The sequence below is a fragment of the Bacillus sp. XB1 genome, from assembly GCF_053557995.1.
Genome location: NZ_JBNRIL010000001.1, coordinates 870,362 through 985,704, shown reverse-complemented (window position 1 = coordinate 985,704; position 115,343 = coordinate 870,362). Strand labels below are relative to the sequence as shown.

114 protein-coding genes and 4 pseudogenes (2 of these 118 running past the window's edge) are annotated in these 115,343 nt (G+C 33.5%); 34 read left to right on the top strand and 84 right to left on the bottom strand.

Annotated elements, in window-relative coordinates:
- Together ACK1U5_RS04910 and ACK1U5_RS04905 are read right to left on the bottom strand one after the other, a co-directional pair.
- A protein-coding gene (locus tag ACK1U5_RS04910; RefSeq protein WP_001058867.1) for a MepB family protein crosses the window boundary here: on the bottom strand, positions 1 to 315 show its 5' portion. It extends 189 nt beyond the left edge of the window; only the first 315 of its 504 coding nucleotides appear in the window; the start codon lies at positions 313 to 315; its stop codon lies off the left edge, out of view.
- A gap of 320 nt (positions 316 to 635) precedes the next feature.
- Entirely contained in the window at positions 636 to 1,328 is a 693-nt protein-coding gene (locus ACK1U5_RS04905) for an HAD family hydrolase (RefSeq protein WP_025966146.1), read from the bottom strand.
- A gap of 446 nt (positions 1,329 to 1,774) precedes the next feature.
- On the opposite strand from ACK1U5_RS04905, the gene ACK1U5_RS04900 reads away from it, so the two are divergent.
- The 4 genes and pseudogenes from ACK1U5_RS04900 to ACK1U5_RS04885 all read left to right on the top strand — a co-directional run bounded on the left by ACK1U5_RS04900 (position 1,775) and on the right by ACK1U5_RS04885 (position 4,606).
- Complete coding sequence (locus tag ACK1U5_RS04900) at positions 1,775 to 2,440, top strand: response regulator transcription factor (RefSeq protein WP_000800727.1); 666 nt, start codon at positions 1,775 to 1,777, stop codon at positions 2,438 to 2,440.
- Positions 2,433 to 3,905, top strand: a complete 1,473-nt coding sequence (locus ACK1U5_RS04895) for a sensor histidine kinase (protein ID WP_061139208.1) — start codon at positions 2,433 to 2,435, stop codon at positions 3,903 to 3,905. Before ACK1U5_RS04900 ends, ACK1U5_RS04895 begins: the two co-directional genes overlap by 8 nt.
- Before the next feature lie 41 nt (positions 3,906 to 3,946).
- Positions 3,947 to 4,222: pseudogene (locus tag ACK1U5_RS04890) on the top strand (DinB family protein); the annotation flags it as partial.
- A gap of 201 nt (positions 4,223 to 4,423) precedes the next feature.
- Positions 4,424 to 4,606, top strand: coding sequence for a hypothetical protein (locus ACK1U5_RS04885; protein WP_000273229.1), 183 nt, complete (start codon positions 4,424 to 4,426; stop codon positions 4,604 to 4,606).
- Positions 4,607 to 4,901: 295 nt separating this feature from the next.
- Here the strand turns inward: ACK1U5_RS04885 and ACK1U5_RS04880 are convergent, their stop codons facing one another.
- Positions 4,902 to 5,579: an ABC transporter ATP-binding protein gene (locus ACK1U5_RS04880; protein WP_000447862.1), complete on the bottom strand. Its 678-nt coding sequence runs from the start codon at positions 5,577 to 5,579 to the stop codon at positions 4,902 to 4,904.
- Between the two features lie 11 nt (positions 5,580 to 5,590).
- Complete coding sequence (locus ACK1U5_RS04875) at positions 5,591 to 7,021, bottom strand: ABC transporter permease (RefSeq protein WP_001010215.1); 1,431 nt, start codon at positions 7,019 to 7,021, stop codon at positions 5,591 to 5,593.
- A 554-nt stretch (positions 7,022 to 7,575) separates the two neighbouring features.
- On the opposite strand from ACK1U5_RS04875, the gene ACK1U5_RS04870 reads away from it, so the two are divergent.
- On the top strand, positions 7,576 to 8,577 hold the full coding sequence (locus ACK1U5_RS04870; protein WP_069604870.1) for an alpha/beta hydrolase: 1,002 nt from the start codon (positions 7,576 to 7,578) through the stop codon (positions 8,575 to 8,577).
- 655 nt (positions 8,578 to 9,232) lie between these two features.
- Positions 9,233 to 10,189 (top strand): alpha/beta hydrolase, encoded by a 957-nt coding sequence (locus ACK1U5_RS04865; protein ID WP_000857941.1) that lies wholly within the window; start codon positions 9,233 to 9,235, stop codon positions 10,187 to 10,189.
- 111 nt (positions 10,190 to 10,300) lie between these two features.
- Here ACK1U5_RS04865 and ACK1U5_RS04860 read toward each other — a convergent pair whose 3' ends face one another.
- The 8 genes from ACK1U5_RS04860 to ACK1U5_RS04825 form a co-directional block, all read right to left on the bottom strand.
- A complete protein-coding gene (locus ACK1U5_RS04860; protein ID WP_000162820.1) occupies positions 10,301 to 11,755 on the bottom strand; it encodes a pyridoxal phosphate-dependent decarboxylase family protein in 1,455 nt (484 codons plus the stop codon).
- Between the two features lie 55 nt (positions 11,756 to 11,810).
- Positions 11,811 to 18,827, bottom strand: a complete 7,017-nt coding sequence (locus ACK1U5_RS04855; RefSeq protein WP_069604869.1) for a non-ribosomal peptide synthetase — start codon at positions 18,825 to 18,827, stop codon at positions 11,811 to 11,813.
- Between the two features lie 32 nt (positions 18,828 to 18,859).
- A complete protein-coding gene (locus tag ACK1U5_RS04850; protein WP_069604868.1) occupies positions 18,860 to 19,837 on the bottom strand; it encodes a SagB/ThcOx family dehydrogenase in 978 nt (325 codons plus the stop codon).
- An 871-nt stretch (positions 19,838 to 20,708) separates the two neighbouring features.
- Positions 20,709 to 23,267, bottom strand: coding sequence for a type I pullulanase (gene pulA / locus ACK1U5_RS04845; protein ID WP_069604846.1), 2,559 nt, complete (start codon positions 23,265 to 23,267; stop codon positions 20,709 to 20,711).
- A gap of 477 nt (positions 23,268 to 23,744) precedes the next feature.
- Complete coding sequence (locus ACK1U5_RS04840; RefSeq protein ID WP_050821881.1) at positions 23,745 to 25,448, bottom strand: M4 family metallopeptidase; 1,704 nt, start codon at positions 25,446 to 25,448, stop codon at positions 23,745 to 23,747.
- Between the two features lie 340 nt (positions 25,449 to 25,788).
- Positions 25,789 to 27,741, bottom strand: coding sequence for a bifunctional metallophosphatase/5'-nucleotidase (locus tag ACK1U5_RS04835; protein WP_069604847.1), 1,953 nt, complete (start codon positions 27,739 to 27,741; stop codon positions 25,789 to 25,791).
- A gap of 536 nt (positions 27,742 to 28,277) precedes the next feature.
- Positions 28,278 to 28,793 (bottom strand): DinB family protein, encoded by a 516-nt coding sequence (locus tag ACK1U5_RS04830; protein ID WP_000379378.1) that lies wholly within the window; start codon positions 28,791 to 28,793, stop codon positions 28,278 to 28,280.
- Between the two features lie 128 nt (positions 28,794 to 28,921).
- A complete protein-coding gene (locus ACK1U5_RS04825) occupies positions 28,922 to 29,398 on the bottom strand; it encodes an AraC family transcriptional regulator (protein WP_000862353.1) in 477 nt (158 codons plus the stop codon).
- A gap of 555 nt (positions 29,399 to 29,953) precedes the next feature.
- Here ACK1U5_RS04825 and secY point away from each other — a divergent pair.
- Positions 29,954 to 31,258, top strand: coding sequence for a preprotein translocase subunit SecY (gene secY, locus ACK1U5_RS04820; protein ID WP_000490133.1), 1,305 nt, complete (start codon positions 29,954 to 29,956; stop codon positions 31,256 to 31,258).
- An 85-nt stretch (positions 31,259 to 31,343) separates the two neighbouring features.
- Here secY and ACK1U5_RS04815 read toward each other — a convergent pair whose 3' ends face one another.
- On the bottom strand, positions 31,344 to 32,261 hold the full coding sequence (locus tag ACK1U5_RS04815) for a DMT family transporter (RefSeq protein ID WP_000234333.1): 918 nt from the start codon (positions 32,259 to 32,261) through the stop codon (positions 31,344 to 31,346).
- Between the two features lie 148 nt (positions 32,262 to 32,409).
- Between ACK1U5_RS04815 and pdxR the strand changes: the two genes are divergently transcribed.
- The gene (pdxR, locus tag ACK1U5_RS04810; protein WP_000706791.1) at positions 32,410 to 33,843 is read left to right on the top strand and encodes a MocR-like pyridoxine biosynthesis transcription factor PdxR; all 1,434 of its coding nucleotides are present in this window, start codon (positions 32,410 to 32,412) and stop codon (positions 33,841 to 33,843) included.
- 485 nt (positions 33,844 to 34,328) lie between these two features.
- The gene (locus ACK1U5_RS04805) at positions 34,329 to 35,183 is read left to right on the top strand and encodes an alpha/beta fold hydrolase (protein ID WP_001291319.1); all 855 of its coding nucleotides are present in this window, start codon (positions 34,329 to 34,331) and stop codon (positions 35,181 to 35,183) included.
- A gap of 114 nt (positions 35,184 to 35,297) precedes the next feature.
- Here ACK1U5_RS04805 and ACK1U5_RS04800 read toward each other — a convergent pair whose 3' ends face one another.
- Entirely contained in the window at positions 35,298 to 35,633 is a 336-nt protein-coding gene (locus tag ACK1U5_RS04800) for a hypothetical protein (protein WP_001257760.1), read from the bottom strand.
- 11 nt (positions 35,634 to 35,644) lie between these two features.
- Positions 35,645 to 36,814 (bottom strand): ParM/StbA family protein, encoded by a 1,170-nt coding sequence (locus ACK1U5_RS04795; protein ID WP_000025622.1) that lies wholly within the window; start codon positions 36,812 to 36,814, stop codon positions 35,645 to 35,647.
- Between the two features lie 208 nt (positions 36,815 to 37,022).
- Here ACK1U5_RS04795 and ACK1U5_RS04790 point away from each other — a divergent pair, with 208 nt between their 5' ends.
- Positions 37,023 to 37,427: a hypothetical protein gene (locus ACK1U5_RS04790; RefSeq protein WP_069604764.1), complete on the top strand. Its 405-nt coding sequence runs from the start codon at positions 37,023 to 37,025 to the stop codon at positions 37,425 to 37,427.
- Positions 37,428 to 37,471: 44 nt separating this feature from the next.
- Here the strand turns inward: ACK1U5_RS04790 and ACK1U5_RS04785 are convergent.
- From ACK1U5_RS04785 to sleB, 6 genes and pseudogenes are all read right to left on the bottom strand, one after another.
- Positions 37,472 to 38,007 (bottom strand): annotated as a pseudogene (locus tag ACK1U5_RS04785) (DUF1697 domain-containing protein).
- A 400-nt stretch (positions 38,008 to 38,407) separates the two neighbouring features.
- On the bottom strand, positions 38,408 to 38,920 hold the full coding sequence (locus tag ACK1U5_RS04780; protein WP_002061531.1) for a GNAT family N-acetyltransferase: 513 nt from the start codon (positions 38,918 to 38,920) through the stop codon (positions 38,408 to 38,410).
- Positions 38,921 to 38,931: 11 nt separating this feature from the next.
- Positions 38,932 to 39,288: a hypothetical protein gene (locus ACK1U5_RS04775; RefSeq protein ID WP_000976447.1), complete on the bottom strand. Its 357-nt coding sequence runs from the start codon at positions 39,286 to 39,288 to the stop codon at positions 38,932 to 38,934.
- A gap of 106 nt (positions 39,289 to 39,394) precedes the next feature.
- Complete coding sequence (locus ACK1U5_RS04770) at positions 39,395 to 39,991, bottom strand: YhcN/YlaJ family sporulation lipoprotein (protein ID WP_000854053.1); 597 nt, start codon at positions 39,989 to 39,991, stop codon at positions 39,395 to 39,397.
- Between the two features lie 26 nt (positions 39,992 to 40,017).
- Positions 40,018 to 41,358 (bottom strand): germination protein YpeB, encoded by a 1,341-nt coding sequence (gene ypeB, locus ACK1U5_RS04765; protein ID WP_000943727.1) that lies wholly within the window; start codon positions 41,356 to 41,358, stop codon positions 40,018 to 40,020.
- 15 nt (positions 41,359 to 41,373) lie between these two features.
- Positions 41,374 to 42,153 carry a spore cortex-lytic enzyme gene (gene sleB, locus ACK1U5_RS04760; RefSeq protein WP_001249053.1) on the bottom strand — a complete coding sequence of 260 codons (780 nt, stop codon included), beginning with the start codon at positions 42,151 to 42,153 and terminating at the stop codon, positions 41,374 to 41,376.
- 144 nt (positions 42,154 to 42,297) lie between these two features.
- Between sleB and ACK1U5_RS04755 the strand changes: the two genes are divergently transcribed.
- The gene (locus tag ACK1U5_RS04755) at positions 42,298 to 42,630 is read left to right on the top strand and encodes a DUF3889 domain-containing protein (RefSeq protein WP_000734900.1); all 333 of its coding nucleotides are present in this window, start codon (positions 42,298 to 42,300) and stop codon (positions 42,628 to 42,630) included.
- Between the two features lie 146 nt (positions 42,631 to 42,776).
- On the opposite strand, the gene ACK1U5_RS04750 is transcribed toward ACK1U5_RS04755, so the two are convergent.
- The 5 genes from ACK1U5_RS04750 to kynU form a co-directional block, all read right to left on the bottom strand.
- Entirely contained in the window at positions 42,777 to 43,400 is a 624-nt protein-coding gene (locus ACK1U5_RS04750; RefSeq protein ID WP_061139198.1) for a Pr6Pr family membrane protein, read from the bottom strand.
- A gap of 16 nt (positions 43,401 to 43,416) precedes the next feature.
- Entirely contained in the window at positions 43,417 to 44,334 is a 918-nt protein-coding gene (locus ACK1U5_RS04745; protein ID WP_000346265.1) for a serine hydrolase domain-containing protein, read from the bottom strand.
- A gap of 119 nt (positions 44,335 to 44,453) precedes the next feature.
- Positions 44,454 to 45,293 (bottom strand): tryptophan 2,3-dioxygenase, encoded by an 840-nt coding sequence (gene kynA / locus ACK1U5_RS04740; protein ID WP_000661957.1) that lies wholly within the window; start codon positions 45,291 to 45,293, stop codon positions 44,454 to 44,456.
- Between the two features lie 32 nt (positions 45,294 to 45,325).
- Positions 45,326 to 45,955, bottom strand: a complete 630-nt coding sequence (gene kynB / locus ACK1U5_RS04735) for an arylformamidase (protein WP_000858062.1) — start codon at positions 45,953 to 45,955, stop codon at positions 45,326 to 45,328.
- Positions 45,956 to 45,957: 2 nt separating this feature from the next.
- The gene (kynU, locus tag ACK1U5_RS04730; protein WP_069604766.1) at positions 45,958 to 47,244 is read right to left on the bottom strand and encodes a kynureninase; all 1,287 of its coding nucleotides are present in this window, start codon (positions 47,242 to 47,244) and stop codon (positions 45,958 to 45,960) included.
- Between the two features lie 159 nt (positions 47,245 to 47,403).
- Between kynU and ACK1U5_RS04725 the strand changes: the two genes are divergently transcribed.
- Positions 47,404 to 48,015, top strand: a complete 612-nt coding sequence (locus ACK1U5_RS04725) for a TetR/AcrR family transcriptional regulator (protein ID WP_000798538.1) — start codon at positions 47,404 to 47,406, stop codon at positions 48,013 to 48,015.
- 35 nt (positions 48,016 to 48,050) lie between these two features.
- Here ACK1U5_RS04725 and ACK1U5_RS04720 read toward each other — a convergent pair whose 3' ends face one another.
- Entirely contained in the window at positions 48,051 to 48,488 is a 438-nt protein-coding gene (locus ACK1U5_RS04720) for an NUDIX hydrolase (RefSeq protein WP_000062913.1), read from the bottom strand.
- Positions 48,489 to 48,584: 96 nt separating this feature from the next.
- Here ACK1U5_RS04720 and ACK1U5_RS04715 point away from each other — a divergent pair.
- Positions 48,585 to 49,000 (top strand): annotated as a pseudogene (locus ACK1U5_RS04715) (hypothetical protein).
- Between the two features lie 27 nt (positions 49,001 to 49,027).
- On the opposite strand, the gene ACK1U5_RS04710 reads toward ACK1U5_RS04715, so the two are convergent.
- The 7 genes from ACK1U5_RS04710 to ACK1U5_RS04680 form a co-directional block, all read right to left on the bottom strand.
- The gene (locus ACK1U5_RS04710) at positions 49,028 to 49,486 is read right to left on the bottom strand and encodes an SRPBCC family protein (RefSeq protein WP_000006412.1); all 459 of its coding nucleotides are present in this window, start codon (positions 49,484 to 49,486) and stop codon (positions 49,028 to 49,030) included.
- A 149-nt stretch (positions 49,487 to 49,635) separates the two neighbouring features.
- Positions 49,636 to 49,875: a DUF3953 domain-containing protein gene (locus tag ACK1U5_RS04705; RefSeq protein WP_001080075.1), complete on the bottom strand. Its 240-nt coding sequence runs from the start codon at positions 49,873 to 49,875 to the stop codon at positions 49,636 to 49,638.
- Positions 49,876 to 50,011: 136 nt separating this feature from the next.
- Positions 50,012 to 50,269 (bottom strand): DUF3977 family protein, encoded by a 258-nt coding sequence (locus tag ACK1U5_RS04700; protein WP_000873842.1) that lies wholly within the window; start codon positions 50,267 to 50,269, stop codon positions 50,012 to 50,014.
- A 114-nt stretch (positions 50,270 to 50,383) separates the two neighbouring features.
- A complete protein-coding gene (locus ACK1U5_RS04695; RefSeq protein ID WP_000881384.1) occupies positions 50,384 to 52,234 on the bottom strand; it encodes a sigma-54-dependent Fis family transcriptional regulator in 1,851 nt (616 codons plus the stop codon).
- Positions 52,235 to 52,547: 313 nt separating this feature from the next.
- On the bottom strand, positions 52,548 to 52,886 hold the full coding sequence (locus tag ACK1U5_RS04690; RefSeq protein ID WP_000499993.1) for an NIPSNAP family protein: 339 nt from the start codon (positions 52,884 to 52,886) through the stop codon (positions 52,548 to 52,550).
- Positions 52,859 to 53,455, bottom strand: coding sequence for a GNAT family N-acetyltransferase (locus tag ACK1U5_RS04685; RefSeq protein ID WP_000635674.1), 597 nt, complete (start codon positions 53,453 to 53,455; stop codon positions 52,859 to 52,861). Before ACK1U5_RS04685 ends, ACK1U5_RS04690 begins: the two co-directional genes overlap by 28 nt.
- Positions 53,452 to 54,237 carry a DeoR/GlpR family DNA-binding transcription regulator gene (locus ACK1U5_RS04680; RefSeq protein ID WP_000493656.1) on the bottom strand — a complete coding sequence of 262 codons (786 nt, stop codon included), beginning with the start codon at positions 54,235 to 54,237 and terminating at the stop codon, positions 53,452 to 53,454. The genes ACK1U5_RS04685 and ACK1U5_RS04680 overlap by 4 nt, the downstream gene beginning before the upstream one ends.
- A gap of 250 nt (positions 54,238 to 54,487) precedes the next feature.
- Here ACK1U5_RS04680 and ACK1U5_RS04675 point away from each other — a divergent pair, with 250 nt between their 5' ends.
- Positions 54,488 to 54,985, top strand: coding sequence for a hypothetical protein (locus ACK1U5_RS04675; protein ID WP_000838470.1), 498 nt, complete (start codon positions 54,488 to 54,490; stop codon positions 54,983 to 54,985).
- Positions 54,986 to 55,050: 65 nt separating this feature from the next.
- Here the strand turns inward: ACK1U5_RS04675 and ACK1U5_RS04670 are convergent, their stop codons facing one another.
- The 3 genes from ACK1U5_RS04670 to ACK1U5_RS04660 all read right to left on the bottom strand — a co-directional run bounded on the left by ACK1U5_RS04670 (position 55,051) and on the right by ACK1U5_RS04660 (position 56,850).
- The gene (locus ACK1U5_RS04670) at positions 55,051 to 55,650 is read right to left on the bottom strand and encodes a class I SAM-dependent methyltransferase (RefSeq protein ID WP_069604755.1); all 600 of its coding nucleotides are present in this window, start codon (positions 55,648 to 55,650) and stop codon (positions 55,051 to 55,053) included.
- An 89-nt stretch (positions 55,651 to 55,739) separates the two neighbouring features.
- Positions 55,740 to 56,141: an Rrf2 family transcriptional regulator gene (locus ACK1U5_RS04665; RefSeq protein ID WP_000877650.1), complete on the bottom strand. Its 402-nt coding sequence runs from the start codon at positions 56,139 to 56,141 to the stop codon at positions 55,740 to 55,742.
- Positions 56,142 to 56,226: 85 nt separating this feature from the next.
- Positions 56,227 to 56,850 carry a DUF4085 domain-containing protein gene (locus ACK1U5_RS04660; protein ID WP_000873445.1) on the bottom strand — a complete coding sequence of 208 codons (624 nt, stop codon included), beginning with the start codon at positions 56,848 to 56,850 and terminating at the stop codon, positions 56,227 to 56,229.
- 220 nt (positions 56,851 to 57,070) lie between these two features.
- On the opposite strand from ACK1U5_RS04660, the gene ACK1U5_RS04655 reads away from it, so the two are divergent.
- The gene (locus ACK1U5_RS04655; protein WP_000914430.1) at positions 57,071 to 57,664 is read left to right on the top strand and encodes a hypothetical protein; all 594 of its coding nucleotides are present in this window, start codon (positions 57,071 to 57,073) and stop codon (positions 57,662 to 57,664) included.
- Positions 57,665 to 57,749: 85 nt separating this feature from the next.
- On the opposite strand, the gene lpdA is transcribed toward ACK1U5_RS04655, so the two are convergent.
- The 7 genes from lpdA to ACK1U5_RS04620 form a co-directional block, all read right to left on the bottom strand.
- On the bottom strand, positions 57,750 to 59,129 hold the full coding sequence (lpdA, locus tag ACK1U5_RS04650) for a dihydrolipoyl dehydrogenase (protein WP_061139195.1): 1,380 nt from the start codon (positions 59,127 to 59,129) through the stop codon (positions 57,750 to 57,752).
- Between the two features lie 15 nt (positions 59,130 to 59,144).
- Positions 59,145 to 60,344, bottom strand: coding sequence for a dihydrolipoamide acetyltransferase family protein (locus ACK1U5_RS04645; RefSeq protein WP_000257762.1), 1,200 nt, complete (start codon positions 60,342 to 60,344; stop codon positions 59,145 to 59,147).
- A 27-nt stretch (positions 60,345 to 60,371) separates the two neighbouring features.
- Positions 60,372 to 61,406, bottom strand: coding sequence for an acetoin:2,6-dichlorophenolindophenol oxidoreductase subunit beta (acoB, locus tag ACK1U5_RS04640; RefSeq protein ID WP_000198898.1), 1,035 nt, complete (start codon positions 61,404 to 61,406; stop codon positions 60,372 to 60,374).
- Positions 61,407 to 61,423: 17 nt separating this feature from the next.
- The gene (gene acoA, locus ACK1U5_RS04635; protein WP_048567609.1) at positions 61,424 to 62,422 is read right to left on the bottom strand and encodes an acetoin:2,6-dichlorophenolindophenol oxidoreductase subunit alpha; all 999 of its coding nucleotides are present in this window, start codon (positions 62,420 to 62,422) and stop codon (positions 61,424 to 61,426) included.
- Positions 62,423 to 62,591: 169 nt separating this feature from the next.
- On the bottom strand, positions 62,592 to 63,071 hold the full coding sequence (locus ACK1U5_RS04630) for a DinB family protein (RefSeq protein WP_000233797.1): 480 nt from the start codon (positions 63,069 to 63,071) through the stop codon (positions 62,592 to 62,594).
- Positions 63,072 to 63,113: 42 nt separating this feature from the next.
- Positions 63,114 to 64,310 (bottom strand): MFS transporter, encoded by a 1,197-nt coding sequence (locus ACK1U5_RS04625; RefSeq protein ID WP_069605379.1) that lies wholly within the window; start codon positions 64,308 to 64,310, stop codon positions 63,114 to 63,116.
- A 110-nt stretch (positions 64,311 to 64,420) separates the two neighbouring features.
- On the bottom strand, positions 64,421 to 65,380 hold the full coding sequence (locus ACK1U5_RS04620; RefSeq protein WP_113710677.1) for an AraC family transcriptional regulator: 960 nt from the start codon (positions 65,378 to 65,380) through the stop codon (positions 64,421 to 64,423).
- 135 nt (positions 65,381 to 65,515) lie between these two features.
- Here ACK1U5_RS04620 and ACK1U5_RS04615 point away from each other — a divergent pair, with 135 nt between their 5' ends.
- Entirely contained in the window at positions 65,516 to 66,361 is an 846-nt protein-coding gene (locus ACK1U5_RS04615) for an oxidoreductase (RefSeq protein WP_061139191.1), read from the top strand.
- Between the two features lie 76 nt (positions 66,362 to 66,437).
- On the opposite strand, the gene ACK1U5_RS04610 is transcribed toward ACK1U5_RS04615, so the two are convergent.
- The 4 genes from ACK1U5_RS04610 to ACK1U5_RS04595 form a co-directional block, all read right to left on the bottom strand.
- Entirely contained in the window at positions 66,438 to 66,821 is a 384-nt protein-coding gene (locus ACK1U5_RS04610) for a DUF4181 domain-containing protein (protein ID WP_000528450.1), read from the bottom strand.
- 273 nt (positions 66,822 to 67,094) lie between these two features.
- Complete coding sequence (locus ACK1U5_RS04605) at positions 67,095 to 67,931, bottom strand: PP2C family serine/threonine-protein phosphatase (RefSeq protein WP_069604802.1); 837 nt, start codon at positions 67,929 to 67,931, stop codon at positions 67,095 to 67,097.
- Complete coding sequence (locus tag ACK1U5_RS04600; RefSeq protein WP_175423924.1) at positions 67,915 to 68,415, bottom strand: HIT family protein; 501 nt, start codon at positions 68,413 to 68,415, stop codon at positions 67,915 to 67,917. The genes ACK1U5_RS04605 and ACK1U5_RS04600 overlap by 17 nt, the downstream gene beginning before the upstream one ends.
- Positions 68,416 to 68,506: 91 nt before the next feature.
- Positions 68,507 to 68,674, bottom strand: coding sequence for a hypothetical protein (locus ACK1U5_RS04595; RefSeq protein WP_002196584.1), 168 nt, complete (start codon positions 68,672 to 68,674; stop codon positions 68,507 to 68,509).
- A gap of 217 nt (positions 68,675 to 68,891) precedes the next feature.
- Between ACK1U5_RS04595 and ACK1U5_RS04590 the strand changes: the two genes are divergently transcribed.
- Positions 68,892 to 69,128, top strand: coding sequence for a hypothetical protein (locus ACK1U5_RS04590; RefSeq protein WP_000283222.1), 237 nt, complete (start codon positions 68,892 to 68,894; stop codon positions 69,126 to 69,128).
- A gap of 53 nt (positions 69,129 to 69,181) precedes the next feature.
- On the opposite strand, the gene ACK1U5_RS04585 is transcribed toward ACK1U5_RS04590, so the two are convergent.
- On the bottom strand, positions 69,182 to 70,018 hold the full coding sequence (locus tag ACK1U5_RS04585; protein ID WP_113710676.1) for an ABC transporter permease: 837 nt from the start codon (positions 70,016 to 70,018) through the stop codon (positions 69,182 to 69,184).
- Positions 70,011 to 71,216, bottom strand: coding sequence for a quaternary amine ABC transporter ATP-binding protein (locus tag ACK1U5_RS04580; protein ID WP_098292942.1), 1,206 nt, complete (start codon positions 71,214 to 71,216; stop codon positions 70,011 to 70,013). Before ACK1U5_RS04580 ends, ACK1U5_RS04585 begins: the two co-directional genes overlap by 8 nt.
- A gap of 171 nt (positions 71,217 to 71,387) precedes the next feature.
- Here ACK1U5_RS04580 and ACK1U5_RS04575 point away from each other — a divergent pair, with 171 nt between their 5' ends.
- On the top strand, positions 71,388 to 72,245 hold the full coding sequence (locus ACK1U5_RS04575) for a glycine betaine ABC transporter substrate-binding protein (protein ID WP_113710675.1): 858 nt from the start codon (positions 71,388 to 71,390) through the stop codon (positions 72,243 to 72,245).
- Between the two features lie 46 nt (positions 72,246 to 72,291).
- Here the strand turns inward: ACK1U5_RS04575 and clpP are convergent, their stop codons facing one another.
- Both clpP and ACK1U5_RS04565 read right to left on the bottom strand, forming a co-directional pair.
- Positions 72,292 to 72,873 carry an ATP-dependent Clp endopeptidase proteolytic subunit ClpP gene (gene clpP / locus ACK1U5_RS04570; RefSeq protein WP_000991610.1) on the bottom strand — a complete coding sequence of 194 codons (582 nt, stop codon included), beginning with the start codon at positions 72,871 to 72,873 and terminating at the stop codon, positions 72,292 to 72,294.
- Positions 72,874 to 72,894: 21 nt separating this feature from the next.
- Positions 72,895 to 73,581 carry an RNA polymerase subunit sigma-70 gene (locus ACK1U5_RS04565; RefSeq protein ID WP_000337516.1) on the bottom strand — a complete coding sequence of 229 codons (687 nt, stop codon included), beginning with the start codon at positions 73,579 to 73,581 and terminating at the stop codon, positions 72,895 to 72,897.
- A 142-nt stretch (positions 73,582 to 73,723) separates the two neighbouring features.
- Here ACK1U5_RS04565 and ACK1U5_RS04560 point away from each other — a divergent pair, with 142 nt between their 5' ends.
- The 3 genes from ACK1U5_RS04560 (at position 73,724) to ACK1U5_RS04550 (ending at position 75,260) form a co-directional block, all read left to right on the top strand.
- Complete coding sequence (locus ACK1U5_RS04560; protein WP_448814770.1) at positions 73,724 to 74,044, top strand: 2Fe-2S iron-sulfur cluster-binding protein; 321 nt, start codon at positions 73,724 to 73,726, stop codon at positions 74,042 to 74,044.
- Positions 74,045 to 74,048: 4 nt separating this feature from the next.
- Positions 74,049 to 74,711: a ribose 5-phosphate isomerase A gene (gene rpiA, locus ACK1U5_RS04555; protein ID WP_001049987.1), complete on the top strand. Its 663-nt coding sequence runs from the start codon at positions 74,049 to 74,051 to the stop codon at positions 74,709 to 74,711.
- 114 nt (positions 74,712 to 74,825) lie between these two features.
- The gene (locus ACK1U5_RS04550) at positions 74,826 to 75,260 is read left to right on the top strand and encodes a GNAT family N-acetyltransferase (RefSeq protein WP_001190864.1); all 435 of its coding nucleotides are present in this window, start codon (positions 74,826 to 74,828) and stop codon (positions 75,258 to 75,260) included.
- A gap of 126 nt (positions 75,261 to 75,386) precedes the next feature.
- Here ACK1U5_RS04550 and ACK1U5_RS04545 read toward each other — a convergent pair whose 3' ends face one another.
- The 15 genes from ACK1U5_RS04545 to ACK1U5_RS04475 all read right to left on the bottom strand — a co-directional run bounded on the left by ACK1U5_RS04545 (position 75,387) and on the right by ACK1U5_RS04475 (position 86,424).
- A complete protein-coding gene (locus tag ACK1U5_RS04545) occupies positions 75,387 to 76,754 on the bottom strand; it encodes a lytic polysaccharide monooxygenase (RefSeq protein ID WP_001065164.1) in 1,368 nt (455 codons plus the stop codon).
- 453 nt (positions 76,755 to 77,207) lie between these two features.
- Positions 77,208 to 78,401 carry a macrolide family glycosyltransferase gene (locus ACK1U5_RS04540; RefSeq protein WP_113710674.1) on the bottom strand — a complete coding sequence of 398 codons (1,194 nt, stop codon included), beginning with the start codon at positions 78,399 to 78,401 and terminating at the stop codon, positions 77,208 to 77,210.
- A 91-nt stretch (positions 78,402 to 78,492) separates the two neighbouring features.
- Positions 78,493 to 79,173: a formylglycine-generating enzyme family protein gene (locus ACK1U5_RS04535; RefSeq protein ID WP_061139187.1), complete on the bottom strand. Its 681-nt coding sequence runs from the start codon at positions 79,171 to 79,173 to the stop codon at positions 78,493 to 78,495.
- 161 nt (positions 79,174 to 79,334) lie between these two features.
- Positions 79,335 to 79,838 (bottom strand): DNA topology modulation protein, encoded by a 504-nt coding sequence (locus tag ACK1U5_RS04530; protein ID WP_058839821.1) that lies wholly within the window; start codon positions 79,836 to 79,838, stop codon positions 79,335 to 79,337.
- Positions 79,835 to 80,764, bottom strand: a complete 930-nt coding sequence (locus tag ACK1U5_RS04525) for a phosphotransferase enzyme family protein (RefSeq protein WP_000434098.1) — start codon at positions 80,762 to 80,764, stop codon at positions 79,835 to 79,837. Before ACK1U5_RS04525 ends, ACK1U5_RS04530 begins: the two co-directional genes overlap by 4 nt.
- 24 nt (positions 80,765 to 80,788) lie before the next feature.
- A complete protein-coding gene (locus ACK1U5_RS04520; RefSeq protein ID WP_113710673.1) occupies positions 80,789 to 81,175 on the bottom strand; it encodes a ribosomal maturation YjgA family protein in 387 nt (128 codons plus the stop codon).
- A gap of 65 nt (positions 81,176 to 81,240) precedes the next feature.
- Positions 81,241 to 81,948, bottom strand: coding sequence for a class I SAM-dependent methyltransferase (locus tag ACK1U5_RS04515; protein WP_000655256.1), 708 nt, complete (start codon positions 81,946 to 81,948; stop codon positions 81,241 to 81,243).
- A 21-nt stretch (positions 81,949 to 81,969) separates the two neighbouring features.
- Entirely contained in the window at positions 81,970 to 82,323 is a 354-nt protein-coding gene (locus ACK1U5_RS04510) for an MmcQ/YjbR family DNA-binding protein (RefSeq protein WP_000994626.1), read from the bottom strand.
- Between the two features lie 15 nt (positions 82,324 to 82,338).
- Entirely contained in the window at positions 82,339 to 82,743 is a 405-nt protein-coding gene (locus tag ACK1U5_RS04505) for a GNAT family N-acetyltransferase (RefSeq protein WP_000288969.1), read from the bottom strand.
- A gap of 35 nt (positions 82,744 to 82,778) precedes the next feature.
- Positions 82,779 to 83,195: a GNAT family N-acetyltransferase gene (locus ACK1U5_RS04500; protein ID WP_000680418.1), complete on the bottom strand. Its 417-nt coding sequence runs from the start codon at positions 83,193 to 83,195 to the stop codon at positions 82,779 to 82,781.
- 28 nt (positions 83,196 to 83,223) lie between these two features.
- A complete protein-coding gene (locus ACK1U5_RS04495; protein ID WP_000827981.1) occupies positions 83,224 to 83,595 on the bottom strand; it encodes a hypothetical protein in 372 nt (123 codons plus the stop codon).
- Positions 83,592 to 84,368 (bottom strand): serine hydrolase, encoded by a 777-nt coding sequence (locus tag ACK1U5_RS04490; protein WP_061139185.1) that lies wholly within the window; start codon positions 84,366 to 84,368, stop codon positions 83,592 to 83,594. Before ACK1U5_RS04490 ends, ACK1U5_RS04495 begins: the two co-directional genes overlap by 4 nt.
- A 127-nt stretch (positions 84,369 to 84,495) precedes the next feature.
- On the bottom strand, positions 84,496 to 85,008 hold the full coding sequence (locus tag ACK1U5_RS04485) for a GNAT family N-acetyltransferase (protein WP_000617511.1): 513 nt from the start codon (positions 85,006 to 85,008) through the stop codon (positions 84,496 to 84,498).
- 80 nt (positions 85,009 to 85,088) lie between these two features.
- Complete coding sequence (locus tag ACK1U5_RS04480; RefSeq protein ID WP_001048879.1) at positions 85,089 to 86,090, bottom strand: HAAS signaling domain-containing protein; 1,002 nt, start codon at positions 86,088 to 86,090, stop codon at positions 85,089 to 85,091.
- Entirely contained in the window at positions 86,077 to 86,424 is a 348-nt protein-coding gene (locus tag ACK1U5_RS04475) for a PadR family transcriptional regulator (RefSeq protein WP_000380301.1), read from the bottom strand. The genes ACK1U5_RS04480 and ACK1U5_RS04475 overlap by 14 nt, the downstream gene beginning before the upstream one ends.
- Before the next feature lie 885 nt (positions 86,425 to 87,309).
- On the opposite strand from ACK1U5_RS04475, the gene ACK1U5_RS04470 reads away from it, so the two are divergent.
- Together ACK1U5_RS04470 and ACK1U5_RS04465 are read left to right on the top strand one after the other, a co-directional pair.
- On the top strand, positions 87,310 to 88,038 hold the full coding sequence (locus ACK1U5_RS04470; RefSeq protein ID WP_061139184.1) for a hypothetical protein: 729 nt from the start codon (positions 87,310 to 87,312) through the stop codon (positions 88,036 to 88,038).
- A gap of 221 nt (positions 88,039 to 88,259) precedes the next feature.
- Positions 88,260 to 88,820, top strand: coding sequence for a GNAT family N-acetyltransferase (locus tag ACK1U5_RS04465; protein WP_172794109.1), 561 nt, complete (start codon positions 88,260 to 88,262; stop codon positions 88,818 to 88,820).
- Between the two features lie 137 nt (positions 88,821 to 88,957).
- Here the strand turns inward: ACK1U5_RS04465 and ACK1U5_RS04460 are convergent, their stop codons facing one another.
- Positions 88,958 to 91,033, bottom strand: a complete 2,076-nt coding sequence (locus tag ACK1U5_RS04460; RefSeq protein WP_000065177.1) for a HelD family protein — start codon at positions 91,031 to 91,033, stop codon at positions 88,958 to 88,960.
- Positions 91,034 to 91,352: 319 nt separating this feature from the next.
- Between ACK1U5_RS04460 and ACK1U5_RS04455 the strand changes: the two are divergent.
- Positions 91,353 to 91,667: pseudogene (locus tag ACK1U5_RS04455) on the top strand (CPBP family intramembrane glutamate endopeptidase); the annotation flags it as partial.
- Between the two features lie 54 nt (positions 91,668 to 91,721).
- On the opposite strand, the gene ACK1U5_RS04450 reads toward ACK1U5_RS04455, so the two are convergent.
- Positions 91,722 to 92,102, bottom strand: a complete 381-nt coding sequence (locus ACK1U5_RS04450) for a gamma-glutamylcyclotransferase family protein (protein ID WP_000274915.1) — start codon at positions 92,100 to 92,102, stop codon at positions 91,722 to 91,724.
- A 25-nt stretch (positions 92,103 to 92,127) separates the two neighbouring features.
- Positions 92,128 to 94,245, bottom strand: coding sequence for a DNA helicase RecQ (gene recQ, locus ACK1U5_RS04445; protein WP_069605325.1), 2,118 nt, complete (start codon positions 94,243 to 94,245; stop codon positions 92,128 to 92,130).
- 1,123 nt (positions 94,246 to 95,368) lie between these two features.
- Here recQ and ACK1U5_RS04440 point away from each other — a divergent pair.
- The 3 genes from ACK1U5_RS04440 (at position 95,369) to ACK1U5_RS04430 (ending at position 97,101) form a co-directional block, all read left to right on the top strand.
- Positions 95,369 to 95,992: an acetylglutamate kinase gene (locus ACK1U5_RS04440; protein ID WP_069605326.1), complete on the top strand. Its 624-nt coding sequence runs from the start codon at positions 95,369 to 95,371 to the stop codon at positions 95,990 to 95,992.
- 164 nt (positions 95,993 to 96,156) lie between these two features.
- Complete coding sequence (locus tag ACK1U5_RS04435; protein WP_000606231.1) at positions 96,157 to 96,513, top strand: hypothetical protein; 357 nt, start codon at positions 96,157 to 96,159, stop codon at positions 96,511 to 96,513.
- A gap of 135 nt (positions 96,514 to 96,648) precedes the next feature.
- Positions 96,649 to 97,101 carry a hypothetical protein gene (locus ACK1U5_RS04430; RefSeq protein ID WP_000877571.1) on the top strand — a complete coding sequence of 151 codons (453 nt, stop codon included), beginning with the start codon at positions 96,649 to 96,651 and terminating at the stop codon, positions 97,099 to 97,101.
- Here the strand turns inward: ACK1U5_RS04430 and ACK1U5_RS04425 are convergent, their stop codons facing one another.
- The 3 genes from ACK1U5_RS04425 to ACK1U5_RS04415 form a co-directional block, all read right to left on the bottom strand.
- Positions 97,102 to 97,275: a hypothetical protein gene (locus ACK1U5_RS04425; protein ID WP_000503011.1), complete on the bottom strand. Its 174-nt coding sequence runs from the start codon at positions 97,273 to 97,275 to the stop codon at positions 97,102 to 97,104.
- A 227-nt stretch (positions 97,276 to 97,502) separates the two neighbouring features.
- Positions 97,503 to 98,237, bottom strand: coding sequence for an N-acetylmuramoyl-L-alanine amidase (locus ACK1U5_RS04420; protein ID WP_044584544.1), 735 nt, complete (start codon positions 98,235 to 98,237; stop codon positions 97,503 to 97,505).
- 289 nt (positions 98,238 to 98,526) lie between these two features.
- Complete coding sequence (locus ACK1U5_RS04415) at positions 98,527 to 98,976, bottom strand: DUF6884 domain-containing protein (protein WP_000824873.1); 450 nt, start codon at positions 98,974 to 98,976, stop codon at positions 98,527 to 98,529.
- Between the two features lie 241 nt (positions 98,977 to 99,217).
- Between ACK1U5_RS04415 and ACK1U5_RS04410 the strand changes: the two genes are divergently transcribed.
- The gene (locus ACK1U5_RS04410) at positions 99,218 to 99,406 is read left to right on the top strand and encodes a DUF4017 family protein (protein ID WP_000789486.1); all 189 of its coding nucleotides are present in this window, start codon (positions 99,218 to 99,220) and stop codon (positions 99,404 to 99,406) included.
- 318 nt (positions 99,407 to 99,724) lie between these two features.
- On the opposite strand, the gene ppaC is transcribed toward ACK1U5_RS04410, so the two are convergent.
- The 3 genes from ppaC to ACK1U5_RS04395 form a co-directional block, all read right to left on the bottom strand.
- Complete coding sequence (ppaC, locus tag ACK1U5_RS04405) at positions 99,725 to 100,699, bottom strand: manganese-dependent inorganic pyrophosphatase (RefSeq protein WP_396125280.1); 975 nt, start codon at positions 100,697 to 100,699, stop codon at positions 99,725 to 99,727.
- Between the two features lie 115 nt (positions 100,700 to 100,814).
- Positions 100,815 to 101,480 (bottom strand): lytic polysaccharide monooxygenase, encoded by a 666-nt coding sequence (locus ACK1U5_RS04400; RefSeq protein ID WP_000742279.1) that lies wholly within the window; start codon positions 101,478 to 101,480, stop codon positions 100,815 to 100,817.
- Positions 101,481 to 101,726: 246 nt separating this feature from the next.
- Positions 101,727 to 102,230, bottom strand: a complete 504-nt coding sequence (locus ACK1U5_RS04395; RefSeq protein ID WP_001245250.1) for a GNAT family N-acetyltransferase — start codon at positions 102,228 to 102,230, stop codon at positions 101,727 to 101,729.
- Positions 102,231 to 102,336: 106 nt separating this feature from the next.
- Here ACK1U5_RS04395 and ACK1U5_RS04390 point away from each other — a divergent pair, with 106 nt between their 5' ends.
- Together ACK1U5_RS04390 and ACK1U5_RS04385 are read left to right on the top strand one after the other, a co-directional pair.
- Positions 102,337 to 102,978, top strand: coding sequence for an HD domain-containing protein (locus ACK1U5_RS04390; RefSeq protein ID WP_000874102.1), 642 nt, complete (start codon positions 102,337 to 102,339; stop codon positions 102,976 to 102,978).
- 61 nt (positions 102,979 to 103,039) lie between these two features.
- Positions 103,040 to 103,336, top strand: coding sequence for a hypothetical protein (locus ACK1U5_RS04385; RefSeq protein WP_000398281.1), 297 nt, complete (start codon positions 103,040 to 103,042; stop codon positions 103,334 to 103,336).
- Positions 103,337 to 103,492: 156 nt separating this feature from the next.
- Here ACK1U5_RS04385 and ACK1U5_RS04380 read toward each other — a convergent pair whose 3' ends face one another.
- The 7 genes from ACK1U5_RS04380 to ACK1U5_RS04350 all read right to left on the bottom strand — a co-directional run bounded on the left by ACK1U5_RS04380 (position 103,493) and on the right by ACK1U5_RS04350 (position 111,148).
- A complete protein-coding gene (locus tag ACK1U5_RS04380; protein WP_002005224.1) occupies positions 103,493 to 103,885 on the bottom strand; it encodes a carboxymuconolactone decarboxylase family protein in 393 nt (130 codons plus the stop codon).
- Positions 103,886 to 103,957: 72 nt separating this feature from the next.
- Positions 103,958 to 105,448 (bottom strand): alanine/glycine:cation symporter family protein, encoded by a 1,491-nt coding sequence (locus ACK1U5_RS04375; protein WP_000429521.1) that lies wholly within the window; start codon positions 105,446 to 105,448, stop codon positions 103,958 to 103,960.
- A 131-nt stretch (positions 105,449 to 105,579) separates the two neighbouring features.
- Positions 105,580 to 107,064 (bottom strand): aldehyde dehydrogenase family protein, encoded by a 1,485-nt coding sequence (locus ACK1U5_RS04370; RefSeq protein WP_000920987.1) that lies wholly within the window; start codon positions 107,062 to 107,064, stop codon positions 105,580 to 105,582.
- Positions 107,065 to 107,081: 17 nt separating this feature from the next.
- On the bottom strand, positions 107,082 to 107,978 hold the full coding sequence (dapA, locus tag ACK1U5_RS04365; protein ID WP_001169463.1) for a 4-hydroxy-tetrahydrodipicolinate synthase: 897 nt from the start codon (positions 107,976 to 107,978) through the stop codon (positions 107,082 to 107,084).
- 22 nt (positions 107,979 to 108,000) lie between these two features.
- On the bottom strand, positions 108,001 to 108,942 hold the full coding sequence (locus ACK1U5_RS04360; protein ID WP_069605327.1) for a proline racemase family protein: 942 nt from the start codon (positions 108,940 to 108,942) through the stop codon (positions 108,001 to 108,003).
- Positions 108,912 to 109,976: a proline racemase family protein gene (locus ACK1U5_RS04355; RefSeq protein WP_069605328.1), complete on the bottom strand. Its 1,065-nt coding sequence runs from the start codon at positions 109,974 to 109,976 to the stop codon at positions 108,912 to 108,914. Before ACK1U5_RS04355 ends, ACK1U5_RS04360 begins: the two co-directional genes overlap by 31 nt.
- The gene (locus ACK1U5_RS04350) at positions 109,973 to 111,148 is read right to left on the bottom strand and encodes an NAD(P)/FAD-dependent oxidoreductase (protein WP_044584549.1); all 1,176 of its coding nucleotides are present in this window, start codon (positions 111,146 to 111,148) and stop codon (positions 109,973 to 109,975) included. The genes ACK1U5_RS04355 and ACK1U5_RS04350 overlap by 4 nt, the downstream gene beginning before the upstream one ends.
- Before the next feature lie 180 nt (positions 111,149 to 111,328).
- On the opposite strand from ACK1U5_RS04350, the gene ACK1U5_RS04345 reads away from it, so the two are divergent.
- The 4 genes from ACK1U5_RS04345 (at position 111,329) to ACK1U5_RS04330 (ending at position 114,945) form a co-directional block, all read left to right on the top strand.
- Complete coding sequence (locus tag ACK1U5_RS04345) at positions 111,329 to 112,990, top strand: sigma-54 interaction domain-containing protein (protein WP_069605329.1); 1,662 nt, start codon at positions 111,329 to 111,331, stop codon at positions 112,988 to 112,990.
- Positions 112,991 to 113,102: 112 nt separating this feature from the next.
- Positions 113,103 to 113,375 (top strand): (2Fe-2S)-binding protein, encoded by a 273-nt coding sequence (locus ACK1U5_RS04340; protein ID WP_000182619.1) that lies wholly within the window; start codon positions 113,103 to 113,105, stop codon positions 113,373 to 113,375.
- Positions 113,372 to 113,704 carry a (2Fe-2S)-binding protein gene (locus tag ACK1U5_RS04335; RefSeq protein ID WP_000087070.1) on the top strand — a complete coding sequence of 111 codons (333 nt, stop codon included), beginning with the start codon at positions 113,372 to 113,374 and terminating at the stop codon, positions 113,702 to 113,704. The genes ACK1U5_RS04340 and ACK1U5_RS04335 overlap by 4 nt, the downstream gene beginning before the upstream one ends.
- Positions 113,701 to 114,945 (top strand): NAD(P)/FAD-dependent oxidoreductase, encoded by a 1,245-nt coding sequence (locus ACK1U5_RS04330; RefSeq protein ID WP_001286104.1) that lies wholly within the window; start codon positions 113,701 to 113,703, stop codon positions 114,943 to 114,945. Before ACK1U5_RS04335 ends, ACK1U5_RS04330 begins: the two co-directional genes overlap by 4 nt.
- Positions 114,946 to 115,002: 57 nt before the next feature.
- On the opposite strand, the gene ACK1U5_RS04325 is transcribed toward ACK1U5_RS04330, so the two are convergent.
- Positions 115,003 to 115,343 carry the final stretch of a hypothetical protein gene (locus ACK1U5_RS04325; RefSeq protein WP_000727976.1) on the bottom strand. The gene runs 382 nt beyond the window's last position, so 341 of the gene's 723 nt are visible here — the last part of the coding sequence; the start codon falls outside the window, past its right edge — the gene reads right to left on this strand; the stop codon is at positions 115,003 to 115,005.

Below are 115,343 nucleotides of genomic sequence, written 5' to 3'. Positions count from 1 at the left end.
AATCTCTTTAGGAAAAATAAATTGTCCTAGTTTATTATCAGCAATACAAGTGATTACTAATAAATCAGGAGCAGCTTTATAAGAGAACGCTCTATTTCGCATATTTTCATCTTTCTCCCAAAAAGAAACAAATTGACCAGTTTTATTAGGTGTAACTTTTGATTTTCTAAAACGAATGGTTTTGTTATTTAAGTGGAATAAACATCCTGCATATTCTGCGTTTTGCTTTTCTTCTTTTAGATTCGTAATCATTAAATTGTTAGGTTTGTAAACTATATTATTTAAATTTTGGATTATATTATTAAAATTGTTCAAGAAAACTCCCCCTTTATTCATCTCTTAGTTTACCACAAACATCAGTTCTTCTATATCGTATATAATTATGAACTAAGTGCAATGGGGGAATTTAGCAGGATATAATTATTACTTTAATGTACTTAGTTTTTCAATTTACACAGTACGAGTAAAATTGTTTTACAAAACTTCGTATTAATCATAGATTAAATTAGCCACAGCTATAAAAAATTGCCTCTATTTTTATTGTAAATATATATTTTTTATTACTAATACGGTCAATGAAATTAATGATAGTTTCTCTTTTTTATATTTTTGAATATGTATATACAGAATTACTTTTACTTGTTATAAAAATATTGTGGAGTAATATAACTTAACAAACTATCCAAAGTGTTAATCTCGGCATATGGTTGTATTTTGGTAGTATTCTTGATTTTCTGAGGGTTAAACCACACACCTTTTATATTTGCATTTTGAGGACCAGCAATATCCTTTTCTAAGTCATCTCCAATAAATAATACATCTTCTGATTGCACATTAAGCTTATTTAATGCTAGTTGGAATATACGTTTATCAGGTTTACTCAATCCTACTTCTTCAGAAATAATAATCGTATCAAAGTAATTGTTTAAATTCGTGTTAATTATTTTAGCTTTTTGTCTATGCGTTGAGCCATTTGTTATAATTCCAACTTTAAAGTGCTTCTTTATTTGATTTAAGAAATGAATAGTATTTTGGTCTATTGAAAAACATTTAGGTAAATTTTCATTCCAAAAATCTTGGATATAATTGTGTGGCAATCTATATTTCGGCGCGAATTCATCAAATAATGATTCTAAAACTATCGTTTTATCACTAATGCCGTATTCCCTTTTATCGTATTCTTTGAATTTCTGTAACATATTGTTTTTGACTGTATCACTAACATCCTCATAACATTTTTCTAAAACTAATAAAAACAAGTTATCTACTGCCTTATCCCTATCAATTAACGTATCATCTAAATCAAACAGCATCGCTTTATAACCCATCAAATAATTTCACAACCTTTCTCACATGATTTAAATAATCCCTTGTTTGCACCTTAGGCCTTTACTAAATTAGCAAAAAAACTAAAAAGTTTGTGGCGTAAGCTCTAAAATTTCGCTGGCTTCTTTTATATTTAAATTCCTCTCCCTTTCCCCTTCTAGTAAAGTATCAAAAGTATATGTTCAAACAGTTTAAAAAACTACATGCAATTTACATTATTATACATTAGTTTTTTGTAAATATTAATTGTTTAGCTTTTTATATAATAAGTTTTTTCAAGCGCACAAATATTTCTCCATAAAAAAGGAATATGGGTAATAATACTTTTTTATGGAGAATACACAATCTTGAAAATGGAGCTACTACGTTAAACGTCCTATGGAGTTCCTATTGTATCTCCACATAAACTCCAGATAGTAAGGCTATAATGACTACCAGAGGTGATATTATGAAAAACTATCATATTCTCGTGGTAGAGGACGATCAAGAAATTCAGGAATTAATTAAACAATTTTTAATGACACAGCATTATACAGTGGTAGTCGCTTCAGATGGACTAGAGGGTATGACACAATTTAATAAGCAATCATTTGATTTAATTCTTCTAGATGTCATGATGCCCAATCTTAATGGGTTTGAAGTTTCTAAAATGATCCGAAGTCAGTCAAACGTACCAATTATTATGCTAACTGCGTTGGAAGAAGAGGAAGATCAAATGAAAGGATTCGACCTTGGGATCGATGACTATATAACAAAGCCCTTTTCATTTCATGTTTTGATTAGACGAGTCGAAGCTGTACTTAGAAGAAGTTATGATAAAAATGTAAATAATCATTTGATATTTAAAGAAGTGCGTATTGATGTGGATGCATATAGAGTATATGTAAATGACGTTGAAATTATATTAACGACAAAAGAGTTTGAAATTCTACAACTACTATTTCAAAATGAGAGAAAAGTACTCACAAGAGAAAATATCGTTGAAAAGGTTTGGGGTTACGATTATTTTGGAGAAACACGAATAATTGATACACATATTAAAAACCTACGCAAAAAATTAGCTATCCCTTATATTAAAACAATAAAGGGTATTGGATATAAAATTGATGAATAGTATTGTGAAACTCATGAAAATGAAGCAAATTACTTATAAACTCTTTATGACTACATCTCTCATTTTATTATCCTTTGCAGTATTGATTTATTTAACTTTATACTTCTTTCTTCCGACGTTTTATGAGCAATATAAAACAGATCAACTTCAAACAGGGATAAACGAAATCATTGATAAATCTAAAAATCTTATGTTTCAAGATGCGATACCACTTTTTGATGAATACGCCAAAAAAAATAATGCGATGCTTTATCTTCAAAATAAAGAAGGAGTAATTATTTACTCTCCTTCATTTTCTTTTATTCAAAGTGGTACGCAAAAAACAGTAGTTACTAAAGCAACACGATTCGAGAATGCAAGTACCCTTAGCAATTCATATAACGTTACGAAACCAATTCAATTTCAAGATGGTAGTTTAACGCTTATAGTGTTTGCTACATTTCAACCGATTGATGAAGCTTCACAGGTTTTAGTACGCTTTCTCCCCTATATTAGTATCATTGTGCTCGTTATTGGTATAGGAAGTGCTTATTTTTATTCCAGGTTTATTACAAAGCCACTTATTTATATTAATGAAGGTGCACAAAAGATGGCAAATTTAGATTTCTCCGAAAAAATTGAGGTTCGCTCTACAGATGAGTTAGGAGAATTATCTAATAGTTTGAATGACATGTCTATTAACTTGCAACAAGCTATGTTTGATTTGAAAAAAGTAAATGAACAATTAAAAAATGATATTGAAAAAGAAAGAGAAATAGAAACAAAACGCAGAGAGTTTTTTGCGATTGTAGCACATGAATTAAAGTCCCCTCTTACTGTAATGAAAGGATACTTAGAAGGAATGATATACAATATTGGCCCTTATCAAAATCGCGATCAATATTTAAAGAAAAATCATCAAATTATTGAAAGTATGGAACAATTAGTTCGTGAAATTTTAAGCGTATCGAAATTAGAACAACACACCTTCAAACTAAAAGTAGAGGAAGTTAATCCTTCAAAGTTAATAGGTGCAATCACAAAAGATCTCGAATTTTTTGCTTCTCAAAAAAGCATTGAAATAATAAAAGAAATTGATTCTGACCTTTCTATTTATACCGATTGTGCTCTTTTAGAAAAAGCATGTAAAAATATTATTCACAATGCGGTTATGTATTCACCACATAATGAAAAAGTCTATATAAAGTTAAGTGAGGATTCGAAACAAGGTCAAATCGAAATGCAAATTATAAATACAGGTGTCAATATTAAAGATGAAGATTTACAACAAATTTTCAAACCATTTTATCGAATTGAAAAATCAAGAAATCGAAATACTGGAGGAAATGGTTTAGGGCTATATATTGTTAAACAAATTCTTGAAACGCTAGATATAAAGTATTCAATAAAAAATATGGAACATAGTGTGCAATTTTACATGAGTATTCCATTATCTAAACATAAAAACAAACAAACTCTCCTTTAAATAGGACGAGTTTGTTTGTTTTTGTAGTAAGTATAAATTTATTAACAGGTTTTTCATTTGATGATATGTATGTTCTTAGAGCTGCTTTTGATAAGCAATCTATGCAAAATCTTCTTGAGAATTTAATAGTTGTTCGCCAATCTACCTTGTATTTACTTAGAAGCTTAGATAAAGAAGCTTGGTCACAAAGAGGAAATGCGAATAATTCTGAAGTTACAGTTCGTGCATTAGCATACATCATTGCTGGTCATGAGCTTCATCATCTTCAAATTATAAAAGAACGTTACCTTGGTTCTGATTTATATCCAGCAACTTAATATTTGAAGAAAATGAGTCCTATTTATGTAGTGCTCTTTTTCAGTATTTATAACGAATTAGCGCTTAGAACCATGGCAATTAAATGCATTTATTTATAAAATTCACCACATAATATTTATGCTATCCCTTCTTATTCTGTACATAATTTTCTTTAGGCTGATATACTATAAACGCAATAGTTCTGGAAAGGTGATGATATTATGTATGAACAACAAAATAATAGAGATAGAGATCAAAAAATGATGTTTTCTATGCAGGGAGTTCCCTCAAATAAAATTAACATGAATCAATTACCTAAATGGATTAGAATTTTTGGCTATTGTGCGTTTGGTTGGATAATAGTATTTAGTTTAATTATGATTGTAGGTTTAATTCTGCAATAACTATACAGATACACAGTTAAACGGGACAGCATTTAGATTATATATCTAGGTACTGTCTCGTTTTTCATATGTGATTATCCCATGATATAGGTAACCAATTATAATAAAAAGAACTTGTAGAATATCCTACAAGTTCTTTTTCAAATATTATTAAAACGGGAACGACAAACTATTTTAACATTCAGTACAGGGAGACCATTTTGATTATGGCTTGATATTATTATAAATCAAATATAAACTTTTGAAAGGTGTAGATTTCGAAAATTATGTGAATTAAATAACTACGATGTTTATATTAGATTTCATTTACGACCAACTTCTTCTTACTTAAATACACTGCACGATCTGATTTTTTAGCAACCGCCTGTGAGTGCGTCACAACAATAATGCATTTATTCTCTTTATGTGCAAGTTCTTGAAATAGTTCTATTATATCCATTGCGGTTTCCTCGTCGAGGTTTCCTGTCGGCTCATCTGCAATCAGTAAATCAACATTACAAGATAGTGCTCGAGCAATTGCTACACGCTGTTGTTGTCCACCGCTTAGTTGCAGGACGTTTCGTTTCGCTTCAACTTCTGTGAGTCCTACCCTTTCTAACAATTCTAATGCTCTTGCTGTTTTATTTTGCACTTTAACACCTGTAATTTCCATTGCTGTTAAGACATTTTGAAGAGCTGTCATATAGGTTATTAAGTTATAAGATTGGAAAATTACAGATACATTTTGATTACGGTATCGATCCAAACCAATTTTTCTAATATCTTTGCCATTATACAGTACATAACCATTTTTAGGGACATCTAGTCCACAACCTAAGCTTAGAGTTGTGGTTTTACCAGATCCAGATGGTCCTAAAATCGTGTAGAAATGTCCTTTTTGAAAAGAAAAGTTAACATTTTCTAGTATCGCTACATTTTTTCCATTACTTTCATAATAATAATCCAAATTTTTAAACTGTAAAATCGTCTCCATAGTAAGCCTCCTCATTCATCTTTTAAAAGAATTTGTTTTGGGTTTAAACGTAGAATAGATAATGCCGGAAGAAGCGTTGCTATTATAGCAATAGCTAGTCCAATTCCACCCATTTTCCCTACATCTTCTCCTGTTACACTTACATCAATTTTATCAATTGGTTCTTCTTTTTGATTTTGTAGAGTACCACCAGATCCAGCCATCATTACAGTACCATGTTGCGAAGTATCTGTTTCTTCGCTTGCAGTAGCAATTTCATTCGAAAGTAAATTATCTCCGATATATTGAGAAACTTTAGCTCCTGTTGTTATGGATAATCCAAATGCTAAAATAGCGACACACACTACTTCTACTACGAATTGCGCTATCAATTTCCACTTTTTCTCTCCAATAGACAATAGAATTCCCATTTCTTTACGACGTCCTTTAATTGATAGCATAATGATTAATCCTAAAATAATTGCACCTGCAATCGATACAATATAAATAATCATTTGAGAAGTCGAAGAGATATTTTCGATAGGACCAATCATTTGCTTGTACAATGAATCATGCGCATCTAATTTATAATAATTAAAATCAATGTTAGATTTTTTTGCTTCTTTTTTAAATGCATCAATATATTGTGGATCATTCAAGAAATACACGACTTGACCACTACTTATACCTTGGTCTACTTCTAATTTTTTCATAGTTGAATGCGGCATATATAGTTTATTAGCTGGATCCATAATAGGAGGAGCCTGTTGACCCATTGCTTGCTCATTTGTTTCGTAAATGCCGATAATTTCAACCTCAAGAGTTTCCTTCTTATCCCCTGATTGTACTTTAACTTTGTCTCCTACTTTCAAATTGTTTAATTCCGCTAATCGTTTTTCCATTAAAGCTACATTCTGATCTTTCATTTGCTCTGTTATTGGTTTTCCATCAATGATTTTACTTTTTCCGTTTTTAAAGCTTTCTTGTAATGCAGTCTTGCGAACTCCCTCAATCATAAAAGAAGCATTCATATCTATTTCTGTACCAGAGCTTGAACCGCCTCGCGCAGCCGTCATTCCCACTTTACCTTTTCCTTCTTCTTCTCCTTCTGAAGCTCCTACTAGTTTAAGCCCATCAGAAATACCGAAAGTGTTAGCTATGTAATTATAATCTTTTACATACTTGGACTTCGCTAATTGATCTGTTTCTTTTGCATCGAGCTGCGGCGGATTTGGCATTTCTCCAGTTTCCTTAGCTTTTTGACCTATTTTGTCGAAATCAAGACCTAAAGTAACATCTGCACCAAGTTTTTTTCTTGCAGCATCCGCTGCTTTTTTTGATGCATTTTGGATTGTGAAACCTGAAAGAACCAAATTTGTAACAATCAGAAAAACTGCCATCAAAATTAATGATGTTCCTATCCTTTTTTTCATACTGAGAATTGCTCGTTTCATAAAATTCATTTTTCTTACCTCCTTGATAACTTGTATTCTATATAGGTTATCTAGAGTTTATATGGAGCTAATCGGTAGTTTAACTAGAGATATAAGGAGTTTATGTGTAGTTATTCATTTACCTGTTCAAGAAAAACTAGAACACAAATTCAAAAATGCAGTCGTTTTTGAATATTGGTAAGGAGTTAGTCAATTTAAGAGACTTATAGAAAAGAGAGGTTAAGCTTAATTTAATGTATATAATATAAAAAATATATTTATTGTATAATTTCTATACAATAAATATAGAGAAGCTATTTGTGAATATCTAGATGGGAATTTAAGTTCCTCATAGAAATTACATCTTTTAATAAGAAAAGAAACAAGTTAACATTCTTCTTAAATTTTAATATAAATTATTTATAGTTTTATTTTATTGCACGATTTATAATATAATATACAAATTTATCACCTATTTTTATAATTCAAGCACCTACTATTAGGAAAAGAGAATATTTCCTAATTAATTTAAAACATAAATTTTGTCTATGTTTTAAACAATATGTATTTTGGAGGAGGTTAATTTGATTTTTTCAAAACTCATTGATCGGTACGCCTTATATGATTTACACAAAAAAAGAAGTGTAGCATTTCAGTTTACTTCCCTTTCTAACACTTCATTAAATATAAAGAACATAGAATCTTTTTATAAAGTAAAACCATCACATTTTCATTTTGACATTAAGCATTCAAAGCAGGAAAATGAATACATGGTTGGGCAATTCAACTATAAAAGTTCGGTTCAATCCGGTGATTCACGCAACGACTCTGTAACTGGGGAATTATTCTTACATAAAAATGAAAATGCACCTCATGTTATCTTTGTTCACGGTTGGAGAATGGATTCTAACGAACGTGTGAAAAAAATATTCCACGATCATATGACCAGCCTGAAGTGGAATATGTATTATTTCACTCTACCCTATCATTTTGAAAGAAAACCCGATCAATCCTTATTCAGTGGAGAGTATATGGTAAGTGCAAATATTGAACGAACATTACAAGCAACTAGACAAGCGGTAGCTGATTTACGAGCTTTGATTAAATGGATTAAAGCAAATAAAAAGGGGCCCCTGATTCTAATAGGAATTAGTTTAGGCGGATTTATTACTAACTTAACCTCTCTTGTTGAAGAAGAAATTGATGTGTTAGCATCCATTTTCTATGCAAATCGACTTTCTTATTCTATTTGGAATACAACTCCAGGTAAATTTATTAGAGAAGACTTGGAACATCATGGTGTTACGTATGATGATTTAATAGATTATTGGAAAATCACTGAACCGAGTCAAGCATTGCCAAAAGTACAAAAAGAAAATATTTTATTAATTTCAGGTAAGCACGATCTATATGTGCATTCTGAGGATACAGACTACTTGTGGGAAGCTTGGGAAAAACCTACACGATATATTTATACATGCGGGCATGCCGGGATCGTTCTTAAACGTAAAAAAATTGCAACTGATACTATCAATTTTATTCAAAATCGATTGAACGCCCCGCACTTATCCAATGCCATGCCTTAAATCGCGAGATTACTAAGTACAAAATCTTATACTTATATTGTTATATTTTTTACTAGTCACCTTTGTAAACCTTAGCCCCAAGCCTTACACGATTGAAAATGAAATAAAATAAATAAGGAACTAATTTACCATATGGAAAAACATTGCTCAGCATTTTCACCAGTGGTCCCTGTATATGCAATATTACATACAAAAATCTTTATGTATTACGTTATTAATTTAAAAATAAATTATTCATCCATAAATCTATACCATCCGTATTTACAGTTATGGATACCCTAATTACATATGAAAAAGAGAGAAGAACATTGGCTAGTTCTTCTCTCTTTGTTTATTTTTAAGATAACTATCTATAAAATTTTGCTTTTCATAATTCTTCATGAGTCTAGAAAAGAATCTAATCCTTTTCTAGACTCAAAAATAAATTTTTCTAATGTACATAATTACAACGACATTAAACCACTTTGCTCTTAAATCCACTACTTGTATTATTGATTGCATGAAACTCCTTCTTGAGAAAGGTTTTAATTTCCGAATATTCTGTTGACCGTTATAACATATCCAATTTACAATTTAATTGTGGTGTTCTTTCACAATTAAACTACTTAGAATACACTTCATTTATTTGAAAACAATTACAAATAGAGGTGCTAAAATGAAAACTAGAGTAAATCCAGAGTTATTACAAGGGTTAGAGATGTTTCCGGATCTCGATTTACGCCCAGAAAATTTGCAATCAATTAGAGAAGGAATAGCTCAAATGAGACCACCTACCGTTGTTGATGACTCTCTTTCTTTAACAGATAAAGTCATTGTTGGGCCTGATGATAATCCGTTACCATTACGAATTTATCGTCCAAAATCAAATCATGAATCTTTACCTGTCTTATTATGGATACATGGTGGAGGTTATATCTTAGGGTCTATAGATGATAACGATGATACTTGTATGAGGTTTGCAAAAGAAGCTAGCTGTGTGATTGTGTCTGTAGACTACCGCTTAGCACCTGAACACCCTTACCCAGCACCAATTGAGGATTGTTATTCAGCTTTAAAATGGATTGCTGATAATGCAAAGTCATTAAACATTGATTCGAATCGAATTGGGGTTGCAGGAGTAAGCGCTGGCGGTGGACTAACAGCAGCATTATCATTATTAGCACGAGATCGAAAATATCCTTCAATTTGTTTACAAATGCCACTATATCCAATGATTGATGACAGAAATGATACACCTTCAGCGAATGAAATTAAAGAGGGATTTGTTTGGAACCAAAAGGCAAATGAAGCTGGCTGGAAAATGTATTTAGGAGAAATGTATGGAACGGATCAAATCCCTGCCTATGCAGCACCTTCTCGAGCTGAGGATTATAGTGACTTACCGTATACTTACACATTTGTTGGTCAATTAGATCCATTCCGCAGCGAAACATTAACCTATGTAAGCAAACTAGCACAAGCTGGTGTTGATGTGGAGTTTCATTTATATCCAAATGCCTATCACTGGTTTGAAGGGTTAAATCCAAATGCCGATGTATCTATTTATGCTGTGAACGAAATAGTACAAGCAATAAAGACTGGTTTCAAACGAGTATCCAAGGTTGAGGCTTAATCCCATTACAAGAGAAACACTTATAAATAGTATATATGTATTTATCATTTAAATATAATAGCCGATTCTAAATAAGAATCGGCTATTAATATGTAAAATCCGCCTAATATATCAAGGTTGAGAAACAGATATAAGATGTTTAGGCGATGTGTTTATTTCCTCTGCTAATGCTTTTATGTTCATCATGATTTGAAGTATTTCTTCTTTTGTTGTTCTTGGGTTAATAGAGCAAAGTCGAATTACTACTTTTTCTTTTAATTTAGTCGTACTTAGCATAGCAAATCCTCTTTGATTAATTTCTTCCACCAATTTTTTGTTTATTTCATGAATTGTATCTGTAGATGTTAGCTCACATGGAATATAACGAAAAGTAACAATTCCTAATTGGGCAGGTGTTACTACTTCCCAATCTTTTTCTTTCCTTAAAAACTCTTCAACTTGTTCAGCTAGCATAATGCCATGATCAATTGCCTCACGAAAAGCTGTAACTCCGAATGCTTTAAAAGAAAGCCATACCTTTAATGCTCTAAATCTACGAGAAAGTTCAATTCCACGCTCCCCAAAATTCACTTTTTCTTCTATATTAGTTTCTGTATCCTTAATATACTCTGGGATCATACGGAATGTTTCACTTAAATATTGGCTATTTCGAATAAGTACACAACCAACATCATAAGGCTGAAAAAGCCATTTATGCGGGTCTAACGTTAAAGAATCGGCACGATGAATTCCACTTAATAACTCCCTTCCTTTTTCACTGAGAATTGCTGCAGCCCCATAAGCCCCATCCACGTGTAGCCATATATCTTCATCACCACATACATCAGCCAATTCATCGAGGGAGTCCACCGCTCCGCAATTCGTTGTCCCTGCATTAGCAATAACACAGAATGGTTTTTTCCCTTTTAATCGATCTTCTTTTATTTGTTTTCTTAAAGTACTAACTGAAATTTTTAAGTCTTCATCTGTCTCAATTCGGCAAATTTGATGCTGTTTAAAACCTAATACTTTAAGTGCTCGATCTACAGAAAAATGAGTTTGGTTAGAAAAATAAACAATCGCATTTTCTATGTCATTATTCAGCTTGACCTGTCTCGCTACAGTAAGTGCAGTCAAATTAGCCATGGAACCACCACTGACAAATAGTCCTTCAGCTGAATCAGGGAATCCTAGCATTGATTTTAACCAGTTAATTGTCGTTAATTCAATTTGTTCGGCACCTGCACCTACTATCCAAGCTGTAGGAAATACATTAAACCCACTTGCTAAAAAATCTGCTAATACACCAACATAATTATTAGGACCTGGCACAAAAGCCATAAAATGAGGATGATCCACATGAGTAATTTGATTAAACACATTGTTATTAAGAAAATGAAGTAATTCTTTTGGATTAGATCCGTTTTCCGGAATCGTTTCAATTAGCTTGTCTCTAAAAATATTACTATCAATCGTTTCTGAAACTGGTTTACTTTTTAAATGATTCATATGATCAACAATCAAGTCAACCGCTTGATATCCTAACTGACGCATTTCTTCGGCTGATAACTGTAATTTTTTTGTCATTTGATTTACTCCTATTCTATTTAAAAAGGCGAGTTCTTGCTCGCCTTTTCATTTTTTATAATTTGTAATCACAAATTGTTTGTATTGGATTTTGAAGAATCGTGTTGATTAACCCATGGATGTGATTTAATATTTCCTGTATTTTCTCTGCTTCATATACCGTTTGATCATATCCAAACTTTATTGTAAGTCTTTCTTCAGGGAAGCACATAATTCCATACTTTACATGTGGCTCATCAACAACTTCGTAATCCGTGATAGCAAAATGTCTGTTTTCATTTGAAGAAAAGATTGCTGGATTAGTTGGATAGTTTTCAAAAACCCAAAGATGGTCAGTCAACTCAGTTTTTAATTCACTTTGCTTTTGTATATCAACAAATGAATAGTATGCATACTCATTACATTTCAATGTCTCTAGTTGTACCTTTTGCAGGAAGTCCACAAAAGATTGCGTTTCTGTCCATGCTAATCGGATAGGCAAAACATTTGTGAACAGACCGAACATATTTTCAATTCCTTCTACTTCGGGAGGTCTGACTGATACTAGATTAGGCAATACTACTTCTCTCGTTCCGTTAAATTTGCCAAGTAATATTCCCCATACAGCTAGTAGTGCTGTATTCATAGTTATATTGTTTTTAGTTACAAATGTCTGTAACTGATTAGTCAAATCCTTTTCTAATGTTAAATCCATAAAAGTGAAGTTTAACCCTTCACTTTTAGATGGGACTTTCTTTTTAGGAATACTAATTTTCTGATTGTATCCTGATAAATAATCCTGCCAAAAATGACGTGCTTTCTCATGATCTTGTGCCAAAGTCCAGTCTATGAATGTTTCAAAAGGTTTTACCATAGGTAACTCCGCCGTAGTTCCCGCATTTGTAGTTTCGTAGAGCTGGAATAATTCGTCTATCAAAATGCTGACGCTCCAACCATCACATAATAGATGATGGGAACTCCAAATTACCTTATGCTCGTTATTACCTAGTTGGAATATACAGAGACGGGTCATAAGTTCACCATTTTTAAATCCTTGACTTAAATTTTCATTCATCCACTGATCTAGGAATTCTTGCTGTTCTTGTTTCGTCATCTCAATTAAGTTTTTTATTTCTGAATTTATTTGAACATCATATAGAACAGCTTGCCAAGGTTTTGCTTGTTCATCTTGCACAATTATTGTTCTTAAAGAATCATGACGATCAACTAATTGTTGGAAACACTGAATAAAGAGTTTAATATCCAGCTCCCCCTCAAGTGCCCAAATTGTTTGTTCAAAATATGCATTTGTATCAGGTTCATTCGTAGCGTGCTCATAAATAACTTCCTGGAAAGGTGCTAACGGATAAATACGTTCTATTTTTATATCCGGCATTTTTTCTTGTATTTTGGTAAGTGTATGTTGATTAAGTTGTTTATCTTTAACATTTAGTAATATAGCTTTATTATCGTTCATTATATTTACATCATTTGTTTGTGAACTTGAAAACTGGTCTAGCTTTTTAACAAATTGAACCATGTCCCTTAATATAGGAAATGAAAATAGATTTTTTGGTTCAAGCTCGAATCCTTGTCGATACAGTCTAACGGACACTTGAATCGCTTTTATCGAATCTCCACCTAAGGCGAAGAAATGATCATTTACTCCAACTTGATCTATTTTGAGTACTTCTTGCCAAATACTAGTTAATATTTTTTCCATTTCAGTTTTTGGGGCAATAAATACTTCATTTTTTTGTTTCTCCGGAGTAGGAAGCGCTTTTCTATCTAATTTCCCGTTTGGAGTCAGGGGTAATTGGTCTAAATAAACAAAATAAGAAGGAATCATATAATCTGGCAAGTGATCTCGCAAATGCTTTCGTAGTTCTGTTGTACTAATATTTTGCTCAGTTACCACATATGCAACTAAAAATTTTATTCCGTTCTCATCTGTTTGATCAATTACGACAGCATGTTCGACTTGTTTATAAGTTAGAAGACAATGAGAGATTTCTTCTAACTCTACTCGATATCCCTGAATTTTCACTTGGTAATCTTGGCGGCCTAAAAATTCAATATATCCCTCAGAATGCATTTTCCCACAATCTCCTGTTTTATATATAAGACCAAAATCAGGATGTGACACAAACGCTTCATTTGTTTTCTTTTCATCATTTAAATATCCTTTAGCAAGGCCCACTCCCCCGATATATAAATCTCCAATTACACCAACAGGGCACATTTTCTTTTCATAGTTCAACACATAATACGTTTGGTTTGCCAAGGGCATCCCGTATGGAATACTATTCCAATGTGATTCCACCTGTTTGACCGGATAATAAATTGACCAAATCGATGCTTCTGTTGCCCCTCCTAGTGAAACTACTTCTGCAATTGGAAAATGTCTTTTTATTTTTTCTGGTAAAGAAAGCGGAATCCAATCTCCACTATGTAAAACTAAACGTAAAGAAGGATATTCAAAATGAGAACCTACTTGATCCAATGCCAAATCCATGATTGCAGGCACTGTATTCCAAATTGTAATCCCTCTACGTTCGACAGTGCGGATTAATTCTTGCATGTCTCTTGGATCACGAATCATTATTAACATTGCACCTGTGCTTAAAGCTCCGAAAATATCGTATACAGATAGGTCAAAACACATGGAAGAGATACCAATAATACGATCATTTTCATTCACCTCATATTTTTGATTTATGTCTTGAATAGTATTTGTAACCGCTTGGTGAGTAATAATTACTCCTTTTGGTTTTCCTGTACTTCCTGAAGTGTATATAATATAGGCAATATCTTCTGGACCAGCAATAGCGGGCATATCTTCTGTTGTATAAAATGACAAATGATTTTCTTCATAAAGACTAGGTTCTAATAAAAGCTTGCATGAGCTATTTTTTAAAATATATGTTTGGCGATCTAAAGGATGATCGGGATCAATCGGAACATAAGCGGCACCTGATTTTAAAATACCTAACATATTAACAATTGTGTCAACTCGCCTTTTTGCTAAAAGACCCACTTTGTCACCTAGACCAATACCTTGCTCTTTTAAGAAGTGGGCAATTTGATTAGAACGTTTATGAAGTTCTGAGTATGTTAACCATTCTTGTTCAAATACCACTGCTACTTCATCGGGTGTACGTTTTACTTGGTCTGTAAATAATTGATACAGAGTAGTTGAAGGTATTTTTTCTGTTGTTTCATTGTATTGCTTAATTAAAGTTTGATCCGATTCTTTCATCTGCAAAGATGTTATATCGCTTTGTTTCACCAATTGTTCCAATAAGTCAACAAATTGGGAAAACATTGCTTCTATTACATCAACATCAAACAACTCTTCAACATAGTTCCAGCTAATTAATAACTCTCCATTTTTTTCAATTACTACATTATCCAAATACACTTGTGGAGTCCGAGCATGAATATAGCGAAGAGAACCAAGTTGTTCCCAAGAAAAAGCACCTGCACCTGCTAACATCGAGGTGAAAACGATTGGCATAACTGCTTTTGGCGTCATTTGATGATATCGAGTAAAATCTCGAATAAAGTTAACTCCATCGTAATGACGATGTTCAAGGCCATCTAATAAAGTAGCTTGCGTTTCTTTTACTCTAGTAAAGAAAGTTTGCTCTGGTTTTACATCAACATCCAATAAAATAAGTGATGTGAAATCTCCAACAATCTGTTCTACTTCATCATGAACAGGATAACGGTTAAATACAGTCAAGTTAATTGCTAATCGACGTTGATTACTCCAATATGCCAACACATCACCATATATTGTACAAAGTAGAGCGGAAGGCGTTACCTCTTTCTCTTGTGCTAACTTTCGTAGCTTTGTCCATTTTTTATTATCCAGGATTTTTGTAAGTGATTGGAAGTTAGGAGTAGCAATCTCTGCTGGATCCTTTTTTAACAGCAAAGAAGGTGCAAACGGAAAGTCAGGAAGCTTACTTGTCCAATAATCTTTTGCTGTTTTATATTCTTCGCTTTGTTCCATTTCATCATAGATAAACATATAATCTTGAAAATCAAAAGATAAAGATTCTAATTTTTGATTTGGTTTATAATAATAATGCAACAAATCCTGTCCAACAATGTTCATGCTTGCTCCGTCCATTAATAAAGCATCGTATCGAAAACATAATAAATACGTGTCTTCTTTTAAAAGAAAAGCTTTCAATTCAAACAAAGGCCATTGCCCCAAAGGGAATACATGGTTAGTCATTCGAGAACGCTCTTCTTGTAAGCGAGCATGTTGATTCCTATCATCTAAATCTATGAGACTCACTATTTCAATCTCGTAATCAGGAACGCTTTGTAATATTTGCTGTTTTCCCTCTGGTAAAATTACAGCTCGCAACATTGGATGACGATGAATTACCTTTTGAAAACTTTTTGAAAGACGATTGATATCCAATGCTGTTTCATATTCAAAATATGTTTGAGGGGAAATACCACTTAATTCAAACTGTGAATTCCGTCCTATCATATACGCTGTCTGAACTTCTGTTAAGGAAAATGGCTTATACAAATCTTTAACATGAGTTGGTCTACTTTCAAGGTTTTTCTCTTTACGCTCTAGCTTTACACAAGAACTCAGTTGAGCAATTGTGGGGTGCTTAAAAAAATCTGTTGTACTTATTTTTAAGCCGTCTTTTCTTAATAAATTAATTACCTGAAGTGCTTTAATAGATTCTCCTTTTAATGCAAAAAAATTATCATGAATACCGATTCCCTCGATCTCCATAACTTTTTCCCATGCACGCACTAATTTTTGTTCAATTTCATTGCGCGGAGCAACGTATGGAATTGATACATAATCCGTTTGTGTTATATCCAACAATCTTTTTCTATCCACTTTTCCATTTGGATTCAATGGAATCTCTTCTACCTGAATCATTTTTTCAGGAATCATAAACTCAGGTAATTTATCACTTAAATATTTTCTGATTTCACCAAAAGACACCTTGATATCCGATACATAGTAGGCAGCTAATAATTTCCTATTTCCATACACTTGATCAACAACGATAGCCTGGTTTATTTCTGGATATTCCCTTAATTGAGTTTCGATTTCTCTTAATTCAATCCGATACCCCCGAATTTTCACTTGATGATCCATTCGACCTAAATATTCAAGTTCTCCATTAGGCAACCAACGAACGAGATCACCTGTATGATACATCATTTCCCCTGCCACAAAAGGACTCGGTACAAACTTTTCATCTGTCAGTTTATTTTTACCAAGATACCCTCGTGCTACCGCTACGCCAGCAATGCAGAGTTCACCGGGAATTCCAAATGGTTTTAATTGGCCATACTTATTCAATATATAGGAATGATAATTCGGGTTAGGTTTGCCAATCGTAACTTCTTTGGAAGTGCTCAAGTCTTTTACTGTTGCGCAAATGGTTGTTTCTGTGGGACCATAAATATTTAAAATTGTTGCTTCACTGATACAACGAATTTTTTCAACCAAATCAATGGAAAATGATTCTCCTGCTAATAAAATAGATTTTAAATCTTTTAGAAAAATCGCCCCTTCTGGATCACTCAAAATCACTTCCATTCGCGATGGCGTTGATTCCCATAAATCCACCTTATGTTTTTTGACCAAATGAGCCAATTCTTTTGTTGCAAACTGGTCCTCTGTAGCAATTACTACTTTTGAACCTTGCGTTAAAGGAAGACATATTTCTAACAAGGAAATATCAAAAGATACACTAGCAAGAAACAAGAATGATTGATTAGCCTTTACTTTTTCTCTCATTACATTTAAAAAATGAACTAGCGATTTTTGTTCGATCATTACCCCTTTTGGATTTCCTGTCGATCCTGATGTGTAAATAACATAAGCCAAATCATTAGGATTATGTTCTCGTACTAAATTACTTTCTTCACCTTGGAAAAGATATTCTTTATCAAGATACAGTACTTCACCCGCAAATTGCGGCAATACTTCCTCTGTTCGCTTACTAAGTAAATATTTTGCTTGACTATCTTGTAACATATATTCAATTCGTTCAGTTGGGTAGTTAGGGTCGATTGGTAAATACGCTGCTCCTGCTTTAAAAATCCCCATCATACCAATAATCATTTCTAATGACCGATCTACCATAACGCCAATAATACTTTCTTTTGAAACACCTTTACTTTGAAGAATAGAAGCCAATTGATTCGCTTTCTTATTCAATTCTCTATATGTCAAAGATTGTTCATTACAAACAACAGCAATTTGATCTGGAGTTTTTAATACTTGCGCTTCAAACAAATCTTGAAATGATTGAAACAAGTCTATACCCGTTTGAAAAGTATTCAATCCTTCTAACAACTCTTTTTCTTCTTCTGCAATAATACAAATATCTTTCAATGCCAAATTCGGATTTTGTGAAACTTGCTTTAAAACATAACAATACGAATTGGCAAACTGTTGCAAAGAAGAGAATGAACGGGACTTGCAAGAAATTTGAAATTCAAATTCATTATGTATTTCATTCCATTTTCTTCGTATCCATAGGGCTAAATTATTCTCTGCGTATTCTTCTAGCGAATTTTCATTATGTAATCCTTCCATCCCGATTACAATTTGAAAAGGAGTTAAATTGTGTTTAACTAATAATTCAGAGAGCGGATACTCCTGATTTTCATACCCGAATAAAGTCGTTTGTTCAATCTCATTTACTAATTGTTTAAAGGTGTGATGCGGCTGGATTTCACTTCCTAAAGGAATCAACTTATTAAGATTCTCACTTTGTTCAAGATTCTTTTCAATTATAGGAATACCAATAGTAATTCTTTCTTGATCTGTATAATGTGCCAAACAAACCCTTAAAGCGGCTTGAAACCAGCTAAATAATAATAAATCTTGAGACTTACTTATTTTTTGTATACTTTTACTAAATTCTACATTCACTATGACTTGAACGTACTCACAAGGTGTTTCTTTATTTAGTTGGTAATCGCTATTAAATTTAAATACAGAAAAATCGAGAATCTCGGAAGATAATTGCTCCTTCCAAAACGCTTCTACTTCTTTATTTTCATGAATCGAACTTCGATCTTTAATGTGCATTTTTATCTTTATCCCCCTAATATTCATTTCTTCTACTCATTAATTTTTAAGCCAACTTCAAGCCCATGGAGAAACACTTGATGATTATCCAAACATAAAAATTGCTGAATATCTTCAAATTTCATATGACCAACTGAACAAACCCCTAAATTTAATGTCTCAGCAACCATATTTAAGGTAGCAGTGATAATGCCTGACTCAATACAAGCAAATAAATATCCATCTGAACCGTATTTCGGGATGGAAGCGTTCGCATTATAAACCAAATAAACTGAGAAGGCAGATTGAGTAAATAAATCCTGATTAATTAACTCATGATCACTTTTGATTACTTGATCAATGTTGTTTACAATCACAAGACTATTTTTTGATGGGTTATAATAATAAAATCCAGCTTTCATACCCTCTATACGTTTTGGTTTTACATAAACAAAGATATCAATGGGATAGAGCCCGCCTGCACTTGCGTAATGATAGTATATTTTTTCTTCCCTAACCTGTTTTAGAGTTGATAAGAATCGGGAAAATTCCGAAAAATTAATATGTTTTTCCATATCAAATTGACGACAAGATCTACGTTCCTTGATTATAGTAGGTAGCTCATTTGTTGTTTCAAGTTGAATTTCGGTCGACCGTGCAGCAACGTGCGTGCGATTTAATTGTTCACTCATATATTTATCTAACTTTTCTTTAGAAAAGCGAATCTGGTTGCTATATGGATTTGAAAAAATCTTTTCTTGTGAAAAAAATACTTCTCTTGGGTGTAATATGTTACTTACTAACACACGATTTTTTATCATGAGCTCTATGTTTTTTTGTGTCTCTTCTACATTTCCTAACGAAAAGCGCTCTACTAGTTCACTAATTTTCACACCTTTTTGAGCCATAAAATAAAAATCTGGAAACCACTCAGACAGAATACCTGTAAATCTCATTTCCCCTATCAAAACTTCATTATGCAACTTCTCCCAATGCTTAATCGGAGACCAGTAATAAATTTTCTCGCTCATATAACCCTCCATAAACGTTTAACTTATTTTTGAAATGCAATTTTCTAATTTACAAAAATTTTTTCGGATTCTGCTCCTTGTCTCATATTGATTATAAATACATGCACTTTAACGAAACTTGAAAATAATGAAATAACTTTTTCTTCATTAAAATTTTTTATTTCATCATAAAAAATGATTTCTTTTTGGATATTTCACATCCTTTCCCATAGTAATCCTATAAGGTATAAACCATTTATAACATTGAGAATATTCATGTATTTCCAATGTGAAATTATTGTAATGGATTGGAGAGCGGTTGAATATAGTTATTAAATCAAATAATGTTGAGAAAGTTTTATTTATTATATCGATAAAATTTTATGATGTAATTTATTACAAATAGATTAAGAAAAGAGTTTTAAATTTTTCTTAATCAGTTAGTGTGAAAATATCACATGCTATTACATACAATCGAGTTACTTACATTTCATATTCAAAATAGAGAAAAGACACCTTGAATGGTGTCTTTTCTCTATTTTAATTCCATATACTTTTTACGCCTTTGTTATTTTTAAACGATTTGTAGGAATTAATACAACTCGAACATCTAGTTCGTTATATGTTCGAATATATAATAAACATTATATGAATTACGAATGTATTTCAGGTAATTTTATAAATAAACTCAAAGATATCTTCTCCTCCTACTGTCACAAAAGAAACAATCTATTGCTTATTTCTTTTATTAAATTGTAATATAATTACAGTATGTGAAATTATATTACATTAACTTTAAAAACGAAGTGAGAATAATCTTCACTTCGCTTTTTTTATTTGCAATCCTTGTTAAATTTGCTCAATGCAGTATTTATTTCCACATTCTTCGCTTTTATTTAATCGGTTTCTCTGTTTTTAAGACAAATGAACTTAATGCAGGAACTTTAATTTTATTGTCATGGACAACATAAAGTGGTTTACTTCCCGCCTGCTTGCTGTCTACTAGTACTTTCCAAGGCCCTTTCGATGGAAGTGTTATTTCAACAGCTTCTCTATTTGCATTGTGAGCCACTGTAAAGTATTCATTTTTATTCCCCTCTATTGTATAAGCTACAGTATTTTTCGGAGCATCAATAAATGATACGTGTGTTTTTATTTGCTCTGCAGATGTCATTCGAAAAGCTGAGTACTTTTTGCGTAATTCTATTAAACCCTTCATATAATCTACTTCATTATTAAACGTTGCACGGCGCAGCCAATCCATCTGGTTAATTGAATCTGGAGATTTGTAACTATTATGATCACCGTATTTCGTCCGCATAAACTCTTGCCCTGCATGTAAAAATGGAACTCCTTGTGATGTTAATAAAATTGAAGAAGACAATTTGTGCATTTGTTTTCGCATTTCTTCACTGTCACCTGGATTAGTTAACTCAAGTTTATCCCATAATGTATGATTGTCATGTGCTTCCACATAAGTTAATACCTGTTCAGGATCTTGATAGGTAGACGAATTTGTATCATAGTCAATACCTGCTGTAATGCCTTTTTTAATACGATCTTCCATGTTTTCCTTTCCATTTACAAAACCATTTTCCTTTTCCTCAAATACACTACCTTTCAACCCATCACGTATATTATCGTTAAAATGAGCAATCCCTTTCATTTTCTCTGCATTTTTTTGATTTGCTTTCAACTCAGCTGCAAGAGGTGTATTTAAATCCCATCCTTCTCCGTGTAGTATAATAGAAGGGTCAATTTGATTAACAGCTTTACGTATTTCATTCATCGTTTCATAATCATGAATACCCATTAAATCAAAACGGAATCCATCTAAATTGTATTCTTTTGCCCAATATGTTACAGAATCTATCATAAATTTCCTCATCATTTTTCTTTCTGAAGCAGTATCATTTCCTACTCCAGTTCCATTTGCAAATGTTCCATCTTCATTGTAACGATAATAATAACCTGGAACTAACTTATGAAAATTAGATTCAGCAGCATTATACATATGGTTATATACTACATCCATCACTACTCGAAGATTATTATCATGTAGTGTTTGAACCATTTGCTTCAATTCAGTTATTCGCACAGTCGGCTCATAAGGATTTGTAGAATAGGAGCCTTCTGGAACGTTGAAATTTTTAGGATCATATCCCCAGTTATATTGCGGTTCATTTAAAGTCTCTTCATTTACAGAAGCATAATCAAATATCGGTAAAAACTGAACGTGAGTAACACCTAGATCCTTTATATGATCAAGTCCTGTTTTTACACCTTCTGGCCCTTTTGTTCCTTTTTCTGTTACACCTAAATACTTCCCTTTCTGTTTAATACCACTTTCAGGTTGGATGGAAAGATCGCGTACATGTAACTCATAAATAATAGCATCTTCCGGATTTTTAAATTTTGGCTTTTTGTTTGCTTTCCATTTTTTCGGATTTGTTTCTTCTAAATTAACGACTGCACCTTTATCGCCATTTACAGAAGCAGCACGCACATATGGATCAACCGCTTCAGCCCACTTATCACCAATTTTGACCTTATACGTATAAAAGAGCCCTTTTTGGTTCCCCTTTAGTTCTGCTGTCCAAGTTCCCTTTTCACCTTGTTGCATGTTTATTTCAGCACCTATTTTATCGTTCCAGTTTTTATATGTAACTAACTTCGCTTCGCTTGCAGTAGGAGCCCATAAACGGAACTTTGTATGTTGCGGAGTATATGTATTTCCTAAATCGTTGCCACCATAATAAAATAAATTATCAAATTCTTCGCTACGAATGACTTTACCAATTTCAGTATTCGTATCAGCTAAGTTTTCAATTTTAACTTTGTATGTTTGTTTTAAATCAATTTTCTGTTCCGTAATTATTTTAACCTTATTAGTAATATCTCCACTGTTTGTATCATAAGGAGTAATATTTTTAATTTTAATGCCTTCAATTTCAATTTTCTTTTCCTTAATATGAAACGGGACATTAGTCGTTACAGTAATTTCATTGAAACTATCAATAGTTGCTTTTTGAATTGAGAGATCCGATGAAGGCTTAGAGTTATATACTTTTTCATCACCCGAAAGAATCCATACTTCAGCACGACCGTCCTTTATATTTTCAATCCAACGATCCCCACCATCTTTTTCCCATTCATTTGTTCGAACTATAAATCCTACACGATTATAGTCACCGTCTATTTTTATCTTCGCGTATTTTCCAAATTCATCTTCACCAGTAAATTCATAAGATGTACCATTTGCATTTTCTCCCCATAACCAAAGATTCCAGTCTTTTGTATTTCCAAGCTTTTCTTTGTAATGAATGATAATTTCAGTTGTTTTCGAATTTGAAACTGCCTTCACACTCTGAAAAGAGAAAACAGATGATAACATAATGATTAAAGTAAGTAATAAAACTGTTTTATTAATTAATCTTTTTGTAATTTGCACCACATACACCCTTTCTTCAAATATTACTAGCGATTTATTATGCTTACACTGAATAACACTGCTTAAATTAATCTAGAAATCTCTTTTAATTCACCTCCATATTGGCTATTTTCACGTATGTATTTCAATGACCTTTTAATACGAAAGCGTTTGCATTAATGCTTAAAAAAATAGATTTGTGTATGCCCTCATATATTTGTAAATGCTAAAAGGTCAGGGAAATCATTTTAAAGCAATCGTTTGTTATCGCTTTCATTTTATAGACTTTCTATCAAGAGGTCAATATATTATTAATTTTCTGTTTTTACACACTTTAAACCTTATTTATCGCAACTTCTTACAGATAACGCACCTAATTATTGCTTAGTCAGTTTATTTCCAACAATACATTACGAAAAAAACAGCTAATATCCTTAAAATGATATTAGCTGTTTTTTCATAATGTATTAATATATGAATGAAAACTATATTTCTAAATTACTTAATTTTTGCTGCATCAAATGCTTTTTGAACTGCTTGAACTTCAGCTGTATTCGCACCATATTTATTAGTTGCCACTCGAATACATGCTGATTTCAATTCTTTGAAATTAGAAGTCATGTTTAACTCATCTGTATTTGCATAATAGAAAATATCAAACATTTTATCTTCACCAATTCCTTTAACAGTTACTCCGTTATGAGTTCCACCTTTCGCAATGAGATACGCAACTTTATTAATAATACTTGAATTAAAATGAACACCGCCTTGATCCCATCCATTAAAATCGTTAAATTCACTGTAATCATCTGGATAAGGTACTCCTAGTGAAGATGGAACAGAAGCTGGGTTTTCCATATCACGGAAAACAGATCCTGTTTGTTCTCCCATTGTCCAGTTAAAGTTTCCATTATTTACGTATTTCTCAATAGATGTTCCCATAATATCAGATAATGCCTCATTAATCGCACCGGATTCTCCGTAATATTCAAGATTAGATTCGCTAGAAGTAACAGCATGTGTAAATTCATGTCCAGCTACGTCATATGCTTTAACGATAGGATCGCCATATACAAGCATACTTCCATTATTAGCACTTAATGCATTCTGCCAATTTTTCGGATCATTCGTCTCTTCAGAATCCCAAGCGTGTACAACTGAAACTACTTTTTGTCCTTTATTATCAAAGCTATTACGCTTGTATTTATCTTTATAAAAATCAAATACTTTTGTTGCTAAGTAATGAGCACTTACTGCTTTTGGATCGTTAAATGTTGCCGAAGTACTAGTCGCTAATGTACCAGGATAATAGCTTTCTTCTTTAGTAATATCTCTGTAATTCACATCATATGTTTCAATTCCTTGCCCTCTTGTATAATCAGCAAGAGCATATTTGCCATTACTTTGTTTAGAGATACCAAATGAACGAGAAATACCTAAATCATCTTTTCCTGTTCCAGTTAATGATGTAAGACTGCTTTGTTTACTTTTCTTTAAAGCTCCAACTAGTTTGTCACTGGCTTTTAAGTTAGATTCTTGTACCATATTTTTTAACATATCACCATTTTGTGCATTTACTAAATAAGTACCAGAAACATAGTTTGGTGTTGCAGCTTCAAAGGTAACTTGGTATGCATTTTTAGCTTCTCCATTATCTTCATCAACAAAAATAACCTCTTTAACTTCTGGCTCAGAAATAAACTTGATATCGTTCCCGTACTTCGTATAAATAAATTGTTTTGCTTCATCTTTTGATAGATTAATAGGTTTTTTCAATTCTTCTTGTTTTAAATTTTGCGCGCTATCACCTGAAACACTTTTAATAACACCATTATTATCTACGTGTGCAGTTAATTGATGACCATATACTTCTTTTCCTTCGTATGTTTGCTGCATACGTACAAGTGTAGTTCCATCATACGAACCACGTTTTTGAAGGACTTTATAATCTACTCCTGCTTCTCCATTGACTTGTTTTTGGGACAGAGCTTGCTCTGTTTTCTCCTTAAGTGCATCCTTTACTACATTTTCTGGTGCCTTTTGTGACGGCTGTGTAAGTTCACCCGAACGGAACGATTCCTCTTGAATTTGAACTTGTAGTTGATCTGTTTCCTCTGCATGACCTACGCCATATGGTGCCACAGCTGTTAAAGCTAATCCTGTTGTTAATGCTACCTTAGTTAATGTCTTTTTGTTTTTCATTATTTCACCTCGTATAATTTTTGAAATAGAAAGCTTGTACAAAGTATACTGTCTATTGCTGTCGGAAAAAAGAGAAAATACGAAATTTATGTAACATTATGCAAAATTACATAAATTGTGGTCAATATTATAAATAATGAACGGAACACATATGTACATTATTTTGAATAAAAGAGAATCCTTATAGACACTCATCCAATTGGTTAGTTATTAATTATCTATATTCATTCTAATAAAAGTATACTTACATCTAAATAACAACATAAAAACCCACTCTTTACTATTGTAAGAGTGGGTTTCATACTATTAAAATAACAATTACTATAAGAAACCTTATAATTTATATTTTTTTAGTAATCCTATTAAGTTTTTTATAAAATTCACCTTTTGTCTTTGCATGATTAAACTCATTTGGATTAATATTTGCTTTTTGTGCGAGTGCTACAATTTCTTCTTTTGAAATTGAGTCTTTCGTATTTATAGATGCTATATTTGTGTATTTTCCGTCTTCTGTTTTTGGAATTTCTAAAATCCCTTTATTCACAAGATCAACTACAGCCTTATGCTCTGAAGAATGTAAATCTACACCAGTAATTTTCCAATTACGCATAACTTTTGGTGTGTATACACCGTTCTTTACCTCTTTTAAATATGTAATAGCAAGGTTACGAATGGTTCCACCAGTTTCTCCAAATGCATTCTCTTGTTTAGATGACCAAATTTGTTCAAACTTACGCCCCTCTAAAGCTCCCCCTTTTGCCTGAAGAGCCTCCATTCTATATGCATTCATTCCCAGCGTCATAACATCGCTCGTTTTGATTGGTTTGTTTGTACGAATAGAGCGTAAATTTGTAATTCTACTTCCATATGGTTTTGTTAAGTCAATTTCGTATTTTACGCCTCCAAAGAAATCGTTCGTACTGTATTTAGATGCACGGCGGGTTTTATCAAAGCTAACGGTTACATCTCCGGCACGAGATGAGTTAAAATATCCTGCTGCCCATTCCATATAGTCTTTTAAATCTTTTCCAGAAATCTTATATACTGTAATTTCTCCCAAGGCATATTGGTAATTGTACGCAATATCTTTTTTCTTAATAGGACCTATATCCAAACGGGCATAATCATTATCAATTTGATGGGCTACTACATCTGCTTTACTGTAGTAGAGCATGACTTCATGAAAGAAATCTGATAAAGGTGTTTCTTGAATCTGAACACTTGGAATACCTTTTATTTCATTTTCAGGAACAAGATTTCTCCCCTTTAATTGAGCGACTACAACATTTGCATCTCCTCTCGCATATTCGTGAAAAGGTGTTAATGTTTCTTCAAGTGTAGGATCAGATAATATCGTTGTTCCATCAGCATTTTTTACAGGTATAGCGGTAGCAGTTTTATCTTTTAAAACCAATTTCCCATCTTGCTTTGTAAAAGTAAGGTCAATACGTGAAATATGTGTTCCATATTTATCTGGTTCTGTAATAATTACGCCATTTACAACTTCTTTTTTTACAAGTTTATGCATATGAGCCGCAAAAATAGCGCTTAGTTCCGGACAAGCATTTGCAATATCTTGAACACCAGTACCAGGGATACCATTCTCATTTTCTAATCCCATATGCATAACTCCTACCATTACATCTACTTTACCTTCTAATTCCTTAATTGCCTTTTTCGTCTCTTCTACCGGATTTTTCACCACTACACCATCTAAGTGATCTGTCCCTTTTTCAAAATCACTAATCATTGGTGTATTCATACCAATAATCCCAACTTTAATTCCACCTTTTTCTACAATTGTATATGCAGGAAGAAAGCGCTCTCCATTTTCCTTATAAATATTTCCTGCTAACGTTTTTCCCTTATATTGCTCACTAACTTTTTTCAATGTATCTAATCCAAAATTGAATTCATGATTTCCAAATGCCCAGGCGTCATATCCCATTGTATTCATCGCTACCATCATTGGCGATTGTGGTTTATCGTTGAATAATTCTACTGAGTTTCCTTGAATTGTATCCCCAGCATCTACTAATATGGTATTGGGATTTTCTTGACGGACCTTCTTTATAACCGTATAAAGCTGCGTCAAACTTCCACTCATATTTGCTCCATCAAGCGCATAATCCCAAGGCATAAATCTACCATGAATATCTGCAGTACCTAACAATGTGATATTAACTTCAGATTCCTCAGCCTTAGAGATAGGTGGTTTGACTATTACTGCTGTTCCAAGCAGTAATAGAATTACAAAGTAACATACATAGTTCTTCCATTTCATTTTTTGCATACTAATAATATTTCTCCCCTTTTTGTACTTTCATAAAGTTGTTTGAACTTTAAAAATGTAACTTATTATTCAGGAAACTTCAACTACAAAAGATAATTTTGAAGGTGGTTCTGTTGCAAAATAAAGAGAATAAATTGCATACATCCCCTAACAGAATTGTATTTTATCGTTTCCTGACAGAATACCCCTTCCTTAAGCGTGTGAAGAGTACTTTCAAAATAAGGACATATCATTCATCATCATAAAATCATTATTTCAATTTACTAAAATTCGCATATAAAATATGTTATGATGATTATTTTTTTGAATTTCATTGTCGAAGTATTTCCTTCTCAATGAAAATACTTCCAAAAAAATAACCCCGCTCTTCATTTAAGACGGGGTTACACTTATACAGAAAATCGGATAGTTTCATATTTTCTTAAGCTTATTGGTTACTTTCAACTAATTTCATTCTATTTTTGTTTTCTTCTGAATCAATATGAATCAACCGTTTTCCCTGTTTATAATACGCATCAATAAATAGGGAATGATTTTTACTTTTCAATTTCACAAAGCAATTTTATCTCTTTTATTTGTGAAATATGACGCTGTTCATGTAAATAAATCAGTTCTATCCACTGATCAAGGGATAATTCTCCAAGAGCTGGATGCATCACTGCTTTTTTCGCTAATATAGACTCATCTTCTATTGTACTCAGGAAACGCATCAATTCTTTTCTTGATTCGTTTAGCATATTGAGCATTTGCTCCACTTCAAATGGTTCTATAATTGGTTCAATCATTTCTGGAGCTATAAACTTTTTCGTTCTATCTAATAAAATAGTGTGAATTTCTTTACGCTCATTTTGGGTACTATCTAACTTTTTTAATCCTGATGAAATAACTGTTATAACTCTCTCATCTAATAAAACTAAATGATGACAAACTTGTGCAATACTCCATTTATCCTTATCTGGTTTCCTATTAAATTGAGCATCACTCAACAAATTAATTTCCTCAACTAATTGATCTCTCGTTTCATAAAATTTTTCATTTACAAATGTATCCATGTGGATTCTCCTTTCATTGCAACCTACATACTTAAATTCCTACGCTAGAAATATTATCTTCAAAAAAAGTTTTTCTTTCACTACTATTCCAATTTCATGTTAAAGCTACAAATGAAATTATTTGTTTTTTATATCTTTTTAATTGGCACAAATAAATTAACCTTTAACTTTCCGTCTAGATCTTCAGCAACATTATTTAAGCAAAACTCTAAATTATCTCTATCATAATCTGCATCATACTCACTATTTGGTAGCCACTCCGCATACATGTATTGATACGCTTCACTTAATTTATGAGGTTCATCATAGAACTGGTATAGACCATATGTACCTCCATCTAATCTTTTAAATTGCACATCATGATGCTTTTCTTTATCGAAGTTTTCAGGAATCGTAACACATGCATCATGCCGGCACTTATGACTTGCAACAAGTTCAGGATTATCTAATGATATTCCGATAAATGATTGCTCTGGTGGATAAAGTTTATTTTCAATTGACCAATTCAGTAACTTTCCCCAGTGATCTTGTGGTTCAAAGTAGCTACCAGTTCGTCTTATATATGCTACTTCTAATGGTGGAAATTTTTTTATAAAAACTTTCATTTACATCTTCTCCCCTATAAATATGTACACTGTTTATTTAGCTTTCTTTAAATATTTATTCCTTCTTAAATAAAAAGAATCCTCTAATCACATGAATTTTAATTGAAATACAATTGATTACTATTACTACTACTAAAGTAGTATGTACTTTCATACTTTTATTTGATTTTAAATTCTTTTTAAATCGATATATTAATTGTAAGAAAATAAAAAGGTGGAGGATTTTAATTGATTAAAGGAATATACGAAGCGCATTTACCAGTATAATGTCCTATCAATTTATCATTAAATAAATGTAAAAAATGACCCTATTTATTCATTTTTAATGCGTATGTATGTACATTTGTTAATTTATTCGATATATTATGGGTATTGAATGATTACGTGAAGTGTATAGGTCGCTTATATAACACCTTATATTTTTATATCCGTGAAAACTACAAAGTGTATGAAAATCCATTTGTCAAATGAATTTAGTGCGGAAGGAGGTTTGTGGTTACTTCATAGGGTATAATAATCAGTTTTTTTACTGATAAAAATATAGGAGGCGACATAATGTTTCGTACGATTTCAAATTTCATGAGAGTAGCTGAGATAAGAAGGAAAATCCTTTTTACACTAGCGATGTTAATCGTTTTTCGAATTGGCACGTTTATTCCAGTTCCTCATACTAACGCAGAGGTATTAAAAGTACAAGATCAAGCTAACGTTCTAGGTATGTTAAACGTATTTGGCGGAGGAGCATTGCAACACTTCTCAATCTTTGCTGTAGGTATTACACCATATATTACAGCTTCCATCATAGTACAGTTACTACAAATGGATGTTATACCTAAATTTTCGGAATGGGCAAAGCAAGGAGAAATGGGCCGTAAGAAATCAGCTCAATTCACTCGATACTTTACAATCATTCTCGCATTCATACAGGCCATCGGAATGTCTTATGGCTTTAATAATATAGCAGGTGGACAATTAATAACAGATCAAAGCTGGACTACATACTTATTTATTGCGACAGTTTTAACTGCAGGTACTGCATTTTTACTTTGGTTAGGCGAACAAATTACCGCTAACGGAGTTGGTAATGGTATTTCGATGATTATCTTCGCAGGTCTCGTTGCCGCCATTCCAAATGTTGCAAATCAAATTTATTTACAACAATTCCAAAATGCTGGCGATCAGCTATTTATGCACATAATAAAAATTGTTTTAATTGGACTCGTAATTTTAGCGATAGTTGTTGGTGTTATTTACATTCAACAAGCTGTACGTAAAATACCGATCCAATATGCAAAAGCTGTTTCAGGAAACAATCAATATCAAGGAGCAAAAAACACTCATTTACCGCTTAAAGTAAATAGTGCTGGTGTTATACCAGTTATCTTTGCTTCTGCATTTTTAATGACGCCGCGTACAATTGCGCAGCTCTTCCCTGATTCAAGCGTATCAAAATGGTTAGTTGCAAATCTTGATTTCGCACATCCAATTGGAATGACACTTTATGTCGGTCTTATTGTTGCTTTCACATACTTCTACGCATTTATTCAAGTAAATCCTGAACAAATGGCTGAGAATTTGAAAAAGCAAAATGGATATGTTCCTGGTATTCGTCCTGGTAAAGCAACTGAACAATATGTAACTAAAATTCTATACCGTTTAACATTTATCGGTGCAATTTTCTTAGGTGCTATTTCTATATTACCGCTCATATTCACGAAAATTGCTACGTTACCACCTTCTGCTCAAATTGGTGGTACAAGCTTACTTATCATTGTCGGTGTAGCACTAGAAACTATGAAGACGTTAGAAAGCCAGCTTGTAAAACGTCATTATAAAGGCTTTATTAAAAAAGTGAATTAATTATCAAAAACACAGTTGGTTATTTTTCCAACTGTGTTTTTGATTTTGTCAGTCCTGTAATATACAGGGCTATTGCTTTATTAAACTACATCTCCTTCTCTAATAACCGCCCTTTTTTGAAATAAGTCCGTAGTGTTGAACGATTGGCCAAAAATACACCAATCAATATAAGACAAGCCCCCATTCCCATTGTAGGATTTAAAGGTTCTCCTAAAATGATATATCCCACAATTATTGCAATTAATGGTGATACATATAACCACGTCGATGGAAATACTGGATTTGTTTTTGATAAGAGCCAGTAATATAATCCGTGTCCACCAATCGATCCGATAAATATGAGATATAAAATAGGCCATTGCACACTCCATGAAGTTAATACGGTTACATTTGGTTGTTCTACAATAATAGATGCGATTAGTAGTAAAATCCCTCCATAAAACATTTGAATACCGTTAATAAGAAATGGTGATACATTTGATAAATCTGACAGTATTTCTTTCGAACGAATAGAGCCTATTCCGTAAAATAACTCCCCTATAACTAACACAATACAAGCAATACTCCATATGAAACTTACTTGTTGATGCATTCCTGGTAAAGAAACAAATATAACACCTGCTAGTGCAATAACTAAAGCAACGAGTTGTTCCTTTTGTAATTTCTCCCTATTCCTCTTTGCTTGTATTAATAAAATCATCATTGGTCCCGTAGCAGAAAGAACAGCAGCTAATCCCGAAGAAATATATTGTTCTGACCAATATAAACTTGCGAATGTCATAAATGTTAAACAAAATCCAGCATACATAATGCGTTTTGAAAATATATGTGGCATAATTTCTTTTCGCTTTAATTTAAAAATAATCATAAGGATTATGCCCGCTAAAAAGAAGCGAATTCCTGCTGAAAACAACGGTGGCGCCCCTGCTTCAATTCCAATTTTTATCGTTAAAAATGTTGTCCCGAAAATAATACATACTAAAATGTAATTAAAAATGACCATTTTGCTTCCTCCTTTTTACTCTTAGAATGAGTATAGAGGCTATGGTGTATAACAGTGTATCGGTACATATAACAGTTACTTCAAGTTGTAGTTGATTCCCTATATATTTTTCGCTTTAATTAAGTTAAAAAGAAAAATAGGTGAACCTATGAAAATTGTATTGCGTAAAGAAACAAACATACCATATTACAAGCAAATATATATGCAAATTGTTGACAGAATACAAAGTGGTATGCTTTCACATGGTGAATCTCTTCCTTCTTTACGTTGTATGGCCACAGATTTACAAATCAATGTATTAACAGTTCGTAAAGCGTATAAACAGTTAGAAACGAAAGGGTATATACGCATCGAACAAGGAAAAGGTGCTTACATATATAAACGGGTAAAGAAAGATTTCAAACCAATTCCGTATAAATGGCAACAAATGAAAACGATTAATGTTATGCGTTCTCAATATGCAATGAATAAGCACCGTAAATATTATAATTTTTCACAAGCAATTCTGTATCCTCGTCTGTTACCAAATCCATTTTTGGCAGATGAAATGCATAAATTGCTGGATAAAAATCCGATGTTGTTAGCAACTTATGGGCCAGTTCAAGGCGATTATGAATTGCGAGTTGAAATAGCAAATTACTTAAATGAACACCAGAAATTAGTGACAGACCCATCTCAATTATTAATTACAAGCGGCGCACAACAAGGAATTGATTTAATTGCTCAAACATTATTAAAACCTGGAGATATTGTATTAGTAGAAAGTCCATGTTACAGTGCTGCGCTTGATATTTTCATCAATAAAGGTGTTCAAATCATTCCCGTTTCTCTTGATAATCATGGAGTTCGCTCCGACTTAATTGATGATATTTGTCAAAGTAAAAATCCCGTTTTATTGTATACGAATCCCACCTTCCAGAATCCGACAGGTACAGTAATGAGTAAAGAACGAAGAATGGAACTTATAGAACTATCGGAGTTATATCAATTTTTTATTATTGAAGATGATTCTTTCGGAGAAATATATTTTGAGGATGCTATAATCCCGCCCCCAATCAAAAGTTTTGATAAGGATGGCCACGTAATATATATAAAAGGATTTAGTAAAACGTTAGCACCAGGACTGCGTATCGCGGCACTTATTGCCGATGGTCCTATTTTTGAATGGCTATATGCAGTAAAAGGTTCAATGGATATCGGTAGTCCTTTATTAACACAGAAGGCACTTCTACCGTTTTTACGTGCAGAACGTATGAAAAACCATTTAGAAAAATTACGTACAGCTTTACAAATGAGACGTGATTTAACAATTGATATATTATCGCCATTAAAAGAACTACACTTTGAAATACCAAATGGAGGTTTTAATTTATGGGTGACACTACCTGATTCGATAGATCCCTTTACCTTATTACAAAAAGCAAATGAAGTAGATGTCTCTTTTTTACCAGGAACAGCTTGTCTATTAAATTACGAAACAAATGATAACCAATTAAGAATTAGCTATTCAATGTTAAACGAGAAAGATATGGAAATTGGATTAGAAAAATTACACGATACAATACGAAACAGTATTTGTTAGAAGTAATATCACAATAGCTAACAATAAATAATACTCGAAAATGAAAATGTATAGTATGGGATATTATTTATTGTTGAGCTTTTTCGTTATTCTGAACAACCGGTTTTAAAACTTGTCTTTCTTTTAATTCTTCAACAAGACCATATTGATCAATAATAATTGCTTTCATTTCCTCTCCTCCTTGCTGTTTATTTTAATAACATACAATTATTTCTCAAAATTTTTTGCCTTGAATTAACATATAATTATTTTTGGGGGTAATTATGCAAGAAGCATTATAAAGTGAAACTTTAATCACCCCTCGCCAATCGGGCTTTTTCGGGAAGTTGGTCCCCTCCCAACTTCTTTACTTTCCCTGAATTTTAAGATGGGACTCTTACTGCCCAGCAAATAGCGGGATGAATTCCACCACGAATCTTACACACATCTTAGAATCATCCAAAACTGTTTTATTGATCAAATTCAAAAGAAATGGGGCTAACTATATGAGTGAAAAGATGTTTAAAATAAACGGAATTGATATATGTACAGAAAGCTTTGGAAACCCTAAGAACCCTGCTATTTTATTAATTATGGGCGCTACATGTTCCATGGTTTATTGGGACGAAGAGTTTTGTGAGCTGTTGGCTAGTACGGGGAAGTTTGTTATTCGCTTTGATAACCGTGATGTTGGACGCTCTGTTGCCTATGAACCTAGAACTTCCAATTACACAGTAACAGATATGGCTGAAGATGCAATTGGAGTACTAGATGCTTATCATATTGATAAAGCTCACCTATTTGGCATGTCATTAGGTGGTATGATTGCTCAAATTGCCGCTGTAAAACATCCCGAAAGAATTTTGACGCTAACTTTACTAGCGACTAGTGTAATAGGATCTGATGACAATACTCGCGATTTACCTCCAATGGACGAAAGGATCTTAACACATCATGTAAATGGCACAAGTATAGATTGGGCAAATAAAAATGATGTGGCAGAGTATTTAGTTTCAGGATCTCGTCTATTATGTGGATCAGAACGAATATTTGATGAAAATAGAGTTTATAAACAAGTAAAACAAGAAATAGAACGCGCAAACAATTTATTAAGTATGTTTAATCACGCTTTACTTCAAGGTGATGATGCATATGAAGGTGTACTTCAATCCATACAAGCACCTACATTAGTTATTCACGGAACAGACGATACAGCACTACCATTTGAACATGGCCTCGCACTAATTGATGAAATTCCAAACTCAGTACTATTAACCCTTAAAGGGGCAGGCCATGAAAACCATCCAGATGACTGGGAAAGCATAATTAATGCTGTTTCTAAACATACATCTAAAATTTAGATAAATAACTAATGGAAGGGTCACAAATTGTATTGTGCCCCTTTCATTTACAAACAAAACCCCATCACTGTATTCGTATGTATAGTGATGGGGACTTCTTATATTTTTCTATGTTTAAAAAAATGGACAATCTAATTGATCAACAGATTCCCATAATTTTTTTTTTGCATTTTCAGTGGATGTATTTGTGTCTAGTGTCATGTTTTTAAAAGGGTTTACTTCGACTTTTAATAAGGATGAAGGCTCCACATATAATGAGAAAACATGGCTGCTTGGTAAAGCTTTAGAAACGTCAATATCTCCTACTTGTTTGAATAGTTGCTGCGCAGCAAAGAAGAAGAAATTAGTTGGATTTGATTGTTTATTCAGCCACGCAAGCATTTCAGGTGATACCGATTTATGAATATTGATTTTTACTCGATCACCACGTTTATATCGCCTAGATCGCATACTTCCACCAACTAACTTATCGTTAAGTTTGTAAATCCTAACTCTTTTTGCTTATGCTCTCTATATTTTGGCGAACAAGTATAGACTAATAATCCTCGTGCATTTGTAAATAACGGATTATCTACAAAGATTACATTTTTGAGTCGTCCTTTTTGCTTTAAAATCATTTTTAAACTGTTTTTAATAATTACTGCACCCCCGCCATAAATAAACACGTATGGATCGTCTTTCATATCATCAATTTTATTTATAATATCTGTTGCAACACGCGCTGCTAAACCTAATAGCGCTGGCTGTGATTCCTCAACTAATAATGTATTTCTCGGATGCTTATCATTTAAATAAATTTGATTGAATTCTGTAATGCTATCAATCGTTTTAGTTGGATACTTCCGGTTCCATCTCGTAATGATTTGTAGTAACGTCTCTTTTACACCATAAGATAAACCTTTACTTAGTTGCGGACGGAAATTCACCCCTAATGAAACGACTTCTTCTGTCGTCCCTGCGCCAATATCAAAAGAGAGTAGAGTTTTATCTACAAAATCAATTTCAGAAACTTGATTTTGCTCACATTCTATTTTATGTTTCACAACATTTCCTTCTTCATCGTATACAATGCCCCACGTCCCAGAAGCACCCTCAGGCAGGCATTTACAATACTCAATTGAAACATTAATTGTCACATCGCGTCCGTTCGGATAATGGAAAATAACCTTATGATTTCCCATATAACGTTTTGCATTTTCAGCAGCTATTTCTTGTGTAATAAGCTGCATAGGAAGAGCGACAGATAAATCATAACGAATATTAATATGGCTAGAAGTTGGACTTTGACGCATAGCGCTTACCGCCAAACCTGATAGTATTGTAATAACCATTAACTCATCCGTTGACTTATTTGATTTCTTCTCTACCTCAGTACCTTTTAATTGATCTTGAATGACTTTTTCTCCAACGATGTATCGTACATTATTTAGCATTAACGATGGCGAACTTATAGTCACATCAATGTGGTTTTCTAATTCAGATAATGAAACATCTACCTCATCTAAGAGTCCTGTAGGCTCACCTATATATAAAGAATAAATACTCGGAATAAAAATAGGGTCTTGCCCTTTCACCATTAACTTCAAACCGTTGTTTCCTGCATCTGCACCAGCTTTTAAAAGTATAGACATAACTACCCCCTAAATTAATCTGACATCCCTTCCAAATATATGCGAGCCCATTCTTTTACATTCAAATGTATTGTAATTTTTTATTTATCATAGAACTAAAATATTACATACTTACATATTTCGTGTAAAAAGTATTTGACATGATACTTTTCCAATTTTATACTTATATTTGTAAAGAGTTTTTTACAATCAAGGGGGCAATTATTTATTGAATACTAAAAAAACTATTTTTATAATCATTGTTTTAGCATTAATTGCAATACTAGTACATGGCACATATAAATACATAACTGAAGGTTCTATTTTGGGCGGTACGATTTTTACTATTTCGTTAATACTTAGTAATTTAATTAATTACATTACTTGGGGAGATCCCCACGGTGTATCAGAAGAAAGTCAAGATGAAATGGGACAACAAATTACATATAAAAGCTTTAAAATTGCATATTTTGTGCTTGTAATTGTAATGTTCCTTATATTAATCTTCTCTGAAGGATTTTCTATGGGGGCTAATTTAGATGGAGTAAAAAACCTCCCTCTGTTCATCGCAATTTGCTCTTCCTTCTTTATTTATCCTATTGTCGAACTCGTAGTTGCAAAACAATATAAGTAAAAAGATGAGGTTTTCTACATGTAGAAAACCTCATCTTTTTATATTTACATACTCTCTACAATTGCTTTTAATTTATTCACAGTCCGCCAATTCCTAACTGTAGCTGGTGTATGTAACTTCTGAAACTGGTTCATTAATTTAGAATTTCGAATGCTATTTTTGAAAAATAAATAAACGACCTTCTCATCTATATAGCAATCTTCAAGTTCACTTTTAAATATAAGCAATTGACTACTCTCTTCTTCAGAAAGTACATTCGCTAAAAAGCAACATGAACACTTTCTCCTTCTAACAATGAATGAACTTCATACGGACATTGCTTAATAATATTTATAAATTCATCATGTGTTCTTAGCATGACTGGAACATCGAAATCAAATTCATTTTTTATTTCCGTTTGTATTCGGTCTTTTAGAAAGTTTATATCTTCCTCAGATTCGAACACGATATTACCACTTTGTATATACGTTTTCACTTGTTTTAACCCTATTGATTCAAACACTCGTTTTAACTCAGCCATTTTGATTACTTTATGTCCACCGACATTGATTCCTCTTAGTAATGCAATATAAAGTGTCATACTATTCCCCCCACAATAAAATGAACTTATCAATTGAATCGATTTCCCCACTCATATTTCTCGGATATTTGTTTTAATTCTTCTAACATATCATGAATAGATAATACCTCAAATAAAATAATATACTCACTTGAAAAATGGTGATGATAATGATTTGGTTTATAATCTTTTAAATCATTTTTATAACTCCAAGTTGAGATATTAAAAAATTCACAAACTAACACTGTAAGAAAAACTGCAATCCCAGTTTTAATCACTCTTCCTCCAACGATATTCCATTTTCTATCTTGATTTATTTTTTATATCCTTCATTTCTATTTCATTTTATATACATATATTGTATATTATTAAAATAAAAAAACCTACTACATGAATATTCAAGAGTAAGTTTTCTATCTCATTATTTCATTATAGACAAATGCATTATTATTTGTTGGCCTATTGGTCCCATTCTTCTAAAACCTTTATCTTGGAAGCCGACTTTTGCATATAAATTTTGTGCAGGAATATTTCTTTCATTCACAGCAAGTACAACTTCATTTTTTATTGGAAAATAACGTTTTACAAACTCTTCTAATAATAACAATGACTTTTTAGCGAATCCTTTTCTTTGTCTATTGTGATTTATAGAAAATGATGTTAAAAGTAAAGCATCCTCATTATCTGTGAACTCCTTTACTCTATCTCCCGTTTCCAATGCGAAAAGACCCACCGGTACCCCATTGTAATCTAAAATAACAATCACATTTTTTGTACGATCACTTTTTGCTTTCTCCAGTAATGCGCTTGGATCTGATGTAAACTGAACTTGTTCACTTGGTAAAGTAAATGTTTGTATAACTTCTTTATATTTCTCCTTATACGGAACTAATTGAATTTCCCCTGTGTGTATGTTCATGCTAAACTCTCCCATTTTTTAGCTTATTAACTTATACCTTGCTGTGCTTTTGAATGCACTCTTCCATCTAAAAAGGTAATTTCAACAAATGAATTTGGATTGTTTCCTTTCCAAGCAAAAATTTGTTTAATTTGTGTAGAATGTTCTACCCCTTCTTCTATAAGTAAATCTCCTTCAAAACCAATTAAATCTTTCACTTCTGTATAAGTCATCCCTTCATTTATACTCGAAAAATGATTTATATTGATAGACTCTTTCTGTTGCCTTTCCATCACAGTAGAAGAAGTTGCTGTTTGATTTTTCACTTCTTTTCTCTGTTCACACGCTGTCATACTGAAACCTAAGCATAAACTAAACAATATACATGCGCTTTTTTTCATCATAACAGTTGTCCCTCCCATCATAATTAAACCATATTTTTCCTTAAAAATAAACTGAATATTTAATATTGTATTTAAAAACCTCGTACAATTAAGTACGAGGCTAATTTCATTTATTCAAATGATTATTTGATTGATCATCCTGTTCTTTTCTTAACTCTTGTTCTTCATCTTTTGGTAATTGTTTATCATTATCTTTAATTGGATTCGTTTCTCTATTTTCTATCATATCATTTGGAACTTGTGGCATTACTCGGCCCACAATAGCGGCTAATTCATCTAGTATACCTTCACCTGTTTTTCCTTTTTTAATTTGCTTTCCGATTTGTTTGAGCCGTTCATACGTATCAACATCTGCTACAACGACTGCATTAGCACCGTCAGGGTCATTTTTTAAACTTTCTGCAACAGAGTATTTAATTGATTCAACTCGAGTTCGATCAAGTTTTGCTTTTACATCAATACCTACAATAGCATATTTTCCAACAACGACCGCGGTTGCATCATTCACACCTGGCACACTTGCCGCTAAAGATGCTAAATGATCTGCTGCTTTTTCATTTGGCTTATTTGATTTATTCGTATAATTAACATTTTTCATTGAAACATTTTTTTGTTCCGGCTTTTCGTTTGGATTGTCTTTTTTTCCAATACTGCATCCAGTTATAACGAAGCAAAGCATCAATATATATATTAGAGTTTTCATTATTTTCACCACTTCACTATTAAGGTTTAATCATAAATTTTTTCAACAGCTTGCATTTTCTTTACCTTTTCCTCGGCCCCGCTATTAGCATTAATGAATATTTGGTACGTATCTTTTCCTAAAGTGCCTACAAATTCATAGCAAAGCACTTCATTATGCAAATCATTGACTACTAAAGCTTTACGTTCTTCCATGACTTTTACATCCGGATTGATTTTCTTTCTTGCTTCTGCTGCAGTTAGCTTTGCCGATGGAACTGTTCGCTTTTGATGTGACGCTAAATATTCTTTTGCGGAGAACCCAACGATAGAACCATCATCTAAAGCAATTTTCATTTGGATTGCTTCTGGATAAATTCGTACTCCATTTTCATTTACTACATACGTAAATACACCAACATTATCATATTGAGAGCTATCATAAAGCTCCATATTATTAAACTTATGGTCCTTTAAAAATTTCAAACCTTTACTACCTGCATCGTTTAAACTAACTTTCTGTTCTTTAATTTCGCGGTTATTCATAACCCAAATTGGATATCCGCCTTTTCCGGTAATATCCATATAGAACTCATTATTCGTTGCTTCATCTTTAATTTTCACACTATAGAAGGATTCTTTCGCACCTTTTCCGCTTTTCTCAACATCTACTTTTTCATTTCCTTTTAAATTCAGAAACGATTTTGCGATTTTCGCCGCTTCATCTTTAGAAATTGCCTTTCCTTCCGCTTCAAATCCGCCTTTTTTATTTTTTTGCGCACTTGTAAAGGTCGGTCCGAAGTTTGTAGAAGAATATGATGTTACGTTTTTCTCTACAGTTTTCAATCCATCAATAATTGTGTTATCTGCTGGATCGCGATTTGATGCAAGTGCCATTTCTACATCCATCCAGCGTAAATTATTTTTCAAAACAAGATGTTGTACTTTTCTTAGTTCATCTTGTATATTTCCTGCATTTGAATATAAAGTTTGTAGCGTTTTATATTCTTGCTCATTTAACGGCTCTTTTTCTAAATCACGAATGGCTGCACGGTAACTGAAATCACCGATATTCGCTAAAAATTCTTCCGTTTTATTAAAAGGCATTAACGTTAAAGGAAGTTGCCCTACATCCGAGCGAGCTTCAGATGTTAAACGCCATACATCCGCTAATGCAGGTGATAAAGATGATCGTGAATTCATCGCAAGTGTTGTGCCAATTTTATCGTGTAATAAATCGACTTCGTATGCTAAATCATGGAATGCACGTTGATAGCTATTTTCCGCTCGAATTAAAACTGCATTTTTCTCTTGGTGCTCTTTATAGCCCCAATAGCCTGTTCCTACTACACCGACTGTTAATAATACAATGATAATACCTCGTAACATTGTCCCACCTCCGCTCTATTTACAGAAAATATGTTTACCGATTTTTTTAATTTGTGGACGAGTCCAAATCCATTTACTAGTCGCAGTATCTGGATTGAAATAATATAAAGCATTTCCTGTTGGATCCCATCCGTTAATCGCATCTAAAACTGCTTTTTTTGCTGTTTCATTTGGCGTTAAATATATTTGTCCATCGGCTACCGCTGTAAATGCTCTAGGTTCAAAGATTACACCTGAAACAGTATTTGGGAATGACGCACTTGTAACACGATTCAAAATAACGGCAGCTACTGCAACTTGTCCTAAATACGGTTCACCACGCGATTCTCCGTATACTGCGTTTGCCATAAGCTGAATATCATTTTGAGAATAACCGTTCGGAACATTTGTCCCTTTATTTTGAGGTGGTTTATTCTCTTGTGCAGTGCCACCGCTATTTCCTTTATTCGTTGTCGTCCCTTTATTAGCAGTTGACTTGTCATACTTCGTTGCCTTCACGAGCATTTGCTTCGTTTTAGCTCCAGCTAAACCATCAACGGGTAATCCGAATTTCTCTTGAAAATTCCGAAGTGCCCAATATGTACCCCATCCGAAAACACCATCCACTTTTCCCGTATAAAACCCGTTATATTTCAAACGAGATTGCAGTTCAATGACATCTTCGCCAGATGCTCCTCTTTGAATAACTTGATTAGAAAAAGCTTCTACATTCTTTAATTGTATACTACTGACCATTAAAGACAGTCCTATGAACGCAAGTAAAACTGCTATTTTAAAAATAGCTTTTTGGCGCATAATTTTCCCTCCTTAATTACGGAAATGATTTCTTGGTTATGTTTTGTAAAAGCCTCGCTTTTATGTAAAGAAGACAAAAAAATCCAAACTAATATCGTTGAAAAAATATGTAAACAATATAAAAAAGGATAAAAGGAGTTCATCATGAAAAAATTGTTAAAACGTGTCGCACTTGTCATTCTGTTCCTAACAACATGTTCAAATATATATACAGGCTTATCAATTGTTCATGCGCAGCCGCCGTATGCCAAATGGGGTAAACTTGCCGTAGAAAAGACGAAAGAACAATACCCAAAAGCAGAAATTATTGACTATCTTCATATAGGTAGAAAACCAAAAACAGTTCAAATAACTGTTGAAAAATTTAAATTGTGGTTACGTGAGAACGGAAAAGAATACGGTGTTTTTGTTGATGTAGAATTTGAAACGAAGACGGAGAAATTTATAAAGTTGTCGTTTCAGAAGACGAGTAGATAAAGTGAAACCTTAATCAGTGGGGGTTTTGTTCATCTCCCACTAATCATCAGCCCTCACCAATCGGACTTTTACGGGCAGCCCGACAAATAGCTGGATAAAGTGAAACCCCCACTGTTAAAAACAGACACAGTGGGGTTCTTGCATTTCTAAAATTCTTTTCTAAAGTTTCGATTCCCTAAAAATCTTACCAATATACAAATAGAGCCAATTACAACTGCTATCCCTATACTGTATAAAAGTACTTTACCATATCCACCTATTCTCGAATCTAAAAACGGATATGGATACCAATTCACGATTGGACCACGTATTAAGCTATATACAACGTAAAAAAACGGGAATAAAAGCCAACTTGCAGCTTGTTTCCAAGTGATTTTCTTAATAGGTGGATTTAAAATCCAATCTAAAAGCATTGCAATCGGCATGATATAATGTAGCACAGTATTTACCCATGGTATTGCCGTTTGAAGTGACTCTTCTAACCCTCTTAGTAACAAAAAATAAACGAGTCCTGTCGTAAGTATATATACCGTCGCCGCACCACGAAGTATACTAAACTGCTCTGAGCGACCAAATGTAGCTGTTCCGATACTACTTAAAAGGAGAATACATGCAACTAAAATGTTACTTTCGATAGTAAAGAAACTAAAAAAGTTAACTGGATTGAACGGTTTCACTTGTGCCCTGATTATGAATTGCGTAATAATGGCGCTACATACTAGAAGACTTAAACAGAATCTAAATAAAGATAAAATTTTTTCATCCTTCATACATTCCCTCCTTTTCTTATATATAATTAGAATTTCCCTGTACATGCTCAATAAATAGTTTTAATGGAACGAGCCCACGTTTTGGCATATGACTACTTATAATAGCTACTACTTCTAACTGAGGAATGATAACGATGTATTGTCCGCCGTATCCCATAGCGAAATATATACAATACGGTATGTGAAATCTTTCGGTATGTAATACCCACCAGTGATATCCATATGCGCCGACATGTTCATATGTTTCAAAATGCGCCCTACTTGACTCTTCTAACCATTTCGCTGATACAATTTCTTTTTCATTCCAATATCCATTTTGCAAACATAATTTTCCTAATTTTAATAAATCGGTAGATTTCATTTTCATACCGAAGCCGCCGACATATATACCCTGCGGATCTTGTTGCCACTCGTATTCGTTAATTTCTAATGGATTAAATAAATATTTCTTTGCAAACCGCTCTGTCGACATTCCAGTAGCTTCTTGAATAATATAGCTCAGTAAATGAGAAGAACCTGAATTATAATTCATTTTTGTAGCAGGTTCTTCAATTATTGGCTTTTCTAATATGTACTGTACCCAGTTCTCTGATTCTACAAAGTCATTTGGGAATACTACTCCATTCCCAAACTCTTTCCAGTCCTCACCAGTAGTCATTGTTAATAAGTGATATAGTGTTAAATTATGTTTTCCCCTAGGTACATTTTCAATCCACTCTGTGATCGGTGTATGTATATCATTTATATAGCCCTTATCAACTGCAATACCAATTAATAAAGATACGATACTTTTTGTAATCGAATTTATTTTATATAAGTTATTTGCACATTCGGGTGTTTTATAATACTCAGTTGTTAATTGTCCTTTTTGATAAACAAGAAATGTATTCACTTTTTTCTTTTCGAATTTATTTTCTAGTTGCTTGAAATCCAAAAACTTTACCTCCATTTAAATAGTTAATCCATTTATTATATCTTGTTCCTTCATTTTAAACATAATTGTGCTCAAATAAAAATAAACCTGTCAGCCATAATGAACTGACAGGTTTATTTTTATAATTTCGTACGAACATTCCAAAGCTCTGGGAAGAATTGTTGATCAAGTACTCGCTTTAAATAAGAAACACCGGAGGATCCACCTGTACCCATTTTATGTCCAATAATTCTTTCTACTGTTTTCATATGACGGAAACGCCATTGTTGTAGCCAGTCTTCAATATCAATCAATTTTTCAGCAAGCTGATATAAATTCCAATATTTTTTCACATCCGCATACACTTCTAACCATGCTGCTTCTACTGTTGCATCTTCTTCATAAGGCTGCGTAATATCACGGTTTAACACATCTTTATGAATAGGGAATCCTTCTTTTACTAATGCTTGAATCGCGACATCATATAGACTTGGTGCATGTAGCGCTTTATGAAGTCGTGCATGTAATTCTGGATCCTTTTCATAAATTTTTAATGCATGTGGCGTTTTATAGCCAAGTGCATACTCAATCATACGATATTGATACGATTGAAAACCTGAAGCTTGACCGAGTGAATCACGAAACTCAATATATTCTGATGGTGTTAATGTCGCAAGAATATCCCAAGATTGAATAATTTGAGACTGAATTTTTGATACACGTGCTAACATTTTAAAAGCTGGTTGTAATTTATCTTGTTTAATAGATTCAATCGCCGCATTTAGCTCATGTAAAATGAGCTTCATCCAAAGCTCACTTGCTTGGTGAATAACGATAAATAACATTTCATCATGATGGTCTGATAATCTTTTTTGAGAAGATAATAAACTATCTAATTGTAAATACTCCCCATACGTCATATTCTCTTTAAAATCCGTATGAATCCCTTTTTCCATAATCACTTTTTCATTTTCTTTCATATTAGCCAAACGCCCCTTTTATATGATTCTACTTATATTGGTCTAATAACGGCTCGAACTGGACTTCCATCCGCATCAGTTAATGCAAGTGGTAATGCAATCAATTCATAATCACCGTCTGCTACATGATCTAGTACGACATTTTCTAAAATATGAATTCCATGTTTAAATAATTGATGATGCGCTGCTAATTCTTTATCATCTAATGGATCAACTGATGGTACATCTACTCCAATTAAACGTATTCCTTTTTCTGAAAGAAACGGCGCTATATCAGCACGTAAATGAGGGATCACAACTGGAAATTCTTCAGCTTTCCCATGTGAAGATGTACGTAATAATAATCGTTCTACACCTTCTAAGTGAAAACTTTCTAGTTCTTTTTTTCCGATGCTTTCAAGATTAGAAACGTCAATAATCCGTGCTGGGCCAACATAAACTTGAACATCTAAATCTAATACTTTCTTTCCATCATTATCAAAATGAAATGGTGCATCAATATGAGTACCTGTATGAATACTCATCGTTAACTTTCCTACATTTACCGAGCCACTTTCTTCTTTTGACCATGAAACTTCATATGAGAACGGTGTGTCTCCTGGCCACGTTGCAATATCATTATTTAGCGGTTGTGAAATATCAATCCACTCTGATGTTTTCATGCTTATGCCACAACCTCTCGCTTATTTTCAAACTGTTTATACTCTTCTTCTTTCATAATTTTCTTTAATATTTGTACAGATTTCCACACTTCTTCATATGTGTTATATAAAGCGACCGGCGCCAGTCTTACTCCATTAGGTGCTCGGAAATCAGGGATTACTCCATTTGCTTTTAGCGCTTTACAAATACGTGCTGCTTCTGCATGTTCTAAATATATGTGCCCGCCACGTTTTTCATCCTCTAATGGATTTCCAATTGTAAATCCGAAATCTTTTAATTCGTAATCAATTAAATTCAGCATATATCTTGTAATATGTAAAGATTTTTCGCGTAAACGTTCAATACCAGCATCTTTAAAAATTTCAAGTGAACCAATTAAAGGTGCTGTACTTAATACGTGCGGTGTACCAATTTGATAAGCACCTGCATGATCGGCAGCTGTTAATGTATGCTCCATATCAAACTGCTTATCTTTTCTAGAACTAAACCATCCAGACAACCCTGGCAGTCTATTAAAATGTTTACTATTTACATAAATTCCTGCAACGCCACCCGGTCCTGCATTTAAATATTTATAATTGCACCAAACAGCAAAATCGACATCCCAATCTTTGAAATGATGCGGAATAGATCCTATTGAATGGCATAAATCAAATCCAATGTGAATGCTGCGTTTATGAGCTTCCGTTGTTAAACGTTTCATATCAAGAATTTGACCACTTCTATATAAAACAGAAGGTAATAAAATTAAAGCGATATCATCTTCCATCGCATGGATAATATCTTCTTCAGAAAGTGTTCTACCATCTCTGCTTTTCACTCTTACTAAATGTTCATCTGGATCTAATCCTTTTAAACGAATTTGACTTTGAAGTGCATATATATCTGACGGGAATGTTAATTCATCCGCAAGAATTTTTGTACGTATTCCTTTCGGCTCATAAAATGTGGCAATCACTTGGTGTATATTTGTCGTCGTGGAACCGGTTACAATAGTTTCTTCTGGTAAAGCTCCAATAAGAGGTGCAGTCAACTCACCTAATTTCTCCGAGAGAAAAAACCAAGGATGCTCACCCTCTGTCCAGCCGTCAATGCCATACTCTTTCCATGAATCTAGCAAAGTAAGTAACGATTTCTCTGCTCTTTTTGAAAGTAGTCCTAATGAGTTTCCATCTAAATATATCGTTCCTTCTTTTTTATAGAATTCAGTTTGAAAATCTTTCAGTTCATCATGTTTATCACATTCAAGCGCATATTCATAATTCGGTTGAAATGGTTCTTTATACATGGTGTCACCTTCTCTTAATTTTCTTTTTATTCTAACTAATTGAAATATATCACCTCAATTGATACGACGTCAATGATATTATGTCAGTTGACTTTATATATGAATTTCTTTTACAATACAGTTATATTTTCAGATATTTCAGTATAAAGAGGTGATTCTTTGAAAAACAGTACCCTTTCATCAAGAAAACACCGCTCCTTAGAAACCAAGAAGAAACTATTACACTCTGGTTACACTATTTTTATAAATAATGGATTTCAAAAAACGACAATTACACAAATTATTAAACATGCAGAAACTGGTTACGGAACAGCATATGTATACTTCAAAAACAAAGATGATCTCCTAATTAGTTTAATGGAAGATGTTATGAATCGTTTTTATAATATCGCTGAACGCTCTTTTTCTCCACAAACAAAAGAGGAAGCACGTATAATGATCCAAAATCAAGTTAGAGCATTCCTGCAATTAGCAGATGAAGAACGCGCTATTTTGCAAGTTGTAGAGGAAGCGATAGGATTATCAAGAGAAATACGGCAAAAATGGGATGAGATTCGGGAACGTTTTATAACAAGCATTAAACAGGATATTACTTACTCTCAAGAAAGTGGATTAGCACAACCTAATTTAAATAAAGAGATTGTAGCACGCGGTTGGTTCGCGATGAATGAATCGTTTCTTTGGACTATTATGCAAAATGACAAAAAGATTAAATTAGAGGAAATTGTGTATACGTTAACGGAGATGTATACGACCGGGTTATATAAATAGCACACCTTCAATAAATAAGGTGTGCTATTTTACATCTATAAAAATATATTATCCGGGTATGGTAGTGCTAAAGGAGGCTTTTCAGAAAATGAGAAATATTGTAGTTTTAAAGATTCACCATCTATCGATTTCAGTTTTCCACTAGTAATTTCACATTCAAACACAACAACAATATATTCTACTTGATCGCCATTCGGATATATATGACGGAACCTTTCCCCTCCAAATACCCCTTTTTGTTTTTTTACTTGTACTTTCAATCCTGTTTCTTCCCATACTTCCCGAATTACTGCTTCTTCTGGAGTTTCTCCAGGTTCAATTGCTCCAGCTGGCAAACTCCAGTATTCTCCACCAGGATATTGAAATAAGATTTTCCCTTGCTCATTTTTAATAACAGCAGCTATACTCGGTATTAGAATTAGTTCACAGCCTAATTGCTCACGGATTTTTTTATAATATAGTGACATCGACATATAATTCTCTCCCACTTCAATAATAAACAACTGTATTTTCTGACACCTATTGTATAATAATACCAATAGCAATTTCTATATAGAAAGGATAAGAAAATGACCCAAGTACAACTAGTAAATAGCTTCCTATCATTTTTAGGTACGACAAAACAGCCTACTAGCTTAAAGTTTTAAATGAGCTTATTAAAGCTCATCAAGAAAAAGTAAAAGAACCAATACACTTATCAAATATGAAAGAACTTATTTCAAGGTCTAACGATTGGCGTACATCTCCTGTACTAAAGAAAATTCAAATTTTTGGTTATATCGATGGCATTCCAACTTCTATAAATGATAATGTTTTAAAACAATATTTCCAAGGTAAGAAAAAAGAACATAACCTTACCTCTTTTGAACTTACTTATTGGATAACAGAAAGATTTCGTATTGATCAAGAAATATTTGAACGAGCTATTAAAATTTTCAATGAAAAATCTTCAAATAATAAAAACGTTACTCAATCCTTTGAGTAACGTTTTTCTCTTAATATGTCTTTAATATTAATTTTCTTTATTATAAGCAGCTTCTACACATTCTGCTAGACGTTCCATTTGTTCTATAGTTAAACCTCGTGAAATCCAGCCTGTTAACTTATACATCATTTTATAATAAAAATTACTAGGTTCATATTCTGAAATTAATGTTAGTGCTGTACCTTCCTCATCTTCTTCTAACATATAAGTCATTGCTGAATATCCTTGCTTCATTTCACTACCAAGTGAAATAATATGCGGTGCATCGTATTCAAGGATTTCTACTTCAGCCTCGAATATTTTCTTACCGACTTTTTGAACAGTAATATATTTATCTCCTACACGTGGATTCTCTTTATCCATATTTGAAGGATAGCGATTTTCTATTATAAACGTATTCCATTCTTTTATTTTTTCATCTTCTATTATGTAGTCAAATACAACATCCAATGGTGCTTTTATTACTATTTCAATTGCAAAACTCATTATACTGCCCCTCTCAAATACCCTATCCATTTCTATTTTAACTAAATCATTATGCCATATTTTATATAGTGAAATACAAGTAGAATTTTAACTTTTTATTGTGAGGGGGATTCAATAAATAATCATTTTTTATTAATTTAAAAACTTATTCATATAAAATATTTTATTAAAGATACAACAATTAAAAACAAAGCCACGAGTAGTAAAGCAATTCCTATACTTCTATTTTCTTTTCCGTTATTTTTTAAATTTTGCACGCCTAAGCTAACTAACATAAACCCTAAAAGCGTTTGTAAAATTAGCATACTCAGTTCCGAAGTATCATTCCAACTATAAATGGAATACCCCATTATAATAATTGCAAGTAAAACAGTTACGATCCTATTCATACGCAAATCCCCCCTTTTTAAAAAGAAACCGCTAAGTTTTCTTAGCGGTTTTATTAACAATTTATATTTAGTAAATGTGCTTTTCATGAATTTGATATAAGTCAAAAGAATTTCCTGTCCAATATAACTACGCATGTTAGCCCACTTTTTCTTTATTCAGTCTACTTACAATTCCAACAATAAATTTATATTCAACCCTTCTCTTCTTATCTTTCTTAAAACCCTCTTTCGTATCAAAAATAAAACAAGTTTTCCGAAACCAAATACGTACGTATAATGACTCAAAATAAATAGGTTTTATAATACCTCGTTCTTCAAATTCAGTCCCATCTTTATTTTCAGTTTCCGTTCGAACAAACCACCTATTCCCGATTCCAATTTCAATGTACTTCACACACTAACCTCCATTAGGAAATTTCCCTTCTAACAATTCTATTATTTCCCCGGTAAGCGCACATTCCGACAGAACATGAGCCCACAAAGAAAAAGTAGATTGCAAAAATCTACTTTATAACTTATATTTTTGCATTCGTTTATAAAATGTACTACGGGGTACATTTAATAGTTTTGCAGCTAACGAAACATTTCCATTTGTCTTTTGTAATGCTTCAATCATGCTATCACGCTGTATTTTTTCGCGAAAATGTAATGTATGTTCTGTTTTATTTTCAGCTTGCAACTCAAGTTGTTCTTGATTTCCCATCATTGTTTGTATCAAAAAAACGACTTGTTTTTCGCATATTTCCCGTCCTTGCGACAAAATGTAAATACGTTCTAATACATTTACTAGTTCCCGAATATTTCCGGGCCATGTATGTTGTAAAAATTGATTGTATATACTCTTTGGAAATACAACATTCCAATTCTTCCGTTCGCAAAAGTGTTGTATAAAATATGGGATATCCTCTTTTCTTTCTATTAACGATGGAACATATAACGGATAAACGTGCAAACGATAATATAAATCTTGACGGAATTTCCCTTCTTCTACTAACCGTAGTAAATCTTTATGTGTGGCAGTAATAATACGAATATTTACTGGTACCAATTTTGAACTCCCAATTGGAGTTATTGTGCGTTCTTGTAAAACACGCAATAATGCTACTTGCATCTCTGGTGGTACTTCACCAATTTCATCTAAAAATAATGTTCCTCCGTTTGCTTGTTCAAATTTCCCTTTATATCCTTGACGTCGCGCACCTGTAAATGCACCTTCAGCATAACCGAACAATTCACTTTCCATTAATTCTTTAGGCAAAGAACCGCAGTTAACAGCTATAAAGGGCCCGTCTTTTCTTGGACTATTTTCATGAATCGCTCTCGCGACATATTCCTTTCCTACTCCTGTCTCACCACATACATACACACTAGCATCAGTCGGTGAAACAAGCTTAATTTCTTCTAGTGTGTGTTGAAATGCTCTGCTTGTCCCGGTAACTCCTGGAAAAGTAATTCCTTTTATAAATGTGAAAGTAGAATATGTATTCATTTGTTTGTTTTCCTTTAAATACATACATTTCCCAATCATTCTTTCATTACTATATACCGGTATCTCTAATTTAGTTTCCAATCCATGGTGCATTAACTCTTCAACTTTCATTCTTGACCAATTATTTATTCGTTCACGAACGCTCTTACTCGCAGAAACGATAACATCACGATGATTACAAATAACTACTTGTTCATCACTATCAATAACATCTAAAAAACGATGAATTAAGTGTAATTCATTTTGATGAACTCTTATGCTACATTCACGTTCTATCGCATGTGCAATTGAAGTTACCATACCGAGCATATATGGATGCGAAAATTCAATTGGACACGAGAAATCTAGAACACCAATTAATTTCCCATCATCATTATGAATGGGAGCAGCCGCACAACTCCAGCTATGAGATGCCACGGTATAATGTTCAGTACCACTTATCATAATAGCTTCTTCAATTTCTAGCGCTGTTCCAATTGCATTTGTGCCAACAGCTGCTTCCGTCCATTTTACACCTTCAATAAAATTAATATGTTTCGCTCGCTTTAACGTTTGTTTATTTCCACTTAACGATAGAACATAACCATCTGGATCGATTAATAATGCCATCATTTGTAGTTCATCAATGGTTTTTCTCATATTTTGTATTTGAGGTAATGCTATATCAAGGAAAATTTCACTCTTTTTCTTTTGTTCTTGAAAAAAAACAGAAGACAAAATTTTCTGACCTTTACTCATATGAGGATTCACATTTGCTTGTTTACATCGGTACCATGATTCTGAAATTCTTTCGTTTATACGGTTCGAATCAAGGACTCCTTCATCAATAAACTTTTTCCATGTATGTAAGTAAAACGGTGAAGCTAACATTGTATCATCTCCCTTTTAATTGTTTTGGAGATTTATAAAACATACTTTTATTATAAAACTGAATAAAAGCGTTTTCAATAAAACTAGCAAGACGACACAAATATGTTAATAATTTGAATATCCTAATGCATTTCTTTATTCTTTTTTAGTAGCACTATATTTTGTATAATGGACGCAAAGAAAATACATAACCAAAACCACTTTTGTGGATTACCATTTATAAAGAAAACAATCACGGCTATTGCAAATAAAATAGTGGATGCTAAACTAAAATATAATTTTGTTCTAATTTCTATTATCCCTCACCCCTCTGTTACTTTACAGTACATACTAACTCTTCATTTTTCATCTCTACTATGTACTCCTGTAAAACATATTCTTTCCCGCCATGGTTTTCATACCATTCATGTATTCTTTTAATATGCCTCTCGTCACTTCTAATTTTCGATTCTATTTCATTATACTGTTCATAACTATCATATTCCCATATGGCAAATACTTCAGACGTACCATTCTTATTATCTTTCATCCAGCGTCCTATTAGCCTAGAACCATGCTTTAATTGATTAGGTAAGTTCGTATTATTGAAATGATCATTAAATACTTCTATGAATTCATTTTTCACTACATAGTACTTCCTTCTGTAAAACATACCTCTTCCCCTCTTTTATGAAAAGTATTAGTAAATCTTCCCATCACTACCGTATTATAATACTTTCCATCCGATAGTCTTTTGTCATTTTTCAAAATGCCTTCTACTTCAAAACCTATTTTTTTATAAAGATGAATAGCTTTCTCGTTTGTCTCTAATACTTGTAAAGATATTTTATTTACTGCATTTTCGTCAGCCCATTTAATAGATTGTTGTAATAGGCTCTTACCCATTTTATATCCCCAAAACTCTTTTAAAATGCAAACACCAAACTCCACTTTATGAGATAATCTCTTAAAATTTGATCCTTCACACCTTGAAAATCCAACGATTCGATTGTGCACTTCTGCAACTAAAAAGAGATTCTTCGTTTCTTCACTATCTGTTTTTATTATTTTTTGAAACCCTAGGTCATCTATAAATCCCTCTCCAGCATCTCTATCCATATTTTCAGTTTCTCCATCAATCTGAACTCTAATTTTCGATAACTGCTCAGCATCTTTCTCAGCTGCAGAACGAATTGTATAAGTTAATCCATTTATATGAAACTCTTGCTCTTTTACAATCATGTCAAACTCCTTTCAAATGAATATAATGGCGCTATTACAACTTGTTTACCTTGTTTCTCAAATTCCTGAACAGTTTCTTTACTAGCCTCTTCGTCAGTTATAATAAGGTCAATTTCTTTTAGAGACTCTCCTCTTATAAAACAATCTATTCCAAGTTTATTATGCGGAGCTAAACAAATATTTCTTCTAGCAATTTCACTTACTCTTTTACTAAAATAAGCAACTTCAGGTGTTGCAGTACTAATACCTTGTAATGAAATGCCTCCACCTGTAGAGAAATAAAAATCAATAGAAAATCTACTTATCAATTCAGAGGCAAATGTATCAGTAATATTTCCTGAAGGCTTTACTTTTCCACCAATTAAATATGTATCGATGTTCTTATATTCTCTTAGATGACCAGCTATTTCTATAGAATTCGTAATAACCGTAAATGATACTTCCGGTAAATATTTCAGCATCGCATTATGAATGGAAGCCCCGCCAATAAAAATAGAATCATCTTCTTGTATATAAGATGCCGCAACTTTTGCAATTGTGTCCTCATATATTGAGCTATCACTATAACGTTTAGCTGGTTCCGCAGCTAAGTTCCTCACTCGCGTAAGTTCAATTGCACCTCCGTGCGTTCTTTTTAATAAACCATCCTTTTCCATAATAGACAAATCTCTTCTTATAGAATCAATAGACATATCAAATCTTTCCGCAAGTTCCTTTGCGATTACTCTTCCATCTGTATTAAGTAGTTCTAAGATTCTCTCTCGACGTTCTTCAGTAAACATGTTATCACCACCGTTATTGAAGATTCAGAAACTTAAACTTTATTTTAATTATATATATGCCCCTTCTGTTTTACAATATTTTCAGTTCTTATTTATTCCGTTTTATACAGCCTTCTCCCTCTTTCTATCCCAATAATTTGCCAACCAAATAAATGTATATCTGTATATTACGCAAAAATACTTCCATTTACCTTCCTGTTGATGTAAAATTATTCCTATGTTTTACTTTTTAATACAGAAAGGGATTACTATGAAATCATTAATCAAAACGACATGTACAGCATTATTATTTACTGGAATATTAACAGGATGTAATAGCAATACTACATCAAAACAAGAAAAGAGCGCTCTCGAAAAGAATGCAATGCACTATGGAGAAATAGTTAAAAACGAATACTATAGAGCAACAGTTGAAAATGCAAAGTTTGAAAAAATAGACAAAGAGCGGCGCCTTACTACTCGTGTTATGATTAATAATGTTCGGGACGATGGACAAACTATTGATCTTTCGGAAATAAAATATTTCATACAAGATGAAAAAACTGGTCAGAAATATGAAGGTGAAGCTCATCCGATAGATGACGAGCACTATAAAAATGTTCCACACGAATTCTCTTTAACTACTGACGTTGTGTTTGAACTGAAAACTTCACCAAAAGATTTAAATAATATGTATTTATACATAGATAGCAAAGCTGCGCCGTTAACAAATACATATTGGAAGCTTGATAATTTAGTATCTAAATAGAAAGACCAGTCTTAAATGACTGGTCTTTTTACATTCATACATTTACCTTTCATTAACACTTATATTCATTTTCTAATAACAACTTGAATAACATCAGCTAAACCAGTGTGCCCTTTCCCTTCAACTCGCTCTTGTTCTCCATTAAAGAAATGAATTACCTTATGTTCTTCACACCAAGTAAGAATATCAATTGGATCATACAGCATATCAACATCTTTTGGCCCACCAGTACCATAGTTTATTTGTTTTTTTGAGTAAACTTCAAACATAATTAAACCACCAGGCTTTATCGTTTGTATCATTTTACCTAATATCATTTTTTTATAATCATCATGAAAATGTCCAAATACCATAATTGCTGCATCATATTCATTTTCTGGCAAACTATCAGCTAATAAATCTACTTTTTTTGTATGCACGTTTACATTATGCTTCTCTGCCAATTTTTTTGTCTTCTCTAATCCACCTTCCGAATAATCAATAGCTGCTACTTCGTTCCCTTGTCTTGCTAGAAATACAGCATTTCTACCTTCTCCCTCCGCAAATGCTATTACTTTATTGTGATTTGCTAAACGAAATGCTTGTTCTTTAATAAATGTATTAGGTTCTTCCCCGTAAAAATATTCATCTGATTTATATCGATCATTCCAAAATTTAGTCATCATCTTCTCTCCTTCTTCATATCATTTTCTAACTACAATTAAAGATATCAAAGAGTCTTTTTATCCTTAATTAATTTAAAAATAAAAGCAGATTAAAAATCCACTTTTATTTTTTTCGCAAGATCTACGATTTTTTGATTTCGTAACTCTTCTTCCATTTTCTCTTCTGCTGCGAGCATTACTTCATTAATTAAACATCCAGGTTTGTCATGTAAACAACATTCAAACAATGATGTTTTACCTTCAATTGCATGTATAATATCTAAAAATGAAATATCTTCCCAATTCTTACTAAGCGAGTAACCGCCCTTTGGACCAGATGATGAATGTATCATCCCTTCCTTCGTCAACTTAGTTAGTATTTTAGACAAGTACGTTGGTGAAACATTTTGCATTTCTGCTAATTGGTGAACACTAACTAACTTATTTGGTGTAGCCTTTGCCAGAAAAAGCATTGTATGAAGAGCATAATTTGTAGCTTTAGAATATTTCATAATACAGCCCCTATTGTAGACTTCATGTATCTACAATAACTTTATTTTTTTATTATGTCAAACGTTTGTAATACTCCATACAACATTATTTCTTCACAAGTAATACATCTGCCGCGCAAATCGTCACTTCTCTAAATGGAGAGTCAAATAAAACACCTAGTTCAAAACCATCTTCAGTAAGAGCTATTTCATGATATAACCACCAAGCATTTTCAAAGTTTTCCGGCATAGAACACTTTGTTACTCCTATAAAGGTTACTTCAAGTTTATCAAATTCACTAAAAGTACCACTGCAATCTAATACGATAGACAAAGTATCTTCTGATTCTCTCTTTATTACTTTAATTACACTATCGTGTAGTGATGTCTTGTGTAACTGAGCGACATTTGACGGAAGTTTTTTCTCAATGGAATTAAAATATTCTACGTATAATTGATCTAATTGTGCCACTCTTTTCTCATAATCTGTTGACCACTTTTGCATACGTTTTTTCAGTTCACCTGATGGGTATTCTGAATTAATTGTGATGTTTTGTATAATTGAGTATATCGATTCAGGAAGGAATTTTAATAAATCTATTTTCCTTTCCTCTATTTCTTCCTTTAAACTTTGTATATCCATTTCTGACCATTCTTTTATAGACTCTATAAAACTTACAAATTCTAAAACTTGCATTTTTTTATACCAATCTCTTGTAAAATATTTCAATGACACCTCTCCTAAAACATTTTTAAATCCAGTAAAAACAATATATCCACTTATTATATCATTCCAATAACTATTTTTTCTAAAGAAAAAATGTAAAACTGTAAATATTCCGCCTATTATTTCTAAAACTTCAGAATATTTACAAAAGTATAAAATTAGAATACATTTTAGCTGTACAAGATTCACCTGTACAAAAATTCAAACAAAAAGGGATGGTTATATGTTGAAGAAATTAGTAGCAGGAACATTAGTAGCGGGTTTTGCATTAACTGGAGGACTAGGTGCGGTAAGTGCTGAAGAAAAAAGCAACACAATTAAGTCATTTGATTATTTAAAAGTGGATGAACAAAATGTTAATTCATTTGCAAAATTAAATGATCAGGATAAGAAAAATATCCAAATTACTATGGTATTACCAGAGCAAAATGAAAATGGGGATTGGCTAGCTTATGGTTTTACTAGTCGTGAAACATTAGATGCGTATATTGAAAAGGATAAAAAAGCAATTAAAAATAAAATTAATCCTTTAGGTAGCGGTGCTGGTAGTACTGATTTTTATGAACATAAAGATAAAGGTGGCCAATACATTTACTGGAGCAGCGGATTTAAAAACTTACCGTCTAGCTGGAATGACAGAATTTCTTCTGTAAGTACAGCGTCACCTTCTGCAAGTTATTCAACGACACTTTGGGAGCACACTTCAACACAAGGATATGGAAAAGGCGTTTTATTTAAACATGCTGATTGGTACGGTAAAACTGCTAATTTAGCTGCTGATTGGAACGATATTACTTCAGCGATTGAAATTAAATAGTAATAAGACATTTAATTTCTTCTATAAAAATTCAAACCACTATTCTCTCTTTCATTTAGAGAATAGTGGTTTATCATATTTCTATTTAAGCATGTACAGCATGTCCTACTGCTTGCATTAACGCTTCATGAATCGCCTCAGATAAAGTTGGATGTGCTGCAATATAATCTCTCATTATATCAGCGGTAACTTCTGTATGAATCATTACGGTTCCTTGACCAATAAGTTCAGTTGCATAAGGACCGATAATAGAAATCCCTACAATTTCTTGGTATTTAGGTTCCACAATGACTTTTACTTTCCCTACTTGTTCTCCTAAAATAAGAGCTTTTCCGTTCGCTGTAAAAGGAAATTCTCCGATGAGAATATCACCATATTGTTCTCTTGCACCTTTTTCACTTAACCCGACACTAGCTATTTCTGGAGCTGTGTATATACATCGAGGCACAGCGTGATAATTTACTTTCACGTCTTCTCCACTTGCGTGTAATGCTGCTGTCGTTCCTTCATGGAAGGCAACGTGAGCAAGCTGAATTCTACCGATCACATCACCAGCTGCGTAAATATGTGATACGTTCGTTTGCATATGTTCGTTCACAGCAATCCCTTTATTTGAAAACTGAACCCCTGCTTTTTCTAAATCTAATTGTTGTACACGTGGTTTTCGGCCGACAGAAATGAGAACATATTCCGGGTTAGCTTCTTGGATACTACCTTCATATTCAAATGAAGCTTGCTTCTTATAATTATTTAATCCTTTTAAAGCAGCTCCTGTAAATATTTCTACGCCATCACTTTCTAATTTCTCTCTTAAAATATGTGCGATATCTTCATCTTCATCTGGTAATAATTGCGGTGCCATTTCAACAATCGTAACTTTTGTCCCAAGGCGACTATAAATACTTGCAAACTCGCATCCTATTACACCACCGCCAACGATTAACAATGAAGATGGTACACTCTCAAGAGACATCGCATGGCTACTATTTAAAATCCATTTTCCATCAAACGGAGCGAATGGTAATTCTGTAGGTTCGGAACCAGCTGCGATAATAAACCTCTCTCCATCCACTACTTCTTCTTTATTTCCTTGTACAACTCGCACACGATGATCCGTTTCGAATTTCGCTTTTCCTTTTATAACTTTAATTTTATTTTTCTTCATTAAATATTGTATTCCTTGGACGAGTTGCATTACGATTTGTGATTTCCTTGCCTGTATTTGATCCCAATCAATTGATATACTTCCTGTATTAAGCGTAACCCCATAATCATTCGCTTTTCTCACAATGTCATGCACTTCTGCACTTTCTAACAATGATTTCGTCGGCATACACCCAACATTTAAACACGTTCCGCCAAGGTCAGCTTCATCAATAAGAGTGACCTCTTTTCCATTTTGAGCCGCGGTAATTGCCGCTACATATCCAGCTGGTCCGCCTCCAATTACAACTAATTTACTCATTCTCTCACCTTCTCTTTATAAAAGAATTGTTATAGGTTCTTCTAAATAATATTTAATTGTGCGTAAAAATGCAGCTGCTGGTGCACCGTCTAGTACACGATGATCGAATGTTAAACTTAAAGGTAACATACTACCTTTTTTTAATTTTTTCCCTTTATATACAGGAACATGTTCAATTGCGCCAATACCTAAAATACCAGTCTCAGGTGTATTTAATACAGGTGTGAAATATTCAATACCAAAGCTACCTAAATTACTAATTGTAAATGTCGTTCCGTGCATATCATCACTACTTAAGCTACCTGCTCGCGCCTTTTGTGCCATATCCTTAATCTCTTTAGACAACTCTACTAAAGATAAATTATTTGCAAAGCGAATAGCTGGAACGACTAATCCTTTTTCTAATGCGACTGCTATGCCTAAATGCACATGTTCAAATTGATGAATTGCATCATCTATATAAGCGCTGTTCATTTCTTTATGCTCTCTAAGCGCTAATACAATAGCACGAGAAACGAAATCCGTAATGGTTAGTTTGTTTTCGTATCGTTTTTGTACAACTTCCGCTATGTCTTTATGTAATGCAACTAAATCTGTAACATCTACTTTCATCGTTAATGTTAATTGCGCACTATTTTGTAAGCTTGCATGCATACGACTCGCAATTGCTTTTCTCATACCAGTAACAGGAACGACTGTACTTTCTTCTTGTTCAGGTACTTCTGGATTTGCTACTCTTTCTTCTAGCGCCTTTAATACATCTGCCTTTGTAATCCTTCCGCCAGGACCTGTACCAACTAATGCCTTGATATCCAGATTTTCAGACTTTGCAATTTTCTTCGCTACAGGTGAAATTTTAATTCTTTGCTTCGATACTTCTTTCCCATTTGGTTCTTGATTTTGTATATTTTGTACTTCTATATTAGATGTTTTTTCTTCTATAACATGTGTGCTTTCCTGCATTTCTACTTTTTCATTCGGTTTACCGATGTAGCAAATTACAGTACCAGGCGGCACTCCTTCATCTTCACTTACAGCTATATCAAGTACCGTACCATCAGCTGGCGCTTCAATTTCCGTTTCAATTTTTTCTGAATTAATACTAGCAATCAGTTCTCCTTTTGCTACATTATCGCCTGCTTTAATATTCCAGCTCGTAATAATACCTTCTTTCATCGCCATACCTAACTTCGGCATTACAACTTCTACAGCCATGTGTCTCTCTCCCTTCTCATCGTTTTATTACACATGTAATAAAGATTGGTCTCCAATCATTTCTGATACAGTTTCAATTACTTTTTCTGGCGTTGGCAAATACAACTTTTCAAGTGGTGGTGAGAACGGAACAGGTGTATGTGGTGCTGTAATTCGTTTAATAGGTGCATCTAACAAATCAAAACCTTTATCCGCTACAATTGCCGCAATATCTGTTGCGATACTACATCTTGGATTCGCTTCGTCAATAACGATAAGACGATTTGTTTTTTCAACAGATGATAAAATAGTATCTTCATCAAGCGGTGATAAAGATCGTGGATCAATTACTTCTACTTCAAGCCCCTTTTTCGATAATTGCTTTGCAGCTGCAAGTGCTGTATGAACTTGTTTTCCGATTGCGACAATTGTTACATCAGAACCTTCTCGTTTAATATCTGCTTTTCCTAAAGGAATTGTATAATACCCTTCCGGCACTTCACCTTTCATATTGTAAAGTGTTTTATCTTCAAAGAAGATTACTGGATCATCATCTTCAATTGCTGCTAATAATAAGCCTTTTGCATCATACGGCGTGGAAGGAACAACAACTTTAATACCTGGTATGCTCGTAAATAATGCGTACAAACTTTGTGAATGCTGAGCTGCTGCACTAAAACCAGCACCATGCATCGTACGTACTGTAACGGGTACTTTTGCTTTACCTCCAAACATATAACGGAATTTCGCACCTTGGTTTAATACTTGGTCAAGACAACTACCGATAAAATCATTAAACATTAACTCAGCTATCGGACGTAACCCAGTTGCAGCAGCTGCCATCGCAGCTCCCATATAACCCGCTTCAGAAATTGGTGTATCCAATATACGATTTCGGCCAAACTCTTGTACAAGTCCTTTCGTAACACCAAGAACACCACCCCAAGCTTCATCATCTTGCAGATGATCAACTTGTGCACCGCCTGCAACATCTTCACCTATTAAAATTACATTTTCATCACGACGCATTGAGATTTTCATTGCTTCATTAATTGCAGTTGACATACTTACTGTTCTAGTCATAATTTTTCACCCTCCTCTTATTTGTAAGAAACGTATACATCTTTTAATAATTCTTCATCGTCTGGGTATGGACTATTTTCACTAAATTCAATGGATCTTTGTACTGCATCATCTACTGCTTTTTCCATATCAACAAGTTCAGATTCCGTTAATAAACCTTCATGAATTAAATGCTTACGGAAATTCACAATCGCATCTTTTTCATTTAAATGTTCTTCTTTTTCTTCTGATGTTTTATATGTTTGCGCTTCACCTTCAAAATGACCGTAATTACGATATGTCATACATTCAATAATTGTTGGACCATCACCATTACGCGCACGTTCCACTGCTTCTGCAGCAGCTTTATATACAGCTAGAAGATCTTTTCCATCTACTTGAACGCCTGGAATATTATAAGCTTTTGCACGATCCGCAATAGAATCACAACTTGAAGCATATTCAAATGTAGTTGCTTCACCGTAACCGTTATTTTCTGCAATAAAAATAACTGGTAACTTCCAAATCGCCGCTAAATTAACCCCTTCATGGAATGTTCCTTCATTATTTGCTCCGTCACCGAAGAAACAAACACTTACATCTTTTGTTCCTTTATATTTAGCTGTCAATGCTGAACCGCAAGCAAGTGGGAAACCCCCGCCTACAATGCCATTAGCACCAAGCATTCCTTTATCTAAATCCGCAATATGCATGGAACCGCCTTTACCTTTACATAATCCTGTTGCTTTCCCGAAAAGTTCAGCCATCATACCATTTAAATCACAACCTTTTGCGATACAATGTCCATGACCTCTATGTGTACTTGTAATACTGTCACTATGCGTTAAGTGGGCACATACACCAACTGCTACCGCTTCTTCACCTGCGTATAAATGAACAAAACCTGGCAAAACGCCTTGCGCGAACAATTCATGCACCTTATCTTCAAACTTACGAATCTCTAACATTTTTTCGTACATCCAACGAGCTTGTTCTTTCGTAATTTCATTCCCTTTACTTTCAGTTGTTTTTAACATGTCCAGCCCTCCTATTTTCTTGTTCGTCTGTTATATTGCAAGTACCGTGCCAAATTCTAATCCTTGATTTAATAGGTTTTCTCTTTTCTTTCATAATAAAAAAGTGGACAAAATGAGACATCTGTCTCGTTTTGTCCACTTTTGTTCACCTAATTTGAGAACTATTATCTTATTCATTATCAAAGCTCTGCTGTAATTTTCGGATGTAAATAATTTGGCCAATATGATATGCATTATGAGTTGTTACATTCGCTAACACTTCCCACCACTTTGCAGAAACAGGAAATCCTACTACATCACTTTCAACCTTTTCTTCATTTATAAGATTTTGCCATTGTAACAGTTTTTCTAGTAGTTTTTCCCGTAATTCATCGAAAGTTTGATTATCTGAAAGCATAAAACTTTTGTTATTATCTCCTATAGAGGGTACTGCATTAACATTTGATTCTTTATACCTAGTTTGCCACGTAGAGTTCCAATACAGTAAATGTTGTACAATTTCAGCTATACTATTACTCTCTTCATTCGGTTTCCAGAAAGCTTCCCTCTCAGATAAATCCTTAACTGCATCTGAAAATGGCATATACCAACTGGGATCATTTGCATTTGCTAATAACTGATCTGCTAATACATCTTTCACATGGACCATTTTTCTTCCCTCCTGTTAAAAAGATTCATTTCATGACAATACTCACTTCTCTAAATACGCTGAGTTTGTAAGATTTCCTCTTTTTAAGCATAACCCCATACATATGCACATAAAGAAACCGAAAGCACCTAATACATAAGCTAATGCATAACCACTTCTCTCAATAACCCAGCCCGCAATTCCAGGTCCAATCATTTGCCCAACTGCATAGAAAACAGATATAAAACTAATTGCCATTGAGACATATTTCGGAGATACTTGCTTTGAAGCTGCAACTTGAATTAATAATAGTATACCTCCGAGGCTAGAACCCCAAATAATTGCCGACACGATAAAACCAGTTATATTTCCAAATATAATTGGAGCCATATCACCTATAATAGCTAATAAAAGCGCACTACATAAACTCTTCTTTATACCAATTCGATCCGAAATAAATCCCCAGACAGATGCTCCTACGATTGAAAAGATGCCAGCAATTGCATAAACAGTCCCCGAAATTGATGCTGAGATACCACTATCAATCATAAAACTAGTTTGATATAAATTTGGAATTAAATATACAACACCAACAATAAAATACATCCATGCAATGATATATAGTTCTTTCGTTTTCCATAAAAACGATTTATTACTCATTTTTTGCTCATCTTCAGTAACTTCTGGATTTTTCAAAACAACTGAAACGGCAAATACAATGATACATGTAATAACTCCAAACAAAAACCATGCACCACGCCAACTATACTCAGGAAATGTGCGCACTACATAAGGAACAATTATTCCACTAAATAGCATACCTATACCTGCACCGCTTAATAACAGTCCCATTACAGTTCCTCTTTTGTCTGGAAACCACCCTACCGTTATTGACATGAGTGGTGTATATACAAGAGCACTACCAGCTCCAGCACATAGCATACAAAAAGCAACTATCCAAAACGAAGAAACAAACGCTAATCCCATTAAGCTTATAACGACGAACCAACTGCCTATTAATAAAACTGATTTTGCGCCAAAACGGATAGTAAATATTCCAGATGTTCCTACAGTTAATAAATAACCTAAAAAAAGTATGGTTCCTAGCATACCTGATTGAGCCGTAGATAAGTGAAGTCCTTCCTGCATAAATGGCAGTATAATTCCATATGCCATACGGGCGAAACCAGTTGTTGTTATAATAAGAAAGATTCCTATTAATACAAATATCCAAAAATGACTTTCATTCCGCTCTTTCATTTAAATTCCCCCATAAAAAATTATTTCCAATTGGATGTTGATTGTAATTATAATGATTATGACAAAATACAACTACCAAATGGTGGAGGAGTTTACGGTATAACGGATTTTTAATACATACGCAAAATTTCAGAAGGTTTCATTCCATATTTCTTTTTAAATGACTCTGAAAAATGACTAATATTATTGTATCCAACAGCAACTGCCGTTTCGGTCACATTACTAGTTCCCGAACGCAATAAAAGCATTGCTCTTTCCATTCGCTGTTCTCTTAAATATGCAAATGTGGACGTGCCAAATAATTCTTTAAAACCAATTTTTAATTTATAATCATTTAATCCTACTATTTTAGCTAATTCTAATAATGATGGGGGTGACTCCATTCTTTGAAGTAAAATTTCTTCAGCTTGTTTTATTTTATTTAAATCCTTTTTGGATAATTGGCTCCTTTTATTTGCATCACGATCATTCAGTAATACTTTCCCAAAGTATATAGAAAGCAATTCGAGCGCTTTACTTTCTATTTCGAGTTGATTAATACGATCCTTTTGGGAATTCTCTAACATTCTCTTAATAATATTAGATGTTAGGGCATCAATGGGGGTTTGAAACTTTTTAAAAGATTGATTTCCTATTATAGTATGAAAATCATGACTTTTTTCAATAGCACAATTTAGCATGAAATGATTAAACAACTGTACAGGAATTCCAATTGCTAATGAATATAGTGGAGTTTCTTTTTCATATTCAAATAGAACTTCAAAGTCATTCATAAAATATAAATAGCTATTCCCAGCCATTAATTTATTTGTAGAGTAACCAACTTGTACTTCCCCGGATCCTTGTAAACAAAAATTAAGTTCCACCATTGCTGCATCCGATGCAAATTGAATGCGATGGTTTTTATGAAACTGGTAATTTGATAGCACTATTTCCATTCCAGAAAACGAGCTCCACCTTCGCACTTCACCCATACCTATTGTTTTTGGCACATACATATATCTTTCTTCTACAACTTGTAACCCATGAAAATATTTACTAAAAATATCATGAAAACTGTTAGTCTTCATGAAATCCACACTCCTTTTATATACAAATTACAATCAATTGATAATTATTTTCAATTATAACAAATATCTTTATACAATAAATAGCTTTTACCTTTATATCTCGTTATGATAAAAGAAAAAGAAAGCGAGCCGACAATGAATAAAAAAATTGCAATTATTACTGGGGCTTCAAGTGGATTCGGCCTATTAGCAACGCTTGAACTTGCGAAAAAAGACTATTTAGTCATTGCTACAATGCGAAACCTAGAAAAACAAGGAACCTTACTATCTCAAGTTACTGAACTCAACTTACAGCAAAATATAAAAGTTCAACAATTAGATGTAACAGATCAAAATTCTATACATAACTTTCAATTATATATAAAAGAAATAAACAGAGTAGACCTACTTATTAATAACGCAGGATATGCAAATGGGGGCTTTGTAGAAGAAATTCCAGTAGAGGAATACCGCAAACAATTTGAAACGAACCTATTTGGGGCTATATCAATTACTCAGCTTGTCTTACCGTATATGAGAAAACAAAGAAGTGGAAAAATCATTAATATTAGCAGCATTAGCGGCCAAGTTGGATTCCCTGGTTTATCTCCTTATGTATCTTCAAAATATGCATTAGAAGGCTGGAGTGAATCACTTCGCTTAGAAGGAAAACCTTTCGGAATAGATGTTGCTTTAATTGAACCAGGTTCTTATAACACAAACATATGGGAGGTTGGGAAACAACTCGCTGAAAACCAATCTGATACAACATCTCCTTACAAAGAGTATATGGATAAAATACAAAAACATATTAATAGCGGCAGTGATACATTTGGTAATCCGATAGATGTTGCTAATAAAATTGTAGAAATTGCTGAATCTAAGCGTACAAATTTACGATATCCAATCGGTAAAGGTGTGAAATTTATGATCTTTGCGAAGAAGATTCTTCCTTGGAGATTGTGGGAATATCTTGTTTTGAGGAGTTTTAGGAAGTTGTAAATAAAAAGAGTAACTATCAAGATAAATAATGGTAGCTACTCTTTTTAAATATTCATCATAAAAAAACAAAACGATATTAATATGTAGAAAGAGGATCAAAATAAAGTAACATTGAAACCATAAAAACAAATGCAAAGAATCCAATTATAGAAAGAATATATTCCTTTGTTTCTCTGTTATACTTCCATTCCATCCATACGCGTAATAAGGAAATTGCTCCAAAATAAGTAAGTACAGCAATTCCTATATTAGCATTTTCTACTTTGAACAGATAAATAAAACTTACTATAAGATATATGATAAAAAGACCTATTTCTAATTTTACATGTAAACCATTTATATGTTTATATATCCAAACATTCCCCTTTGGCATATTTAATTTTTTCCTTAAAAACTTTTCTAAAAAATATCCTCCAATTATCATACTAATAACTATAATCCAAATAGTAGAGTTGCCCATTGCATTCCCTCCTATTAAATTAATTATGTTTTCGTAACAAAGTGGACTATATAATTTTTTAATGTTTCGATAATATCTTCATTTTCTTTATGCTTACTTCTTTAGTAGTAGTTTTATCAAGACATGTTTTATGTATTGTACAACAACAATCTATTTCCCATCCTTTTCTTCGGGATGTATAACCTTTTTCTTGCTATTTTTTCAAAATGAATGTAGATAGTACTCATAAAATTAATAGAGTTATTTTTCTAATTGACAACAAAACCTATCCTTTTATTTTCTTACTTTCATTTTCTCCGGCTGATCACTCGGATACGTAGCATTCCTTTTATTTTCTACGTCCCAACTAATAATTGTCGCACTATCACGTCCCAACTGATGATGCACGTGTTCTAAAACATTGTGAATATTTTCTTTTAGTGTTTTATCATTTCTGTTCATAGCATTATACAAATTTACAGGTATTTCATATCGGCGTTCCCCGCATTCTAATACTCCATCTGTCACCATTACAATTCGGTTCTTTCCAGTACGTAATTCACGAATACCTGATGAATAGCAAGGAACAGGTAAATCAAATGTGTTTACATTTCCAATCCATTCGTAAAAATGACGTTGATTTAATGCATATTGTCCTAACTTATGTAACTCTTCATGAAATACATACACTAAACAATCACCGATAGAAAGCCACCATATATAATTTTCTTTCCTTACACATAGTAAGCAAGCTGTTTCACCTTTAATTTTTTTGCACTTTTCCTTAAATGAAGATGCCTGAAAAATTGTCAGTATATGATTTTCAACAGATTGAAACACTGTATTAATTGGTTCATTCAAAATTACTTTTATATTTTCATATTCTTTTTCGATTGTATTTACTACTAAATCAACACTTTCTGCACTATTATGTCCATCTAATATAGCTGCAAATTCCCATTCACCATTTGACCAAACTAATGCACCATCTTCATTCTTTTTCGCTCCAGCACTTTTATTCCCGCCATATTTACCAAGTACAATATCACCATATTGTTTAACTGAAATTTCTCCTAAACACATTTCTATATTTCCAACCCATGAGTATTGTGTATTATTTGTTGTATGCATACTCATTTACCATATACTTTCGTATTCTTTCACATAGTTTTTTTATTTTCTCTTCGTCACCATATGGTGCGCCAGTCCATTTCGCTATCTCGGTTGGTGACCAAAACTCTTTTGGTGTATTCGGATAACGCGGAATAATGTGCATATGCATATGTGGTACACTATTTCCTGAAACAAAAGTGTAAATATGCTCTGCACCTTCGCTTTCTTTTAGCGCTTTACTTACTCTACTTGTTATAAGTCCGAACGCTTTCGCTTCTTCATCTGTTAGTTCAGCAAGGCCAGGTACATGTCTTTTTATATCTATCATTACATAACCCAGGTATGTTTCTTCACTATCCCAGTGGACATGTCCAACGTAAACGAGTTCATCTTCGTAAATAGCTCCACCTGGAACTATAATATTTCCTATATGTTTTTTGCAAATGAAACAGTTTTGTTCTATTTGATTGTTTGTTGACATATCCATCACCTTCCTTTTCATATATAATATCACAAAAAAAGGAAAAACAGGTTTCGTATTCCGAATTTTCATTCTTTTGATACAACAATTTTTGAAATGAATTTACATCTCATTATTTCTTCAAAAACGCAATCACAATTATAATCCCAATTACAATTCCTATTACTAAATTATTTGTAAAGTGCCCTTGAAATACACCAATTACAACCCCTATACCGACACCTATTGCCAAAGCATCATTTCTTTTTTTATTTTTAGCCAAAATCACATCTCCTCCCACCATTTCTCCCTAAATAACATACATTTACTTGAATGTATTAATATACGCACTATCTCGCTTAAATATTTCCAAAAAATGTACTGTAACTTCACATATAATATTTTCCATTTTCTGTACATACTCCTTTTATATTGGAAAATTTTCAAGTAACTATTAATTATACATAGGCATTTACTATAAGAAAGCTTCGTAATTTATTGAAGGAGGAACGATTCAAATGTATCCTCATTGGAATCCAAATATAAATCAACAGTATGTTTATTCCCCTCATCCCGCAAGGAATACATTGCATCATGATTCACAATATATGATGCAGCGTATTGCAAGTCTTGAAAATCAATTAACTAAATTAATCTCATTAATCGAGGAAAATAATCAATTAATTAAATCAATGGAACAACAAAAAAACCAAGTTTGTGCACCAGCTGGAGGTTCTGTTATCGTTCGTATGTGATCTGGATGCAATAAAAAACACACTTTGTATTATAAAAGTGTGTTTTTTATTCATTATTTTCTTTTCATATGGAACCCTTGTGTAATTCGATCTAATATAATTGCGATTACTACGATAGCTAATCCAGCTTCAAATCCCATTCCGATATTAACTTGTGTTACAGAGCGATATACATCAACTCCAAGTCCTGGAGCTCCTACAAGTGATGCTGTTACAACCATCGATAACGAAAGCATAATGCTTTGGTTCACACCAGCCATAATCGTTCCGGTTGCAAGTGGTAATTGTACTTTAAATAGTTTTTGTGATGCTGTGGATCCAAATGCATTCGCTGCTTCAATTAAATCTTCTGGAACTTGTCTAATTCCTAAGTCAGTAAAACGAATTGTCGGTGGCATTGCAAAGATTACTGATGCAATAATTCCAGGTACTACACCTACTCCGAAAAATGTAATCGCTGGAATAAGGTATACGAATGCAGGCATTGTTTGCATAAAATCTAATGTTGGTTTTAAAAATTTTGAGAAACGTTCATTTTGAGATGCTAATATACCAATTGGAATTCCGACAATAATTGAAATAATAACAGACGTAAGTACGAGTGCCAATGTTTGCATCGTTTGTGCCCAGTAGTTAATATTCAAAATAAATAATAATCCAATAAGCGTAAAAATGACTAAAGATAATTTCCTCGTTGTGTACCAAATGAGGAAACATAAGATAATAATCATCAATATGGCGGGTATTATTGTTAAAAAATTAGTGAGTAAATCAACAAATCCGCCAATAATATAAGAGAATCCTCGGAATAAGCCTTCAAAGTGCTCATATAAACTTGCAACAAATGAGTCGACCCATTCCCCTAATGGAATCCGCGGTATACTATTCATCGTCTTTCACCTCTTCCTCAATGTTTCCTGCAAGAGCTTGAATGACACTTTCACGTTTAATAATTCCTCTTAGCCTTTTCTTCTCATCGATTACTGGTAACGGATATTTCATCTCCGCCATTTTCGCATACGTTTCTTCCAGTAAAGTATCTACATACACATGCGGGATATCGGTAAGTAATAAATCAGCAATTGGCCACTGTTTTTGAACAGCTTTACTTGCATCATCCGCAGTTAATATACCTAAAAACTCATACTTTTTATTAACAACATATACAGTTGAAACGCCGGCGTTCCTCATAATTTGAAGTGCTACACGAGGTCCACGGTCAATTAATAACGTCTCTGGTCGTTTTAATATAGATTCCGCCGTTATTACTTTTCCTAAATTCACATCCGCCACGAACTTCTCTACGAATTCATTCGCAGGACTCATCATAATTTCTTCCGGCGTTCCAATTTGGACAACCTCTCCATCTTTCATTAACGCAATTCGATCACCAATTCGAAGGGCTTCATCTAAATCATGTGTAATAAATATAATTGTCTTTTCCATTTTATCTTGTAACTCTAACAGCTCATCTTGCATTTCTTTTCGAATCAGTGGATCTAGTGCGCTAAATGATTCATCCATCAATAGAACATCTGGATCATTCGTTAGTGCCCTTGCAATTCCCACACGTTGCTGCATACCACCACTCAGTTGACTTGGATAGTTATCTTTATGATGGTCTAGTCCAACTAATTTCAAAGACTCTAATGCTTTTTTCTCTCGTTCCTCTACGGGAACTCCTTGAATTTCTAATCCGTACGCAACGTTTTGCAAAACAGTACGATGAGGAAATAAAGCGAACTTTTGAAACACCATACTCATTTTTGTTCTTCTCACTCTTCGTAACTCTTCTTTTCCCATTGTTGCGATGTCTTCACCATCTATGTATATATGCCCCGCTGTTGGTCTAATTAATTGATTTAACATACGAACTAACGTAGATTTCCCGCTACCAGACAAACCCATAATAACGAAAATTTCTCCAGAGTATACTTCAAACGTTGCCTTTTTCACACCAACGTTCATTCCAGTTTCTTTTAAAATTTCCGATTTATTTTTCCCTTCTTTTAATAAAGTAAGCGCCCTTTGCGGGTTTTTCCCAAATACTTTTGTTACGTTTTCAACACGCACCTTTGTATTATCCATGTCACTACTCCTTTTCTACCCATCTATTCACATAGTGTTGCGATTTTACCAAGAAATATTACATAAAAATGACATTCATAAGATTTCTTTAAAATTCTCGTTTCCGTTCATAATAAGAATGCTTACTTATACATTTATTTTATAAGGCAAACGTTACTTAGGAGGTTTTCGATGCGAAAGAAAATTTGGTTTATATGCCTTGCATTATTTATTACTATGATTTTCACTTCATGTAATGCAACAAATGCAAATTCGAAAGGAAAAATTAAACTTGGTGTAACAAGTTGGAAAGAAAATATTGCAACCGCAAACATGTGGAAAGTTTTATTAGAAGAAAAAGGCTACAAAGTTGAGCTCATGTATTTAGAAAAAGCCGCAATTTGGACTGGTGTCGCTCGTGGTGATGTTGATGCGAATTTAGAAGTATGGCTACCAGTTACAGATAAACCGCTAAACGATCGTTATAAAGATGATATTGTCTTAAAATCAAAATGGTACGAAGGTACTGGACTAGGTTTAGTCGTCCCTTCTTATATGAAAAACATAAACAGTATCGAAGATTTAAATGCTCATAAAGATGAACTAGAGAATAAAATTGTCGGTATCGAACCCGGTAGTAGTCTTATGAATTTAACGAATAAAGCAATGAAAGAATATGATATAAAACTAAAACTTGTCCAATCCTCTGAAGCTGCGATGATGAGTGAACTAAAGAAAGCATATACGAAAAAGAAACCAATCGCTGTTACGCTTTGGAATCCGCATTGGGGCTTTTCAGAATTTGACTTAAAATATTTAAAAGACCCTAAGAAAGTATATGGTGAAAAAGATGACATTTATTACTCTGTTCGTAAAGGTTTCGAAAAAGATCATCCGGAGATCATAAAATACTTTGACAAATGGAAAATGAACGATGAACAGCTTGGTACGTTAATGGTCGAGTTAAATAAAACGAAAGATCCCGAAGAAGCGGCGCGAAAATGGATTAAGAAGAATCAAGCGCTAGTTGATGAATGGGTAAAAGATTAATAAAAATAGGCTAGAGGGTTAGCATATCCTCTAGCCTGTTTTTAACTTATTTTTTCGTAACAACGTCATCTACAATCCCATATGCCTTCGCTTCTTCTGCAGTCATAAAATAATCTCTTTCTGTATCATGTGCTACTCTTTCAATCGGTTGCCCCGTTTTTTCTGCAATCATTTTATTAATATCATGCTTTAACTTTAATATTCTTTTCGCAGTTATTTCAATTTCTGTTGCTTGCCCTTGTGCACCACCAAGCGGCTGATGAATCATAATTTCACTGTTAGGGAGAGCAAACCGTTTTCCTTTTGCCCCTGATAATAATAACAATGCACCGAATGATGCCGCAAAGCCCATGCATAGCGTTTGCACATCTGGTTTAATTAAATTCATCGTATCTAATATTGCAAAACCTGCTGTCGTTGAACCGCCAGGGCTATTGATGTATAAGAATATATCTTTTTCTGCATCTTCTGCTTCTAAAAATAATAATTGCGCTACGACACTACTCGCTACTTGATCATTAATTTCTGAGCCGATAATAATAATGCGGTCTTTCAATAACCTTGAATATATATCATAGGAACGTTCTCCTAATTTTGTTTGTTCTACTACATATGGAATTGCATTCATTTTAAATCCCTCCAATACTTGTTATGCTGCGTAAAGCATATAACTGTAGGAAGAAGGGTTTTTCACATTAAATAATAAGACTGGCTGTTTAGATGGTAACTTAGTAAAATCTATTGTCGGAAGAAGCTTCGTTAATAATTCCGGTCTTTCCTCACGAATAGATGTTACAACAACTTCAATATCCTCTGTGAATTCGACTATCTCAATCCCTTCTTCACTTACAGTTTTCAGCCTATTTCTACTCCGAAATAAAGAAGCTTTCACTGCACCTTCTGATACAGAACACACTTTAGCAATATCAGCGATACTATATTGAAAAACATCTTTTAATAATAAAATTGCGGATTGCTGTACATTTAATGAAGACAATACTTTCCCTACCATTTCATGCAAATCTGCAATGTTCTCATGTGGTTCTTCAAATGTGATTTGTTCTCTTATTTTTTCATGAACAGACTTAGACTTCATCTGATCTAACCAACGATTTCTTGCTATTTTATAGACGAGTGTCATACAAATATCTTTATTTCTATATTTTTGAAGCACTTTACACACTGTTTCTTGGGCGAGATCTTCCCCATCCCATTTGTTTTTCGTTAAAAAAGTACAGTATCTTTTTAACTCTCCATATTGTTCAATTAAAAAGTTTATATTTGAATGATTCATATCGATATGATTCTTTAAAACATGAGTTACTTTTGTGCACAAAATAACCACTCCTTTTCAGCGCTTACTTAATAAACGATTCAACATTAAAAAAAGTTACGGGGATATAAAAAAATAATGTTTATGTTCAATAATTCGCGGTCATAAATATGTTATGTACAATTTTACGTGAGGAGGAACAAATTTGCCAAAATTAACAATTGAAGGTACGGGAACTTTTGATGTGAAAGCAGGAACAAAGTTAGTATTAGCAATTGAGGATAGCGGTGTCAACATTCTTCATCGTTGCGGCGGGAATGCACGTTGTACAACTTGTAGAGTAGAAATACTAGCAGGTGATTTCTGTGAAGCGAGTGCGAATGAGAAACATGCAATGACGGAAAAAGGAATTGAAGATCATTTACGATTATCTTGTCAAATGCGTGTACATAAAGATATAGTCGTTCGTCCGGTACTTACAGTTGAAAATTCAGGTCTTGATGCTGGGCCACGCCCGGCGGAGTAAAGTGATGAATTTAAAACAGCTCGCTGGCGAATATGCTGCTAACTTTGTAAATGATGGCATGAAAATTGGGCTTGGTACAGGTTCTACTGTATATTGGACAATACAAAAATTAGGTGAACGTGTAAAAGAAGGATTATCATTTCAAGCTGTACCGACATCAAAGGAAACTGAAGCATTAGCACAGCAACTAAATATCCCCCTAATTTCGTTAAACGACGTACAAAGCCTTGATCTTACAATTGATGGAGCGGATGAAATTGATTCAAATTTACAACTTATAAAAGGCGGTGGTGGTGCATTACTTCGTGAAAAAATCGTTGCCTCTTCCTCTAAAGAACTAATTATCATTGCTGATGAATCGAAATTTGTAACACATTTAGGTAATTTTCCATTACCTGTTGAAATCATCCCTTTTTCATGGAAACAAACCGAAAATAAAATTCAGTCTTTAGGGTGTCAAACCACATTACGTTTGAAAAATGATGAAACTTATATAACCGATAACAATAACATGATTATCGATTGTATATTCCCTAATCATATTTCTAATCCTGCCCATTTACACACCCAATTAAAAATGATTACTGGTGTAGTTGAAACAGGGTTGTTTATAAGTATGACGAGTACAGCAATTATTGGTACTAAAAATGGGATAAAGAAATTGTAATAAAAGCTAACTTTTTAAAGTTGGCTTTTTAGTATGTTCTTCTTCTCTTAATAGTGCTTTATTATGATATACTAGGAAAACGCAAACTGATTACACTAGAAAGGACTGAACATTTTGCAATCCAAACTTATAACAGAACTTGCTGATTTAGAAACTGCCTTTCATATTCGAAAAGAAGTATTTGTAAAAGAACAAGGTGTCCCTCTTGCAGATGAATTCGATACATTCGATGAAATCGGAGAGCAATGTAAACATATTTTAGTTTATTATCATGAACTTCCTGTAGGCACAGGTCGTATACGATTTGTTGATGGTGTCGGAAAATTAGAACGTATTTGTATTTTAAAAGATTATCGTACATACGGATTAGGTAAAGTCATCATTCAAACGTTAGAAGAACTTGCTCGTAACGAACAAGTTACGAAAGTGAAACTACACGGTCAAACACAAGCTGAAGGATTTTATAAAAAATTAGACTATGAAACTTCTTCTGATATATTTATGGAAGATGGCATTCCGCACATACTTATGACGAAAATGTTATCATAATAAAAAGGGTAGTATATGAATCTTATGTATTCATACACTACCCTTTTTTATTAATAGAAAAGTGAATTCTCAAGATTACCTTTTGCATCAAAGCCCATCATCTCTTAGTTCATACCTAAGTAAAGCTTACACTGTTTTCCATAATGATAATGCATAAATCCAGTTTGGATCACCATTTCCTTGATAACTCTGGACTGCTTCATATACTTTTCCTTCGTGTAGAACTCTATCTCCCTTTTTATATGCTTTTTTTGCATCCCACGCTTCATATGAAGCGCTTTCGGTTTTTGTAGTAATTGTGAATATATCACTCTGTACGGATTCATTTCCAGCTACATCAACAGCTTTCACTACATATTTATAAGTAGTATTAGCGAGCAGATTTTTATCCAAATAAGAAGTTGTATTGGATGTTGCAATCTTTTTCATTGATCCTTCTGTTTCTCTATAAATATCATAATGGTCTACACCAATATTATCGTCAGATGGACTCCACATTAAATCCACACTTGACGCTGTCGTTCCCATACTATGTAATCCTTTTGGTTGTGTTGGTGCTTCTGTATCAGGAGTCTCAACTGTCGTTTTTACTGTAAGCGCTGTACTTTCTGTCGATACATTACCAGCTGCGTCAATTGCTTTTACAGTATAAGAGTATTCTGTACTTGGTTGTAACTTCTTATCAATAAAATGAGTCCCTGGTACTGTATCAATCATCTCTCCGTTACGGAAGATTTGATATCCTTTTACCCCTACATTATCCGTAGAAGCGTTCCATGTTAGTTCTACACTATTCGCTGTTACTTTTTGCGTCTGAAGTCCATTTGGAATACTTGGTGCTTCTATGTCTGGTTTCACATCATTAATAAGATTAACATCAATTACATTATAGAATGCATTTGCTGTATCAGCTACATCCCATACTGCTAAAATCACATGATATCCACTACGATCAGTAGGTACATTGATTTTATGAGTTAAATTATTTGAAGCTGCAGAACCATCATGTTGTACAGTTCCAATTGGTTCGAAATCTGCTCTTGTTAGCGCTTTATTTGGATTCCATCCTTTTTTAGTAATATAGTAATGCCACTTACTCGTTAAGTGAGGCGCAGTATACTTCCAAGTAAATGTATTTTCCCCACCAGTGATTGTATTTTTAAACCAACGATTTGCTGTTTGTTGATCTAAAATACCACCAAATTTTCCGCCTGCTGAAGCAATTTGTCCATCTACTGGACCACCTTGTGGGAATCCTTTTGGAGCTTCTAAACTTTGTGGTTCATACATAACACTTCCACAGTTTACATTTAGCGCACCATAAGTTGGACTACATAAAGCGGATCGGCTACCGGGCTTTTCAACAAAACCGTGCGCATAAGCATTTTGAGGAATAAGTGTCGTACTAATAATTCCAGCTGTTAATGCTACAACTCCTAAACTTTTTTTGTTCATTTTCATATTTTGTAGTTGTTTTAAAAATCGATTATTCATGTTCATGTCCCCTTCTTGTTATACTTTGTAGTGGAATGTGGGCTTTGATGTAAAAGAATAACAAGAGACAAACTTGTACCGATGTATGTGTTAATTATGCATACACCGCAGTGAAAATATATTTTTTCCTTGTGAAATATTTCACTTTATGAATATATCATGACATAGAACTCGCCTAAGCATGTGCAGAAGTTGTGCAGAAACAGTGAAATTATTACTAACATATAAAACCACATCCTGAAATCATAAAGTAAAACTTTAATTAGTTGGGGTTTTACGGTCGGTTAATACGGGATAAAATAAAAGTGTGCAGCAGAAATTGTAGACTTAGTTCTCAAAATTCACATTTAGTATTTTCATTTTTTCCATTTAAATAATTCTTCTCTTCTTACAACAGAAAAGTGTCTATATCATTTAATATAGACACTTTTTTCATGTATAACTTTATATTTATTACTGACCTACAAATGTAAAGATTTCATCAACAGCTTCTTTATATCCACCCGATGTTCGGAATGATTCCTTCAAATTCAAAGCAGCCTCTTTATATGAAGGGTTATTTAAAACTAACTCCACACTTTCACGCAATTTCTCCACGGTTAATTCATTCATATGTAATTGAACTCCTGCTCCAAGACTCTCCACTTGCTTTGCGATTGCTGGCTGATCTGCACTTTGCGGTATTACAACGAGCGGAATCCCATTATACAGTCCTTCATGCACACTGTTCATCTTGCCGTGTGTAATAAATAGTTTCGTATAAGTAAGCAGTTCGGTTTGAGGCACATAGTTTTTCACAATGAAGTTTTTAGGGATTTCGCCTAGATCACTTATTTTTGTTTTATTACCAATAGACATGACAATTGTATGCTCGCTATTCTCAAAGGCCTTCATACACAGTTTATAAAAATCAATCGCTTCATTAAAAACAGTACCTAATGAAATATAAATCGGACTTTTTTCTTGAATTGAAGTAAAATCAACGTCTCTGTTTTTTACTTGTGCAGAGATAGATGGTCCTACAAATTTATATGTTTCATCAAACGTATCACCAAAAGGCTGGAACTCCTTAATTGTATACACAATAGTAAGGGGTGCAGGATTACAGAAAACTTCATACGGTGATTTTATTTCAACACCATATTTTTCAGCAATTCCCTTCGTTAAGTTTTGAAAATCATTCTGTATTTTATCATGAATTTCTACTGGGATATTTTTTGACAGATGACCTAACATTTGCTCAAAAGATTTTTCATCCTGCGCAAAAGATGTACATGAATTTATAGATGGCAATTTAAGAATTTGAGCAATTAAGTGCCCACAGCCAAACATAGAATCATGAATTATGTAATCAAAATGTTCACCTTCAATTTGTTCTAGAACACTAGGTATAACAACATCTGCTGTATGTAGAAGACCGTTTATTCTTTCCTGTAAATAATTTCTGCCTCCAGATAGAAACGCTTTTATAAATTTTTGATCGTCAATCGTTCGTACAGTAGCACCTGTCTTCTCAATTCGTTCCCTAAAAGCTTCTATTGAAAAATAAACGACCTCTTCACCGCGAGAAATCAACTCTTCTACAACTGGCAAAGTTGGATTTATATGTCCTTCTGATCCAGCGTTAATAAATAAAAAACGCGCCATTATAAACACTCCTTACGTTAAATCATTTCTATGTTGGAAAAGTACGGATTCTCTCCATACTCTTTTCTTAGTTGTTCGTATCATGTTCCTACTAAATTGATCTAGCAAGTCTAAAACCGAGATCATCTATATGAAATGTAGGATGGCTTCGACGACGACAAGTAGCGCCACAACCTCTCACTGCCTCAGCCCAACTACCTCCACGAAAAATGCGGTATGATCCATACACTTTTTCATCATACAAATCATAGCACCATTCCCAAACGTTCCCTAACATATCATAGAGTCCCCATGCATTCGGTTCCTTTTGGCCAACGTCATGAATATGTCCATTTGAATTTTCATTATACCACGCTATATCATGAAGTTTCCCGTATGTATATCCGGTTGTACTTGCTTTACATGCATATTGCCACTCTGCCTCACATGGTAATCGGTAGCCATTCGAATCTAAATTACATTTCACAATTTGACCACCATCACTAATAGAATAATATTCTTTTAATCCCGCTATTTTTGAAAGTACATTACAAAACGCAATGGCATCGTTCCATGAAATATTTACAACTGGTTTATGATTTTTTTCAAAATTATTTAATGTACTATTTGTAATAGCATCATATAGTTCGATTGTTACAGCATACTTTGCAAGAAGAAATGGTTGAATTTGTACTAGCCATTCTTTTTTTATTCGATCATCTCTTAATACTACCTCTCCAGCTGGAATATTTACCATTAATGAATCGATTGTTTGAATTAAATCATTAGTCATTTTCTATTCCTCCAAACGTTCGTTTTATATGAATTTATAGTCATATACTCATTACAAAATACAATTTTCAAAAAGCGTTAAATTTTTCATAATAAAAAACGATTAGTTTAATTAAACTAATCGGTAAGATCCAAAAAGAATTGTTGTGTCACATTGTATTATTATATGTGCTCTAAAAATTTCCGAACCTCATTTGGAGATTTTAAAACAATAACCTTTTTCTCTTCGGACAATTGCTCTAACCCTTTTAAAATTGTAGGTCGTTTAGCATTAGGATATTTCCATATCCATTTAAAAAATTGCAAATCAAATCTTTCTTCACATCCCGCGCCCATATCTGGCCTTGTTTTATTCCGGTATTTTATAATTCTTTTAAAAGCACGATAAATACAAATTGTTCTATGAATATCAAGGAAGATAATTGTATCAGCTGCATTCAGTCTGATATCCATCGTCCCGCCATAATTCCCATCAATAATCCACTTCTCATCTTTAATTAAGTTATTTTGAACTGTTATTTGTTCTTCTCTCGGAACACCTTCCCAATTCGGTTTCCAAAATAATGCATCAAGATGATGCACCTTAATATTTAATTTATTTCCTAACTGCCTTGCTAATGTAGATTTTCCTGAACCACCAGAACCAATTAATATTATTTTTTTCATACCTTTACGATACATTCTATAACTTCTTCAATAGCTTCCTTATTAGCAAAAATCCAGAAGAACATTTCTTCATTTAACTTTAATAAATCTGGTAACTGGACAAAATAAGCAATAAAGATAATTTGAATTGAAAGCATAACATACCAAATAGCTTTTAGTTCTTCTTTCGTTAAATCATTTTGTTTATAATAACCTTCAAAGACTTTGCTAACGATATGTAACCATTTCCCTCTTAATCTTTCATTACTAAATAGCTCGCTTAATACACTTGTACAGCAATAACATAAATCAAATATTTTTACATTATTTTCTAAAATCTCAAAATCTATAAACCCTTCCAGTTTATCATCTTTAAAGATTACATTCGATAGATGCATATCACGATGAATAATTTGTCTCGGTAATGAATGGACCGTTTCCTTGAAAGCTGCGTGCATTCGCTCCATCTTTTGAATTACCTCTCGATGAACATACTCATTCTTTTCTAAAATCGGTATAGCCCATTCAAATACCATCTTATATAAATCTCTTTTTATTAACTCATGGTCACTATTCACCGAATGTAATGCTTTGTGCAGATTAGCTATTTCTTCTCCAATTGTACTTGCTAGCCTTTCCAGCTTATTCGTATCTTTTATTTCTAAAACACTTCCGGCAACATACTCATATAAGCAATAATATTTTTCTTTATATAATACATATTGTTCATCATTTTCTGTCTTTACTACTCTCTGTACTTTAATTCCCTTTTCATACAGTTGCTTCAAAACATCGAATTCAACTAGAAGTTGCTTTATCGATCCCGTTCTCTTTAAAATGTACTCTTTATTCTTGCATAAAACCTTCGCTACTTTTGGTTGCATTACAGTAGCTGTGACATGTTCATTTCGAAACCAAAGCTTTGCAATTTCCAGTGCTTGTTCCATTTACAAATACCCCTTTTACAATTCTTATTTCTTCCGAAAAATAACCTCACACAGTATTCCCACTCCAACACCAATTGTATAAGCCACTACATCACTCCACAAAAAAACGTATCCCAACACGAGTCCCCCAAAAGTCGTTGCACGAATGCTATCTATCCATTCCGCATGATACAATTGGCTCGCTTCAATCCCGTAGCAAAACATTAAACTAATAAAAGCCAACTTCTTCGTCTCTGTTTTAGGAAACAAAAATCCAAAGCCAGTGAAAATCATTAATGCCCATAATGCATCACCTAAATAATCATTTAATAGATGTGGTAGTGTAAAAGCAAACTTTCTTGAGCTAAGACCTAAAATAATAACAACTATAGTAAATAGTGCATATACTACTCTATTTCGTTTCGTATTCATTTTAAAGTCTCCTAATATGTAATGTAAAACTGTAAATAGCTAGTAAAACAAAGTTATTTTACTAGCTATTTATTGATTGCTTTTATGATAAGAAAATGTGGATTCATATTTAAATAATGATATGATTTTTCGCTTACTTCTTTCATTTTTTCAATTGCCTTCGGTTCCACTATCTCTTCTAATACAAAATAATTTGTAGTTTCATTTAGTATGTCTTGTAATGATCTTCTAAAAAACTTGACTTCAATAGTAATATTCGGTTTAACCCAAGTATCTATTAATAACTGTTTTTCAAAATAATTTTCACATGGAAACTTTGTGAAATCCATAAAAGGATGATGAATAGAATAAATAAGTTCTCCACCTGGCTTCAATACACGACGAAATTCTTGAAATACTTGATTCCAATTTTCTATATAATGAAGAGTTAATGAACTTACAATCACATCATACGTATTATCTTCAAATGGCAATGTTTCTTGCAGATCATGACAAAGGAACGTCGCTTCTTCTCCTATATTTTCTTTTGCTGCTTTTACCATTTCAGGACTTACATCAATTGCTGTAACATTTGCTCCTCTTCCTATGAATTGAGAAGTATACCATCCAGCTGCACATCCAGCATCTAATATCTTTTTTCCTTCTAGTTCCTTTGGAATAAGCTCCATCATCGCCGGTCTTTCATAATAACTGTTATATGGATTTGCGAAATCTAGATTTTCTTTATATGTACTCGCTAATTTATCATACGTATCTTTAATCGAATCTTTCATTACACACACTCCTAATACATATTAATCCATTAACTCCTGCTGCTTTTTCTTTGAAAATGATTGTAGTACTAAATCATACGACCAATCAATCATTTTATTAATTTGCTCCTGCTCTATACCCTTATGAATATAAACGGTATTCCAATGTTTTTTATTCATATGATACCCTGGAATAATTGTTTCTGGATAATCTTCTCTTATTCTTAATGCGACTTCTGGATTACACTTCAATGTAATCGCAGCCTTTTCACCTTCTTCATGATTTACTATCGCAAATATTTTATTATTAAGCCTCATACATGTTGCACTCCAGCCATCTGGAGAATCTTCTGTCGCTTTTCTTTTCGATAAACAGTACGCTCTTGTTGCATTCATTTTAATTGGCACCTCTTATTCTTTCCCTGTTTGATTACGATGCATCACAATTTGCTTCGTTGCTTGAAATTGCTGCTCACCGTAAAACTTTATTAGCTTCTCTCCGCAAAATAGACTAACAATATCAATATGAGATATTTCTCGAAGTAATATTGTAAGCATTTTCTCTCCAATACCTTTATTTCTTACATTCTCATGTACGACAACATCTTCAATGTATGCTCGAAAAACACCATCAGAAACGACTCTAGCAAATCCAACTAATTCATTTTCTTCCCATACTCCAATGGCTATACTATTCTTTAACATTTTTTCAATATCGACTTCTTTTCTTTCTGGCCACCAACCGACAGAATCATAAAGCTTCTTAATTTTTTCTGCACAGATTGGCTGTTCTTGTTGCAATTTATACGTGTACATATGCTTTCTCCCATCAATCAGTATACATAATATTATTATAATCTCTTTTCAAAAAAGTGCTGACTATGACCTTTTGGATGATCTTCAACGATACCATACTCTCGGTAACCGTGCTTTTTATAAAATTCTGGCGCTTGAAAACTAAATGAATCTAGCAATATTAATCTGCACCCTTTTTCCTTCGCAATTTCTTCAATTTTATGTAGCAGTTGACTACCATAACCGTCATGACGAACTGATTTATCAACCCATAAAAAGTCGATATGAAGATGATAAAAATACATCGTACCTGTTACACCACCAAATATTTTTCCTTCTTCATTTTTTACTACGAGGCTTACTTTTTCCATCGGCTGTTTTACTTCATCTGTTAAGATGGACATATTATATTGAATGACTTTATTTTTAATGTATTCTCCTTCAATACGTGTACCGTTCTCTATATGTTTCATATACATTGCTTCCTTTCAACTTAGTAAGCTACATTTTATTTTTCCCCTTTAAAATACTAATCAAAACGAATCCACCATATGTAACAAAGCATGAAAAGCCAATTATCCCTGGTACAGAGACATAGCCTACCCTTATGTAATTTATAACTGCAAAACAAGCGATAGACAATAAAATAGATGGCCAAAATATAACAGCTATTTTTCTTCGCCCTCGTTTCGATGTACTTTCTTTCTCTTCAGAAACACGTGTGCCAAAAAGCAATACAATACAAATAAGGATCGCTGCAAAGTAAATTGTATCTAATGACAAATTGTGATCATATAGGGCGATTCCAACTTCAAGAGCAATAATCGTTAAAATTAAAATAATGATTGTTAAAGTCTTTAAGTTTCTTTTCAATCGCTCACTCCTAGCATGCTTTCACTATATTCTTTGTATATGTACTTTAAAACTACTGCAAAAGCTTCATCTACCTCTTTATTTTCACCGCGATTCGGTAAATCTTTTCCCCCAATCACATAAAGAAGTGGAAGTTCGTTAAACATTCCTATTATACCAATATTTATTGTAGCTGTGAGTAATCCACCTGTCATATGAGTTATATGATAATATGGAATTTCTTCATACTCTCCTTGCTGTCTTACCATGCCGCTAATAATTGGTTCCCATAATTCTGGTTCTGATTTATAACCTTGAAAGGTTTGTATGAAAAGGGCAAGAACTTCACTTAATTCTCCAACATTTTTCTCATCTCTAGCATTCTCTTGTATATGAATTTTTGAAAAGTACGTTTGTGCGTACATTTTCACAGCATCCCATCCACCACAGTGCATTACAACTGACTGTGCAACGTAACTATCATGACAAGCAATCATTACCTCTACCGCTTGACTAAGTGTTAAAGAAGTTCTTCCTTGTAAATGCGGATATAACTGCGCACTATCTTCATGTGGATTAAATTTAATGTAATGAAGTATATCATTCCAATTATGTTTATTTTCCTTCACCATTTGCGTTACTACAAATCCAATGACTAATTTTGCTGCTGATGCTAACGGAATATTTAATTCACTATTATACGAAGCAACTATACGATTATTTTTTGTAGAATAAATTTCCATTCCCACATAATTAGATTGTACCTCTTTTATTTTATTTATAACAGTTTCCATTTCTATCCCTCTTTTTATATCGTTATATTAACTTCTAATATTTCAACATTGAATGTAAAAAACCTTTTCATTAGCTATTAAAATAAGAAAAAGGTAGCATGAATTTTTTCTTGCTACCGAAAAATATTTATTCTTCTATAGGATTTTCAGGACCGTTAAGTTCCAGCTGATAAAAAGCTAAATCTAGCCATTTATTAAACTTATAACCAGCTTTTTTTATTGTTCCTGCATGAACAAATCCATAGTTTTGATGCAAGGCAATACTTTTCTCATTCTCTGCATCAATTCCAGCAATTAAGGTCATATACTCTCTTTCCTTTGCAATTTTGATTAATTCTTTCATTAATGAAGACCCAATGCCATTTTTTCTATATGCCTTATCTACATACACAGAATGTTCAACTGAATATTTATAAGCAGGCCACGCTCTAAATGGGCCGAATGTCGCAAATCCTACTACTTTATTATCTAATTCATATACGATAATTGGATACTCTTCAGCCTTTTTTTGTTCATACCAATCTATTCTATTTTCAAGGGTTACAGGTTTATACGCATATACAGCTGTTGTATAAAGTATCGCATCGTTATAAATATCTAAAATGTATGCTAAATCTTTTTTCGTTGCTTCCCTTATCATTATTTTCTTCCTTTCATCATGTTCACCTTATTTTACTATCTTTTTAATAGTTTTATTTTATCGAAATTTCCGATTTTTATCTACATACGAATACTAGCTTTTCGGAAACCATCAAATATATTTATTGCAGCAGATAACATGTAGAAGAAAATTCCTCCCCCAATGAGCCACGTTTTAAACTCCTCTGAGGAAATAGTAAATGCATTTGCCAAATACGTAATAAACCCTGCGTTAAATACATGTGGATTTACTACAATTACAATGAATACTATCGTCCCAGCTATTTGAAGAATAGCATTCCCAATCGCCAATCTTTGCGTCCATTGTCCCTGCACTAATTTATAAAGGGATATACATATTTCAAAAACGATCATAATTACAACGATTGGCCAGTACTGCAATAAAACATCTTGATTAAAAGTTGGCGAGACAAACTTCAGTCCATTTGCCGTACCGTTATATACGCCAACAAGATAATTCGCATAAAAGTAAAGTGTAGCCCAAACTGCTGTCCACATTAAACCTCCAAAAACTTCAAACTTCGAGATTGCTTTTTTCTTTGGGATATACGAGATGTTTTTCAAATCATCTGGTGTCCATTTTTTTAAACTTGTCGTCAACGGCTCGATACCTTTGTCTTTATCTGTTCTTTCTAAAATAACAAACACAAGTGTCAACCAGAAAAATACATGGAGGCCCACTTCAAAAATTCCCCCAATGCCTTTACCTATCAATTGTAAAATAACATTTAATACCGCTTGATCACCACTATAGCCTATAAAATTTTCTGCAACCATTGATATGAGTGCAATGACAGCTGCGATTGGTATAATCATTTTTAACAACGTTGTATATACATCAAAATAACGTGGTCCAATTAAATGCATCGGTCTATCCAAATAACCATTAGCCAATGAAACCGGACTCCCCAATTTTTCGAGAACGCTCTTTACATCTTTCTCATTATAATCTTCAGGTAACATATCATCTATAGTTGACCTTAGTTCAAGTGTAATATCTTCACGATTTTTTTCAGGTAATCTCTTCGCAACCTCTTGGATATAGAGATCAATTAAATTCATTCTCTTCCTCCTCCTTTAATAAGTTATAAAGTTCTTTCGAATCCTTTATCCATTCTTTTTTCAACTGCAAAAATATTTCTAATCCATAATCACTTAAAACATAATACTTACGAGGTCTACTCTCCGTTTTATCCCAACTACTCGTCACTAATTCCTGCTTTTCTAATCGGCGAAGTAGTGGATATAAAGTACTTTGATCAATTGTAACCCCTGATTGCTCCAATAACTGGACAAGTGAATATCCGTACTGCGGCGTTCTTAATTGACTTAAAACAGCTAACGTTAATGTCCCTCTTCTTAACTCAGTAATTAACGAGTTTAATAAAGTATCCATTCACTCACCTCATTTCCATTACTATATGTCATACAGTATGTGTTTTATACTATGTATCGTACAGTATTAGTGTGACAAAAACTATAATTTTTTACCAAAAACAGATAATGAAAAGCGCAAATTATATGATTTGTGCTTTTTTAGCTAAGTTATATATAACACTCTATAAGGTAACAACCTTAACTACTAATTTTGAAGTTCCAGTAATGCTATATTAAGTTACAAATATCGTATACATATGATGTGAACATAACATCTCACTATAGGAAGCTATAAAAACGGCGAATTACCATGCTTGAATAATTCCCGTTTTCAGCACCTAATCAACGTTATTTCCTTCATAAACTTCATCTTGTTCAAAATCTTTATTTTTGTTTGGTTTATTAGAGAAAAATAAAAAAACAATTAAATTAGGTTAATTGTTTTTCAAATACAAAATCTTTATTTTTTTAAATAACCTATGATATTCGAAAAGACAAATTCTCCAAATGCAAGTGGTATATAAATAAACCATAACTTTAATATTGCCTTTGTTTCTTTGTGATCAGAATCCCCCATTAAAACCAATCCTATCCTTTTTCTTCTAATATTTTCATTTTAATTCCAATAACAAGGAAATTATACCATTTATTAATGTTTTAGTCTATTTTTTCTGAAAATTAAATAAATAAAATTCTTGTATTCCCTCAATATTCAGATAAACATAATAACTTTTTTACGTTTCATCTTCAAAGTCAATAATGACTCCTGTTAGAACCGCTACATTACCAATCGATTGGATCCCGTGACCAATAAAATCCACCTTAAATTCTTCCCACTTTAATTTATGTAATGATATAATAACACTAAATTTTCAACACGTGCTTAATAGATTGGGGACGTATAATGGATAAACCTCTCACTGCATTACAAACTATTATTATACATATGAATACAACTGAGCATTGGCATGATTTTATTTGTTACTGTCAGCATCGCGAAGCGGGACTTCGAAAATTAGCTTTTAAACATTTAGAGACATTTATTACAAATGCAAAGAAATGGGAATCAAAAGATCAAGAAGAGTTTGCCATTTCGCTGTTTACTATTTTAGATGTATTAAACGAAAAAGATGAGGTCTTAACTTTCTCACTAAATAGTTTTCTAATTGACATTCTATATAGATGGACAGAAAACAACCCATTTGATTCAAGACCTTTTAGATGGATAGGAATTTATATGGACTCTAGCAATAAAGAAGACGATTTAGAAAAACCCCTTCGAAAAGCGATTGAATTAGGTGGTGATACCGAACAAGAAGCCATGATATACCTAGTTTCTAATTACATCAATACTTTAGAATTTGGTACACATGAATTCCCTTCAGGTTATTGCGGAGATTTAAGTGAATGTATAGAAAAACTTCCCTATATGCTTCAATTAATTGATAGAATTCAGAATAAGAACATAAAGGAGCAAAACATTGGGCAAATACAAGAACAACTACACCTTATTCTAGATTGGTTAAAACATACACAAATTCCAGTAGATGCCGTTCGTGTACGGGAAAAAGAACAAACTAAGGAATTAGAAAAGGTCATTGTATATTATTTACACAACAGCTCAAGTCGTTAATTCATCGTGTACAGAGATAATAAAGTTGTTTAAAAAACGCCAGTCATGTTATTCAACAATCGGGCTATATAACGGAATAAATCCTTGTAAAAATTAAAAATATTTGAAATAATCGTCATTAAGTTGAAGTAGAGCGATTGCAGAAAAAGGTGATACGACTTTTTCTTACTTAATAATTGCACGATAGTTAAAAAATTCAACTAATTATATTCCGAAAGGGTGTGTGTAGTATCTTATCAACTAATGTTTTTACTTATAAATCTAAGGATGGAAAAACAATAATAATTAGAGAAGCTAAAGAACAGGATGCAGAAAGAATACTAGATTCTGCTTCAAAAGCTTTAATAAACGCTCCATACATGCTAAGTACGGTTGAGGATGTAAAAAAGGTGCGTATCGATGCTATTCAAAAAACGTTAAAAGCTTATCATGAAAATCCAAATTATGTACAGTTTATTGCTGAAGTTGATGGTAAGTTAGTTGGTGCAATAGATTTTAAGAACGGAAACAAAGAAAAAATTAGTCATCAAGGGGCTTTTGCGATGACCATACTACCCGAATATCGAAATTATGGTATTGGAAGAGCTCTTCTAGAAACGTTAATCAATTGGGCTAAAAATAACAGTAAGATTGAAAAAGTTTGTCTTGAGGTAATGGAAGATAATCTAGGTGCAATCCAGTTATATAAGAATCTAGGCTTCTTTGAAGAGGGTAGAAAAGCAAAGGGTGTAAAATTGGATGGTGGCTATCAAGATTTAATATTAATGGCTTTATTCGTTTAAAATTGAACATTAATTTCAATATAAAAAGAGGGTCTTCATAGTCATCTCCCTGTTAAGTAGACAGTAATAGAAACCCTCTTTTTATATTTATCCCACATTAGCTTGCAGTAAAACTCCCCACTGATTATAGTTTCACTTTATTTTAATCCTTTAATTAAAGGTGACGCTTCCCCACTATGGAAAATCCATAGGTCATGAAGTGATCTCGTACATCCAACATATAGTAACTTTGCATCATGTTTTGTGTCTTTGTAATGTTCTTCATCCACATCAATTAAAAGCACCGCATCAAATTCTAAACCTTTCGCTAAATAGACAGGTACTACTGATATACCACCTTCATATTTACTTTGGTTTGCTTCAATTACGTTTACCGTTAATCCTGCATTTGTTAATTCCACATATATATCACGGCATTCATCTTCTGTTCTTCCGATTACCGCAATTGTTTTCACATCTGCATTTTGCAAATGTTTTACCGTCTTCACAATTTCAGTAAATTGATTTTCCGCATGAATTACTTTCACATCTTCTCCACTGCGGAAGACTGGTGTTGCGAGTCCTACTGGGATTTCTGCATTTTTAATTATTTCATTTGCAAATTCAATAATTTCTTTTGTAGAACGATAACTTCTTGTCAATTCATAATAACCGGTTTCTTGGAATACTTCCTTAAAAGCATTCCAATCTTCAATTCCTTGGTAATCATAAATCGCTTGCGATAAATCACCTAATATAGTGAAAGAATTACCTAATGTAATTTCTTTTAATACATAAACTTGGAAAGGCGAAAAATCTTGCGCTTCATCAATAACAACGTGATGAAACTTCTGCCCGATTTCAATCCCTGTTATACGATGATGTATGTATATTAAAGCTGGTAAATCTTCTACATACACTTCTTTTTTACGACAACTCTTTTCTGTTTCTTTAACAAGTTCTTCAGGTAATACCTCGAGTATTTCTTTACTTTTTACTATTGAACTATACAGTGAAAGAGCACTCATTTTCGGCCAAAACTTCATATATGCGTTCAGTCTCTTAGTCGCTTCTTTTTTAAGTAATTTTTTCTCGTTTGTTTCCCCGAATTTTTTAAGTTCAATTTCAATCCAGCGCTTCATTCGTCCTACTAATCGTTCTCTTCTTTTCTGTAAAGGATAATGTTTATATTCAACTTGCATCCATTTTTTAATATCTTCTACTGGAATAATCGCTCTATCCCACGCCTCAAAATCTTTTGTCGGAACTAACTCATTTTCAAATTGGATCATTCTCTCTTCAATAAACGTCTTAAATTCCAACGTACCCTTTAATTTACCTAGCATTATCTTCTTTTCATCACGATTAATTGAAAATGCTTCTTTCAATTTTTCTTCTGTCTGCTTTAGTTTCACTGAATCATCTAACGTACGTAATGCCCAATCCAGAAACGTTGTTTGACTAATATTCCCTACACCTAATTCAGGAAGTACACTCGAAATGTAGTCTAAAAACAGACTATTCGGCGCAAATACGATCATTCTTTCTGCTTCTAGTTGTTCACGATATTCATAAATTAAAAAAGCAAGGCGATGTAAAGCAATTGTTGTCTTTCCGCTCCCTGCAACCCCTTGAATAAGTAATGGTAAATTTCTTTCCGCTCGAATAATATCATTTTGTTCCGATTGAATCGTTGAAACAATATCCTTTAGCTTATTATCTTTATTCTCACCTAATCGATATAGAAGAAAATCATCGGCATGCGATACATCTTCATTTCCTTTTACATATGTATCAACAACACGTTCAAGTTCTCTTTTTCGAATGGAAATGTTTCGTTTTAAATACACATCACCTTCTACTAAGCCATCTGGTGATTGATAAAATGCTAATTCTTCTCCACCGGTAAATGAATAAAACATACTTGCGACAGGCGCCCGCCAATCAATAATGATTGGCTTCATCGTGTCCATATCCGAAACCCCTACTTTTCCGATATAAATCGGCATAACTTCTTCTTTTCCATCTTCCTGAAAATCTAACCTTCCAAAGTACGGCTCTTGCACACCAATACGTAAGTTTTGTCTATTAGACTCCCTCATACTTTCAAGAATTTGCTCTTTAAAATCTTCTCCATAATAAACCGGGGTTTTTTCAAGCTTATCCAATTGCTCATCCATCGTATGTAAAGTATCCTTCATTTTTTGTAACTCATCTTCAAATATGTTGCTCATTTCGACGATTCCCTCCTGTCCGTTCTAATTTTTTAGTCGAAGTATCATTGTATTAAAAACCCAATCATAAAGTCAATAGTTTCCGTTTAAATTTTCCGAAAAAACTTACTTTTCATCTTTCTAATTTAAAAAGAATATGCAACATCAAAATCACACAAATACACATATAGTATAGTGATGCATACAAAAGATACTACTTTCTATTTGTCTCCTATTTAATTTATCTATTAACAAATATTGTAAAAATTAAAGACTTTAATCAATGGGCGTTTTACTGCCCACAAATAGTAGGATAAATAAAAGTAAAGGAGGCTCTTCAAATGAATATTTTGAATCTATCTCAAGATTAAATATGCTTCTATCTGGCTGTATCCTTATGGTTTGTTGGTCAATTATGTATGTTGAAATATATAGACTTACAAAATCAGTCTGGCCATGTGTTATCATGCATGCAATCGAGGATGCTGTTCCTACTGTTTTAGTTACAATAACAGGGATTATTACTCTTACAAACAGTAGTGATTTTTGGTTAAATCCTACTAGCGGGGTCGCTGCTACTGTTTTATTTCTCGGAATTGGAATCGTACTAAGAACTATAAGAATAAAAAGAGAACGACAATTATTCACACAATAAAAAGCAGATAATGAATTCGTCATTATCTGCTTTCCGATTTTTAAAACTACCTTATTATATTTTTTGATACATAAGCCAATCACCAGAGTCTATCACTTTCTTTAACATCTTTTTATTCTGAGCGATATACACATATGCCTCAATTTCCCTATCAGCAACATATACTGTTTGCGTGATTCGATCATATAAATCAGTCTCCGCATTACCTGTATATTCTTCTAGTTCATCTAACTTACACAATATCTCATCATTTACTACATAAACTTCTCCATACACCTGTTCTTCAATCGAATAAGTCATGGCCGGATATCCTTCATTCGTATCAAATAATTTTCCATATGTCCAAGCTCTGTCTGCGATGCATGTTGCACCTTGCATATAATGAGCATTCGTTTGTCCTCTTCTTAATGTGCCATAAACGAACACATGATACATAAATTCTTATCCCCTTTATATGTCTCTACTTTCTTATTTGTAAATAAGCACGAATCATAAAGTAACTCACTTCATTCGGAAGCTGTTCTTTAATAGATTTCAGCCCACCCTCTGCATTTTGAACGGCAGTTTCAATAAGAGATTCATACTCTGCTGGAACAAAGCTTTGCCAATCTACTTCCATTCCATCCTCATAGCAGCGAATTAAATGGTTTTCAATTGTTTGTCTTGATAAGTTACGTTCTTTTGCAATCTCATTCAAATCAATACCTTGTTTATACATTTCATATGTTTCTAAATGAGAATTTGCGGACGCTTTTCCTGACTTTTTACGCTCTGAAACTACTTCTGTCTTAATCGTTTCAGCATAATTTGGATTTTCCTCAATAAAATGCTGAACTGCTTGTAAGAAGTGCGAGCCATATTTCACAAGTTTGTGTTCTCCGATACCTTTTACCGTCAACAATTCAGAATCATTTTGCGGCATTTTCACACACATATCTTTTAATGTTTGGTCAGAGAAAATAACGAACGGAGGTACACCTTCTCCTCGTGCAATTTCTTTACGTACTTCACGAAGCACTTCAAATAAAGGATGGTCTTGAACAATTTGTCTTGTCTCTACTCGTTCTTTTCGTAAAACATTCTCTTTACCAAGTAATACTTCTTTCCCTTTTTCAGTTACTTTTAACGTCGGATAAGTGCCGTGTTCAACTGCAATTAACTCGTCTGAAATTAAAAACTCAATAAACTCACTGACCTCTTTTACACTACGGTTCGATAAAAGCCCATACGTTGGTAAAGTATGAAAATTAAATTCAATAACTTTCTTATTCTTCGACCCAGTTAATACTTGCGCTATCATTTGCTTTCCAAAGCGTTGGTTCGTTCTAATCATGCATGATAAAACCATTTGTGATTCTCTTGTCACATCGATGCTCTCGCGATTGTCTGTACAATTACCACAGCGTCCACAATCTTCTTTCGGTTCTTCTCCAAAGTATTGCAAAATGAATGATTGTAAACATTGTTCTGTATGACAGTAATCAGTCATATTTTGCAATTTTTCAAGTTCATTTGAAAAACGTGATTCTCCAGTTGATTGATCAATTAAAAAACGCTGTACTTGTACATCTTGAGAAGAATATAACAATATACATGTACTATCTAATCCGTCACGACCAGCACGTCCTGCTTCTTGATAGTAACTTTCCATATTTTTTGGAAGCTGATAATGAATTACGTAACGAATATTCGATTTATCAATACCCATCCCGAATGCAGATGTTGCTACCATTACACTTACTTCATCTCGTAAAAAGAGTTCTTGTTGCTCATTTCGATCACTATCACTCATACCAGCATGATATTTTGATACAGAAACACCTGCCTTCATCAAATCTTCATATAACTGATCGACTACTTTTCTAGTAGCTGCATATATAATCCCGGATTCCTTTTGATTTTGACGAATATAATCCGCCAAATATGCATTTCGATCTTGCCCTTTAATGACAGAAAACGATAAGTTCTCACGCTCAAACGTTGTCATAATTGTATTTTCTTGATTAATTTCAAGTGTGTTACAAATATCATCACGTACTTGCGGTGTTGCTGTTGCTGTTAATGCTAATACGAGCGGCTTTTCTGGAAGATAATCTAATATGCGATGTATATGTAAATAACTTGGACGGAAATCATGTCCCCACTGTGAAATACAGTGTGCTTCATCAATCGCAATCATAGGGATTTTCATATCAATAAGTTGATCAACAAACTCCATCGAATCAAGACGCTCAGGCGCCACATAAAGTAACTTGTAATGTCCTTGTTTCGCTAATTGAATTCGCTGATTTGCTTCTGCAATAGATATAGAACTATTAATATATGTAGCTGAAATGCCATTCTGTACCAATGTATCTACTTGATCCTTCATAAGTGATATTAGAGGCGATATAACCAACGTCGTTCCTTCAAATACTAATGCCGGAATTTGATAACAAATCGACTTACCGCCACCCGTTGGCATAATACAAACCGTATCTTTCCCATCTAGTACATTTTTAATTGTTTCATCTTGTCCTCTTCGAAACGAAGAATAACCAAAGTAGGACGCTAAAAGTTCTTGTGCTTTAGTAAACAAAAAAGAGTCACCCGCTTTTCTTTATCTTTCATCTACTTCTATTATATCAATCACTTATGCGACTTGAAAGGGATGATTAGATGCTTATTGTTTTTTCATTATTCTATGTTTCTTCACTTATTTAATATGAATTAGCATCATTATTTTATATGTTTTACAACATTTATAACGTAAATCCAGTACACAAGAAGAAAGAGTTTCAATTTAAATGTTCATTTTATTTCCCTTTCTTGAATACTACTAATCGTATACATATAAATTCAGGAGGTTACTATATGAAACATCGTAATATGAGTTCCATCAAGGCAAAAACGAAAACACAAAAACTCCAATTCTCTAATAATGATGCGTGGAAATATGAATCATACTATAAGTACCAGCCATTATTCTCTTATAAAAAGCTTTTTAATTTTCTTTCTCAACTTTTTAGACGTTAATATATGTGCAAAAAATATATCATTCACAGAATTTTTCTCAATATTAAATGTATAGACTTACTACAATTCAGTTGTTACCATATATAATAATCTGTTGGATAAACCCCTTAAGTTGACCTGCTTATATTAGCAGGTCTTTTTCATGATTACATACTTCTGTGTACCTCGATCTCACTTCCAAGTCTTTTCTCCATTTTATAACCATATTTAAATCCCAACAATTAATGATAATCATAAATTGTTGGGATTTAAATTGTTCACATATAATTATGCAATTCTTCTTTCTCAATACACAAAACACATTTTACTTGTTACTATAAAAGTACTCCAGATGAGTTTTTTGCTCATCGACATTATCTAGTTATTGGGGCCTGCCGCGGGAAGCAGGTCCCTTTGACTGTATGAAGGTCCCAATTTCATTTGGACACATTTACCAGGTTTTTTCAAAAGAATTTTATGATAACATTACGTAGTCGAGTCCGACATCTCGGCAATACCCTTTTGAGGGTCTGCAACTTCCCTTACAGACCCTCTTTTACTTTATATTCAATTTATTCATATATACCACAACACCATTCATTGAATTTCTCCATTTCAAATTCCCTAAAAATAATCTAGGACACGTAACTAAAAATAAATCTTCATCATACTTTGAGTTATACATGTTCAAAGGAGTGTTACTATTTATGTATTCTTATTGGCAATCGTATTACTCCCCCTACCATAACCCTTATGTAAACTATGATTTATCCGTACGGAACTACCGAATTAGTAAAAATGAGAATTTTTTAAAAGGGTATATGCGTTCTTTATGGGAACAACACGTCGCTTGGACGAGATTGGCTATTATAAGTATAGTATTTAATTTACCAGATGTTAATGTTACTGTTGGACGACTTCTACAAAACGCAACACATATGGGACTATCACTTGAACCATTTTACGGTGAGGATGCAGTGAAAAAATATAGTGCATTAATTAAAGATCACTTAGTAATTGCAGCGGATCTTGTTAAAGCCGCAAAAGCTGGTAATCAAAATGCAGCGGCCGCTATAGAGAAAAAATGGTACGCTAATGGTGACGCAATTATTGAATTCCTTAACAGAATCAACCCATATATAGATAAAGAAGAATTTAGAAAAATGATTTATGAACATTTAGCACTAACGAAAGCAGAAGCACTTGCCTTCCTAAATAAAGATTATGAAGCAGGAGTAAAACTTTACGATAAAATTGAAAAAGAAGCATTAGAAATGGCTGACATGATAACAAACGCAATCGTAAAACAATTCCCGCAAGTATTTCAATAAAGTGAAACTTTAATCAGTGAGGGGTTTGTTCATCCCCCACTGATTATCAGCTCTCACCAATCGGCTTATTTAGTTTTCTCTCCATGATATTTCACCTCTCCTCTTTACATTTAGCTTATATCGATATATTTTATTAATATCCGTTTTTTATAGGAGGAAATAGTTTGATTAACGCGATTGGTCTCGTTTTTATACTTACAAATAAACACGAGAAAAAAAAGAAAGTTTACTTAAATGAAAAATTTGCACTAATAGATATTATTGATTCTAAAGAAGTATTTGATGATGAAGGGAATCCTTTAGTAGAACTAACATGTAAATACAGTATATATTTAGATGAAAAATATTACTGTAAATCTCTCGATGATTATACCGGACAAGTCTTTCCTTTCTTAAGTGCAAAAATAGGAAAAGGTCTTCTAAGAAACTTAAACTATTACTTTTCTTACGTTGATGCCTATGATAAGAAACCACCAGTTAAAGAAATAAGACCACTTATGAAACAAGTAACTAACAGATAGCCAAAAATACCAAAAAAAGAAAGCATCTAATCCTGGATGTTTTCTTTTTTATTAAAAACTCATTAACTTTCATCCTCTTCTAAAAGTATGTATCCAAGCATATTTTAAATTAAAAACATTGGAGGATTAGAGTGAATGAAATACTCAGAAACAATTATAAGCAAACGACTTCGAATACTTAAAATGACGGGTATGTTTTTCATGCTAGTGTTAATAGCATGGATTGGCTATACAAAATTACTTTATGAAAACGGCTTTCTTCAAGAAAAAAAGAATTCAGTAGAAGTAATGAACACTAGCATTACAGGAGAAATAGAGCAGCTTTTTCATATAAACTTGCAAGGTTATCGAAAAACAAGCCTTGATGCTGTTATAGAAGCCAGTAAAACCGATCCAAGTGAACTATCCTTAATTGAACTAGTCAACAAATCCTGCTCGCGAGATTGCATAGGTGAACCAGTTACATATGTAAACTCAAACAATGGATATATCTTTTATAAGGAATCTAATGGAACTAATGTAGCTATAACGGTTAAAAAGAAAGACAAATGGGTAATTGTAAAGAAATCTGTTCAAGATGGAATATAATCACCCAAAAAAAGAGTACGCATCGTACTCTTTTTTATTATTAATACCCTTCCTCTTCATGCCTACAATGGCATTTCGCTTTTGTTTTACAATGACATTTTTCACACTCACACTTCGGTTTCTCTTTGCAACAACACTCGTGAAAATCATTGCGCTTACATCTACATCTCCCAAACATTAAATCATCCCAAAATTTATTACAATCTTGAAAATGTCCACAATGACAAGTATTTCTCATAAATATGCTTCCTCCTTGATAGAATTCATCATATTCTATGTTTGAAAGTATACAAAGGCTTGTTTATTAGTCTATTTTCTCCATATTATAAGTAGAGTTAAAAGATTAAATAAAAATAAAAACCGTCACATGACGGCTCTTATTTTTATTTAGCAAACTACTTTTATCTCACGTACTCATAGTACCATTTACGTGCATCTAACCAAGCTGTAAATTTATCGATATTCCCGGACGGATAGCCATTCGTTATAGCATAACCAATGCCATCTTTTTGAACGACAATTTGTCCATCAATACCCGCATCAACCATAGCTTGAGCCAAAGCTTGTAAATTACTAAATGCTACACCACCAGTTTTTACTTTGAGCAAATCCGCTGCACCTCCTCCAGTTTGTCCTGTAAGAGCAAATACAATAGAATTAGCGATTTTATCAACATTCCATTTTGCCATGTCGGATTCATTATCAATAAACCCTAATTCAATAAGAATAGCCGGTGCCTTCGTTCCATTTAATACTGCTAAATCTGTACGTTGTTTCGCACCTCGATCACGCCATCCAATATCTTTTGCTAGTTGAGCTGAGATTTTAGCCGCCAAATCTTTCTGATCATAATATAAAACCTCAACACCCTGTCCATTTCCATCACTTGCATTAAGATGAAAAGAAATAACTAAATCCACAGCATGGGAATTGCTATTCCGAATGATATTATTTAAATTTTGTGATTGAGTTGCCCCTACCTCGTCCGTATCGTCATAAACCGTGTGTCCTAGGGCTCTTAACTTAGCCGCCACGGCATCTTTAACTTGCCTATCTAGAACGTGTTCTTTCCGATTCCCGAAATTAGCACCTTGAACAATACTATTGTGTCCTCCGTGCAAACTATATCTAGCCATTATTCATCAACATCTCCTTTCTTAATATCTTATTCAAAACTTGTCTTATTGCTATTCCCACTTACAATCTTAACTGTGCCCATACGTCCTATATTTTCTAAAAGTGATGCAATTTGTTTTCGATATAAAAAAGCTATCGCTTCATAAATCGAATGATTTATTCTCTAAATTACTTTTACATGAATGACGACACGAACAAAAAAGCATCACCCTTTCGGCGATGCCTAAAAACTCTATTTTACTTTTCAGCTCCCTAAATAAATAGAGTTTAAAATCACTGAAACTACACCTATATTTCCTCCCTTTCCTTCACAGCTTCTTTCAACCTCTGCAACATATACCCAATTCCTTTACACCCCTCTAGCGGATATGTAATCATTTCTTCTGGATATAACTTTGTCACTACTTTTTTATGCTTCTTCCCTGCTAGTAAGACGATTTCGTCAAACTGTAGTAAACTTTTATCTACCATCTGTTTTTGTAATTGCTCTATACTTATTACCTCATCGCTTTTTGAATCAAATGCAAGATCATAGTTTTCTAATACAATATCACTTGGTCTTAAAAATCCATGTTTCGCTGATAATATAACCCAGTTTTCGAAAAACATAGTTGCGTACGCCTGACATGCTTTTCCGAACGGACTAATATATACATCTTTTGCTTCCATCGGTCCGTAGTCTGAATGTTTATCCCAAATTTTCTTTTTTCCGCATGGAATTATACATAGCCTTTTCATATATATTTCTACTCCCTTTACTTTGGTAAATAAAATTCGTTATTTTGTACATTTTTTTCTCGAGATACTATATAATAATTCTGAAAGTTAAAATTACACATTTTACCATATGCGTACTATAGATTACTCTCATTGCAAATATTATAATACCATAAAAAATTTTTCATTTTTTCTTCAAAATAATGAAACTAAATTATAATGCAAGTATGTATTAATAAAACAATAAAGGAGGTTCATAAAAATGAAAAATATTATTCCTGCACTATTAGTCTATTTTATCGTTTGCGTTATTTCCGTTATCATCCCAGCATCTGAAGGCTATAATTATGTCGGCTGGAAGTTATTTGTTGGGCAAGTGTATGCGATACCTATTTTCTTCATTACTACGATAATCACATTTTATATAAACAAGAAAAAATCTTACGAATAAACGATTATAAGGATAGCTAACGCTATCCTTATTTTAATTCGTTAATCAAAACTTTATATCCTTTCTTCTAAAAAGTTAAACGCAACATCTGTATTTCAGCGTTTAAACGCAGTTCCTCCGAAATCCAGCTCTCTAATTTTGAAACAGATGCAATATTTTTTCAAAAAGCCCCTGTAATTTACTTTTCAATACTTCCATATCATTAAGCATACACAATGCGACTGTTTAAAAGTTAAAAATTTCTGCTTATTATAAATAAAAAAGGACAAATAGCCAATCTGACTACTTGTCCTTACTGTTCATCTGTACGCAATACGATTAAGCTTGGAATGCTTCTGTTAATACTGGTACGATTTGTTTTTTACGAGATACAACACCTTTTAAAGTAGCTGTATTGTTTTCTAGTGATACGTTGTATGCTTTCTCAACAACGTTTGCTGCTTTACCGATCGCAAGACCGACAGAATCGTTAGTTAAGATATCAGTTACAACGAATAAGAATAGGTCTAAACCTTTTTCTTCTACTACTGCAGAAATTACTTTTTCAAGTTCCGCTTGGTGTACAAGAACGTCGTTTGTATCAACAGCGTTTACTTGTGCGATTTCAACTTTCGCATTACCCATTTGGAATTCTTTAGCATCAAGAGAGATTAATTGCTCCATTGTTTTTCCGCTTAAGTCAGCACCAGCTTTTAACATTTCTAAGCCGTAGTTATCTGCATCTACACCAGCGATTTCCGCTAATTCACGAGCAGCTGCTACATCTTGTTCTGTGCAAGTTGGAGATTTGAATAGTAAAGAATCTGAAATGATTGCAGATAACATTAAACCTGCAACTTCTTTACGAATTGTTACGCCATTTTCTTTGTACATTTTGTTTAAGATTGTAGCTGTACAGCCAACTGGCTCACAACGATAGTATATAGGATCGCTTGTTTCAAAGTTAGCAATACGGTGATGGTCAATAACTTCTAACACACGAACTGATTCGATATCGTTAGCACTTTGTTGACGCTCGTTATGGTCAACTAAAATAACGTTGTCCACTTCGCTTGCTACTGTCTCAACAAAACGCGGTCCTTCTACTTTAAAATAGTCTAACGCAAATTGAGTTTCACCGCTGATTTCGCCTAAACGTACAGGCTCAGCATTCATTCCTAATTCTTTTTTCAATTCTGCATAAGCAATTGCAGAACAAATTGCATCTGTATCTGGGTTTTTATGCCCGAAAACTAGTACTTTTTCCATGTTTTCCACCTCTTCATGAAAAGAATATCTTAAAGAAGCAAATATGACAATATTTAAAGCATATTTTTTTATAAATAATTGCACTTTCTTCTATATTTTTCATCATTTTCATAAAAAAAATCATCTAAAATGAATTAGATGATCGAAATGTATGTTTCAATTAAAATAGTGTAGGAGCTTGCACTACATTGTTAAAAGCAAAATTTGAGGATAAGCCATTATTCAAAAGGTTTACATCTATAACTTGATAAAACGCATTTCCAGTGTCTGCAATTTCCCAAACAGCTAAAATAAGATGGTATCCACTACGGTCAGTTGGTACATTTGCTTCGTGCGTTACTGTTGTCCCTGGTCTAGCTCCACCGTCATTTTTTACATAGAATGGCACTAAATCTAAATCTGATCGCGTCAAAGGTTTATTTGGATTCCAACCTTTTTTCGTAATATAATATTTCCACTCTTTCGTACTATGAGGAGCCGTTAGTTTCCACTTGAATGTATTCGTCCCGCCATTTAACGTAACTTTCTTCCACCTATCTACAGTTTGAACATCTAAAGCGGGAAAATGACCAGCCCCTGCAATTTGTCCATCAGAAGGTCCTAGTTGTGGAAATCCACCTATCCCTTCTACACTTTGTGGTTCATATTGAATTGGTCCACAATTTACATTTACACCTTGCTTACATAAATAAGATCGGCTCGCTGGTGATTCTACATATCCATGAGCTGAGGCCTTTTCTGAAAACCCAAATGTTAATAATCCCGTAAGTAATACGCCACCACTTAAAATAACTTTCTTCATCTTTTGTAAACTATTCTTTTTCATTCTTTCATCCCCTTCCCATAATAAAGCGAAAATAACTATAGTCGGCTAGTCATCTTCTCTACATTTATTATAAGACGAGAATCATTACTAAAAGAACCCTCTAAAAACTTTCTCAAATTCATTTAGTGCGTTAATTAGATTATAATTAACTATTTTAACACCGCCAGAAAAATATAGACGGTGTTAAAAATAGTCGTTTATTATTCACTTACTAATAATTAAGCACTCTCCCCGTTTGATTATAACTTAAATGTTTTTATAATAAAGAACCGTAGCATCTAACTTTCCATTCGGAGAAATTGCATACCCTGGTATTGTTCCAACTTCTTGGTAGTCTAGTGATTTGTACAATTTATTGGAAGGATCTCCTTCTCTAGTATCTAATACTAAAAGAGACCTGTTTTCTTGCTTTGCTCGTTCCTCTGCTTTTTGCATAAGCGATCGTCCAATACCGTTTCGTCTAAAGTTTGGATGAGTCATTAATTTGCAAATCTCAGCTCTATGAATTCCGTTAGGCTTAGTAACTAATTGTAATTGAATACTCCCTGCTACTTCGTTGTTTATTTTAGCCACATACAATATCACTTCTGGCGCTAATACTGTTTGCCAATACTTTGTTGCATCTTTTTGTTCCAGTGGAGGCAAAAAACCAATTGATGCCCCATCATTTACAACCATTTTCAAAAGTTTCGAAAGTTCTTCTATATCATTTTCTAGTTTCTTAATTTCTTCAATTACTAAATTTCGCATTACTTTTCCCCCTTTTGTTTCATTGTAACAATTTTTAAAGAAGGAATAATGAAATAATAAGAGGAATTTATAGTTAAGATATGATTTTTTGTGAAAGGATAACGATATGAAATATATATTAGATAGAATGTACGCAAAAGAATTACTCGAATGGGCATATGAACAAAACCCGGGCCCTTGGTTTGAACATTCACTACATGTTGCTCATGCAACTGAAAACATAATTATAGAACTTATAAAAAAAGGGTACAAGCTAGATGCTGACATAGCATATAACGCTGCCCTTTTGCATGATATCGGAAGATACAAAGGTTTTACCAAATCGGTCATTCATTCCTATGATGGTTATATGTATATGAATGATTTAGGGTATACAGGAAACGCTGTTATTTGTGTGACACACTCATTCCCATGCAAAAATGAACATATAGATATCGCAGCAGAATGGAGTCTCGTTCCTGACCATATGAGAAGCCGATTAGTTGAAATATTAAATGAACATTGTAACTACGACTTATACAATAAAGTAATTACTCTTTGTGACGCTCTTGCTGATGCGGATGGCTTTACTACGCTGGAAAGAAGATTAATTTCTGTTGGTTTGCGTCATGGTACAACATCTCATACATCTTTACATTGGAAAGGGTTTTATGCGATTAAGAAAGAATTAGAAGCTTTAATCGGTAAGAGTATATACACAGTTCTTCCTGATGTAGAAAAATCTATTTATGAAGATATAGAATATTAAAGTAAATACAAATTGAAAACGATAAAATTTGTATTTATGTTTCTAAAAGACTCTTTCAAAAATGGAGGGATTTCTTATTAGTAAAATAGGATTTGACTTGATAAACCTTGAGGGGAATTTTGAATTTGGATATGAAGATATAAAAAAGATTTCTATGAGATGTAAATTTTCTAACTGTTCACATACAAATGAACCAAACTGCGCGGTTAAAAGAGCTATCTCTGACGGTGCTCTTTCTGAAGAAGTAGTTAACAGTTACTATAGAGATTTTAATGAGGCACATTATGTTTCTAAACAGAAAAATAAAACAAAAGCCATTGATTATATGAAGCAATTGAAGCTTTTTACAAAACCTTAAAATTAAATAAATAGTTGTTATTTCTCATTCCTACTAAATTTAAAATTCTCCCATTATTGTATAACCATAAATTGAACCCATCCTAGATAATTTTTATACTCAAATTTAATTTCACATAAAAAACGTTTTAAACATAAAGTTTAAAACGTTTTTTATTCAATGCTTTTGATTTTTCAATTCTGTTAAACACTCTTGTACTAAAGTTACCGCTTGACTCATCGCAGCTCCGCCAGCAAATGCTGCTGAAACACCACATGCTTCTAGAATCTCTTTATCCGAACATCCTTGATCAAGACAACCTTTTGTATGATAAATTGTACAATACTCATCTTGCGTTGCTAAACTAATTCCTAATGCAATAAGTTGTTTTTCTCTTTTTGTTAAAGAACCCTCTTGAAAACAAGCTTGCGTGAACGCATTATATGTCTCAGCGATTTCAGGAATTTGATTTGTAAAACTACCTATACCTTCTTTATAATGATGTAGAATATCATTTATCGAACTATGTTGCTCATGTTCCATCTTATTCCCTCCAGTCATATTATCCATACTTATTGTAGTATGTGATGAAATGGAGGCAATATACCTTCTTTTAAATTAAGAATTTTTAGTTAATTTAAGTTATAATTTTAAATTATCATCTACAATAACTTTTTCTCTAGAACTTTTTCTTTCAACCTCTTTACTTCTTTCTTCCCAAAATGTTAATCCTTCAATCCCCACATTTTTAGGATTAAATACTGGATCTTTCCCTTCTTTTTTCTGCGTTTCATAATCTTTTAACACTTTTAATGCGGTTTTACTTAAAAGTAAGATTGCGATTAAGTTTAACCATGCCATACTACCGATTCCTAAATCTCCAAGATTCCATAAAAGCGACGCTGATTCAACGCTACCGATGTAAACCATAATTAAAAATCCAAATTTTAAAACTGGTTTTAACCAGCCATACTTCAGTTGACGATCTAAATAAGTAAGTGTCGTTTCAGCGATATAGTAATAAGCGAGTAACGTTGTAAATGCAAAAAAGAAAATCGCAATTGAAATAAATATTGGACCAAACCCTGTTATCACAGTTTCAACTGCTTGTTGTGTATAAATTGGACCAGCTTCCACATTTCCTATGTTTTGTACAATGGCGGTTTTCCCTTCAGGTATAACATTATACATACCTGTTATTAAAATCATAAGAGCTGTCGCTGTACATACGACAATTGTATCGATATATACGGAAAACGCTTGAACTAATCCTTGTTTTGCGGGATGCGATACTTCAGCAGCCGCCGAACTATACGTCGCTTCTCCGACACCAGCAACGTTTGAAAATACAGCGCGTTTTACGCCCCATGCAATAGCTGCACCAACAATTCCACCAAACATTTCATTTACACCAAATGCGCTAGAGAAAATTAAAGCAAACATCCTTGGAATCTCCGTTACATTCGCAATTAATATGATACATGTAACAATTACATAACCAATTGCCATAAATGGAACAAGCATTTGAGAAACGCCAGCAATTCTCTTTACACCACCAAAAATAATTGCTGCTAGTAACACGACTAAAAATATACCAGTTATATATTTGCTAATACCATTAGAGTTTTCAAATCCAACTGCGATACTACTAGATTGAATACCTGGTAATAACACGCCATATGAAAGTGTTACAACTACTGCTACAATGACTGCAAACCATTTCATTTTCAAACCTTTCTCAATGAAATATGGAGTACCGCCGCGATATTCATTCCCTACTTTACTTTTGTATACTTGAGATAATGTTGATTCTACAAACGCGCTCGCTGCCCCTAACAAAGCCATTACCCACATCCAAAATACAGCTCCAGGACCGCCGAAAGCAATTGCTGTCGCTACCCCTGCAATATTACCAATTCCAACTCTTCCTGATAAGGCTAAACAAAATGCCTGAAAAGATGATATTCCCGTCTCTGAACTCTTTCCTTCAAATAATAGTTTAATCATCTCTTTAAAATAACGGATTTGCAAAAAGCGTGTTGCAATCGTGAAATATACGCCTGCCCCTAATGCAAAAACAACTAAACCGATACTCCACACTTGCCCTACTAACCATTCTACTAAATTCTCCATCCAAATCCCCCTTATCATTCTTTGGAAAAGCAATTTTGTATATAAAAAAAACGGACAACTATTATCAAACTTTCTAGTTGTCCGCATCTTTCATTATTTCATCCCTCAATTTTTATCAGTAAAACGCCCTATTACTTTATATTTACCCAAACACTTTTCACTTCTGTATAATTATCAAGCGCATATGAACCTAATTCGCGGCCAATACCAGATTGTTTATATCCACCAAATGGTGTAGCTGCATTTTCTAAGTTATAATCATTAATCCACACTGTTCCTGCTTTTAATTTATTTGCTACTTGATGACCCGTTTTGATATTTTGCGTCCATACACCCGCAGCAAGGCCATAGGATGAGTTGTTCGCTCGTTCAATTACTTCTTCTGTCGAATCAAATGGAAGTACGACAACAACTGGTCCAAATATTTCTTCCTTAACGATTGTCATATTGTCTGTAACATCTGTGAATATAGTTGGCTTAACGAAATAACCTTTTTCAAGCGCACGTTCGCCACCAGCCGCAACTGTAGCACCTTCTTTCTTCCCTTGCTCAATATAATTTAACACACGCTCTTGTTGTTTCTTAGATACGAGTGGACCCATTTCCGTTCCTTTCTCCATACCTGCTCCAAGTTTTACGTTGTTCGCCATTTTCACAAGTGCATCTACTACAGTTTCATAATGTTTACGATGAACAAATACACGTGATCCTGCGCTACAATTTTGACCGTGATTATACATAATACCTTGGAATGCACCATTTATCGCTTCTTCCAAGTCCGCATCTTCTAAAATGATATTTGGTGATTTTCCGCCAAGCTCTAACGTTACATGCTTAATCATTTCTGCAGATTGACGCATAATATACTTTCCTGTAACAGTAGATCCTGTAAAAGCAACTTTATCAATGTCATGATGATTTACAATTGCAGCCCCTGCTTCAGGACCAAAGCCTGATACAAAGTTTACAACGCCGTTTGGAAATCCAGCCTCTTTAAAGAGTTTCGCTGTATATAGTAAAGATAAAGGCGTTTGCTCTGCTGGCTTTAATACAATCGTACAACCTGTCGCCAGTGCAGCTCCCATTTTCCAAGAAGACATAACAAGCGGAAAATTCCACGGAATAATTTGTCCTACAACACCAACAGGTTCATGTCTCGTATAATTCAAGTAATCTTTTGAAATCGGGATTGTTTGCCCAATAATTTTTGTAGCCCATCCTGCGTAATAACGATAATTTTCTACAGTCGCTGAAATATCATCATCAAGTGCTACTTGATATGGCTTTCCATTATCTAAAGCTTCTAGTTGCGCTAATTCTTCTCTATGTTCTTCAATTAAATCTGCTAATTTATAAATAAGATGCGCTCTTTCAGCAGTAGTCATTTCTGCCCACGGGCCAGATTCAAATGCAGATCTTGCCGCTTTTACTGCAGCATCAATATCCTCTTCTTGCGCTTCACATACGACTGCTAGAACCTCTTCTGTTGCTGGATTGTACGTTTCAAACGTCTTTCCGCCAATAGCAGAAACAAATTCGCCATTAATAAACATTTTAATTTCTTCATTTAAAAACGCTTCCACTTTTGGTTTCAGCTCAATATTTGTCTTTAACATTATGTTCTCCTCCTTATTTAAACAGCTGCATGAGCTGCAATATTTGATAAAATCGTTTGAAGCTTTTGATCTTCTTCTACAGTTAACCCTAGTCTTGGATAGCGAGAAGGTCCTCCCGCTTGCCCATGTAATTCCATAGAACGTTTAACGATTTGAACATATTTCCCTGATCCTTCAAGAAACTCGCAAAGTGGTAAAATAGCATCGTTTATTTCCCACGCCTTTTCTAATTCACCATTTTGAAAATGCTCATACATTTTTGTAACGAGACCGGGAACAATATTTCCTGCTACTGAAACCCATCCCGAGGCACCAACTAAATATGATTCCATAACTAAATCTTCAGAACCACAGAAGACTTGGAAAGCCCCTTCACTTTGTCTTACTAAATCTCTCGCTTTTCGAATATCTCCGCTAGATTCTTTAATATGTGTAACATTTCCACACTCTTTTCCAATACGGAGCATTAGCTCTGTACTCATATCAACACCAGAAGTAAATGGATTATTGTATAACATAATTGGTATATTTACAGAGTTTGAGATTTCTTTAAAATGAAAATAAATCTCCTCTTCCTTCGGTTTACAATAGTAAGAGTTTATAATTAATACACAATCCGCTCCGTGCGCTTCTGCATGTTTCGTATATTCAATTGTTTCTTTCGTCGTCTCTGCTGCAGTTCCAACAATAACTGGAATACGGCCATCAATTTCTTTCAACACGGTTGCTACCATTTTAAATCGTTCTTCTTTTGATAAACTTACAAATTCTCCTGTACTTCCATTAATGATGATACCTGCAACGTTTTGTTCGATAAAGTAATTTACATTTTGCTTTACCCCATCCCAATTAATTTCCTGAAATTCATCCATCGGTGTTATTAATACTGGAAATGCCCCTTTAATTTTTTGCATATTTATCTCTCCCTATCACATTTTATTTTAATAAGAAACCTGCCGGAAACGGATCCGTAGGGTCTAATAGAAATGTCTGCATCCCTGTAATAAACCCTCTACTTTCAAAACGGAAAATGTATCCTAGTTCCTCCTTCTTCACTTTCTCCACAGTTATAAAACTATTAAATATACTTTCATTTTTAAAAGGTTTATCCGCCATATAATCATTTTTAAATAACGCATGAACATAGGAAACAATAGTAGAAACAAAACCTGGCGAACGTACGATAAAGTTATCTTCATGAAATGTAATCGACTTTATATGGTTCTTTTCTTTTTGCGAAGGATCTACTAAAATAAGCCTTTTTATTAGCGACTGTTTTTGTATAGTCTGTAGTGTAGCTTCTCCCCATCTTTTCAATTCAGAAATGTTTTCCATGCGAATTTCTGGCGAATACGCACCTTTCTCTACAACTGCATATACTTTATCTGCTTGTATGAGAGAATAACTTACATTACCAACCTGTAAATTTTCCTCAATCATATAGCATAGTTTGCTTTCAAACGAAACCGATATAACTTCATCATTCTCTACATACGCATGAACTAAAAATATTCCAGATAACGTTTCAATTTTATATTGATTGGACTCTCTCTTTTTTAAATAACCACTTTCGAGTAACATCGTTATTACTGCAACAATGCCTCCATAATGAAGCGGAATCGAACCTTCATGATTAAAAAATAATACAGCTGCATCCACTTCATTATGGATAGATGGAACGACAATACACCCATTCAAACCGATAAAACCACGTGGTTCATTTAATAAAAGCTTCATCTCTTCTGCTAATTCACCTGAAAATTGTTCATTTAATTGCTCCAAACTGTAGTAGTATTTGCATGGTACGTCTTTCATTACACGAAATGTCTCGCCATTTACATGTACGTCTACTGCTGTATACATTTTTTGAATGTCCATTTTATATCCTCCGTTTCATGTTCCATCGGCGGAATTAGCAAAAATCCTTCTTTAAGTGGATCCATTTCATTGTAAAAAAATCTATGCATACCCATAAGCCAAGCTGATCCCGTAATTTTCGTTATGACAGCTTCAATATTTTCAACATGTGTCGTATCCATGACATATCCTTTAAATAAAGAACCAACGATACTCTCATGAATGAACTCTTCACCAATCTCGATTTCTTTCTGAGCGTATAATACAGCTAGCTTCGCAGATGTTCCTGTACCGCATGGAGATCGATCTATTCCGCCTGGTGGTACAACAACTGTATTTTTCACATGCGCACATTCATGAGTAGGATCTGTATAAAATTCAACATGTGTTAATCCTCTTATAAACGAATACTCTGGATGAGTGATTTCATACTTCTCATTAATTGTGTTCCTTATATGAATCGCCTTATCGATGATTGTAGATGCATTTTCTGGTACTAATTCTAGACCTACTGATTTCGCATCAATAATGGCATAAAAATTCCCTCCATACGCAATATCAGCCTCTATAGTCCCAATGTCTTTCACTTGTACAGTAATATTTTTCAATAAAAAAGCTGGTATGTTACAGAAAGATACTTCTTTTGCTTTTCCATCTTGAACAGCAATATCTACTTCAACTAAGCCAGCCGGTGTATCTAGTTTTAAAGAAGTAATCGGTTCAACTACCGGAATTAAACCTGATTCAACTAACGCTGTACATACACCGATTGTATCGTGACCACACATCGGTAAATATCCACCTGTCTCTATGTATATAACACCTATATCAGCCTCAGGATGACATGGGTCTGTTAATAATGCTCCTGACATTACATCATGACCACGCGGTTCATTCATTAACAATTTTCGAATCCAATCATACTCCTTTTTCATATGTAACATCTTCTCTGCCATCGTCTCTCCAATCAACTTTGGAAGTCCACTAATTAATGTCCTCGTTGGATTCCCACCTGTGTGTGTATCAATCGTCGTAAAGACTCTTTGTGACCTCATCCGTTTAACACCCTTTCTGTAAAACGACTCAAACGAAGTGGTTCAATAGGAATAATTGTCTCTTTTTCATTTAATAACTCTTCAATTACTTTTCCAGTAACTGCTGCAAGACTAATCCCATCACCTTCATGTCCAGCGGCAATGAAATAATTCGGAATATGTTCCACTCGTGAAATAATCGGTAAATGATCTTCTGTCCACGGACGTAAACCAGCGTAAGAACGAATTACCATCATATCTGCCATTTTCGGATAAAAACGAATTGCTCTATTTGCGATACATTTAATGACTTCATTATTTATCCTCGTATGAAATCCTACAAATTCACGACTACTACCAATTAAGAAATTTTGACTTTCAGTAGGCTCAAATACGAGCGCAACCCCGTATTTTTCAGTTAAAGCATCCACTTTTCGTTTTCCGCCAAATTTAGAAATTAAATAACCGAATTCCATTACTTTACGGCATCCTACGTGTTGTTGCCTTGAAGCTACAATAATATGCCCTTTTCTCGGTTCAATTGGTATATTTATATTTAACATCTGACCAATCTTAGGAGCCCACACACCGGCTGCATTTACAACTTGTTGTGCTGTAAAAGTTCCATTCGTAGTTTCTACAACAAATGAACCATCCGTCTCTATTTCCATACTCTTTACTTCCGTCTGCTTAAAAGCTTTTGCGCCAAACTTTTGTGCCTCTGACAGAAGCGAGAAAGCAAGGAGATATGGATTCACAGTTGAATCCGTCGCACATTCTAAACCGCCTAATAAATCATCAGCAAAAAAAGGCGACTCTTCCCTTATATCTTGCCTATCAAGCATTCGAAACGGTAATCCAGCTTCTTGTTGCCGATTTACCCATTGCTGCGCAGCTTCCATCTCTTCGTCTGACTCACATACGAGAATACTTCCTGGTGCCCTATATTCAAATGAATGCTCTAATTCTTCACTTAAATCAGTTACTAATTTTTGACTTACTAAAGACATTTGACTATCAAATCCCGGGTCTTTATCAATGGCCAAAATATTCCCATCACACCGTGAAGACGTCCCGCTGACAAATTCCCCTTTTTCAATGATTGTTACGTCTCTTCCGTATTTTGAAGTGTAATAAGCGATAGAACACCCTATTATTCCACCACCTATAATTAAAACGTCGCAGTGCCTCACAATATACTCCTCCTTTCCTAGCCCTCTCACTTTCTTTTTATGCAATTGACGTGCCAATTCTGTACATATACAATTTTTATAAAAAATATTTTTATTTGTAAAAATATTTTAAATTCATAGTAAATAGGTGTATTATTTTTTTATCACTGTCAAAATTTTTATACATAACAGGAGGACATTATGGAATTCTCATTTCCGACTATACAAGAATTTTTGGAAAGCGTTTTAATCAATCATACATGTAGCCTTGATCGCATTAAGAAAATAAACGAAAGGTTTTATTACCTCCCTTCTACTACAGAAGAATATAATTGCGCAATTATTTATGTAGATGACTCATTCACTGCATTAATTGACGCTTTTTCTTATGAATTAGCTGTTATCATCCTTAACGAAAACGATGAGCCGATATACTGTATAACTTCTCAGCAAATGATTCCATTTCTTTATAAGTCCTACAATGAACTACAGTCATTTTATGACACTGTAATACAAACAACTGACTCTTCTGTTACAGTAATTGATAGTAAAGAATGCGTTCGAACTTGGACAGATGGTGCTGAAAAAATATTTTCAGTCAACCATAATGAGATTATTGGGCAACCGATTACTCGTTTTTTTGATTATAAAGACTTGGAAATTTTACAATCTTTACATGATGGAAAAAGCATAGTCGCTCAGTTCCATCAGCCTCGCCCCGATTTATTCGTATTAATTAATTCAAATCCAGTTTATTGTAATGATGAAATTATAGGAGCAGTCGTTTCAGAAACAGATGTTACAAATCAAGTCGCTTTAAATGAAAAACTATTTAATATGTCACATGAAATGCACCGTTTAGAACAAGAAGTGGCAAAGTATAAAGATGAATCCGATCCATTCCTTGCGATGAATGGAAAAAGTCCTGTTATACAAAGAACGATACAATTAGCTAGAAAAGTTTGTTCGGTGAAATCAACTGTTTTAATACTTGGGGAAAGCGGAGTTGGAAAAGAAGTATTTGCGAAAGCAATTCATGAAGCAAGTGAAGCAGCGAAGGCGCCTTTCATTTCGATTAACTGCGGGGCAATTCCAGAAGCATTATTTGAAAGTGAATTATTCGGTTACGAGCGTGGGGCGTTTTCTGGAGCAAATAGTAAAGGAAAAAAAGGTAAAATTGAACTCGCGCAAGGCGGTACTTTATTTCTTGATGAAATAGGTGAAATGCCACTTGATATGCAAGTAAAACTGTTACGTGTACTGCAAGAGCGAAAGTATTACCGAGTTGGTGGTGAAAAAGAAATTAATATTGATTTCCGTATTATCGCTGCTACAAATCGTGATTTACAAGAAGAAATGAGAAAAGGAACTTTCCGAGAAGATTTATATTACCGCTTAAATGTAGTTAGCTTGCAGATTCCACCGCTGCGCGAAAGACGCGAGGATATTATTGAATTAACCTATTCTTTCTTAAACGATTTTTCAATCAACTATAACAGACCAATTCGTGACTTACCTTCAAGCATTATGCATGAACTGCTTCATTACAATTGGCCAGGTAATATTCGCGAACTTCGAAACGTTGTTGAACGGCTTGTGGTATTCGCAACAGACGGAATTATAAAACAAGAATATTTACCATTTCATAGGACTGAAACTTTAGACAACCATACAGCCCATTCCCTATTACTCAGCAACAATAATACAATCCTTTCTTTACAAGAAGAGATGGATGAGCATGAGAAAAAAGTTATTGAAAGGGCTTTACGAATTTTAAATGGGAATAAATTAGAATGCGCCAAACAACTTGGTGTAACAAGGGCTACTTTATATAACCGTTTAAAGAAACTTGGACTTCAATAAAGAATCAGTATGCACCGATCAGGCGTTTACAGGTAGCCCTCTCTCCCTCCTCTATATTGGCATGATTTTTGCATATATAATTTGTGAAAACCGAACTAGAGGAGGAATACACATGACAAATAAAAACAACTTAATCGTTTGTCGTTGTGAAGAGGTTACATATGGGCAACTTCAATCGACAATTGCTGAATATAACTGCTCGGCAAGAGAATTAAAACTAAGAACACGTGCTGGCATGGGATTTTGCGGTGGTCGCACATGCAGAATAATGATAGATCGAATGATTGAAAATGCGAATCCTGACGTAACTCTTAATGAACTACCGTTAAAATATCAACCACCAATACGTGCAGTTACTTTTGGATCGGTAGGTGAAAGTAAATGAGTAGAATTACACATCACCCTATTTTAGGTACTTTACAAAGTAGTGAGCGTATTACCTTTCAATTTAACGGTCATCAATACGGAGCATATGAACATGAAACGATAGCTGCTGCCCTGTTAGCAAATGGAATTAGGACAGTAAGAGTTCATGAAGATAGCGGAACACCGCGAGGTATTTATTGTAATATCGGACACTGTTCCGAATGCCGCATGACAGTAAATAATCAAACAAATGTACGCGCATGCTTAACTGTTGTAGAAGAAAACATGGTTGTTGAAAGCGGGAAACAGCATCCGAATATCGTGAGAGAGATGGTGAAAAAACGATGAGTGATGTAATTATTATTGGTGCAGGGCCAGCGGGATTATCTGCTTCTATTTCTTGTGCTCGTTTCGGACTAAAAGTGCTCGTTATTGATGAATTTATGAAGCCGGGCGGGAGATTGTTAGGACAGTTGCATCAAGAGCCTACTGGAGAATGGTGGAACGGAATAAAAGAATCGAAGCGACTTCATGAAGAAGCAGAATCACTTTCAGTACATATCAGGTGCGGTGTTTCGGTCTATAATTTAGATAGAGATGAAAACAATTGGTTTGTACATACTAATATCGGTACGTTAGAAGCACCTTTCGTACTACTTGCTACTGGAGCTGCGGAATATTCTATTCCCCTTCCTGGCTGGACACTTCCAGGAGTGATGTCAATTGGAGCAGCTCAAGTTATGACAAATGTTCATCGCGTGCAAGTTGGAAAAAAAGGAATTATTATTGGTGCTAACATTTTGTCTTTCGCCATTTTAAGTGAATTGCAATTAGCGGGAATTACAGTGGATCATATTGTACTCCCTGAAAAAAGCGAGTTAAGTCAAAAAGCTGGTGAACCTGAAGAAGTTTTAAACTCTCTTTTAAATGCAGCACATCTCGCTCCTTCTGCTATTTTACGAATAGGTAGCCACTTTATGAAATATGATTGGATTCGAAAAGCTGGATTAACATTCTATCCAAACAGCGGAATGAAAATAAACGGAACGCCACTTCACCTTCGGAAAGCAGCTCTTGAAATTATCGGAACAGATCAAGTTGAAGGTGTACGTGTTGCTAATATTGACTCTAAAGGAAATGTTATTAATGGATCAGAGAAAATATATGAAGCAGATTTTGTTTGTATTGCCGGGGGATTATACCCACTTGCCGAACTTGCAGCTGTAGCTGGTTGTCCCTTCCATTACATTTCAGAATTAGGTGGACACGTTCCTCTCCATTCCGAAACAATGGAAACTCCTCTTCCTGGTTTATTTGTAGCTGGCAATATTACAGGCATTGAAAGCGGAAAAATTGCGATGGCGCAAGGAACAGTTGCAGGTCTATCTATTGCTAAATATGCAAGCAAAAAACGTGATATAGTCGACCAACAATTATATCACGCCATTCAAAACGTTCACTCTGTTCGTCAGAAAGCTGCAATTCAGTTTAATCCGATGGTAGATATCGGTAGACGAAAGATGAATGATTTATGGCATAAATTCCAAACAAATGATAAAGATTTCTATAAACAACAAGAAATTATTTAATAAGACTTATTTGTCAAAAAGCTCCCCTTATCAAAAACATAAGGAGAGCTTTTCAAATTATTTCACTTCGATTGTCCAATCACCATCAGCTTGAATAGTGAATATATGTATACCATTTTCTTTTACAGGTACTTTTTTCGTAGTATCGGCAGCACCAATTTCATTAAATATCATGCTATCGTTTAAATCCACTACAAAATTACTTTCACCATTCTTATGTACACCATGCAATTCTTTCAAACCTTTTTCAAGTTTCACAAAAACAACATCAGATCCGTGACCACTAATTGTTCCTGGAGCTGTTACTACTTTATCTATTGGAATAGACTGAGACATATTCACTTTCCAGTGACCATCTGCCATTGGATTAATAAAATATTTTCCACTCTTGTTTAATA

Bases quoted from the DNA above. Each gene is read 5' to 3' on its own strand.
- ACK1U5_RS04835 (WP_069604847.1), bottom strand. From the start codon at position 27,741: ATGCAAAAAATGAAATGGAAGAACTATGTATGTTACTTTGTAATTCTA.
- ACK1U5_RS04545 (WP_001065164.1), bottom strand. From the start codon at position 76,754: ATGAATAATCGATTTTTAAAACAACTACAAAATATGAAAATGAACAAA.
- pdxR (WP_000706791.1), top strand. From the start codon at position 32,410: ATGAAAATTGTATTGCGTAAAGAAACAAACATACCATATTACAAGCAA.
- ACK1U5_RS04540 (WP_113710674.1), bottom strand. From the start codon at position 78,401: ATGGCGCGTTTTTTATTTATTAACGCTGGATCAGAAGGACATATAAAT.
- ACK1U5_RS04615 (WP_061139191.1), top strand. From the start codon at position 65,516: ATGAATAAAAAAATTGCAATTATTACTGGGGCTTCAAGTGGATTCGGC.
- sleB (WP_001249053.1), bottom strand. From the start codon at position 42,153: ATGCGCCAAAAAGCTATTTTTAAAATAGCAGTTTTACTTGCGTTCATA.
- ACK1U5_RS04590 (WP_000283222.1), top strand. From the start codon at position 68,892: ATGTATCCTCATTGGAATCCAAATATAAATCAACAGTATGTTTATTCC.
- ACK1U5_RS04805 (WP_001291319.1), top strand. From the start codon at position 34,329: ATGAGTGAAAAGATGTTTAAAATAAACGGAATTGATATATGTACAGAA.
- kynA (WP_000661957.1), bottom strand. From the start codon at position 45,293: ATGAAAGAAAATGAAAAAGTGATTATGGAAAAAGGGATTCATACGGAT.
- ACK1U5_RS04490 (WP_061139185.1), bottom strand. From the start codon at position 84,368: ATGGAAACTGTTATAAATAAAATAAAAGAGGTACAATCTAATTATGTG.
- acoB (WP_000198898.1), bottom strand. From the start codon at position 61,406: ATGACTAGAACAGTAAGTATGTCAACTGCAATTAATGAAGCAATGAAA.
- ACK1U5_RS04800 (WP_001257760.1), bottom strand. From the start codon at position 35,633: ATGCGATCTAGGCGATATAAACGTGGTGATCGAGTAAAAATCAATATT.
- ACK1U5_RS04335 (WP_000087070.1), top strand. From the start codon at position 113,372: ATGAGTAGAATTACACATCACCCTATTTTAGGTACTTTACAAAGTAGT.
- ACK1U5_RS04830 (WP_000379378.1), bottom strand. From the start codon at position 28,793: ATGGATACATTTGTAAATGAAAAATTTTATGAAACGAGAGATCAATTA.
- ACK1U5_RS04865 (WP_000857941.1), top strand. From the start codon at position 9,233: ATGAAAACTAGAGTAAATCCAGAGTTATTACAAGGGTTAGAGATGTTT.
- kynU (WP_069604766.1), bottom strand. From the start codon at position 47,244: ATGTATAAAGAACCATTTCAACCGAATTATGAATATGCGCTTGAATGT.
- ypeB (WP_000943727.1), bottom strand. From the start codon at position 41,358: ATGTTACGAGGTATTATCATTGTATTATTAACAGTCGGTGTAGTAGGA.
- ACK1U5_RS04750 (WP_061139198.1), bottom strand. From the start codon at position 43,400: ATGAAGGATGAAAAAATTTTATCTTTATTTAGATTCTGTTTAAGTCTT.
- ACK1U5_RS04860 (WP_000162820.1), bottom strand. From the start codon at position 11,755: ATGACAAAAAAATTACAGTTATCAGCCGAAGAAATGCGTCAGTTAGGA.
- ACK1U5_RS04475 (WP_000380301.1), bottom strand. From the start codon at position 86,424: ATGGATACTTTATTAAACTCGTTAATTACTGAGTTAAGAAGAGGGACA.
- ACK1U5_RS04505 (WP_000288969.1), bottom strand. From the start codon at position 82,743: ATGTACACGTATAAATTGCAACAAGAACAGCCAATCTGTGCAGAAAAA.
- ACK1U5_RS04420 (WP_044584544.1), bottom strand. From the start codon at position 98,237: ATGGCTAGATATAGTTTGCACGGAGGACACAATAGTATTGTTCAAGGT.
- secY (WP_000490133.1), top strand. From the start codon at position 29,954: ATGTTTCGTACGATTTCAAATTTCATGAGAGTAGCTGAGATAAGAAGG.
- ACK1U5_RS04575 (WP_113710675.1), top strand. From the start codon at position 71,388: ATGCGAAAGAAAATTTGGTTTATATGCCTTGCATTATTTATTACTATG.
- ACK1U5_RS04535 (WP_061139187.1), bottom strand. From the start codon at position 79,173: ATGACTAATGATTTAATTCAAACAATCGATTCATTAATGGTAAATATT.
- ACK1U5_RS04360 (WP_069605327.1), bottom strand. From the start codon at position 108,942: ATGGACATTCAAAAAATGTATACAGCAGTAGACGTACATGTAAATGGC.
- ACK1U5_RS04630 (WP_000233797.1), bottom strand. From the start codon at position 63,071: ATGGTCCATGTGAAAGATGTATTAGCAGATCAGTTATTAGCAAATGCA.
- ACK1U5_RS04880 (WP_000447862.1), bottom strand. From the start codon at position 5,579: ATGGAGACGATTTTACAGTTTAAAAATTTGGATTATTATTATGAAAGT.
- ACK1U5_RS04850 (WP_069604868.1), bottom strand. From the start codon at position 19,837: ATGAGCGAGAAAATTTATTACTGGTCTCCGATTAAGCATTGGGAGAAG.
- ACK1U5_RS04395 (WP_001245250.1), bottom strand. From the start codon at position 102,230: ATGCGAAATTTAGTAATTGAAGAAATTAAGAAACTAGAAAATGATATA.
- ACK1U5_RS04345 (WP_069605329.1), top strand. From the start codon at position 111,329: ATGGAATTCTCATTTCCGACTATACAAGAATTTTTGGAAAGCGTTTTA.
- acoA (WP_048567609.1), bottom strand. From the start codon at position 62,422: ATGTTAAAAACAACTGAAAGTAAAGGGAATGAAATTACGAAAGAACAA.
- ACK1U5_RS04400 (WP_000742279.1), bottom strand. From the start codon at position 101,480: ATGAAAAAGAATAGTTTACAAAAGATGAAGAAAGTTATTTTAAGTGGT.
- ACK1U5_RS04680 (WP_000493656.1), bottom strand. From the start codon at position 54,237: ATGTTTACTGAAGAACGTCGAGAGAGAATCTTAGAACTACTTAATACA.
- ACK1U5_RS04525 (WP_000434098.1), bottom strand. From the start codon at position 80,764: ATGGAACAAGCACTGGAAATTGCAAAGCTTTGGTTTCGAAATGAACAT.
- ACK1U5_RS04755 (WP_000734900.1), top strand. From the start codon at position 42,298: ATGAAAAAATTGTTAAAACGTGTCGCACTTGTCATTCTGTTCCTAACA.
- ACK1U5_RS04875 (WP_001010215.1), bottom strand. From the start codon at position 7,021: ATGAATTTTATGAAACGAGCAATTCTCAGTATGAAAAAAAGGATAGGA.
- ACK1U5_RS04385 (WP_000398281.1), top strand. From the start codon at position 103,040: ATGGAGGGATTTCTTATTAGTAAAATAGGATTTGACTTGATAAACCTT.
- ACK1U5_RS04685 (WP_000635674.1), bottom strand. From the start codon at position 53,455: ATGATTGTAAAAGAGCAAGAGTTTCATATAAATGGATTAACTTATACA.
- ACK1U5_RS04720 (WP_000062913.1), bottom strand. From the start codon at position 48,488: ATGTCGATGTCACTATATTATAAAAAAATCCGTGAGCAATTAGGCTGT.
- ACK1U5_RS04690 (WP_000499993.1), bottom strand. From the start codon at position 52,886: ATGTTTTACAGAAGGAAGTACTATGTAGTGAAAAATGAATTCATAGAA.
- ACK1U5_RS04415 (WP_000824873.1), bottom strand. From the start codon at position 98,976: ATGAAAAGGCTATGTATAATTCCATGCGGAAAAAAGAAAATTTGGGAT.
- ACK1U5_RS04380 (WP_002005224.1), bottom strand. From the start codon at position 103,885: ATGGATAATATGACTGGAGGGAATAAGATGGAACATGAGCAACATAGT.
- lpdA (WP_061139195.1), bottom strand. From the start codon at position 59,129: ATGAGTAAATTAGTTGTAATTGGAGGCGGACCAGCTGGATATGTAGCG.
- ACK1U5_RS04855 (WP_069604869.1), bottom strand. From the start codon at position 18,827: ATGCACATTAAAGATCGAAGTTCGATTCATGAAAATAAAGAAGTAGAA.
- ACK1U5_RS04370 (WP_000920987.1), bottom strand. From the start codon at position 107,064: ATGTTAAAGACAAATATTGAGCTGAAACCAAAAGTGGAAGCGTTTTTA.
- ACK1U5_RS04710 (WP_000006412.1), bottom strand. From the start codon at position 49,486: ATGAGTTTTGCAATTGAAATAGTAATAAAAGCACCATTGGATGTTGTA.
- ACK1U5_RS04620 (WP_113710677.1), bottom strand. From the start codon at position 65,380: ATGAAGACTAACAGTTTTCATGATATTTTTAGTAAATATTTTCATGGG.
- ACK1U5_RS04450 (WP_000274915.1), bottom strand. From the start codon at position 92,102: ATGTATCATGTGTTCGTTTATGGCACATTAAGAAGAGGACAAACGAAT.
- ACK1U5_RS04600 (WP_175423924.1), bottom strand. From the start codon at position 68,415: ATGAAAAGGAAGGTGATGGATATGTCAACAAACAATCAAATAGAACAA.
- ACK1U5_RS04780 (WP_002061531.1), bottom strand. From the start codon at position 38,920: ATGGGAGAGTTTAGCATGAACATACACACAGGGGAAATTCAATTAGTT.
- dapA (WP_001169463.1), bottom strand. From the start codon at position 107,978: ATGCAAAAAATTAAAGGGGCATTTCCAGTATTAATAACACCGATGGAT.
- ACK1U5_RS04585 (WP_113710676.1), bottom strand. From the start codon at position 70,018: ATGAATAGTATACCGCGGATTCCATTAGGGGAATGGGTCGACTCATTT.
- ACK1U5_RS04430 (WP_000877571.1), top strand. From the start codon at position 96,649: ATGAAATACTCAGAAACAATTATAAGCAAACGACTTCGAATACTTAAA.
- ACK1U5_RS04775 (WP_000976447.1), bottom strand. From the start codon at position 39,288: ATGATGAAAAAAAGCGCATGTATATTGTTTAGTTTATGCTTAGGTTTC.
- ACK1U5_RS04340 (WP_000182619.1), top strand. From the start codon at position 113,103: ATGACAAATAAAAACAACTTAATCGTTTGTCGTTGTGAAGAGGTTACA.
- ACK1U5_RS04825 (WP_000862353.1), bottom strand. From the start codon at position 29,398: ATGAAAGTTTTTATAAAAAAATTTCCACCATTAGAAGTAGCATATATA.
- ACK1U5_RS04895 (WP_061139208.1), top strand. From the start codon at position 2,433: ATGAATAGTATTGTGAAACTCATGAAAATGAAGCAAATTACTTATAAA.
- ACK1U5_RS04885 (WP_000273229.1), top strand. From the start codon at position 4,424: ATGTATGAACAACAAAATAATAGAGATAGAGATCAAAAAATGATGTTT.
- ACK1U5_RS04510 (WP_000994626.1), bottom strand. From the start codon at position 82,323: ATGAATGCAACAAGAGCGTACTGTTTATCGAAAAGAAAAGCGACAGAA.
- ACK1U5_RS04520 (WP_113710673.1), bottom strand. From the start codon at position 81,175: ATGAATACGAAACGAAATAGAGTAGTATATGCACTATTTACTATAGTT.
- ACK1U5_RS04485 (WP_000617511.1), bottom strand. From the start codon at position 85,008: ATGATAAGGGAAGCAACGAAAAAAGATTTAGCATACATTTTAGATATT.
- ACK1U5_RS04410 (WP_000789486.1), top strand. From the start codon at position 99,218: ATGAAAAATATTATTCCTGCACTATTAGTCTATTTTATCGTTTGCGTT.
- kynB (WP_000858062.1), bottom strand. From the start codon at position 45,955: ATGAAAACATCAGAGTGGATTGATATTTCACAACCGCTAAATAATGAT.
- ACK1U5_RS04670 (WP_069604755.1), bottom strand. From the start codon at position 55,650: ATGATGACTAAATTTTGGAATGATCGATATAAATCAGATGAATATTTT.
- ACK1U5_RS04530 (WP_058839821.1), bottom strand. From the start codon at position 79,838: ATGAAAAAAATAATATTAATTGGTTCTGGTGGTTCAGGAAAATCTACA.
- ACK1U5_RS04795 (WP_000025622.1), bottom strand. From the start codon at position 36,814: ATGTCTATACTTTTAAAAGCTGGTGCAGATGCAGGAAACAACGGTTTG.
- ACK1U5_RS04675 (WP_000838470.1), top strand. From the start codon at position 54,488: ATGAAATCATTAATCAAAACGACATGTACAGCATTATTATTTACTGGA.
- ACK1U5_RS04610 (WP_000528450.1), bottom strand. From the start codon at position 66,821: ATGGGCAACTCTACTATTTGGATTATAGTTATTAGTATGATAATTGGA.
- ACK1U5_RS04770 (WP_000854053.1), bottom strand. From the start codon at position 39,991: ATGAAAACTCTAATATATATATTGATGCTTTGCTTCGTTATAACTGGA.
- ACK1U5_RS04705 (WP_001080075.1), bottom strand. From the start codon at position 49,875: ATGAATAGGATCGTAACTGTTTTACTTGCAATTATTATAATGGGGTAT.
- ACK1U5_RS04605 (WP_069604802.1), bottom strand. From the start codon at position 67,931: ATGCATACAACAAATAATACACAATACTCATGGGTTGGAAATATAGAA.
- ACK1U5_RS04655 (WP_000914430.1), top strand. From the start codon at position 57,071: ATGTTGAAGAAATTAGTAGCAGGAACATTAGTAGCGGGTTTTGCATTA.
- ACK1U5_RS04440 (WP_069605326.1), top strand. From the start codon at position 95,369: ATGTATTCTTATTGGCAATCGTATTACTCCCCCTACCATAACCCTTAT.
- ACK1U5_RS04375 (WP_000429521.1), bottom strand. From the start codon at position 105,448: ATGGAGAATTTAGTAGAATGGTTAGTAGGGCAAGTGTGGAGTATCGGT.
- ACK1U5_RS04695 (WP_000881384.1), bottom strand. From the start codon at position 52,234: ATGTTAGCTTCACCGTTTTACTTACATACATGGAAAAAGTTTATTGAT.
- ACK1U5_RS04905 (WP_025966146.1), bottom strand. From the start codon at position 1,328: ATGGGTTATAAAGCGATGCTGTTTGATTTAGATGATACGTTAATTGAT.
- ACK1U5_RS04500 (WP_000680418.1), bottom strand. From the start codon at position 83,195: ATGAAACATATAGAGAACGGTACACGTATTGAAGGAGAATACATTAAA.
- ACK1U5_RS04815 (WP_000234333.1), bottom strand. From the start codon at position 32,261: ATGGTCATTTTTAATTACATTTTAGTATGTATTATTTTCGGGACAACA.
- ACK1U5_RS04665 (WP_000877650.1), bottom strand. From the start codon at position 56,141: ATGAAATATTCTAAAGCTACAAATTATGCTCTTCATACAATGCTTTTT.
- ACK1U5_RS04625 (WP_069605379.1), bottom strand. From the start codon at position 64,310: ATGAAAGAGCGGAATGAAAGTCATTTTTGGATATTTGTATTAATAGGA.
- ACK1U5_RS04460 (WP_000065177.1), bottom strand. From the start codon at position 91,033: ATGAGCAACATATTTGAAGATGAGTTACAAAAAATGAAGGATACTTTA.
- ACK1U5_RS04470 (WP_061139184.1), top strand. From the start codon at position 87,310: ATGGATAAACCTCTCACTGCATTACAAACTATTATTATACATATGAAT.
- ACK1U5_RS04330 (WP_001286104.1), top strand. From the start codon at position 113,701: ATGAGTGATGTAATTATTATTGGTGCAGGGCCAGCGGGATTATCTGCT.
- ACK1U5_RS04515 (WP_000655256.1), bottom strand. From the start codon at position 81,948: ATGAAAGATTCGATTAAAGATACGTATGATAAATTAGCGAGTACATAT.
- ACK1U5_RS04900 (WP_000800727.1), top strand. From the start codon at position 1,775: ATGAAAAACTATCATATTCTCGTGGTAGAGGACGATCAAGAAATTCAG.
- ACK1U5_RS04355 (WP_069605328.1), bottom strand. From the start codon at position 109,976: ATGAGGTCACAAAGAGTCTTTACGACGATTGATACACACACAGGTGGG.
- ACK1U5_RS04580 (WP_098292942.1), bottom strand. From the start codon at position 71,216: ATGGATAATACAAAGGTGCGTGTTGAAAACGTAACAAAAGTATTTGGG.
- rpiA (WP_001049987.1), top strand. From the start codon at position 74,049: ATGAATTTAAAACAGCTCGCTGGCGAATATGCTGCTAACTTTGTAAAT.
- ACK1U5_RS04840 (WP_050821881.1), bottom strand. From the start codon at position 25,448: ATGAAAAACAAAAAGACATTAACTAAGGTAGCATTAACAACAGGATTA.
- clpP (WP_000991610.1), bottom strand. From the start codon at position 72,873: ATGAATGCAATTCCATATGTAGTAGAACAAACAAAATTAGGAGAACGT.
- ACK1U5_RS04480 (WP_001048879.1), bottom strand. From the start codon at position 86,090: ATGAATTTAATTGATCTCTATATCCAAGAGGTTGCGAAGAGATTACCT.
- ACK1U5_RS04645 (WP_000257762.1), bottom strand. From the start codon at position 60,344: ATGGCTGTAGAAGTTGTAATGCCGAAGTTAGGTATGGCGATGAAAGAA.
- ACK1U5_RS04390 (WP_000874102.1), top strand. From the start codon at position 102,337: ATGAAATATATATTAGATAGAATGTACGCAAAAGAATTACTCGAATGG.